This is a genomic window from Isoptericola sp. NPDC056605, assembly GCF_042792795.1.
Classification (GTDB): Bacteria; Actinomycetota; Actinomycetes; order Actinomycetales; family Cellulomonadaceae; genus Isoptericola.
In genome coordinates this window covers 1-112,823 of record NZ_JBHTVT010000011.1, presented here as the reverse complement: position 1 = coordinate 112,823, position 112,823 = coordinate 1, and the positions used below count along the sequence as shown (strand labels likewise).

General features: G+C 74.8%; 100 protein-coding genes (1 of these 100 running past the window's edge). 49 read left to right on the top strand and 51 right to left on the bottom strand.

The features are described 5' to 3' along the window. A protein-coding gene (locus ACFQ8Y_RS13010; protein ID WP_430585704.1) for a hypothetical protein crosses the window boundary here: on the top strand, positions 1–1,405 show its 3' portion. Its footprint begins 917 nt before the window's first position; only the last 1,405 of its 2,322 coding nucleotides appear in the window; its start codon lies beyond the left edge, outside the window; it ends in the stop codon at positions 1,403–1,405. An 18-nt stretch (positions 1,406–1,423) separates the two neighbouring features. Here ACFQ8Y_RS13010 and hrpA read toward each other — a convergent pair whose 3' ends face one another. The 5 genes from hrpA to ACFQ8Y_RS12985 all read right to left on the bottom strand — a co-directional run bounded on the left by hrpA (position 1,424) and on the right by ACFQ8Y_RS12985 (position 9,509). Next, positions 1,424–5,914 (bottom strand): ATP-dependent RNA helicase HrpA, encoded by a 4,491-nt coding sequence (gene hrpA, locus ACFQ8Y_RS13005; protein ID WP_430585703.1) that lies wholly within the window; start codon positions 5,912–5,914, stop codon positions 1,424–1,426. A gap of 43 nt (positions 5,915–5,957) precedes the next feature. After that, on the bottom strand, positions 5,958–6,899 hold the full coding sequence (locus tag ACFQ8Y_RS13000; RefSeq protein ID WP_430550854.1) for a CPBP family intramembrane glutamic endopeptidase: 942 nt from the start codon (positions 6,897–6,899) through the stop codon (positions 5,958–5,960). Beyond that, the gene (locus ACFQ8Y_RS12995; RefSeq protein WP_430550855.1) at positions 6,886–7,656 is read right to left on the bottom strand and encodes a CPBP family intramembrane glutamic endopeptidase; all 771 of its coding nucleotides are present in this window, start codon (positions 7,654–7,656) and stop codon (positions 6,886–6,888) included. Before ACFQ8Y_RS12995 ends, ACFQ8Y_RS13000 begins: the two co-directional genes overlap by 14 nt. A 127-nt stretch (positions 7,657–7,783) precedes the next feature. After that, positions 7,784–8,341, bottom strand: coding sequence for a VanZ family protein (locus ACFQ8Y_RS12990; protein WP_430585702.1), 558 nt, complete (start codon positions 8,339–8,341; stop codon positions 7,784–7,786). Between the two features lie 58 nt (positions 8,342–8,399). Continuing rightward, positions 8,400–9,509, bottom strand: coding sequence for a substrate-binding domain-containing protein (locus ACFQ8Y_RS12985; RefSeq protein WP_430585701.1), 1,110 nt, complete (start codon positions 9,507–9,509; stop codon positions 8,400–8,402). 162 nt (positions 9,510–9,671) lie between these two features. On the opposite strand from ACFQ8Y_RS12985, the gene ACFQ8Y_RS12980 reads away from it, so the two are divergent. Continuing rightward, a complete protein-coding gene (locus tag ACFQ8Y_RS12980) occupies positions 9,672–11,360 on the top strand; it encodes an acyltransferase (RefSeq protein ID WP_430585700.1) in 1,689 nt (562 codons plus the stop codon). A 28-nt stretch (positions 11,361–11,388) separates the two neighbouring features. Here ACFQ8Y_RS12980 and ACFQ8Y_RS12975 read toward each other — a convergent pair whose 3' ends face one another. Both ACFQ8Y_RS12975 and ACFQ8Y_RS12970 read right to left on the bottom strand, forming a co-directional pair. Next, positions 11,389–12,324, bottom strand: a complete 936-nt coding sequence (locus ACFQ8Y_RS12975; protein WP_430585699.1) for an aldo/keto reductase family oxidoreductase — start codon at positions 12,322–12,324, stop codon at positions 11,389–11,391. Between the two features lie 47 nt (positions 12,325–12,371). Then, complete coding sequence (locus tag ACFQ8Y_RS12970) at positions 12,372–13,232, bottom strand: aldo/keto reductase (protein ID WP_430585698.1); 861 nt, start codon at positions 13,230–13,232, stop codon at positions 12,372–12,374. Between the two features lie 97 nt (positions 13,233–13,329). On the opposite strand from ACFQ8Y_RS12970, the gene ACFQ8Y_RS12965 reads away from it, so the two are divergent. Further along, on the top strand, positions 13,330–14,226 hold the full coding sequence (locus ACFQ8Y_RS12965; protein ID WP_430562575.1) for a LysR family transcriptional regulator: 897 nt from the start codon (positions 13,330–13,332) through the stop codon (positions 14,224–14,226). Positions 14,227–14,244: 18 nt separating this feature from the next. Here ACFQ8Y_RS12965 and ACFQ8Y_RS12960 read toward each other — a convergent pair whose 3' ends face one another. Beyond that, positions 14,245–15,045: a class I SAM-dependent methyltransferase gene (locus tag ACFQ8Y_RS12960; protein WP_430585697.1), complete on the bottom strand. Its 801-nt coding sequence runs from the start codon at positions 15,043–15,045 to the stop codon at positions 14,245–14,247. Between the two features lie 94 nt (positions 15,046–15,139). On the opposite strand from ACFQ8Y_RS12960, the gene ACFQ8Y_RS12955 reads away from it, so the two are divergent. Next, on the top strand, positions 15,140–16,081 hold the full coding sequence (locus tag ACFQ8Y_RS12955) for a D-2-hydroxyacid dehydrogenase family protein (protein ID WP_430585696.1): 942 nt from the start codon (positions 15,140–15,142) through the stop codon (positions 16,079–16,081). Between the two features lie 3 nt (positions 16,082–16,084). Here ACFQ8Y_RS12955 and ACFQ8Y_RS12950 read toward each other — a convergent pair whose 3' ends face one another. Together ACFQ8Y_RS12950 and ACFQ8Y_RS12945 are read right to left on the bottom strand one after the other, a co-directional pair. Then, on the bottom strand, positions 16,085–16,558 hold the full coding sequence (locus ACFQ8Y_RS12950; protein WP_430550864.1) for a hypothetical protein: 474 nt from the start codon (positions 16,556–16,558) through the stop codon (positions 16,085–16,087). A 43-nt stretch (positions 16,559–16,601) separates the two neighbouring features. After that, a complete protein-coding gene (locus tag ACFQ8Y_RS12945; protein WP_430585695.1) occupies positions 16,602–17,552 on the bottom strand; it encodes a helix-turn-helix transcriptional regulator in 951 nt (316 codons plus the stop codon). A 146-nt stretch (positions 17,553–17,698) separates the two neighbouring features. Between ACFQ8Y_RS12945 and ACFQ8Y_RS12940 the strand changes: the two genes are divergently transcribed. Then, complete coding sequence (locus ACFQ8Y_RS12940) at positions 17,699–18,823, top strand: epoxide hydrolase family protein (RefSeq protein ID WP_430562572.1); 1,125 nt, start codon at positions 17,699–17,701, stop codon at positions 18,821–18,823. Between the two features lie 104 nt (positions 18,824–18,927). Continuing rightward, positions 18,928–19,776: a siderophore-interacting protein gene (locus ACFQ8Y_RS12935; protein ID WP_430585694.1), complete on the top strand. Its 849-nt coding sequence runs from the start codon at positions 18,928–18,930 to the stop codon at positions 19,774–19,776. A 12-nt stretch (positions 19,777–19,788) separates the two neighbouring features. Here the strand turns inward: ACFQ8Y_RS12935 and ACFQ8Y_RS12930 are convergent, their stop codons facing one another. Continuing rightward, a complete protein-coding gene (locus ACFQ8Y_RS12930; protein WP_430550868.1) occupies positions 19,789–20,265 on the bottom strand; it encodes a hypothetical protein in 477 nt (158 codons plus the stop codon). Positions 20,266–20,383: 118 nt separating this feature from the next. Between ACFQ8Y_RS12930 and ACFQ8Y_RS12925 the strand changes: the two genes are divergently transcribed. Continuing rightward, on the top strand, positions 20,384–21,649 hold the full coding sequence (locus tag ACFQ8Y_RS12925; RefSeq protein WP_430585693.1) for an amidohydrolase: 1,266 nt from the start codon (positions 20,384–20,386) through the stop codon (positions 21,647–21,649). Between the two features lie 24 nt (positions 21,650–21,673). Here ACFQ8Y_RS12925 and ACFQ8Y_RS12920 read toward each other — a convergent pair whose 3' ends face one another. After that, a complete protein-coding gene (locus ACFQ8Y_RS12920; protein WP_430550870.1) occupies positions 21,674–22,432 on the bottom strand; it encodes an IclR family transcriptional regulator in 759 nt (252 codons plus the stop codon). 126 nt (positions 22,433–22,558) lie between these two features. Here ACFQ8Y_RS12920 and hutH point away from each other — a divergent pair, with 126 nt between their 5' ends. From hutH to hutI, 3 genes are read left to right on the top strand one after another with little or no spacing between them, the layout of a single operon-like run. Beyond that, positions 22,559–24,145, top strand: coding sequence for a histidine ammonia-lyase (hutH, locus tag ACFQ8Y_RS12915; protein ID WP_430585692.1), 1,587 nt, complete (start codon positions 22,559–22,561; stop codon positions 24,143–24,145). 32 nt (positions 24,146–24,177) lie between these two features. Beyond that, positions 24,178–25,857 carry a urocanate hydratase gene (hutU, locus tag ACFQ8Y_RS12910; protein WP_430585691.1) on the top strand — a complete coding sequence of 560 codons (1,680 nt, stop codon included), beginning with the start codon at positions 24,178–24,180 and terminating at the stop codon, positions 25,855–25,857. A 2-nt stretch (positions 25,858–25,859) separates the two neighbouring features. Beyond that, entirely contained in the window at positions 25,860–27,137 is a 1,278-nt protein-coding gene (gene hutI / locus ACFQ8Y_RS12905; protein WP_430550873.1) for an imidazolonepropionase, read from the top strand. 145 nt (positions 27,138–27,282) lie between these two features. Here hutI and ACFQ8Y_RS12900 read toward each other — a convergent pair whose 3' ends face one another. Next, entirely contained in the window at positions 27,283–28,218 is a 936-nt protein-coding gene (locus tag ACFQ8Y_RS12900) for an arginase family protein (RefSeq protein ID WP_430585690.1), read from the bottom strand. A gap of 450 nt (positions 28,219–28,668) precedes the next feature. On the opposite strand from ACFQ8Y_RS12900, the gene ACFQ8Y_RS12895 reads away from it, so the two are divergent. Then, complete coding sequence (locus ACFQ8Y_RS12895; protein WP_430585689.1) at positions 28,669–30,132, top strand: dicarboxylate/amino acid:cation symporter; 1,464 nt, start codon at positions 28,669–28,671, stop codon at positions 30,130–30,132. Positions 30,133–30,201: 69 nt separating this feature from the next. Here the strand turns inward: ACFQ8Y_RS12895 and ACFQ8Y_RS12890 are convergent, their stop codons facing one another. From ACFQ8Y_RS12890 to ACFQ8Y_RS12860, 7 genes are all read right to left on the bottom strand, one after another. Further along, on the bottom strand, positions 30,202–30,693 hold the full coding sequence (locus tag ACFQ8Y_RS12890; protein ID WP_430585688.1) for a hypothetical protein: 492 nt from the start codon (positions 30,691–30,693) through the stop codon (positions 30,202–30,204). 73 nt (positions 30,694–30,766) lie between these two features. Beyond that, positions 30,767–31,465 carry a response regulator gene (locus ACFQ8Y_RS12885; RefSeq protein WP_430585687.1) on the bottom strand — a complete coding sequence of 233 codons (699 nt, stop codon included), beginning with the start codon at positions 31,463–31,465 and terminating at the stop codon, positions 30,767–30,769. Beyond that, positions 31,462–34,002: an ATP-binding protein gene (locus ACFQ8Y_RS12880; protein ID WP_430585686.1), complete on the bottom strand. Its 2,541-nt coding sequence runs from the start codon at positions 34,000–34,002 to the stop codon at positions 31,462–31,464. Before ACFQ8Y_RS12880 ends, ACFQ8Y_RS12885 begins: the two co-directional genes overlap by 4 nt. Positions 34,003–34,004: 2 nt before the next feature. Next, the gene (kdpC, locus tag ACFQ8Y_RS12875; protein WP_430585685.1) at positions 34,005–34,631 is read right to left on the bottom strand and encodes a K(+)-transporting ATPase subunit C; all 627 of its coding nucleotides are present in this window, start codon (positions 34,629–34,631) and stop codon (positions 34,005–34,007) included. A 32-nt stretch (positions 34,632–34,663) separates the two neighbouring features. Continuing rightward, positions 34,664–36,862 (bottom strand): potassium-transporting ATPase subunit KdpB, encoded by a 2,199-nt coding sequence (kdpB, locus tag ACFQ8Y_RS12870; RefSeq protein WP_430585684.1) that lies wholly within the window; start codon positions 36,860–36,862, stop codon positions 34,664–34,666. A 2-nt stretch (positions 36,863–36,864) separates the two neighbouring features. Continuing rightward, positions 36,865–38,538, bottom strand: a complete 1,674-nt coding sequence (gene kdpA / locus ACFQ8Y_RS12865) for a potassium-transporting ATPase subunit KdpA (RefSeq protein WP_430550881.1) — start codon at positions 38,536–38,538, stop codon at positions 36,865–36,867. Further along, positions 38,538–38,627 (bottom strand): potassium-transporting ATPase subunit F, encoded by a 90-nt coding sequence (locus tag ACFQ8Y_RS12860; RefSeq protein ID WP_430550882.1) that lies wholly within the window; start codon positions 38,625–38,627, stop codon positions 38,538–38,540. The genes kdpA and ACFQ8Y_RS12860 overlap by 1 nt, the downstream gene beginning before the upstream one ends. 305 nt (positions 38,628–38,932) lie before the next feature. Here ACFQ8Y_RS12860 and ACFQ8Y_RS12855 point away from each other — a divergent pair, with 305 nt between their 5' ends. Next, entirely contained in the window at positions 38,933–39,676 is a 744-nt protein-coding gene (locus ACFQ8Y_RS12855) for a class I SAM-dependent methyltransferase (RefSeq protein ID WP_430585683.1), read from the top strand. Between the two features lie 52 nt (positions 39,677–39,728). Here ACFQ8Y_RS12855 and ACFQ8Y_RS12850 read toward each other — a convergent pair whose 3' ends face one another. Then, positions 39,729–40,265 (bottom strand): DUF4822 domain-containing protein, encoded by a 537-nt coding sequence (locus ACFQ8Y_RS12850; protein WP_430550884.1) that lies wholly within the window; start codon positions 40,263–40,265, stop codon positions 39,729–39,731. 171 nt (positions 40,266–40,436) lie between these two features. Between ACFQ8Y_RS12850 and ACFQ8Y_RS12845 the strand changes: the two genes are divergently transcribed. Further along, positions 40,437–41,171, top strand: coding sequence for a hypothetical protein (locus ACFQ8Y_RS12845; protein WP_430585682.1), 735 nt, complete (start codon positions 40,437–40,439; stop codon positions 41,169–41,171). A 19-nt stretch (positions 41,172–41,190) separates the two neighbouring features. Here the strand turns inward: ACFQ8Y_RS12845 and ACFQ8Y_RS12840 are convergent, their stop codons facing one another. Together ACFQ8Y_RS12840 and ACFQ8Y_RS12835 are read right to left on the bottom strand one after the other, a co-directional pair. Then, on the bottom strand, positions 41,191–42,903 hold the full coding sequence (locus tag ACFQ8Y_RS12840; RefSeq protein ID WP_430585681.1) for a carboxyltransferase domain-containing protein: 1,713 nt from the start codon (positions 42,901–42,903) through the stop codon (positions 41,191–41,193). Further along, positions 42,904–43,680 (bottom strand): LamB/YcsF family protein, encoded by a 777-nt coding sequence (locus ACFQ8Y_RS12835; RefSeq protein WP_430585680.1) that lies wholly within the window; start codon positions 43,678–43,680, stop codon positions 42,904–42,906. A gap of 305 nt (positions 43,681–43,985) precedes the next feature. Here ACFQ8Y_RS12835 and ACFQ8Y_RS12830 point away from each other — a divergent pair, with 305 nt between their 5' ends. From ACFQ8Y_RS12830 to ACFQ8Y_RS12810, 5 genes are all read left to right on the top strand, one after another. After that, positions 43,986–46,082 (top strand): PASTA domain-containing protein, encoded by a 2,097-nt coding sequence (locus ACFQ8Y_RS12830; RefSeq protein WP_430585679.1) that lies wholly within the window; start codon positions 43,986–43,988, stop codon positions 46,080–46,082. Next, complete coding sequence (locus ACFQ8Y_RS12825) at positions 46,079–46,648, top strand: aminoacyl-tRNA deacylase (RefSeq protein ID WP_430550889.1); 570 nt, start codon at positions 46,079–46,081, stop codon at positions 46,646–46,648. The genes ACFQ8Y_RS12830 and ACFQ8Y_RS12825 overlap by 4 nt, the downstream gene beginning before the upstream one ends. Before the next feature lie 121 nt (positions 46,649–46,769). After that, a complete protein-coding gene (locus ACFQ8Y_RS12820; protein WP_430550890.1) occupies positions 46,770–47,138 on the top strand; it encodes an STAS domain-containing protein in 369 nt (122 codons plus the stop codon). A gap of 4 nt (positions 47,139–47,142) precedes the next feature. After that, the gene (locus tag ACFQ8Y_RS12815) at positions 47,143–48,363 is read left to right on the top strand and encodes a DNA glycosylase AlkZ-like family protein (RefSeq protein ID WP_430585678.1); all 1,221 of its coding nucleotides are present in this window, start codon (positions 47,143–47,145) and stop codon (positions 48,361–48,363) included. 48 nt (positions 48,364–48,411) lie between these two features. After that, positions 48,412–49,689, top strand: coding sequence for an FAD-binding protein (locus ACFQ8Y_RS12810; protein ID WP_430562551.1), 1,278 nt, complete (start codon positions 48,412–48,414; stop codon positions 49,687–49,689). Positions 49,690–49,702: 13 nt separating this feature from the next. On the opposite strand, the gene ACFQ8Y_RS12805 is transcribed toward ACFQ8Y_RS12810, so the two are convergent. Further along, positions 49,703–50,128 carry a hypothetical protein gene (locus ACFQ8Y_RS12805; protein WP_430550893.1) on the bottom strand — a complete coding sequence of 142 codons (426 nt, stop codon included), beginning with the start codon at positions 50,126–50,128 and terminating at the stop codon, positions 49,703–49,705. A 100-nt stretch (positions 50,129–50,228) separates the two neighbouring features. On the opposite strand from ACFQ8Y_RS12805, the gene ACFQ8Y_RS12800 reads away from it, so the two are divergent. From ACFQ8Y_RS12800 to ACFQ8Y_RS12775, 6 genes are read left to right on the top strand one after another with little or no spacing between them, the layout of a single operon-like run. After that, on the top strand, positions 50,229–50,531 hold the full coding sequence (locus tag ACFQ8Y_RS12800) for an urease subunit gamma (RefSeq protein ID WP_430550894.1): 303 nt from the start codon (positions 50,229–50,231) through the stop codon (positions 50,529–50,531). Then, positions 50,528–51,070 carry an urease subunit beta gene (gene ureB, locus ACFQ8Y_RS12795; RefSeq protein ID WP_430585677.1) on the top strand — a complete coding sequence of 181 codons (543 nt, stop codon included), beginning with the start codon at positions 50,528–50,530 and terminating at the stop codon, positions 51,068–51,070. The genes ACFQ8Y_RS12800 and ureB overlap by 4 nt, the downstream gene beginning before the upstream one ends. Further along, entirely contained in the window at positions 51,067–52,776 is a 1,710-nt protein-coding gene (locus ACFQ8Y_RS12790) for an urease subunit alpha (RefSeq protein ID WP_430585676.1), read from the top strand. The genes ureB and ACFQ8Y_RS12790 overlap by 4 nt, the downstream gene beginning before the upstream one ends. Next, positions 52,777–53,484 carry an urease accessory protein UreF gene (locus ACFQ8Y_RS12785; protein ID WP_430585675.1) on the top strand — a complete coding sequence of 236 codons (708 nt, stop codon included), beginning with the start codon at positions 52,777–52,779 and terminating at the stop codon, positions 53,482–53,484. Next, the gene (ureG, locus tag ACFQ8Y_RS12780) at positions 53,477–54,202 is read left to right on the top strand and encodes an urease accessory protein UreG (RefSeq protein WP_430550898.1); all 726 of its coding nucleotides are present in this window, start codon (positions 53,477–53,479) and stop codon (positions 54,200–54,202) included. The genes ACFQ8Y_RS12785 and ureG overlap by 8 nt, the downstream gene beginning before the upstream one ends. Next, positions 54,199–54,981: an urease accessory protein UreD gene (locus ACFQ8Y_RS12775; protein ID WP_430585674.1), complete on the top strand. Its 783-nt coding sequence runs from the start codon at positions 54,199–54,201 to the stop codon at positions 54,979–54,981. The genes ureG and ACFQ8Y_RS12775 overlap by 4 nt, the downstream gene beginning before the upstream one ends. A 21-nt stretch (positions 54,982–55,002) precedes the next feature. Here ACFQ8Y_RS12775 and ACFQ8Y_RS12770 read toward each other — a convergent pair whose 3' ends face one another. Further along, on the bottom strand, positions 55,003–55,872 hold the full coding sequence (locus ACFQ8Y_RS12770; protein WP_430585673.1) for an EamA family transporter: 870 nt from the start codon (positions 55,870–55,872) through the stop codon (positions 55,003–55,005). A gap of 29 nt (positions 55,873–55,901) precedes the next feature. Beyond that, complete coding sequence (locus ACFQ8Y_RS12765; protein ID WP_430585672.1) at positions 55,902–56,708, bottom strand: alpha/beta fold hydrolase; 807 nt, start codon at positions 56,706–56,708, stop codon at positions 55,902–55,904. A 37-nt stretch (positions 56,709–56,745) separates the two neighbouring features. Here ACFQ8Y_RS12765 and ACFQ8Y_RS12760 point away from each other — a divergent pair, with 37 nt between their 5' ends. After that, a complete protein-coding gene (locus tag ACFQ8Y_RS12760; RefSeq protein WP_430550902.1) occupies positions 56,746–57,348 on the top strand; it encodes a TetR/AcrR family transcriptional regulator in 603 nt (200 codons plus the stop codon). A 44-nt stretch (positions 57,349–57,392) separates the two neighbouring features. On the opposite strand, the gene ACFQ8Y_RS12755 is transcribed toward ACFQ8Y_RS12760, so the two are convergent. From ACFQ8Y_RS12755 to ACFQ8Y_RS12740, 4 genes are read right to left on the bottom strand one after another with little or no spacing between them, the layout of a single operon-like run. Continuing rightward, positions 57,393–58,061, bottom strand: a complete 669-nt coding sequence (locus tag ACFQ8Y_RS12755; RefSeq protein ID WP_430585671.1) for an ATP-binding cassette domain-containing protein — start codon at positions 58,059–58,061, stop codon at positions 57,393–57,395. Then, the gene (locus tag ACFQ8Y_RS12750; protein WP_430585670.1) at positions 58,045–59,826 is read right to left on the bottom strand and encodes a dipeptide/oligopeptide/nickel ABC transporter permease/ATP-binding protein; all 1,782 of its coding nucleotides are present in this window, start codon (positions 59,824–59,826) and stop codon (positions 58,045–58,047) included. The genes ACFQ8Y_RS12755 and ACFQ8Y_RS12750 overlap by 17 nt, the downstream gene beginning before the upstream one ends. Next, a complete protein-coding gene (locus ACFQ8Y_RS12745) occupies positions 59,819–60,817 on the bottom strand; it encodes an ABC transporter permease (RefSeq protein WP_430585669.1) in 999 nt (332 codons plus the stop codon). The genes ACFQ8Y_RS12750 and ACFQ8Y_RS12745 overlap by 8 nt, the downstream gene beginning before the upstream one ends. Before the next feature lie 16 nt (positions 60,818–60,833). Beyond that, positions 60,834–62,486, bottom strand: coding sequence for an ABC transporter substrate-binding protein (locus ACFQ8Y_RS12740; RefSeq protein WP_430585668.1), 1,653 nt, complete (start codon positions 62,484–62,486; stop codon positions 60,834–60,836). A 260-nt stretch (positions 62,487–62,746) separates the two neighbouring features. On the opposite strand from ACFQ8Y_RS12740, the gene ACFQ8Y_RS12735 reads away from it, so the two are divergent. The 3 genes from ACFQ8Y_RS12735 to ACFQ8Y_RS12725 are packed head-to-tail and all read left to right on the top strand — an operon-like array spanning position 62,747 to position 65,468. Next, positions 62,747–63,676 carry an ABC transporter substrate-binding protein gene (locus ACFQ8Y_RS12735; RefSeq protein WP_430585667.1) on the top strand — a complete coding sequence of 310 codons (930 nt, stop codon included), beginning with the start codon at positions 62,747–62,749 and terminating at the stop codon, positions 63,674–63,676. A gap of 5 nt (positions 63,677–63,681) precedes the next feature. Further along, on the top strand, positions 63,682–64,662 hold the full coding sequence (locus tag ACFQ8Y_RS12730) for an amino acid ABC transporter permease (RefSeq protein ID WP_430550908.1): 981 nt from the start codon (positions 63,682–63,684) through the stop codon (positions 64,660–64,662). Next, positions 64,659–65,468, top strand: a complete 810-nt coding sequence (locus tag ACFQ8Y_RS12725; RefSeq protein ID WP_430585666.1) for an amino acid ABC transporter ATP-binding protein — start codon at positions 64,659–64,661, stop codon at positions 65,466–65,468. Before ACFQ8Y_RS12730 ends, ACFQ8Y_RS12725 begins: the two co-directional genes overlap by 4 nt. 50 nt (positions 65,469–65,518) lie before the next feature. Here the strand turns inward: ACFQ8Y_RS12725 and ACFQ8Y_RS12720 are convergent, their stop codons facing one another. Further along, positions 65,519–65,947 (bottom strand): hypothetical protein, encoded by a 429-nt coding sequence (locus ACFQ8Y_RS12720; RefSeq protein WP_430585665.1) that lies wholly within the window; start codon positions 65,945–65,947, stop codon positions 65,519–65,521. 28 nt (positions 65,948–65,975) lie between these two features. Further along, positions 65,976–66,716 (bottom strand): hypothetical protein, encoded by a 741-nt coding sequence (locus tag ACFQ8Y_RS12715; protein ID WP_430550911.1) that lies wholly within the window; start codon positions 66,714–66,716, stop codon positions 65,976–65,978. Positions 66,717–66,837: 121 nt separating this feature from the next. On the opposite strand from ACFQ8Y_RS12715, the gene ACFQ8Y_RS12710 reads away from it, so the two are divergent. Beyond that, entirely contained in the window at positions 66,838–67,371 is a 534-nt protein-coding gene (locus ACFQ8Y_RS12710) for an RNA polymerase sigma factor (RefSeq protein WP_430562540.1), read from the top strand. Then, positions 67,368–68,147 carry a hypothetical protein gene (locus tag ACFQ8Y_RS12705; protein ID WP_430585664.1) on the top strand — a complete coding sequence of 260 codons (780 nt, stop codon included), beginning with the start codon at positions 67,368–67,370 and terminating at the stop codon, positions 68,145–68,147. The genes ACFQ8Y_RS12710 and ACFQ8Y_RS12705 overlap by 4 nt, the downstream gene beginning before the upstream one ends. A 30-nt stretch (positions 68,148–68,177) precedes the next feature. Here ACFQ8Y_RS12705 and ACFQ8Y_RS12700 read toward each other — a convergent pair whose 3' ends face one another. The 3 genes from ACFQ8Y_RS12700 to ACFQ8Y_RS12690 form a co-directional block, all read right to left on the bottom strand. Beyond that, entirely contained in the window at positions 68,178–69,206 is a 1,029-nt protein-coding gene (locus ACFQ8Y_RS12700; RefSeq protein WP_430585663.1) for an excalibur calcium-binding domain-containing protein, read from the bottom strand. 105 nt (positions 69,207–69,311) lie between these two features. Beyond that, positions 69,312–70,502, bottom strand: coding sequence for an MFS transporter (locus tag ACFQ8Y_RS12695; RefSeq protein ID WP_430562537.1), 1,191 nt, complete (start codon positions 70,500–70,502; stop codon positions 69,312–69,314). Beyond that, the gene (locus tag ACFQ8Y_RS12690; protein WP_430585662.1) at positions 70,499–71,155 is read right to left on the bottom strand and encodes a GntR family transcriptional regulator; all 657 of its coding nucleotides are present in this window, start codon (positions 71,153–71,155) and stop codon (positions 70,499–70,501) included. Before ACFQ8Y_RS12690 ends, ACFQ8Y_RS12695 begins: the two co-directional genes overlap by 4 nt. Before the next feature lie 103 nt (positions 71,156–71,258). Here ACFQ8Y_RS12690 and ACFQ8Y_RS12685 point away from each other — a divergent pair, with 103 nt between their 5' ends. Further along, on the top strand, positions 71,259–74,981 hold the full coding sequence (locus ACFQ8Y_RS12685; RefSeq protein WP_430585661.1) for a TM0106 family RecB-like putative nuclease: 3,723 nt from the start codon (positions 71,259–71,261) through the stop codon (positions 74,979–74,981). Here the strand turns inward: ACFQ8Y_RS12685 and ACFQ8Y_RS12680 are convergent. After that, entirely contained in the window at positions 74,978–75,748 is a 771-nt protein-coding gene (locus ACFQ8Y_RS12680; RefSeq protein ID WP_430585660.1) for a hypothetical protein, read from the bottom strand. The two genes, ACFQ8Y_RS12685 and ACFQ8Y_RS12680, sit on opposite strands and share 4 nt — an antisense overlap. A gap of 119 nt (positions 75,749–75,867) precedes the next feature. Further along, complete coding sequence (locus tag ACFQ8Y_RS12675; protein ID WP_079576569.1) at positions 75,868–76,071, bottom strand: transcription antiterminator/RNA stability regulator CspE; 204 nt, start codon at positions 76,069–76,071, stop codon at positions 75,868–75,870. 280 nt (positions 76,072–76,351) lie between these two features. On the opposite strand from ACFQ8Y_RS12675, the gene ACFQ8Y_RS12670 reads away from it, so the two are divergent. From ACFQ8Y_RS12670 to ACFQ8Y_RS12660, 3 genes are all read left to right on the top strand, one after another. Next, complete coding sequence (locus tag ACFQ8Y_RS12670) at positions 76,352–77,206, top strand: aldo/keto reductase (RefSeq protein ID WP_430585659.1); 855 nt, start codon at positions 76,352–76,354, stop codon at positions 77,204–77,206. A 161-nt stretch (positions 77,207–77,367) separates the two neighbouring features. Continuing rightward, on the top strand, positions 77,368–78,657 hold the full coding sequence (locus tag ACFQ8Y_RS12665) for an ABC transporter substrate-binding protein (protein WP_430550920.1): 1,290 nt from the start codon (positions 77,368–77,370) through the stop codon (positions 78,655–78,657). Between the two features lie 380 nt (positions 78,658–79,037). Further along, complete coding sequence (locus ACFQ8Y_RS12660; protein ID WP_430564422.1) at positions 79,038–79,931, top strand: hypothetical protein; 894 nt, start codon at positions 79,038–79,040, stop codon at positions 79,929–79,931. A gap of 152 nt (positions 79,932–80,083) precedes the next feature. Here the strand turns inward: ACFQ8Y_RS12660 and ACFQ8Y_RS12655 are convergent, their stop codons facing one another. Genes ACFQ8Y_RS12655 through ACFQ8Y_RS12640 form a run of 4 tightly spaced genes read right to left on the bottom strand, consistent with a single transcriptional unit; the run spans position 80,084 to position 84,389 of the window. Further along, positions 80,084–80,869: an ABC transporter ATP-binding protein gene (locus ACFQ8Y_RS12655; protein ID WP_430550922.1), complete on the bottom strand. Its 786-nt coding sequence runs from the start codon at positions 80,867–80,869 to the stop codon at positions 80,084–80,086. Beyond that, positions 80,866–81,846 (bottom strand): ABC transporter ATP-binding protein, encoded by a 981-nt coding sequence (locus tag ACFQ8Y_RS12650; RefSeq protein ID WP_430585658.1) that lies wholly within the window; start codon positions 81,844–81,846, stop codon positions 80,866–80,868. Before ACFQ8Y_RS12650 ends, ACFQ8Y_RS12655 begins: the two co-directional genes overlap by 4 nt. Position 81,847: 1 nt before the next feature. Continuing rightward, complete coding sequence (locus tag ACFQ8Y_RS12645; RefSeq protein WP_430564421.1) at positions 81,848–82,849, bottom strand: branched-chain amino acid ABC transporter permease; 1,002 nt, start codon at positions 82,847–82,849, stop codon at positions 81,848–81,850. 13 nt (positions 82,850–82,862) lie between these two features. Beyond that, entirely contained in the window at positions 82,863–84,389 is a 1,527-nt protein-coding gene (locus ACFQ8Y_RS12640; RefSeq protein ID WP_430550925.1) for a branched-chain amino acid ABC transporter permease, read from the bottom strand. 240 nt (positions 84,390–84,629) lie between these two features. On the opposite strand from ACFQ8Y_RS12640, the gene ACFQ8Y_RS12635 reads away from it, so the two are divergent. The 6 genes from ACFQ8Y_RS12635 (at position 84,630) to ACFQ8Y_RS12610 (ending at position 93,589) form a co-directional block, all read left to right on the top strand. Continuing rightward, on the top strand, positions 84,630–86,855 hold the full coding sequence (locus ACFQ8Y_RS12635) for a S9 family peptidase (RefSeq protein WP_430585733.1): 2,226 nt from the start codon (positions 84,630–84,632) through the stop codon (positions 86,853–86,855). A gap of 184 nt (positions 86,856–87,039) precedes the next feature. Then, a complete protein-coding gene (locus tag ACFQ8Y_RS12630) occupies positions 87,040–88,062 on the top strand; it encodes a 3-oxoacyl-ACP synthase III (protein WP_430550926.1) in 1,023 nt (340 codons plus the stop codon). A gap of 2 nt (positions 88,063–88,064) precedes the next feature. After that, positions 88,065–90,833, top strand: coding sequence for an alpha/beta fold hydrolase (locus ACFQ8Y_RS12625; RefSeq protein WP_430585657.1), 2,769 nt, complete (start codon positions 88,065–88,067; stop codon positions 90,831–90,833). 29 nt (positions 90,834–90,862) lie between these two features. Beyond that, positions 90,863–91,870, top strand: a complete 1,008-nt coding sequence (locus ACFQ8Y_RS12620; RefSeq protein ID WP_430585656.1) for an NAD-dependent epimerase/dehydratase family protein — start codon at positions 90,863–90,865, stop codon at positions 91,868–91,870. 139 nt (positions 91,871–92,009) lie between these two features. Continuing rightward, positions 92,010–93,281 carry an anion permease gene (locus tag ACFQ8Y_RS12615; RefSeq protein WP_430564418.1) on the top strand — a complete coding sequence of 424 codons (1,272 nt, stop codon included), beginning with the start codon at positions 92,010–92,012 and terminating at the stop codon, positions 93,279–93,281. Further along, positions 93,278–93,589: a hypothetical protein gene (locus ACFQ8Y_RS12610; protein ID WP_430585655.1), complete on the top strand. Its 312-nt coding sequence runs from the start codon at positions 93,278–93,280 to the stop codon at positions 93,587–93,589. Before ACFQ8Y_RS12615 ends, ACFQ8Y_RS12610 begins: the two co-directional genes overlap by 4 nt. 81 nt (positions 93,590–93,670) lie before the next feature. Here ACFQ8Y_RS12610 and ACFQ8Y_RS12605 read toward each other — a convergent pair whose 3' ends face one another. The 5 genes from ACFQ8Y_RS12605 to ACFQ8Y_RS12585 all read right to left on the bottom strand — a co-directional run bounded on the left by ACFQ8Y_RS12605 (position 93,671) and on the right by ACFQ8Y_RS12585 (position 98,197). Next, positions 93,671–94,558 carry a CHAD domain-containing protein gene (locus tag ACFQ8Y_RS12605; RefSeq protein WP_430585654.1) on the bottom strand — a complete coding sequence of 296 codons (888 nt, stop codon included), beginning with the start codon at positions 94,556–94,558 and terminating at the stop codon, positions 93,671–93,673. A 41-nt stretch (positions 94,559–94,599) separates the two neighbouring features. Next, entirely contained in the window at positions 94,600–95,415 is an 816-nt protein-coding gene (locus tag ACFQ8Y_RS12600; RefSeq protein WP_430585653.1) for a class I SAM-dependent methyltransferase, read from the bottom strand. A gap of 83 nt (positions 95,416–95,498) precedes the next feature. After that, positions 95,499–96,779, bottom strand: a complete 1,281-nt coding sequence (locus tag ACFQ8Y_RS12595) for a glycoside hydrolase family 3 N-terminal domain-containing protein (RefSeq protein WP_430585652.1) — start codon at positions 96,777–96,779, stop codon at positions 95,499–95,501. Further along, positions 96,776–97,240 (bottom strand): SRPBCC family protein, encoded by a 465-nt coding sequence (locus ACFQ8Y_RS12590; protein ID WP_430550934.1) that lies wholly within the window; start codon positions 97,238–97,240, stop codon positions 96,776–96,778. Before ACFQ8Y_RS12590 ends, ACFQ8Y_RS12595 begins: the two co-directional genes overlap by 4 nt. Before the next feature lie 39 nt (positions 97,241–97,279). Beyond that, entirely contained in the window at positions 97,280–98,197 is a 918-nt protein-coding gene (locus tag ACFQ8Y_RS12585; RefSeq protein WP_430585651.1) for a winged helix-turn-helix transcriptional regulator, read from the bottom strand. A 131-nt stretch (positions 98,198–98,328) separates the two neighbouring features. Here ACFQ8Y_RS12585 and ACFQ8Y_RS12580 point away from each other — a divergent pair, with 131 nt between their 5' ends. Beyond that, positions 98,329–99,579, top strand: a complete 1,251-nt coding sequence (locus ACFQ8Y_RS12580) for an MFS transporter (RefSeq protein WP_430585650.1) — start codon at positions 98,329–98,331, stop codon at positions 99,577–99,579. Here the strand turns inward: ACFQ8Y_RS12580 and ACFQ8Y_RS12575 are convergent, their stop codons facing one another. Continuing rightward, complete coding sequence (locus ACFQ8Y_RS12575) at positions 99,580–100,710, bottom strand: threonine aldolase family protein (protein WP_430585649.1); 1,131 nt, start codon at positions 100,708–100,710, stop codon at positions 99,580–99,582. After that, a complete protein-coding gene (locus ACFQ8Y_RS12570) occupies positions 100,707–101,759 on the bottom strand; it encodes a LacI family DNA-binding transcriptional regulator (RefSeq protein WP_430550938.1) in 1,053 nt (350 codons plus the stop codon). The genes ACFQ8Y_RS12575 and ACFQ8Y_RS12570 overlap by 4 nt, the downstream gene beginning before the upstream one ends. Before the next feature lie 123 nt (positions 101,760–101,882). Here ACFQ8Y_RS12570 and ACFQ8Y_RS12565 point away from each other — a divergent pair, with 123 nt between their 5' ends. Beyond that, positions 101,883–103,040: a Gfo/Idh/MocA family protein gene (locus ACFQ8Y_RS12565; RefSeq protein WP_430550939.1), complete on the top strand. Its 1,158-nt coding sequence runs from the start codon at positions 101,883–101,885 to the stop codon at positions 103,038–103,040. After that, a complete protein-coding gene (locus ACFQ8Y_RS12560) occupies positions 103,037–104,125 on the top strand; it encodes a Gfo/Idh/MocA family protein (protein WP_430585648.1) in 1,089 nt (362 codons plus the stop codon). Before ACFQ8Y_RS12565 ends, ACFQ8Y_RS12560 begins: the two co-directional genes overlap by 4 nt. Positions 104,126–104,192: 67 nt before the next feature. On the opposite strand, the gene ACFQ8Y_RS12555 is transcribed toward ACFQ8Y_RS12560, so the two are convergent. Together ACFQ8Y_RS12555 and ACFQ8Y_RS12550 are read right to left on the bottom strand one after the other, a co-directional pair. Beyond that, the gene (locus tag ACFQ8Y_RS12555; RefSeq protein WP_430550941.1) at positions 104,193–105,347 is read right to left on the bottom strand and encodes a ScyD/ScyE family protein; all 1,155 of its coding nucleotides are present in this window, start codon (positions 105,345–105,347) and stop codon (positions 104,193–104,195) included. Between the two features lie 128 nt (positions 105,348–105,475). Then, on the bottom strand, positions 105,476–106,759 hold the full coding sequence (locus tag ACFQ8Y_RS12550; protein WP_430585647.1) for an endonuclease/exonuclease/phosphatase family protein: 1,284 nt from the start codon (positions 106,757–106,759) through the stop codon (positions 105,476–105,478). A 134-nt stretch (positions 106,760–106,893) separates the two neighbouring features. Between ACFQ8Y_RS12550 and ACFQ8Y_RS12545 the strand changes: the two genes are divergently transcribed. Together ACFQ8Y_RS12545 and ACFQ8Y_RS12540 are read left to right on the top strand one after the other, a co-directional pair. After that, on the top strand, positions 106,894–107,817 hold the full coding sequence (locus ACFQ8Y_RS12545; RefSeq protein ID WP_430564407.1) for a ribokinase: 924 nt from the start codon (positions 106,894–106,896) through the stop codon (positions 107,815–107,817). A gap of 77 nt (positions 107,818–107,894) precedes the next feature. Further along, a complete protein-coding gene (locus ACFQ8Y_RS12540; protein ID WP_430585646.1) occupies positions 107,895–108,770 on the top strand; it encodes a VOC family protein in 876 nt (291 codons plus the stop codon). Between the two features lie 25 nt (positions 108,771–108,795). On the opposite strand, the gene ACFQ8Y_RS12535 is transcribed toward ACFQ8Y_RS12540, so the two are convergent. Further along, positions 108,796–109,596, bottom strand: coding sequence for a class I SAM-dependent methyltransferase (locus ACFQ8Y_RS12535; RefSeq protein ID WP_430585645.1), 801 nt, complete (start codon positions 109,594–109,596; stop codon positions 108,796–108,798). A 150-nt stretch (positions 109,597–109,746) separates the two neighbouring features. On the opposite strand from ACFQ8Y_RS12535, the gene ACFQ8Y_RS12530 reads away from it, so the two are divergent. From ACFQ8Y_RS12530 to ACFQ8Y_RS12515, 4 genes are all read left to right on the top strand, one after another. Continuing rightward, entirely contained in the window at positions 109,747–110,265 is a 519-nt protein-coding gene (locus tag ACFQ8Y_RS12530) for a histidine kinase (protein ID WP_430585644.1), read from the top strand. A gap of 76 nt (positions 110,266–110,341) precedes the next feature. After that, a complete protein-coding gene (locus ACFQ8Y_RS12525) occupies positions 110,342–111,181 on the top strand; it encodes a DUF4097 domain-containing protein (RefSeq protein WP_430550947.1) in 840 nt (279 codons plus the stop codon). Between the two features lie 32 nt (positions 111,182–111,213). Then, positions 111,214–112,008 (top strand): ABC transporter ATP-binding protein, encoded by a 795-nt coding sequence (locus tag ACFQ8Y_RS12520; RefSeq protein WP_430550948.1) that lies wholly within the window; start codon positions 111,214–111,216, stop codon positions 112,006–112,008. Next, positions 112,008–112,772 (top strand): ABC transporter permease, encoded by a 765-nt coding sequence (locus ACFQ8Y_RS12515; protein WP_430550949.1) that lies wholly within the window; start codon positions 112,008–112,010, stop codon positions 112,770–112,772. The genes ACFQ8Y_RS12520 and ACFQ8Y_RS12515 overlap by 1 nt, the downstream gene beginning before the upstream one ends. Positions 112,773–112,823 lie beyond the last annotated feature (51 nt).

The following is a 112,823-nucleotide window of genomic DNA, read 5'->3' as shown; positions in this document are numbered from 1 at the left end:
GATGTCGGAGCCGGTGCTGGTCGACGAGGCGGCCCTCGGGACGGGGTTCCGCGACCTGCAGGTGGAGTACCGGCAGTTCGCCGGGGCCGCGCCCGTCGTCACGACGGCGCGGGTGTGCGCCGGCTCGTGCCCCTTCAGCGGCGGCAAGGTCTCGGTCGGCTCGGACAGCGGCAGGGTCAGCGTGACCACCGACCTGACGGCCCGAGTGTCCGGGTTCTCGCCCGCTCCGTGGTCCTACACCTACCAGTGGCTGCGCGACGGCAAGGCGCTCAAGGGCGCGACGACGAAGGACTACTTCGGTGTCCCGACCGATCAGGGCCACCGGCTCTCGGTGAGGGTGACCGCGCACGGCCCGCGCATGACGCCCCGCTCCGTGACGTCGTCGTCCGTCCTGGTGGGCGACCGCGACGAGATGCACGTCGACTACGGCGTGAAGTTCACGAGGTTCGACTGGGAGCACCGGTTCAGCTACCAGACCACCCACGACGGCGAGACGGCGGGCTGGCCCGGCAGCGGGTACACCGTGGAGATGCTGTCGGCGACGCCGCTGACCCGTGCCTACACCACGAGCACCGGCCCGGTCGACGGCTCCGCGATGTGGTTCGAGATCAGCGGCTACGTCGAGGGCCAGGGGTGGTCGGGGCAGAAGGTCCAGAAGACCGACAAGGTGCCCTACGTCGGGAGCATCGGTGGGAAGCGCCGGCTCGAGGCGATCCGCATCGACACGGCCGGGCCGGTCTCGCCGTACTACGACGTCTTCTACCGCGTCTACGTGCCGGGGCGCGGCTGGCTGGGCTGGGCGACGAACGGCGGCACGTCGGGCACGGTCGGCTACGGCAGCCGCATCGAGGCGGTGCAGATCAAGGTGCTGCGCCACGGGACGACGCCCACGGCGTCCGGGACGGGCAACGCGCCGTACTACTCGCGGACGACGCAGAAGCAGGTGCACGTCGAGGCGTTCATGCACCCGAGCAAGGTGTGGCGCGTGCCCATGGGCGGGGGCTCGACGGCGGGTCGCGCCGACAGCGTCAGCGCGCCCCAGCGGCTCAACGCCGTGCGGGTGGACCTCGACGGCCGGTACTCCGGCAGCGTGCAGGTCTCCGCCAAGGTCAAGGGCGACGGATGGCGGCCGTACGTCGGCAACGACCGCACGGCCGGGTCGACCGGCTACGGCTCGCCGACCTCGGCGTACCGCATGCGGCTCACGGGTGCGATGGCGGACCACTACCGCCTCTACTACCGCACGTACGTCCAGGGCGTCGGCTGGCTGGGCTGGGCGCACGACGGCGCGGCGTCCGGCACGTCGTCGTACACCACGCGGCCAACGGCGGTGCAGGTGCTTCTGGTGCCGAAGGGCGAGGCCGCGCCGCGCAGCGGGTACGGGAGGGCCGCCTACCGCAGCTGACGCGGCGTCGGGGCCGGGTCACCAGCCGTTCGGGCTGAGCACCTTGCGGATGCGCTTCTCGCTGACGGCGCCGTCGGTGCCGAGCTGCTGGGCGAACAGCGAGACGCGCAGCTCCTCGATCAGCCAGCGCACGTCGGCCAGCTCCGCCGCCCGGACCGGGTCGGCGGGGCCGGCGGCGTACGCGGCACGGGCCTTGTCGTAGGCCTCCGTGACGTCGTGCACGCGCCAGGCGAGCTCGGCGTCGCGCGCCGGGTTGGTCTGCGCCTTCTCCAGCCGGTACGACGCCGCGCGCAGGTAGCGCACCAGGTGCGGCACGCGGCGCGGGGGCGTCTGGGCGATGAAGCCGTCGTGCACCAGCCCGGCCACGTGCTCGCGGATGTCCTGCAGCGTGTTGAGCAGGGCGAGCGACGACGACGAGCGCACCTCGCCCTCGACGGTCCGCCAGGCGGTGAGCGCGGCGACGACGTGCCCGACGACCCGGTGCACCTCGTCCTCCAGGTGCCGGCGCACGAACGCGCGCGCCTCGGCGTACGCGTCCGCGTCACGGACCTGCGCCGCCACGGGGCCACCGGTGGGTGTGCCGGGGGCCTTCTCCGCGTCGGGGCTGGTCAGCGCGGTGACGGCGGCGAGCCGGAGGTCGGCGACCAGCGACTCCGTGTTCCGGTACGGCGCCGCGGCCAGCGTCAGCGACTGCGACGACGACCAGCGTGACGTGACGCGCCCCGTCTGCAGGGCGGTCTCCGTCAGCAGCAGGCGCCGGACGCCGCGCGCGTGGGCGGCGTCGCGCCCCGAGGCGTCGGCGAGCACGCGCAGCGCGACGGACGGCTTGCGCCGCGCATCCTCCTCCTCGACCAGGGCGGGGTAGCCGCGCACGACGACGCCGCCCCCGAGGTCCGTCGACACCGCGTCGGGCAGGCGCCCGTCGGGCAGGCCCTCCGGCCACGTCGTCAGGTCCGTCTGCTCGGGGACGACGGAGCTCGCGCCGGGCGCGGAGGACGACGCGCCGGGCTGGGGCGCGGGGCGTCCCGGCGTCGGCGCGGGGGTCGGCGAGGCGGGGCTGCCCGCCGAGCGCCGCGCCTCCTCGAGCGCCAGCCCGACGGCGCCCTTCACGGCCGCGCGGACGGCCGCCTCGGCCTGCGCCGCGAGGCGCTTCTGCAGGGACAGCAGGTCCTTGGACTCGTCGAGCGGAGCCGGGGCGGGACGCCGCCCCTGTCCCCTGCCGCGTCCCTTGCCCTTCGCGGCGCCCCTCGACGGCGCGGGCGCGGCATCCTCGACCCGGAACGTCATGCGCAGGTGGGCGGGCAGCCGCTCGACGCGCTCGGCGTCCCACACCTCGTCGGGGATGACGACGTCCCGCAGCGCGCGGACGGCGCGCGAGAACGCGACGTGGAACGGCTCGGCCATGTCGCCCGCGCGGGTCATGTCCTCCCACGCCGGCGTGTTCTCCCGCAGCCAGCCGGCGACGGCGCGGCCGACGTCCGGCGCGGGCACGAGCTGCACGCGCACGGCCTTGGGCAGCGACTTGATGGTCGCGACGCACAGCTCGTCGAGCAGGCCCGGCACCATCCAGTCGAAGCCCTCGGGGGCCACCCGGTTGAGGATCGACAGCGGGACGTGCACGGTGACGCCGTCGGCCGCCGCGCCGGGCTGGAACTGGTAGGTCAGGGGCAGCGTGACCTCGCCCTGCGTCCAGGTCTCCGGGAACTCGGACGTGTCCACGGCACCCGAGTCGACGAGCTGGTCGAGCGTGAAGGTCAGCAGGTCCGGCGTCTCGCGCTGCGCCGTCCTCCACCAGCGGTCGAAGTGGGCGGCGCTGACGACGTCGTCGGGCACGCGCTCGTCGTAGAAGGCGAACAGGTCGTCCTCCGACGCGACGAGCCCGCGCTGCCGCGAGCGCGCCTCGAGCTCCTCCGCCTCGGCGAGCAGGCGCCGGTTCTCCGCGAAGAACTTGTGGTGCGTGGTCCACTGCCCCTCGACGAGCGCGTGCCGCACGAACATCTCGCGCGCCGCCTCCGGGTCCACCTTGGCGTAGAGCACGGGCCGGTCGGCGACGATCGGCACGCCGTACAGCAGCACCTTCTCCGTGGCCATGGCCGCGCCCTGCTTGGTGGACCAGTGCGGGTCGGAGTACGTGCGCTTGGCGAGCGGGCCCGCGAGCTCCTCGGCCCACTCCGGCTTGATGCGGGCGACGTCGCGCGCCCACAGGCGCGACGTCTCCACGAGCTCGCCGGCCATGATCCACTCCGGCGGCTTCTTGCTCAGCGGCGAGCCGGGGAAGATCGCGAACCGGGCGCCGCGCGCGCCGACGTACTCGTTGCGGGCGCGCTTCGCGGCCTGCCGCAGCGCGCGGGCGCGGGCCTCGCCGCGCAGGTGCGCCACCGACGACGCCTTGATCTCGCCCGTGTCCTGCATGCCGATCTGGCTGAGCAGCCCGGCCAGCAGCGACCGGTGGATGGTGTCGTCGTCCCACGTGAGGCGGTAGTCGGTCTCGGTGGTCCCGACGGGCTCGGCCGGCCCGGACGTCCGCGGCTTGAACGACATGTCGATGCCGAGCGGCTTGGCCATCTCGCGCAGCTGCGCGACGACGTCCTGCCACTCGCGGATGCGCAGGAAGTTGAGGTACTCGGCCTTGCACATCCGGCGGAACGCGGACGAGCCCATCTCGTGCTGCTGGCCGCGCACGTACTCCCACAGGTTCAGGGCCGTGAGGAAGTCGGACGTCTGGTCGGTGAACCGGGCGTGCAGCTGGTCGGCCTGCGCGCGCGACTCCGTGGGCCGCTCGCGCGGGTCCTGGATGGACAGCAGCGCCGCGACGATCGCCACCTCGCGCGCGACGCCGCGCTTCGATCCCTCGATGATCATGCGCGCCAGGCGCGGGTCCATCGGGAGCTGCGCGAGCGTGCGGCCGACGTCGGTGAGGCGCGTCGCGCCGTCCGTCGTCTCCAGCGCGCCCAGCTCGGACAGCAGCTGCACGCCGTCGCGCACGGCCCGCGTGTCCGGGGGCTCGACGAACGGGAACTTCGCCACGTCGTCGGGCGTCGTGACGACGCCGACCGAGATCATCTGCAGCAGCACGGACGCGAGCGACGTGCGCAGGATCTCCGGCTCGGTGAACTCCGGCCGGTTCTCGAAGTCGTCCTGCGAGTAGAGGCGGATCGCGACGCCGTCGGCCACGCGGCCCGAGCGCCCCGACCGCTGGTTCGCCGACGCCTGGCTGATCGGCTCGATCGGCAGCCGCTGCACCTTGGTCGCCTTGGAGTAGCGCGAGATGCGCGCCGTGCCCGGGTCGACGACGTAGTGGATGCCCGGCACCGTCAGCGACGTCTCCGCGACGTTCGTCGACAGCACGATGCGCCGGCCCGGGTGCGACTGGAACACCCGGTGCTGCTCCGCCGCCGACAGCCGCGAGTACAGCGGCAGGATCTCGACGTGGTCCGGGCGCTTGGCGTCGCGCACGCGGTCCTTGAGGTGCCCCTCGAGCGCGTCCGCGGCGTCGTGGATCTCCCGCTCGCCGGACAGGAACACGAGGATGTCGCCGGGGCCCTCGCGCATCAGCTCGTCGCAGGCCTCGACGATGCCCGTGACCAGGTCCTTCTCCTCGCCTTTTTTCTTGGTGGGGGAGTCGGGGTCGGTGTCCGGGGACAGGGGCCGCCAGCGGATCTCGACCGGGTACGTGCGGCCGGTGACCTCGACGACGGGCGCGGCGTCCGGCAGCACGTCGACGACGGCCTCGGGGGCCCCGCCGACCTCGGCGAGGTGCGACGGGGAGAAGTGGGCGGCGAAGCGCTCCGAGTCGATCGTCGCGGACGTGATGACGAGCTTGAGGTCCGGCCGCCGCGGCAGCAGCCGCGAGAGATAGCCGAGCAGGAAGTCGATGTTCAGCGACCGCTCGTGCGCCTCGTCGATGACGATCGTGTCGTAGGCGAGCAGGTCGGGGTCCCGCTGGATCTGGGCCAGCAGGATGCCGTCGGTCATCACCTTGACCAGCGTGTCGTCGCTGGACTCGTCGGTGAACCGCACCTGGTAGCCGACGACGCCGCCCAGCGGGGTGGCCAGCTCCTCCGCGACGCGCTCGGCGACGCTGCGCGCCGCGATCCGGCGCGGCTGCGTGTGCCCGATCTGGCCCTTCCGGCCGCGGCCGAGCTCGAGGAGGATCTTCGGCAGCTGCGTCGTCTTGCCGGACCCCGTCTCGCCCGCGACGACGACGACCTGGTGGTCGCGGATCGCGGCGGCGATGTCCTCCCGCCGCGCCGAGACCGGCAGCTGCTCGGGGTAGACGATCGGCGGCACCTCGACGGCGGCGCGCAGCGCGGCGGCCTTCTCGAGCTGCTCGCGGCTCACCCGGCGCGGGCCGGTGCGCTGCGGGCCGCGCCGGTTCCCGGCGTTCCCGCGGCCCTGCCCCCGCCTCCGACCACGGCCGCGACCCCGACCGTGCTCCCGGTCCTGGGGACGACGCGCACCGCCGTCGTCCGACGACGACTGCGGTGCGGGGCTGGGCTCGGTGCTCACGACGTCCCATTCTCTCAAGCGCCGCAAGGTGATTCGTGCCCCGCTACGCGGCGGCCGCCACCCCGGCCGCCGGGCCCGTGGCCGCGCCGTCGTCGGACCGGGCCAGGTGGCGGCGCAGCGCGACGAACGCGACCGCGACGACGACCACCAGCACCACGGTGAGGTACACGCTCGCCTCCGTGCCGAACTCGCCGCCCGTGAGGGCCGCGCTCGACCCGTCCGCGGGGGCGAGCCGCACGAGGGTGTTGTCCCGGCCCTCACCGCTCACCGCGATGCCGAGCACGTTGCCCTGCACCATGTTCCAGCCCGCGTGGATCCCCATCGCCGTCCACAGGGTGCCCTGCCGCAGCACGAGCAGGCTCACGAAGATGCCGAACAGCGTGATGTTGAGCTTGGCCAGGAGGTTGCCGCCGGGGTGGATGAACGCGAACAGCGCCGCGAGGAACACGACGGCCAGCCAGGCGGGCCACGAGTACAGGTGCCGCTGCAGCAGGAAGCCGCGGAACACGATCTCCTCGCTGCTGCCCTGGATCAGCCAGATCGGCAGGGTGGCCAGCACCAGACCGAGCGCGGCGGTGCCGTCCAGGGTGCCCGGCCCGCCCTCGGTCACGACCAGCTGCCCGGACAGGATCGACGGCAGCGCACCGAGCGTGACGAGCACTCCGCCGAGCACGAGACCCACCAGCATGCGGGCCCACCACCGGCGGTCGCGCAGGCCGAGCGACCCCGCCGGGCGCCGCTCGTAGAGCACCACCCACAGCAGCACGATGACGATGGGCCACAGGTCGGTGACGCCCTCGATCACCTGCGACGCGAAGCTGGACAGGTCGGTGCTGTGGCCGGTCGCGAGCCGGATCCCGGCGCCGATCAGCACCTGCACCACCAGCACGGCGAGCAGGATGCCGACGACGTACGTCAGCCAGATCGGTGTGCGGCGTCGCCCCTCGTCGATCGCGCGGACGAACGGCAGGTCACGGACGCGCACGGTCGGCGCCCTCCGCCTCGACGGCAGCGGGCGCGTCGGCCCCCGTGCGCTCGTCGGCGCCGCGGATCACCCACGCGACGACGGCGAGCCCGAGCAGGCCGATCAGCGGGGTGGCGAGCCCGGCGACCGGGACCGTGTCGTCGTCGACGAAGTTCACCGTGAACACCGACACGTCCCACAGCCCGTGCAGCACCATCGCCCACACCAACGAGCCGGTGACGCGACGCAGGATGTAGAACACCGTGCCGGACCCGGCCGCGATCAGGGCCTGGAGCAGCGCCTTCTCGGGCGCCAGCCCGGAGAGCGAGTTGGCCAGGTGCATCGCGCCGAACAGCAGGGTGCTCAGCAGCCACACCCCGACCTCCCGGTAGCGCGACCGCAGGGCGACCAGCAGGACGCCGCGCGCGGCCAGCTCCTCGCAGAACCCCACCCCGACGCCGAGCAGCAGCAGCGCGATCAGGAACGACGCGTCGAACGCGGACCACTCGGTCTGCGCGAAGCTCACCAGCGCGAGCAGCGCCATGAGGACGGGCACGACGATCGGCCACCGGCGCGCGCTGGGGTGCCGGTCGTGCAGGGCGGGCCGCCACCAGCCGAGGGCGGTCGTCACGGCGACGAGGTAGACCGCGCCGACCACGAACGACGGCACCGTGGAGCGGTAGATCGACTCCGCGCTCGTCCCGACCTCGTCGAACGGCACGCCGGCGATCGCGCCCACCACGACGACGATCACCAGGTACCCCAGGAGCACCGCCACACCGATCCATGCACGAGGCCGTACGCGCACGACACCACCGCCTTCCGCTCGACGTTCCCGGACCGTGCAGGGCGGCGCCGCCGCGCTCTTATCGTCGGGGTGGTCGGCGCCTCGCGCGACCGGGACCTCAGGGCATCCGGCTGACCGCGACGTCGCCCGGCGGCGGCCCGGTGAGGCGTACGGGCGAGGCGACGAAGAGCGCCGCCGCGAGCAGCGCGAGCACGGTCCCGGCGACGCACCACCGGGTCACGACCGTGGACGTCCGGGCCCGGAGCGTGCGGCGCGCGAGGACGACGACGCCGAGCCCGGCGAGGCCGCCCGCGGTGTTGACGACGACGTCGGTGACGTCCGAGCTCCCGACGGCCAGCACGTACTGCGCGACCTCGAGGAGCGCGCTCGCCCCCGCGAGCGTGGCCGCCGCACGCCACCACGGCCACGACGGCGCGAGGAGCCCGAGGTAGACGCCGAACGGCAGGAAGATCACGAGGTTCAGGACGAGCTCGACGGGTTCGCTGGCGCCCGCGTGGGCGGTGGCCGCGAACGGCACGAGCTTGACGACGCGCTGTCCCGCCTCGCCGGTGAACGGCACGTCGAGCTTCCACAGGACGGTCCAGGCGACCAGGGCGAGGTACGCCGCGAACAGCAGGGGCAGCAGGAGCCGCGGGCGCGGCACGGGGGCGGTCATCGCCCCAGCCCACACGTCGCCATGTTGCGAGAGCGTATGCAGAACGCGAGCCCGCCGGTCACCGCCGGGAGCTCACGCTCGACGCGCGGACCGTGAGCGTCGGGTCGAGCAGCAGGCGGTGCGTCGGGCGGCGGTCGCCCTCCGTGAGCCGGGCGACCATGGTCTCCACGGCGAGCCGGCCGACGTCGTACGTCGGGGGGCGGACGGCGGTGAGGGGCGGGTCGCCCAGCTCGGCGACCTCGTCGTCGTAGGCGACGATCGCGAGGTCGTCGGGCACGCGGACCCCGTGGTCCTGGCAGTACTGCGCGAAGGTCAGCGCGAACGGGTCGGAGTGCAGCAGCAGGGCGGTGGTCCCCGTGCGGCGGAGGTCGTCGAGGGTCGACGCGAGGCGCTCCGCGCGGCCCGGACGGTCGAAGCCGTCGCTGTGCCCCACGACCTGCTCCTCCGGGTCGATCCCCAGGGAGCGCAGCGCGTCGCGCCATCCGCGGCCCACGGCGCGCGACGTCGTCGTCCCCGCGATCGACAGCAGCCCGATGCGGCGGTGCCCCTGGGCGTGCAGGTGCCACACCGCGGTCGCGGCGCCGGACGCGTGGTCGGACACCACCCACTCCAGGCGCCGGAACGGGCTGATCTCCGGCGGCCGGCGGTCGGCGAGCAGCACCGGCGTGCGTAGCCGGTCGAGCCAGCCGAGGAGCTCGCCACCCCGCGGCCCGTCCAGCGTGGGGGTCACGACGAGCCCGTCCACCCCCGCCTCCGCGAGCCGCCGGCACTGGTGGCGGTCCTCGTCGGGGTCGTAGGCCGTGGTGCGGATGACGAGCCTGACCCCGGCGGGCGCGGCGGCGGCCCGGGCCCCCGCCACCACCCGGGGGAAGTAGTAGTCGAGCTGCGGGACGACGAGCCCCACGGTCAGTCGTGACCCGCGGGCGGCGGGCTCGGGCGTGGGGGAGGGAGCGACGCCCGCGGACGGCTCGGGCAGCGCGGCGCCGCCGTGCACGCGGACCAGGAGCCCCTTCGCGGCGAGCGCGTTCACGTCGCGCCGCACCGTCATCGCGGACACGCCGAGCTGGGCGGCGAGCGCGCCGACCGCGACGGTCCCGCGGGTGCGCAGCTCGCGCATGATGTGCTCGCGCCGCGCGGTGCCGGACGCGGGCCCCGTGGTGGGTGGCAAGGGTGCCTCCTCGGCGCGGCGGAACTGCCTGTTCGAGTGTGTTCATTTCTAGCCGATGTGCGAGCTCTCCGTCCGTCGCTGTCCGAGACTCGGGCACGTCCGTGCCGACGGAGGCCGACGAACAGGAGTCGAGATGACCGTGCGAACGCACACGCAGGACCGGTGACGGCCGAGCTCGACCGGGGCGCGCTCGACTTCACGCCCTGGCGGTTCTGGGCCGACGCCGACGACGGGCAGCGGGAGCGTCAGCTCGCCCTGCAGGCGGAGCTGGGCCGCGGGCGCGGGTACGTCCTCGGCGAGCGGTGCTTCGTGTCGGAGCAGGCGTCCGTGACGAACGAGGTCCTCGAGCTGGGCGACCGCACCTACGTCGCCGCCGGCGCCTACGTCAGCGGCACGCTGCGGGCCGGCCGCGACTGCAGCCTCAACCCCTACACGGTGGTGCGGGGCGACGTGCGGCTCGGCGACGCCGTCCGCATCGGCTCGCACACGTCCGTGCTCGGCTTCAACCACTCGATGGAGCCGGAGCCGGAGGTGCACCGCCAGCCGCTGACCTCCGCGGGGATCACCGTCGGGGACGACGTGTGGATCGGCTCGCACGTCGTCGTGCTCGACGGCGTCACCGTGGGGGACAAGGCGGTGCTGGCGGCCGGGGCGGTCGTCACCAAGGACGTGCCCGCGGGGGCGGTCGTGGGCGGCAACCCGGCGCGGCTGATCCGCTGGCGGGTGCCGCCGGCACCCGCGGCCCGGCCCGGCGGCGGCCTCGCGCAGGCGGTGCGCGTCCTCGGCGCCACGGCCCGCGAGGAGGCGCGCGCGCTGCTCGACCGGTGCTGGGACCCCGCGGCTTGCCTGTTCGTCGACGCGCCCGGCAGGACGCCGACGGTCCGGGCCCAGTGCGACGCCGTGGAGATCGCCGACCTGCTGCTCGGCGGCCCTCCGCCGCAGCTGCCGGCCGAGGAGCAGGTCGCGCGGCTGCGGTCCTGGCAGGACCCGGCCACCGGGCTCGTGGGCGAGCTGGTGGGCGGGCTGGTGGGCGAGCACGGGGAGGACCTCGCGCCCGCGACCCCGCGGCCGGGCCTGTTCGACCCCGCCGCCGGCTACCACGTCCTGTCCGTCGGGTACGCGCTCGACCTGCTCGGCAGCGCGTTCCCGCACCCGGTCGCCGTCGTGGCGGACGCGACCCCGGGCGAGGTGATCGCCGGCCTGGAGCGGCAGGACTGGCGCACCGGCGCGTGGTCGGCCGGCCACTGGGTCGACATCCTCGGCACCGCGATGCACTGGAACCGCCGCGCCGGCGTCGCCGGCTCCCCGGGGGCGCAGGAGGCCCTCCTCGGGTGGCTGCTCAGCCGGGCGGACCCGCGCACGGGTATGTGGGGCCAGCCGGGCGGGGCCGACGGGCTGCTCCAGGTCGTCAACGGCTACTACCGCGCGTCGCGGGGCACGTTCGCGCAGCTCGGGCTGCCCGTCCCCGCGCCGGAGCGCGTGATCGACACGGTGCTGGAGCACGCCCGCGACCCCCGGTTCTTCCGGCCGGAGCGCCACAACGCGTGCAACGTGCTCGACGTCGCCCACCCGCTGTGGCTCACCCGGGGTACCGGCCATCGCGGCGACGAGGTCGTCGAGCTGGCGAGAGGGCTCCTCGGGCACGCGCTGCGGCGCTGGTCGGCCGGCGAGGGGTTCGCCTTCCAGGCCGCCCACCCGTCCACCGCCGGCGCCCCCGCGACGACGCCCGGCCTCCAGGGCACGGAGATGTGGCTGGCGATCGTGTGGCTGCTCGCCGACCTCGCGGGTCTGTCCGACGAACTCGGCTACCGGCCCCGCGGGGTGCACCGGCCGGAACCCGTCGATCGGTGATCGGTGACGGGTCCCGGCCGGTCGCGGCTCAGGGCACGCGGTACCCGGCGGCCCGGAACAGCTCGTACCACTCGGCCCGCGTGAGCGGGAGGTCCGAGCCCTGCGCCGCGCCCGCGACGCGCTCCGGCGTCGTCGTGCCGAGCACGACCTGCATCCCCGCCGGGTGGCGCGTGATCCACGCGACCGCGATCGCGATGGGCGGCACGTCGTACTTCGCCGCGAGGCGGTCGATCACCGCGTTGAGCTCGGGGTAGTCGTCCGAGCCGAGGAACACGCCGGTGAAGAACCCGGCCTGGAACGGCGACCAGGCCTGCACGGTGATGTCGTGCAGGCGGCAGTAGTCGAGGATGCCGCCGCCGTCGAGGGTGAGCGACTGGTCCTCGCCGGCCATGTTGGCCGCCACGCCCTGCGCCACGATCGGCGCGTGCGTGATCGAGAGCTGGAGCTGGTTGGCGACGATCGGCTGCCGCACCGAGCGCTTGAGCAGCTCGATCTGGCCGGGCGTGTGGTTGGAGACGCCGAAAGAGCGCACCTTGCCGGACGACTCCAGCTCGTCGAACGCGCGGGCCACCTCGTCCGGCTCGACGAGCGCGTCGGGGCGGTGCAGCAGGAGCACGTCGAGGTAGTCGGTGCCGAGCGCCGTGAGGGAGCCCTCGACGGACTCGACGAGGTGCTCGTACGAGAAGTCGAAGTACGGCCCCTCGCGCACGATGCCGGCCTTGGACTGGATGGTGAGCCGCTCGCGCTCGGACGGCGTCAGCTGCATGGCCTCGGCGAAGCGGCGCTCGCAGCCGTGCAGGTCGTCGCCGTAGACGTCGGCGTGGTCGACGAAGTCGATGCCGGCGTCGCGGCCGGTGCGGACCAGCTCGCGGACGGCGTCGTCGTCCAGCTGCTGGATGCGCATGAGGCCGAGCACGACGTTCGGGACCTGGCGGCCGGTGGGGCCCAGGGGGACGGTTCGCATGGATCCTCCTCGATCGGGGGAGAGGTGGGTCGGTGGGTGCGGTGGGGTCAGGAGCCGGAGAGCTCGGCGAGCTCGTCGGCGGTGAGGACCAGGTCGACGGCCCGGGCGGAGTCCTCGATGCTCGCCGGTCGTGACGCCCCCGGGATGGGGACGACGACGGGCGCGAGCGCGAGCTCCCACGCGAGGGTGACCTGCTGCGGGCTGACGCCGTGGGTCTCCGCGACGCGGCCGAACGCGGCGTGCGCGGTGCCGACGTCGCCCGCCCGGCGGATCCCGCCGAGCGGCGACCAGGGCAGGAAGGCGATGCCGAGGGACGCGCAGTGCTCGAGCTCGACCAGGCTGGAGCGGAACGCGGGCGAGAACTGGTTCTGCACGGACGCGAGCCGTCCGCCGAGCACCTCGTTCGCCTCGTCGATCTGCGCGACGTCCGCGTTCGAGATGCCGGCCTGGACGATGACGCCGTCGTCGAGCAGCTCGACCAGCGCGCCGATCGACTCGGCGTAGGGCACGGCGGGGTCGGGGCGGTGGAGCTGGTAGAGCCCGATCGCATCGACGCCGAGGCGTCGCGCGGACTCCCGGGCGGCCTTCTTGAGGTGCTCGGGGCGTCCGTCCTGGCTCCACGACCCGTCGCCGGGGCGCAGGTGGCCGCCCTTGGTGGCGACCAGGACGGCGGACGCGTCGCCGCCCCAGGAGCGCAGCGCGCGGGCGATGAGCTCCTCGTTGTGGCCGACCTCGTCGGCGTGCAGGTGGTAGGCGTCGGCGGTGTCGATCAGGGTGACGCCCGCGTCGAGCGCCGCATGGATCGTGGCGACCGAGCGTGCCTCGTCGGGGCGGCCCTCGATGGACATCGGCATGCCGCCGAGCCCGATCGCGCTGACGGTCTGGGTTCCGATCGTGCGAGCTTCCACGGCTCTCCTTGTGTCGTCGGTGCCTCCGACGATAGGAAGAGGGCGGTTGATGAGTCCAACAACTGGACGTCATGGGTTTCAGCACCGGGAGCGATCAATGGAGCTGCGGCAGATGGAGTACCTCGTCGCGGTGGCGGAGGAGGGCCACTTCACGCACGCCGCGGCGCTCTGCGGCGTCACGCAGTCCGGCCTGTCCGCCGCGATCCGCAACCTCGAGCGCGAGCTCGGGGCCGACCTGTTCGCGCGCACCACGCGGCAGGTCGCGCTCACGGACGCCGGGCGGGCGCTGCTGCCGTTCGCGCGGCGGATGCTCGCCCAGGCCGCCGCGGGCCGCGACGCCGTCGTGCGGGCGAGCCACCAGCTCTCGGGCCGGCTGCGGCTCGGCGCCGAGCAGTGCCTCGGCGTGGTCGACGTCGCGCCGCTGCTCGAGCGGTTCCGCCTGCGCTACCCGCTCGTGGACGTCCAGTTCACCCAGGCCGGATCGCGCGAGCTCACCGCGCAGGTGCGGGCGGGCGACCTCGACGTCGCGTTCGTCGCGGCCACCGAGCACCTCGGCTCCCTGCGCCGGCTCGAGCTCGGCCGCCGCCCGATCGTGCTGCTCACGCACGCGACCGATCCGCTCGCCTCGGCCCCCGAGGTCGCGTGGGAGGACCTCGTCGACCGCGACTTCGTCGACTTCCGCGAGCAGTGGGCCATCCGGCGGCTCGCCGACGACGCGTTCGGCGCCCGGCACCTCGAGCGCCGGGTGCGGATGAGCGTCGACGACGTGCACACGCTGCTCGACTTCGTGCAGCGCGGCCTCGGCATCGCCGTCGTCCCGCAGCACGTCGCGACCAAGCCGCAGGCCGCGGGCCTCGCGGTGCTGGAGCTGCCCGAGCGCGGGACGCCCGAGTGGGTGGTCGCCGCGATCGCGGCGCCGACGGCCGAGCCGACCGCCGCCCGCCTGCTGGAGCTCGTCGGGGAGGCGAACCTGGCGGTGGCGCAGCCGGCCTGAGCCGGCGGTGCGCACAGGTCAGGGCTTGCGGGCGGTGCAGCGGAAGCGGACCTGCGTGACGTCGACCGGGCCGGAGCCGTGCAGCTCCACGAGCCGCTCGACCTGCGTCGCGACGTCGAACCCCGGCACCGTCCACGGGGTGAGGGCGAGATAGGTGACCACCGCCTCGACGTCGGCGAAGCGGAGCCGCCCCCGCCACTCGTCGGCGGCGTCGACGGTCAGCCCCGCCCGCTCCAGGTCCGGGCGCGCACGGTCGAGGCGGACGTGCGGGTAGAGGGGCTGCGCACCGAATGCGTCGCGCAGCTCGAACGCGTCGCGCCCGTCCACCTGCTGGGTGAGGAACGCGCCGCCCGGGGCCAGGACGCGCGCCACCTCGGCGGCGTCGTACGCCTCGTGCCGCGCCATGAGGACGTCGACGGAGCCGTCGGCGAACGGCATCCGCGGGTCCGCCTCGGCGTCGTACGCCAGCACCGGCACGCCGTAGGGCGCGAGCCGCTCCCGGGCGACCGGCTCGTTCGGCGCCCAGCCCTCCGTCGCGACGACCGTTGCCCCGGACCCGGTCGGCAGCCGGTCCAGCAGCACGGACAGGCGCTCGCCGCCGCCCGTCCCCAGGTCCACGACGGTGCCTCGCCCCGCGTGCTGCATCGAGGCGAGGCAGTCGGCCCCGAAGTCCCACGGCGGGTCGTCGGAGGTCGTCGCGCCCGCGAGGGCGGCGAAGTCCCAGCCGACCATGGTCGTGCGGCGGTACAGGTCGACCAGCCTGGTCACCAGGTCGTCGGCACGGTCGTCGGCACGGTCGTCGGCACGGTCGTCGGTCATCCGGCGAGGCTAGCCACGCACGCCCGCGAGCGCGCCGCCATTTCCCGGGTAGCGTCGGCACCGACCGAGAGCCGGGCCGAACGAGGAGGTCACCGTGCGCGTCGCCGTCCTGGACGACTACCAGCGGGTCGCCCACCGCTTCGCCGACTGGGCGAGCCTGGGGGCCGAGGTCGACTTCCTCGACCGCCCGCTGCCCGACGACGACGCGGTGGTCGCCGCGCTCGCGGGGTACGACGTCGTCGTCGCCCAGCGGGAGCGGACGCCGTTCACCGCGGCGCGGCTGGCGCGCCTGCCCGACCTGCGGCTCCTCGTGACCACCGGGCGGCAGAACGCGGCGATCGACCTCGACGCGGCACGCGAGCGCGGCGTGGTCGTGTGCGGCACGGAGTCGCCGGCGAACGCGACGCCCGAGCTCACCTGGGCGCTGGTCCTCGCCGTCCTGCGACACGTGCCGGCCGAGGACCGCGCGATGCGCGAGGGCGGCTGGCAGCACACCGTCGGCGGCGACCTGGAGGGTCGACGGCTGGGCATCGTCGGGCTCGGGCGCATCGGCGCGCGCGTGGCGCGGGTCGGGCGGGCGTTCGGGATGGATGTCGTCGCCTGGAGCCAGCGCCTCGACCCGGCGAAGGCCGCGGAGGCGGGGGTGCGCGCCGTCGCGAAGGACGAGCTGTTCGCGACGTCGGACGTCGTCACCGTGCACTACAAGCTGAGCGACCGCAGCCGCGGCATCGTGGGCGCCGACGACCTGGCCCGGATGAAGCCGACCGCCGTGCTCGTCAACACCTCGCGCGGCCCGCTCGTGGACACGGACGCCCTGCTCGCCGCGCTGCACGACGGCCGCCTCGGCGGTGCGGGCCTCGACGTGTACGACGTCGAGCCGCTGCCCGCCGACCACCCGCTGCGCTCCGCTCCGCGCACCGTGCTCACGCCGCACCTCGGGTACGTCACCGAGGCGACGTACCGCACCTTCTACGGCCAGGCCGTGGAGGACGTCGCCGCCTGGGCGGCGGGCGCGCCGGTACGGGTGCTGACGTAGGCGTCAGACCGACATGCCCGCGCTGTCGAGGGTCGCGGTGCCCGTGGAGAAGACGGTGAGCAGCCCGCCGAACACGAACAGCATCGCGAACACGACGTAGAGCACCGCGAGCGACGTGAAGATGATCGACAGCCACAGGCCCCACTTGCCGAGCGGGTTGTCGACGCCGGCCTTCTTCGACTCCGACAGCGCCATCGCGGACACGACGATGCCCGCGGGGGAGATGACGAAGGCGAGGATGAAGCCGACGATGCCCATCGTGCGGCCCGGCGGCTCCGGGGCGTAGGCCGGGTACGCCGGGTACGGCGCCTGGGGGTACTGGCCCTGGTACTGGCCCTGGGGGTGCTGGCCCGGTGCGGCCGGGTAGCCCTGCTGCCCGTACGCCTGCTGCGGGTAGGGCTGCTCGGCGTAGCCGGGCTGGGGCTGCTGCTGGCTCGGCTCCTGGTACGGCTGGCCGGGCTGGTACGGATCGCTCACCGGCACAGTCTGACGCAGCGCGGGGTGCAGGTCGAGGGCGCCGTCAGCCCGGGACGGCGCGGGCGTAGCGCGCCGCCAGCACGCGCAGGTGCTCGACCAGCTCGGGCGGTCCGGTGACGTGGAAGTCGAGGCCGAGCAGGCCGATCCAGACCGCGACGACCTCGGCGCTGTCGCCGCCGGTGACGAGCACGGACCGCCCGTCGGGCAGGGGCTGCACCGTGCCGACGGCGGGGTTGATCCGCGCCAGCACCTCCTGCGCCGGCGCGTCGACCACGACGCGCGCGTGGAACGCCCACCCCGTGCGCGCGACCTCCTGCACGACGAACGTGGTGAGGTCGCCGGGGAAGGGCGCCGGGGCGAACCGTCGCCCGCCGGGGGTGCGCAGCCGCAGCCAGTCGACGCGGTAGGGCGCCCAGGCACCGGTGGCCGGGTCGCGGGCGACGAGGAACCACCGCTGCTGCCACGCGACCAGGTGGTGGGGCTCGAGCTCCAGCGGCTCGCCCTGGTAGTCGCAGCGCACGCCCTGGTGGTCGCGGATCGCCGCGGCCAGCGCGGTCAGCTCCTCCGGGTCGACCCCGGGCTCGTCGGTGTACGGGCCGGTGTTCGCCGGGCCGGCCGTCGACGCCGTCCGGAGCGCCGAGACCTGCCGCCGCAGCCGGTCCGGCAGCACCTGCTCCAGCTTGGTGAGCGCGGACTGCCCGGACTCCTCGAAGCCCGCGGTGCCGGTCGCGGCGCGCAGCCCGACGGCGACGGCGACCGCCTCGCCGTCGTCGAGCAGGAGCGGGGGCAGCCGCGCGCCCGCGCCCAGCCGGTAGCGCCCGCCCGGGCCGCGTACGGCGTGGACGGGGTAGCCCAGCTCCCGCAGCCGGGCGACGTCGTTGCGCACCGTGCGGCCGGTGACGTCGAGGCGCTCGGCGAGCTCGGCGCCCGACCAGTCGGGACGCGACTGGAGCAGCCCGAGCAGGGCGAGCAGCCGTGCGGACGTGGAGCCCATCGTGACCTCCGGGAGGGTCGCCGGGGACGTGCCGAGAACACGTCGGAACTCGTCCAGAGTAGAGGAAAGAACCCTTCCTGAACCGTTCCTATCGTGGGGTTCAGGAGCAGGGGCACGGGCCCCGCTCACGACCTCGGGAGAACGCCATGAACGCCATCCGCCTCGAGACCAGCCCCTTCACCGTCGCCGTCCCGCAGGCCGACCTGGACGACCTGCAGCAGCGCCTCGAGCGCACCCGCTTCGCGCCGGCCGCCCCCGGCGACTCGTGGGAGTACGGCACCCCCGAGTCGTACCTGCGCGACATGGTCGAGCGCTGGAAGGCCTTCGACTGGCGCGCCGTCGAGCGCCGGCTCAACGCCTTCCCGCAGTTCACCACCGAGATCGACGGCCAGCCGCTGCACTTCCTGCACGTGCGCTCGCCGCACCCGGACGCCACGCCGCTGCTGCTCGCCCACACCTACCCCGGCTCGGTGCTCGACCACCTCGACATGATCGACCCGCTCGTCGACCCGGTCGCCCACGGCGGGCGCGCCGAGGACGCGTTCGACGTCGTCGTGCCGTCCATGCCCGGCTTCGGGTTCTCGACGCCGCTGGTGGGCGAGGGCTGGACGATGGCGCGCGTCGCGCGCACCTACGACGCGCTCATGCGGGGGCTCGGCTACGACGCGTACGGCATCCACGGCAGCGACGGCGGGGCGATGGTCTCGCGCGAGCTGGCGGTCCTCGACCCCGAGGGCTTCCTCGGGGCGCACGTGCTGCAGCTCTTCTCGTTCCCGTCCGGCGCGGAGGGGGAGATGGACGGGTTCGGCGAGAAGGAGTTCGCGGCCCTCGGCCACCTCCAGTGGTTCCAGTCGGTCGGCGGGTACAACGTCATGAACGCGTCGCGCCCCCAGACGATGGCGGCCGGCCTGGCCGACTCGCCGGTCGCGACGCTGGCGTACCACGAGCTCTTCGAGAGCTTCGGCAACGGGACGTCGCTCGTGCGCCCGGAGCAGGTGCTGGCCCAGGCCACGCTGTACTGGCTGACCAACACCTATGCGACGGCCGCGCGGTACCACTACGCGGAGCAGCGCTCCGGCGCCGAGCCGGTCGTGAGCACCGGGCGGATCGGCGTCGCCGTCTTCAAGGACGACTTCCAGACGATCCGGGCCCTCGCCGAGCGCGACAACGCGCGGATCGAGCACTGGTCGGAGTTCCCCCGCGGCGGCCACTACGCCGCCCTGGAGGTGCCCGACGACGTCGTCGCCGACCTGCGGGTGTTCTTCGGCTGAGCCGGCCGGACCGTCACTTCGGCAGGCAATGGATCTGTTCGGCAGGGCGACGTGCCGAACAGATCCACTCCTTGCCGAGCAGATCGTCGTGGTGGAATCGACAGGTGTTCACGCGACCCCGCACCCCGCTCGACCTGGTCCCCCGGCGCGTGCGTGTGCACGCCGTCACCGAGCTCACCGGCACACTGCGCCGCATCACGTTCCGCGACGTCGACGGCGCGGAGCCCGGCGCCCAGACGTCGCTCGCGGCGCTGCGGGCGCCCGGACCGGAGGACCACGTCAAGGTCTTCCTGCCCGACCCCGCCACCGGGGAGCTGCACGCGCCGGTCCTGGCCGCGGACGGCGGGTTGCAGCGCCCGACCGGCGTCGTCTCCATCTCGCGGGACCTCACCGTGCGTGCCGTGCGGACGGTCGACGGCGCGGCCGAGGTCGACGTCGACTGGGTGCTGCACGGCGACGAGGGGCCGGCGTCCGCCTGGGCGGCGCGGGCGGCGGCGGGCGACGAGGTCGTGCTCGTCGGGCCGCGCGGCAGCGTGGGCGTGCCGGACGGGATCGGCCGGCTGACCCTGGCCGGCGACGAGACCGGCCTGCCGGCCCTCGCGCGCTGGGTGGCCGCCGTCGGGGCCGACGTGCCGGTGACCGCGATCGTCGAGATCGGCGACGACGTCGAGGAGGACGTCGTCGAGGGGGAGCTGGGGCGCGCGGACGTCGAGATCCTCTACCGCGCCGACGGCCCCGGCCAGCTCGCGGAGGCCGTGCGCTCGCTCGGCGGGCTGGAGCCCGACGAGCTGTTCGTCGGGCTCGGCGAGGCGGACGACCTCGTGCCCGTGCGCCGCCACCTCCGGCGCGAGCTGGGGCTGCCCGCCGAGCAGGTGCACGTCTCCGGCTACTGGCGGCGCGGCACGGTCAACCTCGACCACCACCTGCCCCTCGACCCGAGCGACCCGGACTGAGCCGGCGAGGAGTCAGGCTGCGGCGCTCTCCGTCTCGCCGCGCAGGGCGTCGATCTGCTCCTGCAGCGTGGACAGCAGGTCGGCGACCTTCTCGGAGCCGCTCTCCCGCGCCTCGTCGGTCACGTGCTTCACCTCGGCGGACGCCGCCTCGAGCGCCACCTGTGCGTCCTCGAGCGCGACCACGGCGCCGTCCTGGGACTGCTCGGCCCGCGCGAGCGCGTCGCGCGCCTCGTCGGTCGCGGCCTGGGCGGAGGCCATCGCGTTCGTGACGTCGGTGCGGAGCTCGTCGGGGATACCGGTCACCTGCTCCTCGATGCGCTGCAGGTCGGAGTCGATGGCCTCCGCCTGGCTCTGCGCGTCGGCGATGAACTGTTCGACGTCGGCGGGCGCGGAACACGCGCCGAGCATCATCGCGAGGGCGAGGAGGCTCGCCGCGGCGAGACGGGTCGTCGTCTTGCCCTTCGTGGTGCTCGTCGTCGCTGACGTCATGGCCACGATTCTGCCCTGCCAACCTGAACATTCCCTTATAGGGCCGTGGAGATCTTGCACACAGGTGGCCCTCCCGGCTGACCAGGACGGCAGCGCCGCGCGGCGGCAGGATGACGCCATGACCGCGCTGACGACGCCCGAGCTGACGGACCTCTACACCGACCTGCACGCCCACCCGGAGCTCGGGTTCGCCGAGCACCGCACGGCCGGGATCGTGGCCGACCGGCTGCGCGGCTGGGGCTACGACGTGCACGAGGGCATCGGCGGGACCGGCGTCGCCGGGGTCCTGGCGAACGGCGCCGGGCCGCGCGTGCTGCTGCGCGCGGACATGGACGGGCTGCCGGTCACCGAGAGGACCGGCCTGCCGTACGCGTCGACCCAGGTCACGACGGCCGCCGACGGCCAGGAGACCGGCGTCATGCACGCCTGCGGCCACGACGTGCACGTCACCTGCCTGCTCGGTGCCGCGGCCGAGCTCGCCGCGCGCCGGGGCGAGTGGTCGGGCACGCTCCTGCTCGTCTTCCAGCCGGCGGAGGAGCTGGGCAACGGCGCGCGGGCCATGCTCGACGACGGCCTGTACGCGACCGTCGGCGGCGCGCCCGACGTCGTGCTCGGCCAGCACGTCATGCCCACGCCCGCCGGCGTGGTGAGCGTGACCCCGGGCGTCGCGATGTCGGCCACGGACTCCCTGCGGATCACGCTGCACGGCCGCGGCGGGCACGGGTCGATGCCGGAGACCACCGTGGACCCGGTGCTCATGGCCGCGGCCACGGTGCAGCGGCTGCAGGGCGTCGTGTCCCGGGAGGTCGCGGCGGGCGACTCGGCAGTCGTGACGGTCGGCGCGATCCGCGCCGGGACCCAGCCGAACATCATCCCGGACCGGGCCGAGCTGCTGGTCAACGTGCGGACCTTCACGGAGCCGGTGCGCGAGCGTGTGCTCGGCGCGATCCGTCGCATCGTGGCGGCCGAGGCCGCCGCCTCGGGCGCCACGGAGGAGCCCGACGTCGAGACGATCACCACCTTCGCGGCCATGGTCAACGACCCCGAGGCGGCCGAGCGCACCCGGCCGGTGCTGGCCGCCGCGCTCGAGGGCCAGCGGGCGCTGATCGAGGCCGTCGGCGGCCGGCCCGTCGTCCTCACCCTGCCGCCGATGGCGGCGTCGGAGGACGTCGGCGAGCTGGCCACCGACGCCGGGGCGCCCCTCGTGTACTGGTTCCTGGGTGGCTTCGACCCGGCCCGGTTCGCGGGCGTCGACCTGGCGGCCGGCCGGCTCCCCGAGGGCGTCGCGTCCAACCACTCGCCGTTCTTCGCCCCCACGCCCGAGCCGACCCTCGACCTCGGCGTCGCGACCCTCGTCGCCGCCGCCCAGGAGTGGCTGGACTGAACCGCTCGACGCTCCTCGGGTGGGTCAGCGCGCGCCCAGGCGGCGGCTGATCTCGGCGGCGGCACGGCCGGCCGCGGCGGCGAGCTCGTCGCGCCGGGCGGCGTCGACGTCGTCGGACCAGAACGTCAGCGCGACCCCCGCCACGGGGTGGCCGGTGTGGTCGAGCGCCGCGTGGGCGACGGACGCGAGGCCGGTCGTGACCTCGCCGTCCTCGGTGGCGTGGCCGCGGCGGCGGGTGTCACGCAGCACCTCGCGCAGGTCGCGCAAGGTGCGCGGCCCGACGCCGGTGCGGTCGGCGAGCGCCGCGGCCGACGGAAACAGCGCCCGCACCTGCGGGGCGGGCAGCAGCGCCAGCACCGCGCGCCCGCTGGCCGTGAGGTGGCTGGGGAGGCGCACGTCGACGTCGGTCACGAGGCTGGGCCGGTGCGGGGCGCGCTGCTCCACGAGGTACAGCACCTCCCGCCCGTGCAGGACGGCGAGGTGCGCGCTCTCGCCCGTCGTCTCGACCAGCCGCGCGACGACGGGGCGCGCCAGCCGGGCCAGGGGCGCCTGCCGCGCGTACGCCGAGCCGAGCGACAGCGACGCCGTCCCGAGGCCGTACCGGTGCTCCTCCGGCAGGTGGGTCACGAAACCCTCGTCCACCAGTACCGACAGCAGGTGGTAGACGGTGGACCGCGGCAGGGCCAGGTGCTGCGCGACCGCCGCCGCGGGGACGGGCCCCGCCTGTGCGGCCAGGTACGTCAGCACCCGGAGCGTGCTGCGCGCCGCGGGGACGTCCGCCATCGTGCGCTCTCCTCGAACTACCTCGGCGAGAACGGAACTACCTCGGTGCGGTAGGTGTCTGGGATCTCAGACTGAACCTCGCCGGAACCCGTGTCCAACGAGGCATCGACGGTGTGTGCTGGCCGCATGACCGTCACCACCACCCGTGCCGTCGTCGAGCTGAGCGGCGACCCCCTGACCGTCGACGCCGTCGTCGCGGTCGCCCGCCACGGCGCGCAGGTCCACCTCACCGACCGCGCGCTGGCGGGGATGGCCGCGAGCCGCGCCGTCGTCGAGGACCTCGCCGACGACGCGCGCCCGCACTACGGCGTCTCCACCGGCTTCGGCGCCCTCGCGCGCCGCCACATCCCCACCGACAAGCGGGCGCAGCTGCAGCTCGGGCTGGTGCGCTCGCACGCCGCGGGCAGCGGGCCCGAGGTGGAGCGCGAGGTGGTGCGTGCGCTGCAGCTGCTGCGGCTGGCCACCCTCGCGACCGGCCGGACGGGAGCCCGCCCGGTGGTCGCGGAGACGTACGCGGCGATGCTCAACGCCGGCATCACGCCCGTCGTGCACGAGTACGGGTCGCTCGGCTGCTCCGGCGACCTCGCGCCGCTGGCGCACGTGGCCCTCGCTGCGCTCGGGGAGGGGCCGGTGCGAGGAGCGGACGGCGAGCGCGTCGACGCCGCCGAGGCGCTCGCGGCGGCGGGGATCGCGCCGGTGGAGCTGCGCGAGAAGGAGGGCCTGGCCCTCATCAACGGCACCGACGGCATGCTCGGCATGCTGTGCCTCGCGCTCGACGACCTGCACCGCCTGCTCACGACGGCGGACGTCGCCGCGGCGTCGAGCGTGGAGGCGCTGCTCGGCTCGGACGCGCCGTTCGCCGAGGACCTGGTGGGCATGCGGCCGCACCCGGGGCAGGCGGCGTCCGCCGCGAACCTGCGGGCGCTGCTCGCCGGGTCGCCCGTCGTCGCGAGCCACCGCACCTTCGACGCCGAGGGCCGGCCCGAGTGCACCCGCGTGCAGGACGCGTACTCGCTGCGCTGCGCGCCGCAGGTGCACGGCGCCGCGCGGGACACGGTCGAGCACGCGGCGTCGGTCGCGGGGCGCGAGCTCGCGTCGGCCATCGACAACCCCGTCGTCACCGTGGACGGCCGGGTCGAGTCCAACGGCAACTTCCACGGCGCGCCCGTCGCCTACGTGCTGGACTTCCTCGCGATCGCCGTGGCCGACGTCGCGAGCATGAGCGAGCGCCGCACCGACCGGTTCCTCGACGTCGCGCGCAACGAGGGACTGCCCGCGTTCCTCGCGGACGACCCGGGCGTCGACTCGGGCCTGATGATCGCCCAGTACACGGCCGCCGGGATCGTCTCGGAGCTCAAGCGGCTGGCCGCGCCGGCGAGCGTCGACTCCATCCCCTCGTCGGCGATGCAGGAGGACCACGTGTCCATGGGCTGGGCCGGGGCGCGCAAGCTGCGCCGCGCCGTCGACGGCCTGGGCCGCGTGCTCGCCGTCGAGCTCATGACCACCGCCCGCGCCCTCGACCTGCGCTGCACCCCCGAGACGGGCCTGGCGCCCGCCGCGGGCACCGGCGCCGTGCACGCGCTGCTGCGCACCGCCGTCCCCGGGCCCGGGCCGGACCGGTTCCTCGCCCCCGAGATCGAGGCCGTGACGCGGCTCGTCGCCGACGGCGAGGTCACCGCCGTCGCGAGCGCCGCCGTCGGCCCGCTCCGCTGACCGCCCCGAACGACCTCCCGAAGGAGACGACGATGTCCCACGCCATGTCCTACGACCGGGGGACCCCCGTCCCCGTCCGTGCGCCGCGCGGCACGACGCTCACCGCCCGCAGCTGGCAGACCGAGGCGCCGCTGCGGATGCTCATGAACAACCTCGACCCGGAGGTGGCGGAGCGTCCCGACGACCTGGTCGTCTACGGCGGCACCGGTCGCGCGGCGCGCGACTGGCCGAGCTTCCACGCCATCGTCCGCACGCTCACGACGCTGGGCGAGGACGAGACGCTGCTGGTGCAGTCCGGCAAGCCGGTGGGCGTGCTGCGCACGCACGAGTGGGCGCCGCGCGTGCTCATCGCGAACAGCAACCTCGTGGGCGACTGGGCCACGTGGCCGGAGTTCCGGAAGCTCGAGGCGCAGGGCCTGACGATGTACGGGCAGATGACGGCCGGGTCGTGGATCTACATCGGCGCGCAGGGCATCCTCCAGGGCACGTACGAGACGCTCGCCGCGGTGGCCGCGAAGCGGTTCGGCGGCACGCTCGCCGGGACCCTCACGCTCACCGGCGGCTGCGGCGGCATGGGCGGCGCGCAGCCGCTGGCCGTCACGCTCAACGGCGGCGTGTGCCTGGTGGTCGACGTCGACCGGTCGCGCCTGGACCGGCGGGTGCGCGAGCGCTACCTCGACGAGGTCGCGGACGACCTGGACGACGCCGTCCGGCGCGTCGAGGCCGCGAAGGCGGAGCGCCGGGCGCTGTCCGTCGGCGTCGAGGGCAACAGCGCCGAGGTCGTGCCGGAGCTGCTGCGCCGGGGCGTCGCGGTGGACGTGGTCACGGACCAGACGTCGGCGCACGACCCGCTGTCGTACCTGCCCGTCGGCGTCCCCGTCGACGAGTGGCACGACTACGCGGCCGCCAAGCCGCAGGAGTTCACCGACCGGGCGCGCGAGTCGATGGCGCGGCACGTGGAGGGCATGGTCGGCTTCCTCGACGCGGGCGCGGAGGTGTTCGACTACGGCAACTCGATCCGCGACGAGGCGCGCCGCGGCGGCTTCGACCGGGCCTTCGACTTCCCGGGCTTCGTGCCGGCGTACATCCGGCCGCTGTTCGCGCAGGGCAAGGGCCCGTTCCGCTGGGCCGCGCTGTCCGGCGACGCGCGTGACATCGCCGCCACCGACAAGGCCGTCCTCGACCTCTTCCCGGACGACGACCACCTGCACCGCTGGATCCGCGCCGCCCAGGAGCGCGTCGCGTTCCAGGGTCTGCCCGCCCGCATCTGCTGGCTCGGGCACGGCGAGCGCGACCGCGCGGGGCTGGCGTTCAACGACCTCGTCGCGTCCGGCCAGGTGAGCGCGCCCGTCGTCATCGGGCGCGACCACCTCGACTCCGGGTCCGTCGCCTCCCCGTACCGGGAGACGGAGGGCATGGCCGACGGCTCCGACGCCATCGCCGACTGGCCGCTGCTCAACGCGCTCGCCGCCGCGTCGTCGGGGGCCACCTGGGTGTCGCTGCACCACGGCGGCGGCGTCGGGATGGGGCGGTCGATCCATGCCGGGCAGGTGTCGGTCGCGGACGGCACCGACCTCGCGGCGCAGAAGCTCGCGCGGGTGCTCTCCAACGACCCGGGGCTGGGCGTGCTGCGGCATGTCGACGCCGGCTACGAGGACGCCGCGGCCGCCGCGTCGCGGGGCGGGCTGCGCGTGCCGATGCGAGAGTCGTAGGCATGCGCGAGGTGGAGCACCCGGGCGGGTCGCACCCGGCCACGCTGATCCTGGGGATCGGCGAGCTGACGACCAACGACCCGTCGCTCGGCGACGCCGGCGACCCGACCGGCCTCCTCCGCGACGCCGCGCTGCTGCTCGACGGCGGCCGCGTGGCCTGGGCGGGCCCGGAGAGCGCGTGCGCCGACGGCGTGGAGCAGGCGCTCGGCCGCGCGCCGGACCGCGTCGTCGGGGTGGACGGGCGCGCGGTGGTCCCCGGCTTCGTGGACTCGCACAGCCACCTGGTGTTCGCCGGCGACCGGTCCGCGGAGTTCGAGGCGCGGATGGCCGGCCGGCCGTACGCCGCGGGCGGGATCCGCACCACGGTCGCGGCGACGCGGGCGGCGTCGGACGACGCGCTGCGGGCCGGGCTCCGCCGGCACGTCGACCAGGCGCTGACGCAGGGCACCACGACCCTCGAGACCAAGAGCGGCTACGGGCTGAGCGTCGCCGACGAGGAGCGTGGCGTGCGCCTCGCGCGCGAGGTCACCGACGAGGTGACGTTCCTCGGAGCGCACGTGGTGCCGCCCGAGTTCGCCGGCGACGCCGGAGGGGCCGACGCCTACGTCGACCTCGTCGTCGGGGACATGCTCGCCGCCTGCGCCCCGCACGCGCGCTGGGTGGACGTGTTCTGCGAGACGGGTGCCTTCACGCCCGAGCAGTCGCGTCGCGTGCTGGAGGCCGGCGCCGCCGCGGGCCTCGGCGTGCGCGTGCACGCGAACCAGCTCGGCCCGGGGGAGGGCGTGCGGCTCGCCGTCGACCTGGGAGCCGCCGCCGTCGACCACTGCACGTACCTGTCCGACGACGACGTCGCGGCGCTCGCGGGCTCGTGGTCGGGGTCCGGTGACGCGCAGGGGACCGTCGCGACGCTGCTGCCGGGCGTCGAGTTCTCCACCCGCCAGCCGTACCCCGACGCGCGCCGCCTCCTCGACGCCGGTGCCGTCGTCGCGCTGGCCAGCGACTGCAACCCCGGCTCGTCGTACACGAGCTCGATGCCGCTCATGGTGGCGCTCGCGGTACGGGAGATGGGCATGACCGTCGCCGAGGCCGTCTGGGCCGCCACGTCCGGCGGTGCCCGCGCCCTGCGGCGCGACGACGTGGGGCACCTCGCGCCCGGCGCCCGCGCCGACGTCGTCGTCCTCGACGCCCCCAGCCGCACGCACCTCGCCTACCGCCCCGGCGTCCCGCTGGTGCACGGGGTGTGGCACGCCGGCCGGGAGGTCGTGCACCCGCCGAGGTAGCTCCCTCCGTGCCGAGGTGGTCCAGATCCTCGCGAGGTAGCTCCCTTCCCGCCGAGGTAGCCCCGTTCGTGGGGGATAAGGGAGGTTTTGTCCCTTGAGTCCGAACTACCTCGGCGCGGATCGAACTACCTCGGCGGGAAGGGGGCTACCTCGGGCGGAGGGCGACGCCGGCGAGGACCTCCAGCACGCAGAGGGCGGCGAGGCGGACGGTGCGGCCGTCGGGGGCGTCGGCGGTGGCGTCCACCTCGGCGAGGTCGACGGAGCGGACGCGCGGGTCGGCGGCCGCGGCGCGGACGAGGGCACGCAGCTCCCAGGCGGCGAGCCCGCCCGGCACGGACGCGGGGCAGCCGGGGGCGACGGAGCGGTCGCAGACGTCCACGTCGACGTCCAGGTGCACCGGCCCGCCCGCGGCGCCGGCGACGTCCAGGGCCTCGCGGACGACGTCGGCCAGCCCGGCGGCGCCGTTGCCGCGGGCGCGCAGGTCGTCGAGCGTCACGACCGTGATCCCCAGGTCGCGCGCCCGGCGCGCGTAGGCGGCGCTGTTGGCGAAGTCCGCGATGCCGACCTGGACGACGCGCGCCGGGTCCAGCCCGGCCTCGACCAGCCGCCGCACCGGCGAGCCGTTGGAGACGCCGTCGCGCAGGTCGTAGTGGGCGTCGAACGTGACCAGCCCGGCCGTCGGGAGGTCGTCGCCCCACGCGCCGAGGGCCACCGGCACGGTGAGCGCGTTGTCCCCGCCCAGCGCGACGACGGCGCGGGCGCCCGCCAGCGCTGCCCCCACCACGGCCCGCGCGCGGGCCTCGCCCTCTGGGCCGTCGGGCTCGTCGACGTCGCCGTGGTCGACGACGTCGAGCTCGCCGAGGTCGACCGGCATGCCGTCCGGCCCGGTGATCAGCGCGGGGCTGTAGCGGCGCAGCGCGTCGCGCACCGCGGCGGGCGTCGCGTGCGCGCCCGTCGTCGACAGCGAGGTGCGCCAGGTGGGGACGCCGACCAGGGCCAGGTCGGTGCGCGAGCCCGTCGGTGCAGGCCAGCCGCCCGCGCGGGGCCAGAGCGGGTCGTGGGGCAGGGGAACGGAGGTCACCTGCCGACCGTACGACCACGATGAGGTGCCTCACATACCCAGGGCATCTTCTGTGATTCGTGGTGGGCCGCTGCTAGGGTGCGATATTCGTAGGTTCGATACCTTCGTTCGATCATGTCGATCATTCGATCGCCTGATCCTCCCCTTCCTCGATCGTGCATGGAGCTCCCGTGACCGTCAGCGTCCCCGAGAGGACCGACCTCACCGCGCGTCTCGACGTCGACTTCCGTCGCGTCGCCAGTGCGCTGTGTCGGTGAACCCTCCGCGTCGCTGACCGCGCGCTGACCGTCGTCGCCGCCGACGACGCCCCGCGACACGCACCCGCCCGAGAGTCACGGGCCCGTGGCGTGTCACCGCACCTCCGTGCATCCCCCGATCACCCGGACGGCAGCGTGCTGCCGCCGTCCACACCCCGGCGCCCTCCGGCGCCCGAGGCGAAAGGTTCCTCCCGTGTCCTCCGCAACCAAGGTCCCCGGCGCGCAGCCGCGCGAACGCAAGGGGCTGCGCTTCCCGTCGTTCTCGGTCCAGATCCTGCTGGGCCTCGCGCTCGGCGTGCTGCTCGGCTGGCTGGCGCTGTCCCTCGGCCCGCAGGCCGACGGCGAGACGCCCAACGGCCTGACCACGACGCTCGACACCATCGGCTCGTCGTTCGTCACCCTGCTCAAGGCGATCGTGCCGCCGCTGATCTTCACGGCGATCGTCGCGTCGATCGCCAACCTGCGCACCGTCACGAACGCGGCCCGCCTGGCCGGTCAGACGCTGCTCTGGTTCGCCATCACCGCCGCGATCTCCGTGGCGATCGGCATCGGCCTGGGTCTCGTGTTCCAGCCCGGCCACAACACCACGCTGTCGGTGGCCGACGGCGCGGAACCGTCCAGCACCGGCACCTGGATGGACTTCCTCAACGGCCTCATCCCGACCAACGTGCTCGGGCTGGGTGCCTCGACGTCGGTCGAGGCCGGCGCCGACGGCGCGCTGAGCGCCGAGACCGGCATCAGCTTCAACGTGCTGCAGATCCTCGTCGTCGCGCTGGTCATCGGCATCGCCGCGCTGAAGTCGGGCGCCAAGGCCGACCCGTTCCTCGCGTTCAACAGGTCCGCGCTCTCCATCGTGCAGAAGGTCCTGTGGTGGATCATCCGCCTGGCGCCGCTGGGCACGATGGGCCTCATCGGCAACGCCGTCGCCACCTACGGCTGGGAGTCGCTGCGCTCGCTCGCCTCGTTCTCCGTGGCGATCTACGTGGGGCTCGCCCTCGTGCTGTTCGTCGTCTACCCGGTGCTGCTCAAGGCCAACGGCCTCGGCGTCGTCGCCTGGTTCAAGGGCGCGTGGCCCGCGATCCAGCTCGCGTTCGTCTCGCGCTCGTCGGTGGGCACGATGCCCGTGACGCAGCGCGTCACCGAGCGCAACCTCGGCGTGCCGAGCGAGTACGCGTCGTTCGCCGTGCCGCTGGGCTCGACGACGAAGATGGACGGTTGCGCCTCGATCTACCCGGCGATCTCCGCGATCTTCGTGGCGCAGATCTTCGGCATCGACCTGTCGGTGACCGACTACCTGCTCATCGCGTTCGTGTCCGTGGTGGGCTCCGCCGCGACCGCCGGCCTCACCGGCGCGATGGTCATGCTGACCCTCACGCTGTCCACCCTGGGCCTGCCGCTGGCCGGCGTGGGCCTGCTGCTGGCCGTCGACCCGATCCTCGACATGGGCCGCACCGCGGTGAACGTCGCGGGGCAGACGCTGGTCCCGACCATCGTCGCCAAGCGCGAGGGCATCCTCGACCTCGAGCAGTACCGCGCCGCGTCGTCGGAGCACCTGTTCGACGAGGACGAGGCCGAGCAGGACGGGGTGCAGGACGGCGTGCAGGACGGCGTGCAGGACGGCGCCCGCGAGCCGGTCGGCGCCGGCGCGAAGGCCTGACGCCCCGCAGCACGTGACGGAGGCCCGGCAGGGGACACCTGCCGGGCCTCCGTCGTGTCCCGGGACGGGCTACCGCAGGAGGTCGGCCGCCTCGACCAGCCCTGCGCACGGGATCGCGAGCACGTCACCGCGCCGCAGGTCGCGGGGCAGGCGGACGATCGGCCCGCCGCGGCCCGGGGCCGGGTGCACGGTGAACGGGCGCAGCGGCTCCGGCGACGACCGGCCGACGAGCCGCGCGTGGTCGAGCAGGACGGCGCACCCGCCGAGGTCGGCGTCGAGCCAGGCCTGCCGCGCGTCGTCCCCGAGCCTGGGGACGGCGTCCACCACGTGCGCCAGCACGACCGTCCGCGGCGCGGCGTCGCCCCAGTAGCGGTCGACCCGCGTGACGTCCGCGCCCACCGGGACGTAGAGGCGCGGGGTGGGGTAGTGCTCGGCGAGCCGGGCCAGGCTGGTGCGGTCGACGAGCACGTCGTCGCCGGTGAGCTCGGTGCCGTCGGGCCACCCCTCGAGCGCTGCGTGCCGGGGGTGGACCAGGGTGGTGAACAGCGTCGTGAGGCTCATGCCTCCGGTCTACTGCGGCTCGGGCCCGCGGGACCCGGACCTCACGGAACGCATACGGGGACGGGGCCGATCCTCACGACCGTCCGCCGTCCGGGTCGAAGCGGTACCCCATGCCCGCCTCGGTGACGAGGTAGCGCGGCGCGGTGGGGTCGGGCTCGAGCTTCTTGCGCAGCTGCGCGACGTACAGGCGGAGGTAGCCGGTGTCGGTCACGTGCTCGGACCCCCAGATCTCGGTGAGGAGGGTCTGGCGGGTGACCAGCTTGCCGGGGTTGCGCACCAGGCGCTCGAGCATCTGCCACTCGGTGGGCGTGAGGCGCACGTGCTCCGACCGCCCCTCGCGGTCGCGCGTGACGCTGTGCGCGGAGAGGTCCACGGTGACGTCGCCGAACCGCACCACGGGGTCGGAGTCCTCGTGCGCCACGCGCCGGGTGAGGGCGCGGATCCGGGCCAGGAGCTCCTCGATCGAGAACGGCTTCGTCACGTAGTCGTCCGCGCCGGCGTCGAGCGCCTCGACCTTGTCGGCCGCGCCCGTGCGCCCGGACACCACGAGGATCGGGGCGTCCGACCAGCCGCGGACGGCGTGGATGACGTCGATGCCCTCCAGCTCCGGCATGCCCAGGTCGATCATGAAGACGTCCGGCCGGTGGTCGATGGCGCGGGCGATGGCCTGCGTCCCGGTGGTCGCCGTGACGATCTCGTACCCCTGCGCGGTGAGCGTGATCCGCAGGGCGCGCAGGATCTGGGGGTCGTCGTCGGCGATGAGGATCTTCACGGGGCGCTCGCCTCCGGCTGGTCGGGCTGGTCGGGCTGGTCGGGGTCCTCGGGGTGGTGCGTCGTCCCCGCGGCGGGGAGCGCGACGACCATGGTGAGGCCGCCGCCGGGGGTGTCCTCCGGGGTGAGCGTGCCGCCCATGCCCTCGACGAACCCCTTGGACAGCGCGAGGCCGAGCCCCAGGCCGGTCGTGTTGTCCGTGTCGCCGAGCCGTTGGAAGGGCACGAACACGTCCTCGCGCCGGTCGGCGGGGATGCCGGGGCCGTGGTCGACCACCCGGATCTCGACGGTGCCGGCGAACGTGCTGGTGGAGACGCGCACGCGCCGCCCGGCGGGCGAGTGCCGCAGCGCGTTGGCCAGCAGGTTCACCAGCACGCGCTGGAGCAGCACGGGGTCCGCGGCGACGCTCGGCGCGGTGAGGTCGAGGTCCAGCTCCACCTCGCCGGGGCCGACGCCGAGCTCGTCGAGCGCGGGCAGCACCACGTCGGCGGTCTCGACGGGCGCCGTCGAGACGGCGAGGACGCCCGCCTCCAGGCGGCTCACGTCGAGCAGGTCGGTGATGAGGGTGGCCAGGGCCGTCAGGCTCTCGTCGGCCGTCTCCAGCAGCTCGTCCCGGTCCGCCTCGCTCAGGGCGCCGCGGGCGGAGCGCAGCCCGCTCACGGCGGCGGCCGCGGAGCTGAGCGGGCGGCGCAGGTCGTGGCTCAGCGCGGACAGCAGGGCGCTGCGCACGCGGTCGGACTCGGCGAGCTGGTCCACCTCGCTCGCCACCTCGGCCAGGTCGCTGCGCTCCAGCGCGGCCTGGAGCTGGACCGCGATGACGTGCAGCAGGCGGCGCTCGGAGGCCGCGAGGTCGCCGCCCGACAGCTCGAGGACGGCGCGGTCGCCGACGTCGATGGTGGTGCGCGGGCCCGCCGGGTCGTCCTCGCCGTCCGCGGCCAGCACCGTGCCGCCGGCGACGAGCCGCGCCCCGGTGAGGCCGAACGCCTCCCGCGCCCGGCTCACCAGCGCCTGGACGGCGTCCTGCCCGCGCAGCACGCTGCCGGCGACCGTCGCCAGCACCTCCGACTCGGCCGCGGCCCGGTGGGCGGCGCGCGTCGTGCGGGCGGCGCGGTCCACGACGACGCTCACCAGTACGGCCGTGACGACGTACAGGACGAGCGCGACCACGTGCAGCGGCTCGCCCACGGTGATGGTGTGGATCGGCTCCACGAAGAAGTAGTCGAGCGTGATGCCGGACAGGATCGCGGCGTACACCGCGGGCCCCGCGCCGCCGACCAGCGCCACCACGACGACGAGCAGCTGGTAGGCGAGGACGTCCGAGACGATGGACTCCGCGCTGCGGAGCGTCACCAGGCCCCACGTCAGCAGCGGCCCGCCGAGGATCGCGAGCAGGAAGCCCGCCAGGCGACGCTTCGCCGACAGCGCGCCGCCCATCCGGGGCAGGCGGGCGCGCCCTCCGGCGGCGGCGTGGTTGACGATGTGGACGTCGATGTTGCCGGCCTCGCGCGTCACGGTCGCGCCGATGCCGGGCCTGCTCAGCGCCGCGGCGACCCGGCCGCGGCGGGAGACGCCGATGACGAGCTGGGTCGCGTTGACGCCGCGCGCGAACTCCACGAGCGCCGTCGGGACGTCGTCGCCCACCACCTGGTGGTACGTGCCACCGAGCTCCTCGACCAGCATCCGCTGCCGCGCGAGCGCGCCGGGGGTCGCGCCGCGCAGCCCGTCCTGGCTCGTGACGTGGACGGCGAGCAGGTCGCCGCCGGCCGACCGCGCCGCGATCCGCGCCCCGCGCCGCAGCAGCGTCTCGCCCTCGGGGCCGCCGGTGAGCGTCACGACGACGCGCTCCCGGGCCTCCCAGGTGGAGTCGATCCCGTGCTCGGTGCGGTAGTGCTGCAGCGCCGCGTCGACCTCGTCGGCCAGCCACAGCAGCGCGAGCTCGCGCAGCGCGGTGAGGTTGCCGAGGCGGAAGTAGTTCGACAGCGCCGCGTCCACCCGCTCGGCCGGGTAGACGACGCCGGACGAGAGCCGGTCGCGCAGCGCCTGCGGGGCGAGGTCCACGACCTCGATCTGGTCGGCGGCGCGCAGCACGGCGTCGGGGATGGTCTCCTGCTGCGCCACCCCGGTGATCTTCTGGACGACGTCGTTGAGCGACTCGATGTGCTGGATGTTGACGGTCGAGAGGACGTCGATGCCGGCGTCGAGCAGGGCGTCGACGTCCTCCCACCGCTTCGCGTGCCGCAGGCCGGGGGCGTTGGTGTGCGCCAGCTCGTCGACCAGCGCGACCTCCGGCCGCCGCGCGAGGACGGCGTCGAGGTCCAGGTCGGTGAGCTCGACGCCGCGGTGCACGACCGTCGCGCGCGGCACGACGTCCAGCCCCCGCGCCATCGCGGCCGTCGCGGCGCGCCCGTGCGTCTCCACGAGCGCGACCACGACGTCCCTGCCGTCGTCGCGCAGCCGCTTGCCCTCCTCGAGCATGGCGTAGGTCTTCCCCACGCCCGGCGCCGCGCCGAGGAGGACGCGCAACCGTCCGCGACCCATGCTCACCTCCCGAGCTCGGCCGTGCGCTCGTCGAGGGCCACGTTGAGCTCCAGCACGTCGACCACGGGCTCCCCGAGGTATCCCAGGGCGCGACCCTCAGTGTGCCTCGCCACGAGGGCCGTGACCTCCTTTTCCGGCAGGTCGCGGGCGGCGGCGACCCGCGCGACCTGGAGGTCGGCGTACTCCGGGCTGATGTGCGGGTCCAGCCCGGACCCGGACGCGGTGACGGCGTCGGCCGGGACGTCGGCCGGGTCCACGCCCTCGAGCGCGGCCACGGCCGACCGCCGTTCCTCGATCGCGGCGACCAGGTCGGGGTTCTCGGGGCCGAGGTTCGACCCGGACGACGCGGCGCCGTCCCAGCCGTCGCCCGCGGCCGAGGGCCGTGGCTGGAAGTACTGCGGCAGGGGCTCGCCGTCGGCGTCGGCGAAGCCCTGGCCGATCAGCGCGGACCCGACGACGGTGCCGTCGCCGTCGCGCACGAGCGAGCCGTCGGCCTGCGCCGGCAGCACGAGCTGCCCGACGCCGGTGATCGCCGCCGTGTAGCCGACGCCGAGCAGCAGCGTGAGGGCGATCATCGCCCGGACCGCGACCCCGAGGGTGCGGCCGGTGCTGCGGGTGGTGGCGTTCATGGGTGCCTCTTCTTCTTCCTGCTCGGTCCTGCTCAGAATCCCGGGACGAGGCGCACGACGAGGTCGATGAGCCAGATGCCGACGAACGGCGCGACGATGCCGCCGAGCCCGAAGACCAGGAGGTTGCGCCCGAGGGTCTTCGACGCGTCCATGGGCCGGTACCGCACGCCCCGCAGCGACAGCGGGATGAGTAGCACGATGACGAGCGCGTTGAACACGATGGCCGACACGACGGCGGACGACGGCGAGCTGAGGCCCATGACGTTGAGCGCCTCGAGCCCGGGGAACACGCCCATGAACATCGCGGGGATGATCGCGAAGTACTTGGCGATGTCGTTCGCGATGGAGAAGGTCGTCAGCGCGCCGCGGGTGATGAGCAGCTGCTTGCCGATCCGGACCACGTCGATGAGCTTGGTGGGGTCGGAGTCGAGGTCGACCATGTTGCCGGCCTCCTTCGCGGCCGACGTGCCCGAGTTCATCGCGACGCCCACGTCGGCCTGCGCGAGCGCGGGGGCGTCGTTGGTGCCGTCCCCGGTCATCGCGACGAGGCTGCCGCCCTCCTGCTCGCGCCGGATGAGCTCCAGCTTGTCCTCGGGCGTCGCCTCGGCGAGGTAGTCGTCCACGCCGGCCTCGGCGGCGATGGCCGCGGCGGTCAGCGGGTTGTCGCCGGTGACCATCACGGTGCGGATGCCCATCGCGCGCAGCTCGGCGAAGCGGTCGGCGATGCCCTCCTTGACGACGTCCTTGAGGTGCACGACGCCGAGCACGCGCCCGGCCCCGTCCGGCGCCCGGACCGCGACGACCAGCGGCGTGCCGCCGGACCGCGCGACCCGCTCCACCGCGTCCTCCACCTCCGCGACGACCGGCGCGGAGGGAGCGCCGCCGTCGGCCAGCCACGCCATGACCGCGCTGCCGGCGCCCTTGCGGATCTGCGTGCCGTCGGGCTCGTCGAGGCCGGACATCCGGGTCTGCGCGGTGAACGGCACGACCTCGCCGGGCACCGCGGTGCTCTCGTGGCCGCTGCCCACGTCCACCCCGGCCTTGACGGCGAGCGCGACGATCGACGCGCCCTCCGGGGTGGGGTCCGCGAGGGACGAGAGGGCGGCGGCGCGCACCAGGTCGCGGGCGTCGACGCCGGCCAGCGGCAGGAACTCGCTCGCCTGCCGGTTGCCGTAGGTGATGGTGCCGGTCTTGTCGAGGAGCAGGGTCGTGACGTCGCCGGCGGCCTCGACGGCGCGGCCGGACATCGCGAGCACGTTGCGCTGCACGAGGCGGTCCATCCCGGCGATGCCGATGGCGGACAGCAGCGCGCCGATCGTCGTCGGGATCAGGCACACCAGCAGCGCCACGAGCACCGCCACGCTCACGGGGCTCGCCGCGTACGACGCGATGGGGTTCAGGGTGAGCGCCACGACGACGAACACGATCGACAGCGACGCGAGCAGGATGCTCAGCGCGACCTCGTTCGGCGTCTTCTGCCGGCTGGCGCCCTCGACGAGCGCGATCATCCGGTCGACGAACGTCTCGCCGGGCTTCGAGGTGATGCGCACGACGATCCGGTCGGACAGCACCCGCGTGCCGCCGGTGACGGCGGACCGGTCGCCGCCGGACTCGCGGATCACGGGCGCGGACTCGCCGGTGATGGCGGACTCGTCCACGGACGCGATGCCGTGCACGATCTCGCCGTCGCCCGGCACCAGGTCGCCCGCGGAGACCACGACGACGTCGCCGAGGTCCAGGTCGGCCGACGACACGTCGTCGAGCGCGGCGCGCAGGGCGTCCGGGTCGGCGGCGGTGTCGTACCCGGCGACGCGGTGCGCGACGGTCGCCGTCCGGGTCTGGCGGAGCGTGTCCGCCTGGGCCTTGCCGCGGCCCTCCGCGACCGACTCGGCGAGGTTCGCGAACACCACGGTGAGCCAGAGGAACAGCGCGATCACCGCGGTGAAGGAGCCGGGGACGACGGTGCCGCCCGAGGTCACGGGCCCGCCGAGGAACGGCTCGACGACGGCGAGCACGGTGGTCAGCGCGGCGCCGACCCACACGACGAACATCACGGGGTTGCGCCACATCCGGCGCGGGTCGAGCTTGCGGAACGCGCCCGGCAGGGCGTCGCGTACCTGGGACCAGGAGAAGACCCCGCCCGGCGTGCGGGAGGTCGTCGAGGACGAGGGATCGGGTGACGACGGGGAGTCGGTCACGGTGGTGAGGGGAGTGGTCAGTGGGGTGGACATGGTCAGACGAGCCCTTCCGCCAGGGGACCCAGCGCGAGAACGGGGAAGTAGGTGAGCGCGGTGAGGACGACGACGACCCCGACGAGCAGCCCGACGAACAGCGGGCGGTGCGTGGGCAGCGTCCCCGCGGTGGCGGGCACCTTGTCCTGCCGGGCCAGCGACCCGGCAAGGGCGAGCACGAGCACGATCGGCACGAAGCGCCCGAGCAGGATCGCGACGCCGAGCGCCGTGTTCAGCCACGGCGTGTTCGCCGTCAGGCCGGCGAAGGCCGAGCCGTTGTTGTTGGCGGCCGAGGTGAACGCGTACAGGACCTCGGACATGCCGTGCACGCCCGGGTTCCAGATCGACGTCGAGGTGACGCTCTCGCGCAGCGGCGGGATCGCGAAGCTCAGCGCGGTGCCCGCCAGCACGAGCGTGGGCGTGACGAGGATGTAGAGGCTCGCGAGCTTGATCTCGCGGGGCCCGATCTTCTTGCCCAGGTACTCGGGCGTGCGGCCCACCAGCAGCCCCGCCACGAAGACCGCGATGACGGCCAGCACGAGCATGCCGTAGAGCCCCGACCCGACGCCGCCGGGCGCGACCTCGCCGAGCATCATGTTGAGCATCGGGACCATGCCGCCCAGCGCGGTGAACGAGTCGTGCATCGCGTTGACGGCGCCGGTCGACGTCGTCGTGCTGGTCGTCGCGAAGAGCGTGGTCCCGACGATGCCGAACCGCGCCTCCTTGCCCTCCATCGCGCCGCCGGCGAGCTGCGGGGCGGTGCCGTTCCCGGCCGACTCGAGCGCCGTCAGCGCGGCGAACGAGGCCACGAAGATCACGCCCATCGCCGCGAGGATCGCGTACCCCTGCCGGAGGTCGCCCACCATCCGCCCGAACGTGCGGGGCAGCGAGAACGGGATCGCCAGCATGAGGAGGACCTCGACGAGGTTCGTCCACGCCGTCGGGTTCTCGAACGGGTGCGCCGAGTTCGCGTTGAAGAACCCGCCGCCGTTGGTGCCGAGCAGCTTGATGGCCTCCTGGGAGGCGACCGGGCCGCCCGGGATGCTCTGGGCCCCGCCGGCGACGGTCGTCACGTCGGTGAAGCCGGCGAAGTTCTGCACGACGCCGCCGACGATCAGCACCACCGCGCCCACCACCGAGATCGGCAGCAGGATGCGCAGGCAGCCTCGGACCAGGTCCACCCAGAAGTTGCCGATCGTGCCCGTGCGGCGGTGGGCGAACCCGCGCACCAGCGCCACGGCCACGGCCATGCCGACCGCCGCGGAGACGAAGTTCTGCACCGCCAGCCCGGCGAGCTGCACGGTGTACCCCAGCGTCTGCTCGGGGGAGTACGACTGCCAGTTCGTGTTCCCCACGAACGACGCGGCCGTGTTGAACGAGAGGTCCGGGGACGGCGCCGGCAGCCCCAGCGAGTACGGCAGCCACTGCTGCGTGCGCTGGAGCGCGTAGACGATCAGCAGCCCGACGACGGAGAACGCCAGCACGCCGCGCGCGTACGCCTGCCAGGTCTGGCCGGACCGCGGGTCGACGCCCAGGACTCTGTAGAGGCCCCGCTCGACGCGCCAGTCGCGGGGGGTGGTGTACACGGTCGCCATGTAGTCCCCGAAGGACCGGTGGACGGCGGCCAGGACGAGGGCGACGGTCCCGAGCGCGAGGACCGCCCCGACCCAGCCCATCAGAACCTCTCCGGCTTCACGAGGGCCACCACGAGGTAGACCAGCGCGGCCACGCCGAGCGCCGCGGCGAGGAGCTCGACGACGATCACAGCTTCTCCACCGCCTTCGCGATCCCGGCCACCAGCGCGAACAGGGCGATCACGCCCAGCACGTAGACGACGTCAAGCACCAGCACGTCCCCACTTCGAGTTCGACGGCCGGCCTCCGGAAGGGGGTCGTGCCGGGCGCCCGTCCCGGGTGCCGACGTCGATGCAACACCCGCCGGAGGCGCCTGAGGCCCGTCCTCACGGGATCCATACGGCGCCCGGGCGCACCCTGACGGAAGCCCTACGGGCGAGGGCGCCGCCGCGGAAAAACGGGGCCGCGCGCCGGTCGGCCGTGGCAGGGTGCGCGCATGGACTCCGTCGACGACGACACCCGGGCCGCGTGGGCCATCGCCTCGCGCAAGTACACCGACGAGTACGACGACCACCTCGAGCTGGCGCGCACGGTCGAGCTGCTGCCCGTGGAGGTCGCCGTGCTGGGGGAGATCGTCCCCGGGGCCGACGTCGTGCACCCGATGAGCGGCAACGGCCTGGACGACGTGGCCCTCGCGCGCCTCGGGGCGCGGTCGGTGCACGGGCTGGACTACAGCCCGGCGCCGGTGGCGAGCGCGCAGCGCCGGGCCGACGAGCTGGGCCTGCCCTGCCGCTACACGCGCGCGACGCTCCCCGACAGCGGGCTCGACGACGGGTGCGCGGACCTCGTCTACACCGGCAAGGGCGCGCTCATCTGGGTCGCGGACCTGCCGGCGTTCCTCGCCGAGGTGCGCCGGCTGCTGCGGCCGGGCGGGTGGTTCTTCGTGTACGAGGCCCACCCGCTGGTGCCGCTGTGGGCATGGGACGAGGACGAGGCCCGGGTGCGCCCGGACCGGGGGTACTTCGAGGCGTCGCACGTCAACGACACGTTCCCCGGCCACGGCGCGGTGGAGCGGCAGCGCACGCTCGCCGAGACCGTCATGGACTGCCTCCGCGCGGGGTTCGAGATCGAGCACCTCGAGGAGCACCCCGAGCCCTTCTGGCGCCCCGACGGCATCGACGCCGCCGCCTGGGACGGCCGGGTCCCGAACGCGTTCAGCCTGCTCGCGCGGAGGCCGTGAGCACGACGCCGCGCCCGCCCCCCTGGTGGGGAGCGGGCGCGGCGGGGGCGGTTCAGGAGGCCGCCGGCTCCTCGTGGTCGGTCGGGGTGTGGACGATGTCGTAGTAGACGTCCGCGTTCCCCTCCTCGGGGAACACCCGGTAGGTGAACTCCTCGTCGGTCAGGGTGACGATGTCGGAGTCGCGCTCGAACTGCACCTCGCCGGCGTCGTCCTTCGCGACGATGTGGCGGGTCGTGCCCTCCTCGTCGACGGTCCAGTCGCCCTGCATCTTCGGGCTGTCGTCCAGGTTGTACATCGTGAACGTGCCGTCGGCGTCGAAGTAGGCCCAGCCCACGAAGGTGCTGACGTTCTCGTCGTCGAGGGCGACGTCCTCGCCGTCGGCGTCGGTCGCGCCGGTGGTCTCCCACGCGGTCGACGCGAGCACGTCCGACGGCGTCTGCGCCTCGTCCGCCGTCGCGGCCTCGTCCGCCGCGACGGTGCCGGAGCCCGCCGCGTCGGCCTCGCCGGTGCTGCAGGCGGTGAGGGCACCCAGCGCGATCAGCGCCGAGAGGGCGATCGTGGCGGGCTTCGTCGACTTCGTGAGCTTCATGGGGGCTGTCCTTCTCTCGTGGCCGGGGCCGTGGTGCGCGTCCCGGGAGGTCGGTGCGTCGGATCCATCGTGGTTCCGGCCGCCGGCCGCCCACATCGCCTGGCGGGCTCGACGGAGATCAGCCGAACGGATGAGGCGGGAGCGCTCCGCCGGTCTGCCAGGATGTCGCCCGTGGTGAGCCATGTGGCGCGGTACCGGGCCGGGGAGCAGGACGACGTGTGGCGCGACCTGCGGGCCCTGGGCCTCCGGGTCTTCGACGAGCCGCACCGCGAGGACGCGCTCGCCGTGGCGCGCGAGATGGCGCTGCGCGCGCGTCGCAACGTCGAGGTGCTGGTGGAGCGGCTGGAGGCGGACGGGTTCGCCGCCGCCTGCAACGACGACGACGCGACGCCCCGCCCTGCGCACGTGCCCCCGGGGCCCGACGCGGAGGCCCTGGCGGCCTGGATGGAGGAGGAGCTCGCGCCGTTCCCGATGACGGTCGCGGCCTGGGTGCGGCACGTCGGCGACGTGTGGCTCGTCGGGGACCACCCGCAGTGGCCGGAGAGCGTGCTGGCCGACCCGCTCGTCGTCGAGCTGGAGCACTCCACCCATGGCGGTGGCGCGCGCGGGTACTACGCGCAGGAGTGGAGCCGGTGGCGCGCCGACCCCGACCCGGTGCAGGCCTTCCAGGTCGACTTCGCCCCCGACGCGCTCCACAAGGCGAACATCAGCGGTGACGGGCCCTACGGGATCCTGCTGCCCGGCGAGGGCGTCGACGGCCGCGTGGGGCCGGCCCTCTGGTTCGTGGACGACCTCAACACCGCCTTCGCCGCCGGCGGCTTCCCGGAGGAGCTGCGCGACGAGGGCTACGTCGACCCGCCCGCCGGGCTCCGCGAGACGCTCACCCGGGACCTCCTGCGGCTCTGAGGCCCGCAGCCGCGGGACCTCACCGGCGCGGGCGCGCAGGCACGAACCGCAGCAGCGCGCCCGGCGGCAGCTGGCCCAGCAGCCACAGGTGGGTCGACGCCACGGCCGCGATCACGGGGTAGCCGCCCGTGAGCGGGTGGTCGACGCCGAACAGCACCGGCAGGCCGTCCGGCGGCACCTGCAGCGCGCCCGTCACGCAGCCCTCGCTGGGCAGCTCGCGGGCCCGCGCGTCGGCCGTCCGGGTCAGGGGCGCGCCGTCCAGCCGGAGGCCCACCCGGTCCGAGCGGTCGGTCACCCGCCACTCCTGGTCGAGCAGCGTGGCGTGGTCCGCGAACCAGTCGTCGTGCGGGCCCCGCACGACGGGGAGCGTCGTGACCTCGCCCGGCGCGGGCAGCGTCGCCGGTTCCGGCGCCCCGACGTCGTCCACCGCCACCGCCGGGATCCCGTGCGCGGGCGTCCGGCCCCGCCCGACACCGACACCCGGGCCGGAGGCGCGCCCACCGCGCAGAGGCGTGCCCGGGGCGAGGGGGGAGGGGCCCAGGTGGGCGAGGGTGTCGGTGGCGCGCGAGCCGAGCACGGGCCACGCGTCGATCCCGCCGCGGACGGCGACGTACGTGCGGTGACCGCGGGCGGGGGCGCCCAGCGCGAGCTCGTCGCCGTCGCGCAGGCGGAACGCCCGCGCCAGGGGCGCGCGGCGGGCGTCGTCCGGGTGGTCGCCGCGGTGCACGACGGCGCCCGCGTCCGCCCCGGCGAGCGCGACGACGACGTCGGCGCGGGCACGCAGCCGCAGCCCGCCGCCCACGGCCTCGACGGCGGGCGCCCCGGCCGGGTTGCCCACCGCGCGGTTCGCGGCGCGCAGGCTGCGCGGGTCGGCCGCGCCCGACGCGGACACGCCGAGGTGCGCCAGCCCCGGGCGGCCGAGGTCCTGCACCAGCGCCAGCAGCCCCGGCGTCACGACCTCCAGCGCCGTGGCCGACGTCGGCGCGGCGGCCCCGGGTCGCGTCGGCGGTCCGGGCCGCCGCGCCGGGCCGGAGCTGCCCCCCTGGACCGGCCCGGCGCCCCGGACCGACTCGCGCACGGCGACGAACCGGACGCGGTCGCCGGGAGCCCACGGGGTGGGCGGGTCGCGGTCGGGGTCCCAGGTGACGACGTCCGTGCGCCCGACGAGCTGCCACCCGCCCGGGCTCGCGCGCGGGTAGACGCCCGAGTACGGGCCGGCGAGCGCCACGGAGCCGGCGGGCACCCGGGTGCGCGGCGACTCGCGCCGCGGCACGACGAGCCCGGCGTCGTCCCCGGTCAGATAGGCGAACCCCGGGGCGAAGCCGACGAACCCCACGACCCACGACGCCCCCGTGTGCCGCCGCACCACCTCTTCCGGGGCGCACCCGAGCAGCCGTGCGACGTCGGCCAGGTCCTCGCCGTCGTACACCGTGGGGATCTCGACGAGCCGCCCGCCGGCCGTCGTCCCGGCCCCGTCCCCGGCCGGGCGACCGGCCGCGGACGCCCGCGCGCGCAGCTCGTCCGCGAGGCGTGCCGCGGGCAGCCGCCACGGGTCGAACGGGACCAGCAGCGTGCGCGCGCCGGGCACGGGTTGCCCGACGCCGGCGACGGGGTCGTCGCGCAGCGACGCGTCCAGCGCGAGCGCGTGCGCGAGGCCGTCCACCTCGACGAGCAGGGCGTCGTCGCGCACGGGCAGGACACGCACGGGCAGGACGCGCGCCGGCCCGCTCACTCAGGCTCCCGTCGTCGCCGGGGCGAACGGGGCGAGGGTGACGCCCGCGTCGTCGAACACCGCGCGGACCCGCCGCGCCATCGCGACCGCGCCCGGGGTGTCGCCGTGCACGCACACGGAGTCCGCGGGCACCCGCACCACGCTGCCGTCGACGGCCTCGACCACGCCCTCGGTGACGAGCCGCAGCATCCGCCGGGCCACGACGTCCGGGTCGTGCAGGACGGCGCCCGGCTCGCCGCGGGGCACCAGCGTGCCGGCGGGCGTGTAGGCGCGGTCGGCGAACGCCTCCGCGGCGGTGGACAGGCCCGCGGCCTCGGCCGCGGCGAGGGAGAGCGTGCCCGGCAGCCCGAGCAGCACGAGGGCCGGGTCGACGGCGGCGACGGCGGCGGCGACGTCGTCCGCCACCCGCCGGTCCACGGCCGCTCGGTGGTACAGCGCGCCGTGCGGCTTCACGTAGGTGACGCGGGTGCCCTCGGCGGCGGCCAGGGCCTGCAGCGCGCCGATCTGGTAGACGACGTCGGCCCGCAGCTCGGCCGACGGGACGTCGATGTCGCGTCGTCCGAAGCCCGCGAGGTCGCGGTACCCGACGTGCGCCCCGACGGCCACGCCGCGGACGGCGGCCAGTGCGACCGTGCGCCGGATCGTGGCCGGGTCGCCGGCGTGGAAGCCGCACGCCACGTTGGCCGACGACACGACGTCGAGCATCGCCTCGTCGTCGCCCAGGGTCCAGCGGCCGAAGCCCTCGCCGAGGTCGCTGTTGAGGTCGACGGTGGTCATGCGTCCAGTCTGCCGCGCGGCATCTCCGCGGGCGGGGCCGTATCACCGCGCCGGACGGTTGCTCCGGTCATGGTGTGCGGATGAGCGGTGCGTGAACTCTTGTCGCAGGGGTGGCAGGAGCGTGGAGCGTGACGCACAGTAAAGGGACGGTCCTGTCGCCCGTGTCACACGACGACCCCGGGGTGTGACAGGATCCGAGCGCTGAGCAGTGCCGATGGGGGAGGTTCGTCGTCGTGAGGTCTCCGAGGGACACCGGACGGGGCGTGCGTGTCGGCAGGTTGCTCGCAACGGCGACGGCGACGTGCGTGCTCGCGACGGGGTTCCTCGCGGCCCCCGTGGCCGGCCTCCCGTGGAACGACGGCCGCCTCCAGACCCTCGCCGCCGACCAGCACACCCCCGACGTCGGGGCCGGCAGCCCGGTGGGCGAGGGCGTCTCCGTGGGTGTGGTCGGGACGCCGACGTCGACCGGCCCGGCCACGCTCCAGGAGGTGCTGGGCGTCCTCGAGCGTGCGGAGCTCGCCAGCCAGGACGCGGGCCGGAGGGTGACGCCCGCCGTGGACCAGGCCGCCGCCGAGCTCGGCATGCTGCTCAGCACGTACCTCGCGCAGCAGGCCGCCAGGTCGTCCGACCGCCCGTTCGCGGCCGCGGACGTCGAGACGCCCTCGCCGGTGCTCCCGGCCCCAGCCACCGAGCCGGACGCGACCGAGCCGGACGCGACCGAGCCGGAGGCGGTGGCCGTCGCACGCCAGGTCGCGATCGACCCCGCCGACGAGCCCTCCCCCCTGGCCACGGGGGAGCAGCCGGACGCCGAGCAGCCGGACGCCGAGCAGCCGGACGGGAAGCCGGCCGACGAGAGCGCGCACGACGGCGACAAGGTGACGTTCGACGACCTCGTCGTCGCCGCCACCCGCCTGGCGACGCTGCTGGACCCGGCGACCACGACGCTCGAGGCGGGCATCCTGCCGGCGGGGGCGGACGGCACGGTCGCCGCGCGCGCCACGCTGACGGCGAGCCTGCTCGAGGTCGTCGACCGCTACGGCCGGAGCACGGCGGGCTACGCCAACGGGCGCATCCCGACGTCGGCGCTGTGCCCGCTCGACTTCGCTCCCGGACACATGCTGCGCTGCGACGCCGCCGAGCAGCTCTCCGCGCTCAGCAAGGAGTACGAGAAGGAGTTCGGGGTGCCCATCCCGATGACCGACTCGTACCGCTCGCTGGAGCTCCAGATCCGCGTCAAGGCCACCAAGGGCTGGCTCGCGGCGACGCCGGGCACGTCGAACCACGGCTGGGGCCTCGCCGCCGACCTGGGCTACCCGATCTCCACCTTCACGTCCGCCGAGCACGCGTGGATGCGCGTGCACGCCCCGGACTACGGCTGGGACAACCCGTCGTGGGCGCGCCTCACGGGCTCGAAGCCCGAGCCGTGGCACTTCGAGTTCTTCGCCGCCGGCCCCGTGCCCGACCGGGCGTGGGAGTCCGACGACGTCGCGACCGGCGGCGGCCCGTCCCCCGCCGAGCGCGCGGACAAGGGCGCCGCGTCCGGCAAGGGCTCGAAGGCAGGGTCCACGGGCGGCTCGAAGGACGCGAAGGACACGTCCAAGGACAGGTCCAAGGACAAGGACAAGGCTGCCGACGAGCCAGGGAAGTCGTCCGGCACCGACCCGAAGGGCTCGGGCAAGGACAAGGGGTCCGACGACGGCGAGGGCTCCGGCAAGGGCGACGGCGGGTCGGGCTCCGGGTCGGAGACACCCGCGAAGGTGAGCGTGCCGAACCTCGCCGGCGAGACGCTCGCCACGGCCGAGAAGAAGCTCAAGGCGCTCGGGCTCAAGGTGACGACGAAGGAGAAGCCGGACCCGAAGGCGCCCGAGGGCACGGTCGTCGAGACGCGGGGCGCGGGCACGAAGGTGTCGAAGGGCTCGACCGTCACTCTCGTGGTCTCGAGCGGCCCGCCGGCACCGGCCACGGTGAAGGTCCCGGACGTCACCGGGTGGACCGTCGCCGACGCGCGGGCGAAGCTCAAGGGCCTCGGGTTCGTGGTGGCCCTGGACCCGGCGGACGGTGTCGAGGACGGCGACCTGGTGGTCGCCACGAAGGGAGCGGGCAGCGCGGTGCCGAAGGGCTCGACCGTCGTCCTGTCCTGGGGCGACGCGGAGTCCGTCCCGGACGTCGCCGGGAAGTCGGTCGCCGACGCGCGGGCGGAGCTCGAGGCGCTCGGGTTCGACGTGAGCACCGACCCCGTGGAAGGTGTCGCGGACGACGACGTGGTCGCGAAGACCGTGGGCGCGGGGACGGTGGCGCTGACGGGCTCGACCGTCACGCTCGTGGTCACCGTCGACGGCTCCTCGAAGGACCCGGACGCCGAGGACACCGAGGAGTCCGCGGACGCGACGGACGCCGGGTGACGGTCGGGGGGCCCGCCGAGCCGCCCACCGAGACCCCCGGAGAGCGGCGGACGCGCGAGGCGCTGGAGGCGTCGGGGATCGCGTTCGACATCGTCCGGCACGGCCCGGTGCGCTCGCTCGCGGAGGCCGCGGCCGCGCGCGGCGTCACGCCGGCGCAGGTGGTGAAGACGATCGTCGTGCGCCGCGGGGACGGCGACTTCCTGTTCGTGCTGGTGCCGGGCGACCGCACCATCGCGTGGCCGCGGCTGCGGTCGCTGCTCGGGGTGTCGCGGCTGTCGATGCCGGACAAGGAGGTGGCGCGCGACGTCACCGGGTACGAGCGCGGCACCATCACGCCGTTCGGCTCGCTCACGGCCTGGCCGGTGGTCGCGGACTCGCGCATCCCGGAGGCGGGGCCGGTGTCGGTCGGGGGCGGTGGGCACGGGGTCTCCGCGACGGTCGACGGCGGTGAGCTGGTGCACGTCCTCGACGCCCGGGTCGCGGACGTCACCGACCTGGACGACCCTGGACCGGCGGGCCCCGCCCGCGCGGCGCCGGCCGGACCGGCGTCGACCCGCCAGGATTGAAAGGATGCTGGACGAATCCGCCTGACGGGGGAACACTCGACGCGGGCCGTTCGCTGTACAGAGAGGACGCAGACGGCGTCCCCAGGCCGCACGGCCCCACGCACGGGAGCATCACGACCACATGGACATCGACAGCAGCAGCGATCCGGGCCCGAGCTCGGGGATCGCGTCCCGTACCACCGACCAGGCGACGGTCCTCACCCTGTGGGGCGAGGTCGACGCGGCGCTGCGCGAGGCGGCGAGCGACGCCATGGCGGCGCTGGCGGCGCGGGGCAGCGCGCACCCCATCGTGCTGGACACCCGGGACGTCACGTTCATCGACTCGTCCGGGGTCGCGTTCATCCTGCAGGTGTACATGCTGGGCCAGGAGACCGGCACGTCCGTGAGCCTGTACCAACCGTCCGAGGCGGTCGCGGAGGTGCTGGACATGGTCGGCATGGGCGGCCGCATCCCCCTCGCGGAGGCGGCGCCCGCCGGCCGGGCCGGCTGAGCGGGTGGCCGCCCAGCTCGACAGCGGCGTCGACGAGAGCACCGTCCGGGCCGCGCGCCTCGCCGCCACCGGTCTGCGCGAGCAGCGCCTGCCCGACGCGCCCGCCGTCGTGGACGCGCTCCTCGCGGTGCAGGGGCAGGAGCTGCAGCCCGCGCTGTGGGGCCTCTCGCGGCGGGTGACGCCGTCCGCGCGCCCCGGCCGCGCCGCCCTCAACGCGGCGCTCGCCGACGGCGAGCTGCTGCGCACCCACCTGCTGCGCCCCACCTGGCACCTGGTGCGGCCGCGCGACGCGCGGTGGCTGCTCGAGCTCAGCGCGCCGCGCGTCGAGAGGCTGATGGCGTCGACCGAGCGGTCGTGGGACCTCGGCGACCTGGGCCCTGGCACGGACGCGGTCGCCGCCGCGGTCGCGGACGGGCCGCGCACGCGCGCGCAGATCAAGGCCGAGCTGGTCGCCCGTGGCGTGCTCGACCCCGACGCGCCCGGCCTCGCGTTCACCCAGATGCTCATGCACGCGGAGCTGCAGCGCCTCGTGATCAGCGGGCCGCCGCCCGTCGGCAAGGAGCTGCAGCACCAGTCGTACGCGACCTTCGACGACCGCGTGCCCGCCGGCTACGGCCCGCTGGGCGAGCGGTTCGACGCCGAGGCGGCCGTCGTCGAGCTGTGGCGCCGCTACCTGCCCGGCCGCGGCTTCGCGACCCTCAACGACCTGCGGCTGTGGGCCGACGTCACCGTCCGCGACCTCGCGCCGGCGCTCGCGGCGCTGACGGACGCGGGGGAGGTGGTCCAGGTGGCGGGCACGGGCGACCTCGACGGCCTGACCCTCGTCGCGACGGCCGCCACCGCCGCCCGGTGGGCCGGCGGGGCGCCCCCGGCCGACCAGGGGGCCGACCCGGGGGCCGACCAGGGGGCCGACCCGGGGGCCGACCCGGGGGCCGACCGGGCGGCCGAGGACGGTCCGGTCGCCGACCTGCTGCAGGCCTACGACGAGCTGCTGATGTCGTACCGCGAGACCCGGCACGTCGTGCTCGACCCGGCCCTGCCGCCGCAGGACCGCGCCGGGGCGTACGTGCACTCGGCGGCGGTGGACGGCGTCGTCGCCGGGCGCTGGCGCTGGCCGGCGGGCGTCGGGCAGCGCGTCGACGTGCAGTGGCTGCGCGACCCGGCCCCGGCCGAGCGGGCCGCGCTGGACGCCGCCGTCGCGGACCTCGACGCGTACCTGGACTGAACCTGGACCGGGCCGCCGCGCGCGCCGTCCGGATGGCAGGGTGGTGCCGTGCATCTCAACTGGGCCGGCAACCTCACGTACTCCGCACGCTCCGTCGTGCGCCCCGCGTCGCTGGAGGAGCTCGCCGACGTGCTCACCGCCGGCGGACCGGTGCGCGCGCTGGGGTCGCGCCACTCGTTCAACGACGTCGCCGACACGGACGGCGTGCACGTCCAGGTGGACGGTCTCGACGACGGCCGCCCCGCGGTGGAGCCGCTGACCGGTGACGACGGGGCCGAGGGCGACGTCGTGTCCGTGAACGCGGGCCTGCGCTACGGCGAGGTGTCCCGCGCCCTGCACGCCACCGGACGCGCGCTGGGGAACCTGGCGTCCCTGCCGCACATCTCGGTGGCGGGTGCGGTCGCCACGGCCACGCACGGCTCCGGCGACACGAACCAGAGCCTCGCGAGCGCGGTCGAGGGCCTGGAGATCATGACGCCGGGCGGCGAGCTGCGGCGCATCACGCGCGCGAGCGACCCCGACGTCTTCCCCGGCACGGTCGTGTCGCTCGGGGCGCTGGGCGTCGTGACGCGCGTCGAGCTGCGGACGGTCCCGGCATACCTGGTGCGGCAGGACGTCGCGGCGGAGGTCCCGTGGGACACGTTCGTCGCGAGCTTCGACGCGATCACGTCCGCCGCGTACTCGGTGAGCGCCTTCACCAGCTGGGACGAGCCGGCCGTCCGCCACGTGTGGTTCAAGTCCGTGGCCCGCGCCGACCGGCCCGAGGTGCGCGGGCTCGCCCCCGACTTCCTGCGCTGGTCGGACGTGCCGGTGCACCCGCTGCCGGGCGTGGACCCGTCGGCGTGCACCGAGCAGCTCGGCGTGGACGGGCCGTGGCACGAGCGGCTGAGCCACTTCCGGCTGGAGTTCACCCCGTCGGCCGGCGACGAGGTGCAGTCGGAGTACCTGCTGCCGCGCCGCAACGCGGCCGCCGCGATCGAGGCGATGCGCCGCCTCGGCCCGACGGTGGCGCCGCTGCTGCAGACCAGCGAGATCCGCACCGTCGCCGCCGACGACCTGTGGCTCAGCCCGTTCGACGAGCCCTCGGTGGGCTTCCACTTCACGTGGCTGCCGCGCGAGGACGAGGTGCGGGCCGTGCTGCCCGCCGTCGAGCAGGCGCTGGTGCCGCTGGGGGCCCGGCCGCACTGGGGCAAGGTCAGCACGCTCGACGCGCCGACGACGACGGCGATGTTCCCCCGGTTCGACGACTTCCGGCGCCTCGCCGCGCGGTTCGACCCCGAGGGCCGCCTGCACGGCGGGCTGGTGGGCCGCCTGCTCGCGTCCTGACCTGCCCGGCAGGTCAGTCGTCGTCGCGGTTCTCGCGGACCTTCTCCACGCCCTCCTTGAGGAGGAAGAGCGGCAGGACGAAGGCCGCGAGCATGCCCGCCAGCCACACGATGACCGGGCCGATGATCCAGCCGGCGACGCCGCCGACGTCGAGCCCGTCGGTGAAGACCACCGCCACGATGAGGGCGACGAACGTCGAGAGCAGGCCGACGCCGCCGACGAGCGCGGGGGCGTTGTTCCGGGCTGCCTTGGTGAGGAACGGGGAGATGATCGCCTGCGCCACGGCGAAGATGACGATGGCGAGGATGAAGCCGAGCGGCTCCGACCAGTTGATGGAGAACGTCTGCAGGTCGAAGGCGGCGAAGATCCCTGCGGCGACGAGCACCCCTACCGTCGCCGCCAGCAGAAACACGGCCGTGCGGAGCAGGAACCTGATCATCTTCGGAGCATATGGAGACGCTGGCCACACGGCACCTCGGGGGTTTGCCGGGGGGTATACCGAACGTGTAAGAGAGGAGAGAACTCCAGAGAGGTGATTGATGCAGCTGTTGCCGTCCGACACGGAAAAGCTCCTGCTGAGCGTCGCGGGCATGGTGGCCCGTGACCGCCGAGAGCGAGGGGTCCTCCTCAACCATCCGGAGGCCGTGTCGTTGTTGTCCTGCTGGGTGATCGAGCGCGCGCGGGAGGGCGCACGGGTCGCCGACCTGATGAACGACGGCCGCACCGTGCTCGGCCGCCACGAGGTGATGGACGGGATCCCGGAGATGATCCCCAACCTCCAGGTCGAGGCCACCTTCCCCGACGGGCGCAAGCTCGTGACGATCACGGAGCCGATCCAGTGATCCCCGGCGAGATCCGCACCCGCCCCGAGCCGCTCGAGCTGAACGCGGGCCGCGAGCGCCAGAGCGTCGTGATCCTCAACGGCGGCGACCGCCCCGTCCAGATCGGCTCCCACCTGCACCTGCCCGACGCGAACCCGGCGCTGCGCTTCGACCGTGAGGCCACCCGCGGGTTCCGCCTCGACGTGCCCGCGGGCACGTCGGTCCGGCTGGAGCCGGGCGTGAGCCGCACGGTGCACCTCGTCGCCCTCGGTGGCCGGCGCTTCGTGCCCGGCCTGCAGATCCGCGACCTGTCGCGCGAGCCGGAGTCCGTCGAGCGCGAGCCGCGACCGGTGGTGCCGTTCGGCACGCCCGGCGTGGACGTCCCGGAGCCGCAGAACGCGTCGGCCACGCCGATGCGCGTGGGCGAGGTCGAGGCGCACGACGGCGACCCGGCCGACGTCGAGCCCACCGATCCTGAGTCCAGCCCCCCCACCCACCCGACGAACGGCCCGACGAACGGCCCGACGAACGGCCCGACGACCACGGAGGAGGACCGGTGACCCAGATCGACCGGCGCGCGTACGCGCAGCTGTACGGCCCGACGACGGGCGACCAGGTGCGCCTCGCGGACACGGACCTGTGGATCGAGGTCGAGCAGGACCTCACCGCGGGCGGCGACGAGGCGACGTTCGGCGGCGGCAAGACCATCCGCGAGTCCATGGGCCAGGGCGTCACGCTGCGCTCCGAGGGCGCGCCGGACCTGGTGATCACCAACGTCCTGATCCTCGACCACTGGGGCATCGTGCGGGCCGACGTCGGCGTGCGCGACGGCCGCATCGTGGCGATCGGCAAGGCCGGCAACCCCGACGTCATGGACGGCGTGCACCCCGACCTGCGGATCGGGCCGAGCACGGACGTGATCGCGGGCGAGGGCAAGATCCTCACCGCCGGCGCCGTCGACACGCACGTGCACTTCCTCAGCGAGATCGAGATGCGCGAGGCGCTCGTCACCGGCACGACGACGGTGGTGGGCGGCGGCACCGGCCCGACGGAGGGGTCCAAGGCCACCACGGTGACGCCGGGCGCCCGGTCGCTCGCGATGATGCACCGCGCCCTGGACGACCTGCCGCTCAACGTGCTGCTGTTCGGCAAGGGCAGCACCGTCTCGCAGGACGCGCTGGCCGAGGAGGCCCTCGCGGGCGCCGGCGGCTACAAGGTGCACGAGGACTGGGGAGCCACCCCGGCGGCGATCGACGCGGCGCTGCGCGCGGCGGACGAGTTCGGCCTCCAGGTGGCGCTGCACGCCGACAGCCTCAACGAGACCGGGTACGTGCAGCACACGCTGGAGGCGATCGGCGGGCGCGGCATCCACGTCTTCCACGCCGAGGGCGCGGGCGGCGGGCACGCGCCCGACATCATCGTCACGGCGGGGGAGCGCAACATCCTGCCGGCGTCGACCAACCCGACGCTCCCGTTCACCGTGAACACGGTGGACGAGCACCTCGACATGCTGCTGGTGGTGCACCACCTCAACCCGCGCGTGCCGGAGGACCTCGCCTTCGCCGAGTCGCGGATCCGCGCGTCGACGATGGCGGCCGAGGACGTCCTGCAGGACATGGGCGCCCTGTCGATCACGTCGACGGACGCGCAGGCCATGGGCCGCATCGGCGAGCTGATCTGCCGCACCTGGCAGGTGGCGCACGTGATGAAGAACCGGTTCGGCACGCTCGGCTCCAGCCTGCCGGCGGACAACGAGCGAGCCCGCCGGTACGTCGCGAAGTACACGATCTGCCCGGCCGTGGCGCACGGCATCGACCACGAGGTCGGCTCCGTCGAGGCGGGCAAGCTGGCCGACCTGGTGCTGTGGGACCCGGCGTTCTTCGGCATCCGCCCGGCCGCCGTCATCAAGGGCGGCGCGGTCGTCGCGGCACCCCTCGGCGACCCGAACGGCGCGGTGCCCGCGCCGCAGCCGGTCTTCATGCGGCCCGCGCTCGCGGCGCAGGCGTCGTCGGCGCCCGGCCTGTCCGTGACCTTCGTGGCGCAGGCCGCGCTCGACGACGGGCTGGAGGAGCGGCTGGGGCTGCGGCGCCGGCTGGAGGCGATCCGCCCGACGCGCGACGTCACCAAGCTCGACATGCCGAACAACACGGCGCTGCCGCGCATCGACGTCGACCCGGAGACGTTCGCCATCAGCATCGACGGGGAGCCCGTGCGGGCCCAGCCCGTGGACGTGGTGCCGCTGGCCCAGCGGTACTCGATGTTCTAGATGGCGAGCAGCTTGACCAGCACCGCTGCTCCCGCCGGGGCGGCCGGCCTCGGCGCGCTGCTGCTCGCCGACGGCCGGCTCCCGGTGGGCGGCCTCGTGTACTCGGCGGGCCTCGAGCCCGGCCTCGCGGACGGCATGACGCAGGCCGACGTGCCCCGGTACCTGCGCGCCCGGCTGCGCACGGTCGGGCTCGTGGACGCCGCCGCGTCGGTGCTCGCGCACCGTGCCGCGACGTCGGACGCCGGGTTCGGGCTCGACGACGTCCAGGAGGCGCTCGCGGCCCGCACGCCGAGCGCGCCCCTGCGCGACGTGCAGGGCGTGCTCGGCCGCGGCCTGGCGCGCCTCGGCGAGCGGCTCCGTCCGGACCACCCGGCCACCGTCGCGCTGCGCGCGCTGGGCCGGGCGCCGCTGCGGCCCGTCGCGCTCGGGTGCGTGGCCGCCGCACTCGGCGTCGACGCGGAGGCGACCGCACGGGCGAGCCTCTACGACGACGCGCAGGCCGTGGCGTCCGCGGCGCTCAAGCTCGAGCCCGGCGACCCGGCGGACGCGGCGGCCTGGGTGCTCGCCGCCGAGCCGGACGTCGCCGCCCTGGTGCGCGCCGCCGTCGCCGTCCCGCACCCCGACGACCTTCCCGCGACCACCGCCCCCCAGGCGGAGGGCTGGTCGCTCACCCATCAGCACAGAACCAGGAGAATCTTCGTTGCCTGAGAACCACACCCCCACCCACGACCACGCCGCACCCGCCCGGGCGCTGCGCCTCGGCGTCGCCGGCCCGGTCGGCGTCGGCAAGTCCACGATCCTCGCCACGCTGTGCCGCGAGCTCGCGGACGAGCTGAGCATGGCCGTCGTCACCAACGACATCTACACGGACGAGGACGCGCGCTACCTGCGGTCCGCCGGCGTGCTGCCGGTCGAGCGGATCCACGCCGTCGAGACCGGCGCGTGCCCGCACACCGCCATCCGCGACGACGTCACGCCCAACCTGCTGGCGGTCGAGGACCTCGAGGAGCGGTTCGCGCCGCTCGACCTCGTCGTCGTGGAGAGCGGCGGCGACAACCTCACCGCGACCTTCAGCCCGGCGCTGGTGGACGCGCAGATCTTCGTGCTCGACGTCGCGGGCGGCGGCGACGTGGCCCGCAAGGGCGGCCCCGGCATCGAGCGCGCGGACCTGCTGGTCGTCAACAAGACCGACCTCGCCCCGTACGTCGGCGTGGACGCGGAGCAGATGGTCGCGGACGCGACGTCGGCCCGCGACGGCCGCCCGGTGCTCGCGCTGAGCCAGCGCGACCCGGAGTCCGTGACGCGCCTGGGCGACTGGGCCCGCGAGGTGCTGCGCAGCTTCCGCGCGGGCCGGCACGTGGCGCAGGACCCGGGCCCGATGGCGCCCCACACCCACGCCGACGGCACCACGCACGCGCACGCGTGACCGCGTCGACCGGCACCGACCGCGGCACGGCGCGTGATGCGGCGGAAGGCACGGCGGGCGCGGCGCGCGTGACCGTCGAGCTCGTGGACGGGCGCGCCCGCCTCGTCGAGCTCGTCGGCAGCGTGCACCTGCGCCCGCGGCCGGTGCTGGTCGACGGCCCGCTCGCGCGCGTCGCGCTGGTCGGCACGTTCGCCCTGCTGCTCGCGGGGGACGACGTGCGGGTCGAGCTGCGCGTGGGGGCGGGCGTCGTGCTCGAGCTCATCGAGCCGTCCGGCGTCGTCGCGTACGACGTGCGCGGCGGCGACGGCGCGTCCTGGGCCGTGCACGCGACGGTCGGCGAGGGCGGCGCGCTCGTGTGGAAGGGCGCGCCGTTCGTCGTGACGGCGGGGGCCGACGTCGAGCGCGGCACCGCCGTCGAGCTCGCCGCCGGCGCCCGGGCGCTCATCAGCGAGACGCTGGTGCTCGGCCGCGCGGACGAGCCCGGCGGAGGCCCGCTGCGGTCCCGGTTCCGGGCGCGGCTGGACGGCCGACCGCTGCTGGTCGAAGACCTCGACCTGCGCGACCCGTGGCTCGCCGCCTCGCCCGGCGTCGTCGGCGCGCACCGCGTCGTCGCCTCCGTCATGCTGCTCGGCACGCGGCCGGACGCCGCCGACGGGGAGGGCGAGACGCTCCTCGCCGGCCCGGGCGCGCTGGGGCGCGTGCTGGCGCCGCACGCGCACGAGGCGGACGCCGTCGTCGACGCGACGTGGGCGCGGTGGCGCCCGCTCGTCGCGGCCTGACACCGGGTACGACGCGACCTCTCAGAGCGCGAGCAGCGCGATGCCGGCCACGACGACGAGCGACCCGACGATCTTCACGGCCGGCCGCGGCTCCTTGAACAGCCACCACGCGAGCAGCGTGCCCACGACGATGCTCGACTCGCGGGCCGGCGCCACCAGGGCGATCGGCGACGTCTGCATCGCGACCAGCACGAGGATGTACCCCAGCGGCGACAGCACCGCGACCAGCGCGATCGCCCGGACGTGCCGCCGGCTCATGCGGACCGCCTCCGCGCGGCGGCCGCGGTCGCGCAGCACCGGCGCCAGCGTGAGCGACTGCCACACGGCGTTGCACGCGAAGTAGGCCACCGGGTCGAGGGCGAGCGTCGTGACGGCGTGCCCGTCCCAGAGCGTGTACGCGGCGATGGCGGCGCCGGTCGCGAGACCCCAGCGGACCCCCGCGAGGCCTCGCGACGCGTCCACGCCCGACGCGCCGGAGCTCGCGACCACCGCCACGCCCGCGATCACGACCAGGCCGCCCACCACGTTGACGGCGTCGACGTGCTCGCCGAGCACCACCAGCGCCACGAGCATCGTGAGCAGCGGGCCCGTGCCGCGCGCCGTCGGGTAGACGATGCCCAGGTCGGCGCGGGCGTAGCCGGTGTTGAGGGCCACGCCGTAGAGGTTGTGCAGCACGCCGGAGACCGCACCGGCGAGCAGGAGGGCGCCGAGGTCGGGCCAGCCGTCGCGGGCCAGGATCACCAGGCCCACCGGCACCCACAGCACCGCCGACGCGGTGGCGTAGAGCCAGACGAAGACGCGCGAGTCGCCGGTGACGCTCTTGGCGGCGACGTTCCAGATCGCGTGCAGCACCGCCGCCGTCAGCACGAGCGCGATGGAGGCCGGGGTCACCGGGTGACCGTACCCGCCGACCCTGCTCGCTACGTCGTCGTGACCGTCGCCGTGCCGGTGATCCACGCGGCGAGCTGCCGCGGCGCGTCGAGGTGTGCCAGGTGACCCTGCCCGGGGAGCACGTGCGTCGTCGCGTGGGGAACGACCCGTCGGACGTCGTCGAACGTCGTCCCGTACGGCGGTCGGCCCCGGTGGGCCCCGCCGACGACGAGGTCGACCCGGCCCGCCCGGCCCGCCAGCCCCTCCGGCAGGGCCGTGGCGTTCAGGGCGGCGGTCTCGGCGTGCACCGGTGCGGCGAGCCGCGTCATCGTCGCCCAGGCGGTCGGGTCGGCCCGCAGGGCCGCGACGTCCCGGGCCTCCAGGCGGGAGACCCGGCCGAGGACGATCTCGACGGTGGCATCGTCGTCCTCGTCCGCCGCGGCCTGCCCGAGCGCGGCGAGCGCGTCGGCCCCGAACGGCCGGGCGACCGGGTCGTAGGCGACGACGTGCGGCACCGGCTCGTTGCCCGCGAGGTGCAGCGCGATCAGGCCCCCGTAGCTCCAGCCGAACAGCGTGCGGACGCGCGTGAACCCGCGGAGCACGGCGGCGAGGTCGTCGAGCTCGGTCCGCAGCGAGTAGCCGGTAGGGAGGGGGCTCGACGGGTGCCGGCCCCGGCGGTTCACGACGGCGACCGTCGCCCAGCCCTCCAGGGCCCGCGCGACCGGGCCCCAGGCGGCGGCGTCGCTCAGGACCCCCGGGACCAGCACGATCGCGTCGTCGTCGGGCTCCCCGTAGACGTCGACGGCGACCCGGCCGCCGTCCCGCACGGTCACCCATTTCTGTAGCGTTCGCTCCATAACTCGGATTCTGCATCGATCGCTCTAGAATCACAAGGTGCCCACCCGAGCCGCCGGACGCCCCCGTACCTTCGACCGCGACCTCGCGCTGCGGGACGCGGCGCGTCTCTTCTGGCGGCACGGCTACTCCGGCACGTCGACGCGCATGCTCACCACGGCCCTCGGGATCTCCAGCTCGAGCCTCTACGCCGCCTTCGGCTCCAAGGAGCGGCTGTTCGACGAGGCCGTGCGCGCCCACACGGGCCGGTACGGGGACGTCTACGCGCGCGCCGTCCAGGAACCGGACCTGGCCGGGGTGATCGAGCGGGTCCTCGTCGGCTCCGTCGACGAGTTCACCCGGCCGGACGACCAGCCCGGGTGCCTCACGACGAGCGCCGCGATGGCGGACACGTCGGCGACGCTGGACGTCCGGGCCTTCGTCGTCGAGGCGCAGGGGGCCGACGAGGCGCTGCTCCGCGCCCGGGTCGAGCGGGCGGTCGTGGACGGCGACGCGCCGGCGGGCACGGACGCGGGGACCCTGACCGGGCTGGTCCAGACGCTCTGGCACGGCCTCGCGGTCCGCGCCGAGCTGGGTGCCGGCCGCGAGGAGCTCCGCGCTGCCGCCCGCCTCGCCGCGGCGCGGCTCGCGCCGCCGACGTAGCGATTCGTCGCCGTCAGCGCGCAGGACGACGACGATTCGCTACGTCACCTGGCTACGTCACCTGGCAGCAGCACCCGCTCGTCGGCGAGCGCGTCGACCAGCGGGTGGTCGTGGGAGACCAGCAGCACGCCGGCGCCGGCGGCGGCGAGCTCCCGCAGCACCTGCGCGGCGGCGGCGGTGGTGGCGGCGTCGAGCATGGCGGTGGGCTCGTCGGCGACGAGGTAGCGCGGCGCGGCCAGCAGCGCGCGGGCGAGGCAGGCGCGCTGGAGCTGGCCGTCGGAGACCTGCGCCGGGAGCCGGCCCAGCAGGTCCGGCGTCAGGCCGACCCGGCGCGCGGCGCCCGCCACCCGCGCCCGCCCGGCCGAGGCACCGCGCTCGCGGCGCGGCAGCGGCTCCGCGACGATCGCGCCGAGCGTCAGCCGCGGGCTCGTCGCCGCCCGCGGCGACTGGTGCAGCAGCCCGACGACGCCGGTCATGCGGCCCCGCCGCGTCGGCACGGGCTCGCCGTCCACGAGGACGGCGCCCTCCTGCGCCGGCTGCAGCCCGCACAGGATGCGCCCGAGCGACGACTTCCCCGCCCCCGAGGGGCCGGTCAGCCCGACGATCCGCCCCGGCTCGACGGCGAGGCTCACGCGGTCCAGCACGAGGGCGCCGGCCGGGCGCGGGGCGCCGGCGGGGTACCAGCAGCTCACGCCGTCAGCGACGAGCGCCATCAGGCACCTCCTCCTCGACGACGTGCGCGGCCTGGCCGGCGGCCCCGAGCCGGTCGGCGAACGACGTCGCCGGGTCGAGGTCCGTCAGCTCGGGCGGGGTGCCGGGGACGGGCACGAGCCCGCGCGACGGCAGCGCACCGAGCAGCGCGGCCGTGTAGTCGTGGCGCGGCGCGCGCAGCACGCCGTCGGCGCCGCCCTCCTCGACCACCCGGCCCGCGTACATGACGGCGAGCCGGTCCGCGACGCCCGACGTCTCCAGCGCCTGCAGGTCGTGGGTGACGAGCAGCACGGCGGCGCCGGCGTCGGCGACCTCGCGCAGCACGCCCAGCACCTGCGCGGCGAGCTCGGGGTCGAGGCCCGCGGTGGGCTCGTCGGCGAGGAGCACGGCCGGGTCGCCGGCCAGCGCCGCGGCGAGGGCGGCGCGCTGCGCCATCCCGCCGGAGAGCTCGTGCGGGTACCGGTCGCCGTCGTCCGGACGGAGCCCGACGCGGGCCAGCAGGTCGGGCACGGTCGACTCCGGGTCCTCGGACGCCGCCCCGAGCGCCGCGAGCGTCTCGGCGAGCTGCGCGCCGACGGTGCGCACGGGGGTGAACGAGGCGGCGGCGGACTGCAGCGACAGCCCCACCACCCGACCCCGCAGGTCCCGCCAGCGGCGCTCGGGCGCGCCGAGCAGCTCGTCGCCCGCCACCCGAACGGACCCCGTGGCGCGGGTGCCGGGCGGCAGCAGCCCGCACAGCGCCGACGCGAGCACGGACTTGCCGCAGCCCGCCTCGCCGACCAGCGCGGTGATCTCGCCGGCGCGCAGCGTCAGCTCGACGTCGGTGGCGGCGTGCACCCATCGCCCGTCCGCGGGCAGCCGCAGCGTGAGGCCGCGCACCCGCACGACGGGCGCGTCGTCCGCCGTCGCCGTGGGGCGATGAGCGGGCGTCCGGCGCCCTCCAGGCCCGGACAGGGGGCCGGACGCCCGCTCGCGGCGCTCGACCGGCTGCCGGGCCGCGCGCGCGACGCCGGACACGGCCAGCGTGGTCAGCACGAGCACGCCGGCGGGGAAGGCGAGCGTCCACCAGGCGCCGGTGAGCACGTCGCCGCGGGCGATCTCGAGCAGGGTGCCGAGGCTCGCGCGGTCGGGAGGCAGGCCCAGGCCGAGGAAGCTCAGCGTGGCCTCGTGCCAGACGGCGTGGGGCACCAGCATGACCAGCGCGACGAGCGCCTGCGGGGACGCGGCGGGGACCAGGTGCTCGCGGGCCACCTGCCTGCGGGTGGCGCCCGCCAGGTACGCGGCGTCGACGTACGCCGACGACCGCACCGCCAGCATCTCGGCCCGCACCACGCGCGCGACCTGGGGCCAGTGCGTCACCGCGATCGACGCCATGATCGCGACGAGCGAGCCCGGGAAGAACGCGACGACCACGATGCCGAGCAGCAGGTGCGGCAGCGCGTTCACGCCGTCCGTCGCCCGCATCACGGCGGCGTCGACCAGGCCGCCGCGCGCCGCGGCGACGGCCCCGACGCTCACGCCCACCGCGACGGCGACGGCGGCGCACCCGAGCGCGACGACCAGCGACACGCGCAGCCCCTGCGCCACGCGCACGAACAGGTCGTGGCCGGAGTGGTCGGTGCCGAACGGGTGCGCGAAGCTCGGCGGTCGCAGCGCGGCGCCGAAGTCGACCGACGTCGGGCCCGCGAGCAGGGGCACCAGGACGGCGTACGCGACCAGGAGCGCGAGGAGGATCGCGGGCGGCAGGAACCGGCGGGCGTCACGCATCGACGACCACCCGCGGGTCGAGCAGCAGCTGCGCGACGTCGGCGAGGTAGGAGCCGATCAGCACGGCCGCCGTCGTCACGACCGTCAGCGCCGCGAGGAGCGCCAGGTCGAGCGCCTGCGCGGACGACACGACGGCGCCGGCGATGCCGGGCCAGCCGAAGACCTCCTCCACCAGCACGGCCCCGACGACGAGCTCCGGCACGCGCGCGCCCACCACCATGACGAGCGGGCCGAGCGAGACCGGCAGCACGTGCCGGGTCAGCACCGTGCGCGGGGGCAGGCCCCGGGCACGCGCGCCGCGCACGGCGTCGGACGCCGCGGCGCGGGCGGCGGCGGTGCGGACGCCGAGCAGCATCCAGGGCAGCATGGTCGCGGCGAGCACCGCGGCCGGGAGGGCGAGGTGCGCCGTCACGCCCGCGACGGTCGGCAGGGCGCCGGGCTCGGCGACGCCTGCCACGGGTGCCGCCTGGAGGGTGACCGCGAAGACCAGCACCGCGCCGAGCGCCACGACGAACGGCGGCACGGACTGCAGCAGCACGGCGAGCCCGCTGAGCGCGGCGTCGAGCCGCCCGCCGGGTCGCGTGCCCGCGACCAGCCCCAGCACGACGCCCAGCACGAGGGCGATCGCCAGCGCCGTCCCGGACAGGAGCAGCGTCCACCCGACCCGCTGCGCGAACACGTCCGCGACCGGCATCGTGAACACGCGCGACCAGCCCAGGTCGCCGTGCAGCAGGTCGCCCGCCCAGGCGAGCCAGCCGTGCCACCACGGGAGGTCGAGGCCGAGCGTGCTGCTCAGCGCCGCCCGGTCGGCCGCCGACGTGTCCTGGTAGCGCGCGCCGAGGTACGCGGCGAGCGGGTCGAGCGGCGAGTGCTCGGCCAGCACGAACACCAGCGCGGAGACGGCGAGCAGCACGGGCACCCCGAACGCGGCGGCGCGCAGCGTGACGCGGCGCAGGTCGCCCGACCGGCGCGCGAGGGCCGCGGCCCTCATCGCGGGCCCCGGCCGCTCACCGCCGCCAGCCCGCGACGTGCCACCACGGGCCCCACGAGACGCCGTGCGCGTGCGGCTCCAGCACAAGCGGTCCGCGGTCCCAGCCGGTCCCGGCGCCGTCGGCGTCGTCGTCCCGCGTCACGTACGTGTGCTCGACGAACGCGAGGAACACGTGCGTCGGGTGCTGCACGTACGCCTCCTGGACGGCCCGGTACGCGGCGGTGCGCTCGTCGGGGTCGAGGCTGGCGCGGGCGCGGTCGAGCTGCGCGTCGACGCCGGGGATCTCGACGTCCCCCGGGTTGTCGTAGGGGGACGTGTCGTCGGCGCGCGTGTGCAGCACGTCGAACAGCTGGGTGTCGAGGTCGTACGGGCGCTCGCCGCCGCCCAGCAGGATCGCGGCGTCCGTGAGGTGCCGGTCCAGCTCGGGCCAGTCGCCGCCGCGCAGCGTGACGTCGACCCCGATCGTCGCCATGTCGGCGGCGAAGGCGGCCGCCATGTCACGGCGCAGGCTGTCGGACGCCAGGTAGTAGAGGTCGAACTCCGCCCGCTCGCCGTCCCGGGCGCGGACGCCGTCGGCGGCGGGCCGCCAGCCCGCGTCGTCGAGCAGCCGCTCCGCGCGGGTCCGGTCGAAGGGGAACGTGGCGCCGGCGGCGAACGCGTCCCCGTAGACGGCGCTGACGGGCGTCGCGGCGGGGCTGCCGTGGCCGGCGAGCACGCCGTCCACGATCGTGGCCCGGTCGACGGCGAGGTTCATCGCCCGGCGCGCGGCGGGGTCGCTCGCGAACGCGTTCTCGACCGGCAGCGAGACGCCGCGCCAGTCCGCCGTCCGCACCGGCTGCACCCGCAGCCCGGACTCGTCCTCGAACGACGCGGCCAGCACGGGCGGCAGCACCGTGCCGTCGACGTCGCCCGCCCGGACCCGCTGGGCGCGCGCGTTGTCGTCCGGCAGGTACAGCGTGACGAGCTCCGTGACCTGGGGCGCTCCGCCCCAGTAGCCGGGGTTGGCGGCGAACACCGCCTGGTCGGCGTCGAGGCGCGTGAGCAGGTACGGGCCGGTGCCCACCGGCTCGGTGTTGAGCGTGGAGTCGCGGGCCGGGCCGCCGTCGAGCCGCTCCGACGGCGCGATCCCCAGCGTCAGCCGCGACGCGAACGCCGAGTACGGGTGCGTGAGCGTGAACCGGACGTGCCGGTCGTCGGTCGCCGCGACCGACCCGATCATCCGGTACGCGCCCGCCACCTCGGACGCCGATTCCGGGTCGAGCACCGCCTCGTACGTCGCGACCACGTCGGCGGCGTCGAGGGTCGTGCCGTCGGAGAAGGTCACGCCCTCGCGCAGCGTCACGTCCCACACCGTGCTGTCGTCGCTCACGGCCGGCGCCTCGGCGGCCAGCGCGGGCTCCAGCTCGGGCAGGCGGTCGTCGCCCGACGACGCGGGGCGCAGCAGCCCGTCGTAGAGCGGGGAGACGCCCGGCTCGCCGTACCCGTTGACCGGGTTGTAGCCGCCCAGCGGCTGCGCGTCGGCGAGCACCACGCGCGTGCCGTCGCCGCCGTCGTCGCCCCCGCCGCCGGCCGACGTCGCGCAGCCCGACAGGCCGACGGCGACGGCGAGGCCGCCGAGGGCGAGCCTCGAGGCGGGCGTGGCGAGGGACGACGGACGGGTGCGCGGCATACATCACTCCTGGGACGAGATCGGGCAGGCGAGACGGGGCCGCGGCGGCGCGGCCGACAAGGGGGGCACCCGCTCGACCGGCGACGTCGCCGGTCCGGACCGCGCAGGAGGCGGGAGCCGGGGTGCGGTCCGAGTGTAAGGGTGGAGGCATGCCCCGGAACGGGCCCCGCGAGTCGGGTTCGTCACCAGGCGGTTTGGAGAATAATTCCTCGGGCTGCATACTCATGCATCGACCCCCCGCACGATCCTCGGAGCCCACCATGCGCACCCGCCACACCCTCGCGGCGACCGTCGTCACCTCGGCCGTCGCCGTCCTCGCCCTCACGGGCTGCACCACGGCCTCGCAGGACCTCGGCCAGACGCCGGGCGCGTCCGAGGACAGCACCTCCGCCGCCGTCGACCTCGACGCGATCCAGAAGGACGACGCCGTCGCCGCGCTGGTCCCGGACGCCGTGGCCGAGGACGGCAAGCTCACGCTCGGCTCGAACCTCCAGTACGCGCCGGTCGAGTTCCTCGACGCGGACGGCACGACGCCGGTGGGCATCGACATCGACATCGCGACGGCGCTCGCCAGGACGATGGGCCTGGAGCTGCAGGTCGAGAACGCGGGCTTCGACTCGATCATCCCCGCCATCGGCAGCAAGTACGAGGCGGGCATGTCGGCGTTCTCGGTCACGCCCGAGCGCCTCGAGACGGTCAACATGGTCAGCTACTTCACCGCGGGCTCGCAGTACGCCGTGGCGAAGGGCAACCCGGAGGGCGTCTCGCCCGACGACCTGTGCGGCGTGAGCGTCGGCGTACAGACCGGCACCATCCAGCAGGACGAGCTGGCCGAGCTCAGCAAGGCCTGCACGGACGGGGGCAAGGAGGCCGTCGACGTGCTGCCCTACGACTCGCAGTCCGACGTCACGACCAACCTCGCCGGCGGCAAGCTCCAGGCCATGTACGCGGACTCGCCGATCATCGCCTACGCCGTCGAGCAGACCGGCGGCTCCGTCGAGGCGCTGGGCGAGATCACGGACGCCGCGCCGTACGGCGTCGTCGTCGCCAAGGACGACGAGGAGCTCGCGAAGGCCGTCCAGGCCGGGCTGCAGAAGCTCATGGACGACGGCGTGCTCGCCCAGGTCGCCGACACCTGGGGCTCCGGCGCGGCCGTGCTCGACACGGCCGAGCTGAACCCGGCAGGCTGAACCGCATGGAAGACCGACCGTCCGGCCAGCTGCCGGAGCCCCTGCACGCCCGGCCGGTGCCCCGGCCGGGCAGGTGGGTGTCGGCCGTGGTCGTCCTCGTCCTCGTGGCGATGGCCGTCAACGCGCTCGTCACCAACCCCAACTTCCGCTGGGACACGGTCTGGCTCTACCTGCGCGACGTCGTCGTCGTGCGGGGCGTGGGCTGGACGCTCGTCCTCACGTTCGGCTCGATGGCGATCGCCATCGTGCTGGCCGTGCTGCTGGCGGTGATGCGGCGCAGCGACAACCCCGTGATGCGGTCGGTGTCGTGGTTCTGGATCTGGTTCTTCCGCGGCACCCCGATCTACACGCAGCTCGTGTTCTGGGGCCTGCTGTCGGTGCTGTACCCGCGGCTGTCCCTCGGCATCCCGTTCGGTCCGGAGTTCTGGACCTTTACCACCCAGGACGTCATCACGGCGTTCTGGGCGGCGCTGATCGGACTGGCGTTCAACGAGTCCGCGTACCTGGCGGAGATCGTCCGCGCCGGCCTGTCGTCGGTGGACCCCGGCCAGACGGAGGCCGCGAAGGCGCTCGGCATGAAGGACGCCAAGATCCTGCGCCGCATCGTGCTGCCGCAGGCGATGCGCGTCATCGTGCCGCCCACGGGCAACGAGACCATCTCCATGCTCAAGACGACGTCGCTGGTGCTGGCGATCCCGTTCACGCTCGAGCTCACGTACGCCACCAACCAGATCGGCAGCCGCATCTTCCAGCCGATCCCGCTGCTCATCGTCGCCGCGCTCTGGTACCTGCTCATCACGTCGGTGCTCATGATCGGCCAGCACTATCTCGAGCGGTACTACGGCCGCGGGTTCGACGGCGGCCGCACCGGTCGTGGTGGGCCCGGCGGGCGTGGCCCCCGGGCCGGCCGCAAGCCGCGCAAGCAGGACCTCATCGGCGCGTCCGGCACCACCAAGGACGACCCCTTCCTGGAGGTGACCCCATGACCGCGACGAGCGAGAGCGCGGGCGCGACCGGCACCGTGATGGTCGAGGTCCGCGACGTGCACAAGGTGTTCGGCCGCGGCCACGACGGCGTGCACGTGCTCAAGGGCGTCTCCCTCGACGTCCCGCGGGGCTCGGTGACCGTGGTGCTGGGGCCGTCCGGCTCCGGCAAGTCCACGCTGCTGCGCTGCGTGAACGAGCTCGAGGAGATCACCGCCGGGTCCATCCACGTGGGCGGCGACCTCATGGGCTACCGCCGCGACGACAAGGGCGTGCTGCACCGCCTGCACCCCAAGGTGATCGCGAAGCAGCGCTCCCGCATCGGGATGGTGTTCCAGCGCTTCCATCTGTTCCCGCACAAGACGGCGCTGGAGAACGTCATGGAGGCGCCCGTCCAGGTGCGCGGGCTGTCCAGGGCGGAGGCCCGCCGCCAGGGTCTGGAGCTCCTCGACCGGGTGGGCCTCGGTGAGCGGGCGCAGTTCTACCCGGCGCAGCTGTCGGGCGGCCAGCAGCAGCGCGTCGCGATCGCGCGGGCGCTCGCCATGGATCCCGAGCTCATGCTCTTCGACGAGCCCACCTCCGCGCTCGATCCCGAGCTCGTGGGCGAGGTGCTCGCCGTCATGCAGGACCTGGCGCGCTCCGGCATGACGATGATCGTCGTGACGCACGAGATCGGGTTCGCCCGCGAGGTCGCCGACCATGTCGTCTTCATGGACGACGGCGTCATCGTCGAGGAGGGTGTGCCCGCCGACGTGCTGGACAACCCTTCCGAGCCGCGCCTGCGGGACTTCCTCGCCCACGTGCTCTGACGGGGGCTCTGGCGGGACTCTGACGGGGCACCGGCGGGACGGTCGCGCCGTCAGACGGCCGGCGTCCACGGGGGCGGGCCCGGCCGGGCCAGGCGCGGGGCGCGCACCACGGCGACGACCCACAGGGCCAGAGCGGCCGCCGCGGCGAGGGCCCACCCGCCGACGATCTGGCGCGCGAGGTCGCGGCACGCCAGGCGGTCGGCGAGCGCGACACCCTCGTCCGTCATGTCGAGGCTGTCGTCGAGGAGTCCCGCAGCCGCCGACCCCGACATGCAGGTGACCCCGTCGATCAGGACGGGGGACAGCACCAGCCACCAGCCGACGCCGAGCACGGCGAACGCCAGCACCGTGACGGCGACGAGCCCGCCGCCGACGTGCCGGCGTCGGCGCACGGCGACGACGATCGTGACGACGGGGACGGCGACCAGCAGCACCGTCCACACGACGAAGACCGCCACGCCCAGCCGGTCGCTCGTCATCGGGCACCTTCCGTCGTCGGTCGGGGCGTCAGAGCACCGAGCAGACGCCGCCCCAGTCGGTGTGGCCGATGGTGACCTTCTTCCAGATGTGCGCGGAGTAGCCGCCGGCCGAGGTGCGCGTCTTGGAGATGGTGCGGGTGTCGCCGTTGCTCCACGTGCTGGTGCCGCCGGTCAGCCAGGTGGTGCCGGTGGGGCAGCCGCTCGCGCCGGACGAGACGCGGTAGATGCGCAGGAACCCGGTCACGGAGCCCGACCCGCGGTACTGCCACGACGCGTAGATGCGGCTGCCGCTCTTCGACAGGCACATGGTGCCCGGGCCGGACGTGGACGCGCACCGGTTGCCGGACGGCAGCGCCAGGGTGCTCGCCCCGGACGCCGCGGACCGCGAGGCCGTGTCGCCGGCGACGGCGGTCGCGGCGTCGCCGCAGTCCTCGAGCAGGTCGACGCGGTGCGTCGCGAGGTCGGCGGGCGCGCCCATCGCGACGTTGTAGTCGCGGTCGACCTCGTCGGAGATCGTGACGTCTTGCAGGGTGCACCCGCGAGCCTCCGAGTCGGCCGCCCAGTCGGTGGCCTCGGCGGCGGCGCGCTCCTGCGCGGCCCACGCCTCCCACTCGTCCGCGGGGCTGCCGGGTGCGGGCACGCCGGGCAGGTTCTCCTCCGTGGGCGCGGCCTGCGACGGGGCGACCGCCGTGAGCGTCACCCCCAGCGCGAGAGCGGCGACGCCCAGACCTGCGGCGATGTTCTTCCTGACGGTCCTGCCTCGGCTCATGTCGCTCCTCGGTTGGGCTCCGGCGCGCTGGTGCGGCGTCGTCGTCGACCCCCGCGGTGACTACGGTGTAGCACTCGGGGGGTTGGCGGCAACTCCACTGGTAGGACGGAAAGGTTTCATCGTGGACGACGCCCGCGCCCGTGAGCTGCTGACGCAGATCTGGGTGGAGCAGCACGAGGTGGTCACACGATTCGTGGCGCGTCGGGTGGAGGCGGGGCTGGTGGACGACGTCGTGTCGGAGACGTTCCTGGTCGCCTGGCGCCGTCTCGGCGACGTGCCCGACGACCCGAAGCCGTGGCTGCTCGGCGTCGCCCGCAACGTGCTCGCGACCCACCTGCGCACGCACGGCCGCTGGCGGGCCCTGGGCGTCCGGCTCGAGCGGGAGCCGGAGGCGGGCAAGGAGGGCACCGACGACCTCGCCGCCGACCGGACCGACCTGCGCCGGGCCTGGGAGATGCTCTCCGACGCGGACCGGGAGGTCATCGCGCTGGTCGCGTGGGACGGGCTCACCGCCGTCGAGGGCGCCAAGGTCCTCGGGATCCGGCCGTCCACGTTCTCGGTCCGGTTGACCCGGGCCCGGAAGCGGCTGCTGGCCTACTCGGGCCTGAAGCCCGACACCGCCGACGTCCTGCGCAACCTCCAGGAGGCGCGATGAAGTCCCCCATGATGGTCGACCTCGCCGACCTCGACCCGGCGCGCGACCTCCGCGCGCCCGGCCGCCCCGACGACGAGGCGCTCCAGGCGATCCTCGGCACGGCGCGGCGAGCCACCCCGATCCGTCGCTCCGCGCGCCCCGCCGTCCTGGCGGGTGCCGCGGCCGCCGCCGTGGTGGCGGTGGCCGGCGTCGCCACGGTGTGGTGGCCGGGGTCGCAGGCCGCGTACGCGTCGTGGACCTCCGTCCCCGCCACCGTGGCTCCGGACGCGATGGACGCCGACGCGCAGGCGTGCGGCACGGTGGCGCACCGGATCACCGAGGGCGACGACGGCCCGCAGGTCGAGAGCGTGCCGATCAGCCCGGTCCTGGCCGAGCAGCGCGGCGACTACACGTACGTGCTGCTCACGGGCGACAGCGCCATCGGCGAGTGCCTGGTCACCACGCAGGCCTCCGGCGCGACCGACGTCGTCGCGGGGGACGCCGTGCTGAGGTCCGTGCCCGGCGAGCCCGGGCCGCGCGACGTCACGACCGTCCAGACCGGCACCGCGTCCTGGTCCGAGGGCGACACCGGCGACGGCGCGCTCACCTCCGCCTACGGGCGCGCCGGGTCCGACGTCGCGTCGTTCGCGCTCACCACCACCTCGGGCGAGCGCGTCGAGGCCACCGTCCAGGACGGCTGGTGGGCGGTCTGGGCGCCCGGGGAGGCGTCGCTGCGCCCCACCGCGGAGCTCACGTTCACCGACGGCGCCCGCGCGGAGGTCGTCGTCGGCCGATGAGCCCTCGCGGGTCCGTCCGGCCCGTCGCGCCTACTCGCCGTCCTCGCAGGCGATGCCGTTGCCGTTGGGGTCGAGCGCGCCACGGTAGGCGGGCTGGCCGTTCTGGATGGGTGCGGCGCCGGCCTGGCGGGCGGCGTTGCAGTCCCAGTAGAACCACGCGGAGTCCTGCTGCTGCTGCTCCTGCTGCTTCTGCTGCTCGGCCTGCTGCTGGTTCTGGGTCTGCTGGTCCTCGAACGCCTTCTTCTGGCTCGCGAGCTCGGTCTCCGCGGCCTCGGCAGCCTGCTCGCGCTCCTTCAGCGACTCCTCGCGCTTCTGGAGGTCGTCCTTCTGGGCGCTGAGGTCCTGGCGCTGCTGGTCCACCTCGGCCTGGGCCTGCTCGGCCGCGGCCTCCATGCGGTCGGCGTCCACGAGCGCCTGCGCGGCGTCCGAGCTGCGCACCATCGAGATGGAGACGCCGAGGATGCAGCCGAGGGCCAGGCACGCGACGGCGACGCCGGCGATCAGCGGGCCACCCCGCTTGCCGCGCCCGCGGGAGCCGGCGCGCGTGCGACCGGCCGAGAGCTCGGCCTCGGCCTCGTCCGCGGCCTGGCGCGCCGCCCGCCGCCCGCTGCTGGTGCGGATCCGGTCACCGACGGTGCGGAGCGCGGCGGAGACGGTCGCGACGGCTCCGCGGTCCTCCTCGGCGCCGGGGTGGCCGTACGGGGGAGCGGCGGCCGGGATCGCCGCGGGCGGCGCGGGCGGCGGGGGCGGCGGGGCCGAGACGGTCGCGACAGGGGCGCCGTACGTCGCCGTGGGCGACGGGGGCTGCGGGGGCTGCGGGGGCATGGCTGCGACGGTGGTCACGGCGGCCGGTGCGTACGTGACGGAGGCGGGCACGGGGGCCATGACGGTGGTCGCCTCGGCCGGGGTCTCGGGGCGGGCCGGACGCGCGGCGTCGTCCACCCAGTACTCCCAGCCCTGGGGTGCGGGCGGCCACGCGGGGTCGGGGACCCACCCCGCGTCGGGCCGGAACCCCGGGGGTACCCGCCATCCCGGGGGCGGGTTGAATCGCACAGCCATGACACTCCTTGGTCGTCGAGCGGCACCCACTATGTCGGAAACCGCCCTCCCCGGTCCATGCGCCCGCGATGCGTCAGGGACCGGGACGGGGTCGACGACGGCCGGTCAGGCCCCCGGGAGGTGCTTGCGGTAGTGCGCGACCACGACGCCCGTGGACACCGCGCCGAGCGCCACGAGGACGACGAAGAGCTGCGTCGTCGTGAACGGCGGGGTGATGGCGGCCATGATCGCGGGCGTGAGGAAGCCGGCGTACGCGACGGCGTAGAACACGCCCGTGAGGCCGGCGAGGTGGCGCGGCCCGGCGATGCGCTGCACCTCCAGGAGCCCTGACGACAGGCCGATCCCCATGCCCGCGCCACCCACGACGGCGGCCCCGACGCCCCACCACGGGGAGCCGGACACGACCACCGCGCCGACGCACGCCACCGCGAGCGTGAGGGCCCCGGCGGCGACGGCCAGCCCGCGCGCGGAGTCGACGGCGTCGAGCCGCTTGGCGGCGGGCTGCACCACGGCGGCCACGCCGAGCGCCACCACGGTGAGCAACGTGGCGTACGCCACGCCGAAACCCTGCGTCTGGTCGCGCAGCAGGACCGGCGCGTACCCGTAGGTGAGCGCCGCGACGACGAAGATCCACGGCGCGACGACCGCGACCACGCGCGTGAACCGGAGGTGGCCCGCCGGGGGCACCCGCAGCCCGCGCCACCACGGCCCGGCGTCGCCGCCGAACGCGTTCGACTCCGGCGTGCGGAGCACGACCAGCAGGAACGGCGCCGTGACGACCAGGTGCACCACGAACGGCAGCACCTCGGGCCACGGGCCCCACTGCGCCAGCGCCCCCGCGACGAGCGCGCCCAGGGCGGACCCGAGCGTGAACGCGAGGGACGCGCGGCGCGCGCCCGAGCCGGCGTCCGCCCCTCGGTCGTAGGGCACCTGCGAGAGCTCCTTGATCCAGCTCGTGCCGACCGATGTCGCCGTCCCGACCGTGATGCCGGCGAGCAGCCGCCCCACGTAGATCGGGACGGGGCCGAGGACGCCGAGCGCGAGCACGGCGCTCGCGACCATGCCGCAGACGGTCCCCACGAGCATCACGGGGCGGCGGCCGAACCGGTCGGAGAGCGTCCCGGCGACGAGCAGCGCGGGCGCGAGGCCGAGCACGTACACGCCGAGGAACGCGTTGACGGTGGCGTCGCCGTACCCCTGCACCTCCTCGTACATGAGCAGCACGGGTGTGAACTGGTTGCCGGCCCACGAGGAGACGAACAGCGCGGCGAACGCGCCGAGCCACGGGCGCCTCACAGGACGCCCCGGTGCCGGCGGACGTGGTCGTGCAGCAGGTCGCAGTACGTGTCGGCGTCGCCCTGCTCGACGGCGGCGAGCATCGCCTCGTGCTCGGCGAGCGCGGCCGCGACCTCGTCCGCCCCGACGTGCAGGTGCTGGAACATGAGCCGCAGCTGCCGGTCGCGCAGCAGCCCCATGAACTGGATCGCCGTCTGGTTGCGCGACGCCCGGACGAGCACGCCGTGGAACGCCGAGTCGGCCACGACGAACGCCTGGACGTCGTCCGCGGCGGCCGCGCGTCGCTGCGTGTCGAGGTGCGTGCGCAGCTCGCCGACGACGGCGGCCGCAGGGCGCCCGTGAGCCAGCGCGCGGCGGGCGGTCGAACGCTCGACGGCCTCGCGCATCTCGAGCACGTCGCGCGCCTCGTCGGGGGCCATCGGCACGACGGCGGCCCCCCGCCGCGGCGCGACGGCGAGCAGCCGCTCGGCGTCGAGCCGCAGGAACGCCTCGTGCACGGGGGTGCGGCTGATGCCGAGCTCCGCCGCGACGTCGCCCTCGGACAGCAGCACGCCGCCGGCCGCCTCCCCCGAGAGGATCTTCGCCTTGGTGTGCTGGTACGCGCGCTCGGCGGCGCTGAGCGGCGGCGCGGGGGTCGCGGAGGGTTCTGTCACCCGAGGCAACCTACGCTTGCATCCAACTTGCATGCAAGCGATCGAGCGGTGCCGGCCACGAGCCGGGCCAAGGACTGTCGGTCGCCGCTGGTAGACCGGGGGCATGTTCCTCCTGGACGCGGACCGCACCACCGAAGGCGGCGGCGAACCCGCCGTCGTGCACTCCGCGAGCGACCTGGTCGTGGCCGCCGAGTGCGAGTTCCGGCTGCTGCGCCGCCTCGACGAGCTGTTCGGCCGGGTGCCGCGGCGCGAGCGCGAGGCTGACGTGATGCTCGAGCGGACCGCGGCCCTGGGCGACGCGCACGAGCGCCGGGTGCTGGACGAGTACGTGGCCCGGTTCGGGCGCTCGGACGGCGGGCCGGGCGGTGTCGTCGAGGTCGGGCCGCCGGCCCGGCTCACGCGGGAGGGGCTGGAGGCGGCGCACGGCGCGACCCTCGCGGCGATCGAGGCGGGTGCGGACGTCGTCGCGCAGGCGACGTTCTTCGACGGCGAGTTCCACGGCCGTGCCGACTTCCTGGTCCGCGACCCGCTGGGCGACCTGGACGTCGGTCCGGGGCGTCCGGGGGAGCATGCCGCCGCCGCGCTGCCGCGCTACGCCGTCCTCGAGACCAAGCTGGCGCGGCGGGCCAAGGTGACCGCGCTGCTGCAGCTCGCGGCGTACGCCGACCAGCTCGCCGCCGCGCACGTCGACCCGACGGACACCGTCCACCTGGTGCTCGGCACCCGCGTCACCAGCTCCCACCGGCTCGCCGAGCTGTTGCCCGTGCTCCAGCAGCGGCGGGCCCGGCTGCGGGAGGTCGTCGCCGCGCACCGTGCCGACGACGGCCCCCTGGCCTGGGGCGACGAGCGGTTCACCGCCTGCGGCCGGTGCCCCGCCTGTGCCGAGGAGGCTGCCGCGCACCGCGACGTCCTGCTCGTCGGGGGTGTCTACGAGCAGCAGCGTGCACGCCTCCTCGCGGGCGGCATCACCACCATCGACGAGCTCGCGAAGGCCGAGGACCCGCCCGCCGGGATGCCGGCCCGCGGCTTCGACCGCGTGCGCGACCAGGCACGGCTGCAGCTCGGCACGGGGGAGTGGGACGGCGAGGTGGCCTACGACGACCACGGCGAGCCCGCCACGATCCGCTGGCAGCTGCCCGACACGTCCGCGGTGCGCCGGCTGCCGCCGCCCAGCCCGGGCGACGTCTTCTTCGACTTCGAGGGCGACCCTCTGTGGTCCGACCCGCAGGGCGAGCAGTGGGGGCAGCAGACCGGGCTCGACTACCTGTTCGGCCTGGTCGAGCGGCCCGACGCCGCGGGGGAGGCCCCGCCGTTCCGCGCGTTCTGGGCCCACGACCTGGCACAGGAACGGCAGGCCCTGGTCGACTTCGTGGACTACCTCGCCGAGCGGCGGCGACGGTACCCGGACCTGCACGTCTACCACTACGCGTCGTACGAGCGGGTGCACCTGCTGTCCATCGCCGCCCGGCACGGCGTCTACGAGGAGGAGGTGGACCAGCTGCTGCGCGACGGCGTGCTGGTGGACCTCTACGCCGTCGTGCGGTCGTCGCTGCGGATCTCCGACCGCTCCAAGTCGATCAAGAAGCTCGAGCCGCTGTACATGGGCGACGAGCTGCGGTCGGGCGACGTCACCACCGCGGCGGCGTCCATCGTCGCCTACGCCGAGTACACGGCCCTGCGCGACGCCGGCCGCGGCGGCGAGGCCGACGCCCTGCTGCGCGACATCGCCGACTACAACCGGTACGACTGCGTCTCCACCCTGCGGCTGTTCGACTGGCTGCGCGGGGCGGCCGACGTGGTCGACGCCCGGGCCGCCGAGGGCACCCCCTCGGCCGAGGCTGCGGTCCCGTCGCCGGTCGAGCCCACCGAGCCGGTCGAGCCCGCCCCGGAGACGCCGCGGCAGGCGGTGGCGCGCGAGTCGCGCGAGCGGCGGCTGGGCCTGGAGGCCGAGGTGCGCGAGCGGGTCGGCGAGGACCGCGGCGCCCGCGACGACGAGGCGCAGGCGCTCGCGATGATCGGCGCGTCGCTGGGCTACTGGCGCCGGGAGAGCAAGCCGTTCTGGCACGAGCACTACTCGCGGCTCGAGCTGCCGCCGGACGAGTGGCAGGGCCGCCGGAACACGTTTCACGTGGAACGCGCGACCGTGGTCCAGGACTGGCTCGTCGAGGACGGGCGGCGCGCGCCGGCGCGGGTGCTGGAGCTGGTCGGCCGGCTGTCGGAGGGCTCCGAGCTGGGTGCCGGCGCGGTGCCGTTCGTCCTCTACGACGACCCCGCGCCCGACGCGGTGACCGTGCCGGCGAACGCCGTGCGCGGGTTCCACGGCGGCGCGACGATCGTCGACGCCGTCCGGCGGCAGACCGAGGCGGGTGAGCGCGACGTCCTGCTGCTGCGCGAGCAGGTCCGTGTCGGCGCGGAGACGTTCGACGCCCTGCCGATGGCGCTCACGCCGTCGAGCGGGCCGCGCGCCGACCCGCAGGAGCAGGCGCTCGAGGACGCGGCGACGCGCGCGCTCGCGGCGTGGGATACCGATCGCGCGCTGCCCGACGGCCCGGCCACGGACCTGCTGCGCCGCCGGCCACCGCGTCTGACCGGGGGAGGGGCGCTGCCCGACGTCGTCGACGGCGACTTCACCACCGCGGTGCTCGCCGCGACGCGCGACCTCGACCGCTCCTACCTCGCGGTACAGGGGCCGCCCGGCAGCGGCAAGACGCACGTCGGCTCGCACGTCGTCGCAGCGCTGGTCGCCGAGGGCTGGCGGGTGGGCGTCGTCGCGCAGTCGCACGCGGCGGTGGAGAACATGCTGCGCGCCGTCGTCGAGAAGGCCGGCGTCCCCGCCGAGCGGGTAGCCAGGAAGCGGCCGTCCGACGGGGCCCCGCACGCCCCGTCGGACGCCGCGGTGTGCGCGGAGCTGCCGGGCGACGACCTGGCCGAGTTCTCCCGCCGCGGCCCGGGCGTCGTCGGCGGCACGGCCTGGGACTTCGCGCACCCCGGCCGCTGGCCGGACGACGACCTCGACCTGCTGGTCGTGGACGAGGCCGGCCAGTTCTCCCTCGCGTCCACGATCGCGGTCTCCCGGTCCGCACGTCGCCTGCTGCTCCTGGGGGACCCGCAGCAGCTGCCGCAGGTCAGCCGCGGGCGTCACCCCGAGCCCGTCGACCGGTCGGCGCTCGGCTGGCTCGCGGACGGCCGCGACGTGCTGCCGCCGGGGCTCGGCTACTTCCTGGCGCGGTCGTGGCGGATGCACCCCGCCCTCTGCGAGGCGGTGTCCCAGCTCGCGTACGAGGGGCGGCTGGGGGCCCACGAGACCGCGGCCCGGCGCCGGCTCGACGGCGTGGCCCCCGGAGTGCACCACGTGCCCGTCCGGCACGTGGGCCGCGGCGTCGCGTCGCCCGAGGAGGCGCAGGAGGTGGTGCGGCAGGCGGCAGGCGTCGTCGGGCGTGCCTGGACCCCGGGTGCCGGGCAGCCCGCACGCCCGCTGGAGCCGCGTGACGTCGTCGTGCTCGCCGCCTACAACGCCCAGGTGTGGGCCGTGCGGCGCGCGCTCGACGGCGCCGGGCTCGACGGCGTGCGGGTGGGCACGGTGGACCGGTTCCAGGGCACCGAGGCGCCCGTCGCGATCGTCACGCTCGCGGCGTCCTCCCCGCACGACGTCCCGCGCGGCACCGGGTTCCTGCTGTCCCGGCACCGCGTCAACGTGGCCGTCTCCCGCGGGCAGTGGTGCGCGATCGTCGTGCGGTCGCCCGAGCTCACGGACTACCTGCCGCACACCCCCGAGGGGCTCGGCCGCCTCGGCGCCTTCCTCGGGCTGTGCGAGCGGGCGGTCTAGAACCCGCCGAAGTCGCCTCCGCCGAAGTCCCCGCCGAAGTCGCCGAAGCCGCCCGCGTCGCCGCCGCCGTCGTACCCGGGGTCGGCGCCCGAGGCCTCCGAGTACCCGGCGTCGCCGCCGGCGTCCGCCCCTGCGTCGCCCCCGGCCTCGCCGCCCTCGGCTCCCGCCTCGGAGCCGGCGTCGCCGGCGAAGTCCTGCGACGGGTCGCCGAAGGCCGGGCCGAAGAGGGCGTTCGCCACGGCCGAGCCGATGACCACGCCCGCGACGGTGCCGAGCAGGCTGGAGCCGACCATCGAGCCGAAGCCCGGACCACGCGCGCCGGAGCCGCCCTGGCCGCGGAACGACCGCTCCAGCGTGCCGGGCCGGCGCATCTCGGCCCGGGTGGCCATGCGGGCGAGGGACTGCGGGTCGTCGGAGGTGGCCCGCTCGTTCGCGGGGAGGCCCGAGCCGACGTCCTCGAGCACGCGGCGCCGCTGCTCCGGCGTCAGGCGGGCGAACGCCTCGGCGTGCGCCTGCTCGACGGCGTCCGGCGGCGCGGTGCGCAGCAGGTAGCGGTAGCGCTCGACGGCCACCTCGTCGGGGTCGCGGTGTGCGGCGGGGCCGCCGGCGCCGGGCCGGCCGGCGGGCTGCTGGCCGGGGTACGGCGCGTAGCCGTGCTTCCCCGGCGCCTCACCCGAGTGCGGCCGGGCGTCGTCGGGCCGGCCTGGCACGCCGTGGTACGTGCGCTCGTCGTGAGTTCTGCCGAGGAGTCGGTCGAGGAATCCCATGACGGTTCAACGATCGCGTCGGGGCGGGCGTTCCCGCCAACGACGACGGCCCGCACCCCGACGAGCGAGGTGCGGGCCGTGCGACTCACGCGGCCGGCGTCAGCCGGCCGGGAGCGAGATCAGAGCGGGCGGACGTTCTCCGCCTGCGGGCCCTTCGGGCCCTGCGTGACGTCGAACTCCACGCGCTGCTCCTCGTCCAGGGACCGGTAGCCCTGGGACTGGATGGCGGAGAAGTGGACGAACACGTCGGCCGAGCCGTCCTCGGGGGCGATGAAGCCGTAGCCCTTCTCGCTGTTGAACCACTTCACGGTTCCGGTGGCCATGCTTACTCCTTCAAGAGGTGTCGACGACCTCGACCGTCGAGATCGCGCATCACGGTGAATCGTCGTCAACTCTTGAGACCAAGGTCCGCCGGGTGACCGCACCAGTCCTTCCGATGCGATCGCCGTGGCGCGGACGGGAACCGTCCGGATCGAGCGAGGCACTGCAACGGGGACAACGGTACGCGAGCGCGAGCACGGGCACCAGTGTTGCCGCACGGGCTGTCCACAGGGTGGTCACCCCGGTGGACGCGAGGTCGGGGGCGGCCGATACAAAGGTGTCATGACCACTTCCCCCGTGCCCTCCCTGCCCCTGTCCGGCGACGTCGAGATCCCCCAGGTCGGTCTCGGTGTCTTCCAGGTGCCCGACGACGGCACCCAGGCCAACGTCGAGCAGGCGCTCGAGCTCGGCTACCGGCACGTCGACACCGCCGCCGGCTACTACAACGAGGCGGGCGTCGGCGCGGCGCTGCGCGCGTCGGGCCTCCCCCGCGAGGACGTCTTCGTCACCACCAAGCTCCGCAACGGGGACCAGGGGCACGAGCAGGCGCTGCGCGCGTTCGAGGACTCCCGCCGCGCGCTCGGCGTCGACCAGGTCGACCTGTACCTGATCCACTGGCCGGTGCCGAGCAAGGACCTGTACGTCGAGACGTGGCGCGCGTTCGAGAAACTGCTCGCCGAGGGCGCCGTGCGCGCGATCGGGGTGTCCAACTTCCTGGTCGAGCACCTCGACCGTCTCGTCGCGGAGACCGACGTCGTGCCCGCGGTGAACCAGGTCGAGGTGCACCCCACCTTCCAGCAGGCCGCGGTGCAGCAGCGCTGCCGCGATCTCGGCGTCGCCGTCGAGGCGTACTCGCCGCTCGGTCGCGGGGCCGACCTGGACGCGCCGGCCGTCGTCGCCGCCGCGACGGAGCTCGGCGTCACGCCCGCGCAGGTCGTGCTGCGGTGGGCGGTGCAGCAGGGGCGGATCGTCATCCCCAAGTCGCTGTCCGCCGAGCGGCAGGCCACGAACCTGGACGTCTTCTCGTTCGAGCTGTCGGCCGCGCAGGTGGCGTCGATCGACGCCCTGGAGTCCGGTGTCGAGGGGCGCACGGGGGCGGACCCGGTCACCGCGTCGTTCACGCAGTTCCGCGCCTGATGCGGGGCCGCGAGAGGCCGAGTGTGACCTAGATAACAGGTTCGTCACGATCTGCAGGGAGTGACCCGCGCGACACGTCGGCGACATACAGTCTCGCTACGTTCAGCGGCACTGAATGCGGTGTTGAGCCGCGAATGTCCTACCTCCAAAAGGGGAACAGCATGATCCGACGCACCACGGCCGCCAAGGGCTTGGCCCTCGCGGCAGTCCTCAGCCTCGGCCTCGCAGCCTGCGCCTCGTCCGACGGCGGGAGCGGCGACAGCAGCGAGGGCGGCGGCGGCTCGGCCGAGCCGTTGAAGATCGGCACGATCCTGCCGGTCACGGGCACCCTCGCCTTCCTCGGGCCGCCGGAGATCGCCGGCGTCGGTCTGGCGATCGACGACATCAACGCCGCCGGCGGCGTCCTCGGCAACGACGTCAGCGTCGAGTGGGGCGACTCCGGCGACAGCACCGACCTCTCGGTGGCGACCAGCACGGCGACCGACCTCATCGGCAAGGGCGTCTCCGTCGCCATCGGCGCGGCGTCCTCCGCGGTGTCGCTCGGCGTGGTCGACCAGTTCGCCGAGGCCAGCGTCATGCAGATCTCGCCCGCGAACACGGCGGCGGACCTGTCGGGGTACGGCGAGTTCTTCGCCCGGACGGCACCGCCCGACACGGTCCAGGGGCCGGCGCACGCCGACCTCATCATGGGTGACGGCCACTGCAAGGTCGGCTTCCTCGTGCAGAACGAGGCCTACGGCAACGGCCTGCGCGACTACATCCAGGAGGCGCTCGAGGCCGGTGGTTGCGAGGCGGTCTACGGCGGCAACGGCGAGGGCCACGAGTTCGCGCCGGGCGAGACGAACTTCGGCGCCCAGGTGACCGACCTGCTCGCGCAGAAGCCCGACGCCATCTCGATCGTCGCGTTCGAGGAGACCACCGCCATCGTCAACGAGCTCGTGGCGCAGGGCTGGGACTTCGACGGCACCACGTACTTCGTCGACGGCAACCTCTCCAACTACGGCGACGACTTCGACCCGGGCACCCTCGAGGGCGTCCAGGGCACGCTGCCCGGCGCGCAGGCCGACGACGCCTTCCGCGAGCAGCTGCAGACGTGGTACTCGGAGAACGAGAGCGGCGAGCTCAACGACTTCTCCTACTCCGCCGAGTCGTACGACGCTGTCGTCCTCGCCGCGCTCGCGGCGGTCAAGGGCGACGGCACCGACGGCGCCACGATCTCGAAGAACATCCGTGCGGTGTCGGGTGCCGACGGCGGCACCGAGGTCACGTCGTTCGAGGAGGGCGTCAAGGCGCTCGAGGCCGGCGACGACATCAACTACGTCGGCAAGTCCGGCATCGGGCCGCTCAACGACTCGAACGACCCGACGTCCGCGTTCATCGGCATCTACAAGTACGGCGCCGACAACACCTACACCTACCAGCGGCAGATCGAGGGCAAGATCGAGGAGTGATCCTCGCTCGCTGACCTCGGCACGACGACGGCCCGGACGCTCGCACAGAGCGGCCGGGCCGTCGTCGTGCCGAGGTAGTCCGGATCGTGCCGAGGGAGCACGTGTCGTGCCGAGGGAGCACGTGTCGTGCCGAGGTAGTCCAGATCGTGCCGAGGTAGCACGTGTCGTGCCGAGGTAGTTCAAACCTCCGCGAGGTAGTCCGAGGACGTTGTCCCAGATCTCTGCGCCTCAGACGCTGCCCACAGGCAGGGCTTGTCCACGAACAGCCGATCCGCGAGGGAGGAAAGCCGCATTCGGCAGGGTCGTCGCGCGACGGTTCATCCATGAGAGAGGCCGAACACCTTCCTGCGATCAGGCGCATCACCGGAATCCTCGACAGCATGAACGCTCCCGGCTCGCCGTTGCCCACGATGCTCTCGGCAGACGCCACGCACCCGCCCCTCGTGCCGGACGCGCTGGAGCTCGTCCCGGCCGACGACGTCGTCGTGCCGCCCTCTCACGAGGAGGCGATCCTCGCCCTGGTGCGCGAGGTGGCAGACGGCACCGCGGCGCCGCTGTGGTTCAGCCACGAGACCGCGGCGATGCTTCACGGGGCGTGGACGTATCGCACGCCGCAGCTCGTGCATCTCACGCGCGAAGGGAACCCCCACGTGGACGGGGAGGGCGAACCGTCGGTGCGTCGTCACCACACGCCGATGCCGCAGCAGGACCGGGCCGACGTCCGCGGCATCCCGGTGACGTCGCTCGCGCGCACGCTGGTCGACTGCATCCGTGCCCTCCCGCGCGACGGCGCGCTGGTCGCGTGCGACTCGCTGTTCCGCCGCGGTGCCGACCCGGCGGAGGTCTCCCGCATCGTGTCCGCGTCCCGGGGCAAGCGGGGCGTCGTCCAGGCACGAGAGATCCTCGACCTGTGCGACCCGCGCTCGGGGTCGCCAGGAGAGACGGTGACGAGGCTCGCTGCCTCGGACGTCGGGCTACCGCGACCCGAGTGCCAGCTCGAGGTGCCGACCGTGCGGGGGACGTTCTACGTCGATCTGGGCTGGGCGGACGTTCGCCTCGCTGTGGAGTTCGACGGACTGGTCAAGTACGACGACGTCGACGTCGAGCGCGTGCTCCGCGGCGAAGAGGCTCGGCAGAGTGCGCTCGAGGCCGCCGGGTGGATGGTCGTCCGGGTCCGGTGGGAGGAGCTGGACGACCTGGCGGCGCTGGAGCAGCGCCTGCGCCGCGCGTACCTCGTCGCTCGGCGTCGTGCCTTGCTCGGGCTGACCGCCTGAACGACGACCGATCCTCCCGCGGCAACGGCGGCGGCTGCTCTGTTGAGCGGCCGCCGCCGTACTCGCGAGGTGCCTCCCTGGCCGGGCCCGAACTACCTCGGCCCGAATCGAACTACCTCGGCGCGATGCGAACTACCTCGGCGGGGGTGGGGCTACTTCGTGTCCTCGGCGAGGGAGCCGAGGTACAGGGAGATGACCTTCGGGTCGGACTGCAGCTCGCGCCCCGTGCCGGTGTACGCGTCCTTGCCCTGGTCGAGCACGTAGCCGCGATCGCAGATCTGCAGGCAGCGGCGGGCGTTCTGCTCCACCATGATGATCGACACGCCGGCCTTGTTGATCATCCGGGTGCGCAGGAACGTCTCGTCCTGACGCACCGGGGACAGGCCTGCCGAGGGCTCGTCGAGCAGCAGCACCGACGGGTTCATCATGAGCGCCCGGGCCATGGCCACCATCTGCCGCTCGCCTCCGGACATGGCGCCCGCCCGCTGGGTGCGGCGCTCGTGCAGCACGGGGAACAGGTCGCGGATGAACGACCAGCGCTCGTCGAAGACCCTTGGGCGCAGGTACACCCCCATCCGCATGTTCTCCTCGACCGACAACGACGGGAAGACGTTGTTGGTCTGCGGCACGAACCCGACGCCGCGCGCCACGAGGGTGTTCGCCTTCATCCCGGTGATGTCCTCACCGCCGAGGGTCACGGTGCCGGAGTGGATCTTGACCAGCCCGAACAACGCCTTGAGCAGTGTGGACTTGCCGGCACCGTTGGGGCCGATGATGCCGACCAGCTCGCCCTTGCCCACCTCGATCGAGCAGCCGTCGAGGATGTGCACCCCGGGCAGGTAGCCCGCGACGAGGTTGTCGGCCCGCAGCAGGAGCTCCTTCCCCTCGGGGACGCCGCCGGGGTGCGCGGGGGTCGTGAGTGTCGAGGTGTCGCTCATCGCTTCTCCTCCTCGGCCTCGAGGCGGGCCAGGATCTCGGGGTCGAGCAGGGAGTCGTCGCCCAGGTCGGTGTCGTGGTGGGCGCCGAGGTACGCGTCGACCACGGCCTGGTCCTGCATGACGGTCGCCGGCGGGCCCTCGGCCACGATCCGGCCCTCCGCCATCACCACCACCCAGTCGGAGATGTGCCGCACGGCATGCATGTCGTGCTCGACGAACAGGACCGTCATGCCCTCGTCCCGCAGCGCCTGCACGTGCCCCAGGAGGGACTGCACGAGGGCGGGGTTCACGCCCGCCATCGGCTCGTCGAGCATGATCATCGTCGGGTCGGTCATGAGGGCGCGCGCCATCTCGAGCAGCTTGCGCTGCCCGCCGGACAGCGACCCGGCGAAGTCGTCGGCCTTCGCGTCGAGCTTGAACCGGGCGAGGATCTCCATCGCCTTCTCGGTGGCGGCCTTCTCGTGCCCCTGCCAGGTGAACGGCAGCCAGGAGAGCCAGAAGCGCTCGCCGGGGTTCTTCGGGGACGCGAGCAGCATGTTCTGCAGCACCGTGAGCCGCGACAGCGCCTTGGTGAGCTGGAACGTGCGCACCATCCCCTGCTGGGCGACGCGAGCCCCGCTCTTGCCGGCGAGCGACTTCCCCTCGAAGCTCCAGCGCCCGCTCTCGGGGGTGTCGAAGCCGGTGAGCAGGTTGAAGAACGTCGTCTTGCCGGCGCCGTTGGGGCCGATGAGCGCCGTGATGGCGCCGCGCTGCACCTCGAGGTGTGCGACGTCGACCGCCGTCATGCCGCCGAAGCGGCGCACGACGTCGTCGGCCACGAGGATGGCGTCCGGCTTGGGCGCCCCGACGACGGGCTCGACCTGCGCGAGGTCGTCGCGCGCCTCGGCGGCGACGGCGGAGGTGGGGGCGACGGCGGCCGCGGCCGCCGCGTCGACGACGGACTCGGGCTGGTCGCCGGCTGTGGTCTCTTCGGACATGTCAGCGGACATTGAAGGCCAGCTCCTTCTTGTTACCGAGGATGCCCTGCGGCCTGAAGATCACGAGGAGCATGAGGGTGATACCCACCAGCATGCCGCCGATCTGCTCCACGTTGGTGGTGCTGATGATCTCTCCCACCCCGGTGTTCTCGGACAGGGCGCGCATCCCGGTGCGCATGAACATGTAGGCGCCGAAGAAGATCATCGCGCCGAGCACCGGGCCGAAGACGGTCGCGGCCCCGCCGAGCAGCAGCACGGTCCACACGAAGAACGTCATGGTGCGCCCCATCGCGTCCGGGGCGATGGTGATCGGCAGCACGTAGAGGACGCCGCCGAGCGCGCCGAGCATGCCGCCCAGCACCAGCGACTGCAGCTTGTACGAGTACACGTTCTTGCCGAGCGCCCGCACGGCGTCCTCGTCCTCGCGGATGCCCTTGAGGACGCGGCCCCACGGGCTGCGGGTGATGAGCCAGACGAACAGCAGGGCCAGGGCGACGACGCCCCACGCGAAGAGGCGCGTCCACCAGGAGTCGGAGCCGGTGTTGATGTACTCGAGCGGCCCGATCACCGTGCGACCGTCGGGCAGGGGTGACAGGTCCTGGAAGGTGCCCTTGTAGTTGCGGCCCTGGAGCCCGGAGGCCCCGCCGGTCCACTCCTGCAACCAGGTGGACCGCCCGATCCACCGGATGATCTCCGCGGCGGAGATGGTGACGATCGCCAGGTAGTCGCCGCGCAGCTGCAGCGTCGGGATGCCGAGGACCAGAGCGAACAACAGCCCCGCGATCAGGGCGACGAGCAGCGCGACGAAGAACGGGGCACCGGCGATCGTCGCGATGCCGAAGCCGTACGCGCCGAGCAGCATGAAGCCCGCCTGGCCCATGTTGAGCAGGCCCGTGTACCCGAAGTGCAGGTTGAGGCCGATCGCCGCGACGGCGTAGGCCGCCGTCGTCGGGGCGATGAGCTCGGCGAGCGACTGGGTGAGGATTCTGAGGAACTCGTCCATGGTCGGTCTCCCTTCAGCCGATCCGCTCGCGGCGGCCCAGGATGCCCTGCGGCCTGATCAGGAGCACGAGGATGAGGATCACGAGCGCCGACGCGTACCGCAGGTCGCTCTGGATCACGAGGTTGGACAGCTCGACGACCAGGCCGATGAGGATCGACCCGACGAGGGCGCCGAAGGCGGTGCCGAGCCCGCCGAGGGTCACGGCCGCGAACATGAGCAGCAGCAGCTGCACGCCGAGCTGCCAGTTGAACGACCCGAACGAGATGCCCCACATGAGCCCGGCCAGCGCGGCGAACGCGGTGGCGAGGATCCACACGACGCGGACCACCTTGTCGGGGTCGATGCCGGTGGCCGAGGCCAGGGCCGGGTTGTCGGACACGGCGCGGGTGGCCCGGCCCAGCCGGGTGCGGGTGAGGAAGAGCGCGAAGCCGATCAGGCAGACCAGCGCGACCGCCATCGAGATCCACGACGTCGTGCTGAGGGTGATCCCGAGCAGCGTCAGGGGCCGCGGGTTGGCCGACAGGATGCGCTCCGACCCGCCGCCGATGAGCAGCTGGATCACGTACTGCAGCGTGATCGACAACCCGATCGAGACGATCATCAGCTGCATCACGGGAGTGCCTCTGCGGCGTAGCGGGCGCCAGATGGCCGCATCCTGCGCGACGCCGGTGAGGGCGCAGACGGCGATGGTCAGCAGGCCACCGACCCAGATCGACATCCCCATCTGGTTGATGGCGATGAAGCCGAGCGCGGCACCGAGGGCGAACTGCTCGCCGTGGGCGAAGTTCGACATCCCGGTGGTGCCGAAGACGAGGTTGAGCCCGATGGACGCGAGCGCGAGCAGCAGGCCGAAGCGGATGCCGGAGCCGAACTGCTGCCACACCTGGCCCCAGGAGAACGCCCGCTCGGAGGCGTCGCCCTCCGGCGCCGTCGCGACGCCGTCACCCTCGGTGGTGGTGTCGGTGCCCGCGTCGGTGCCGTCGTCGCCGCCCGGTGCCGCCGTGGTGGCCTCGGCGCTGGGGCTCTCGGAGGCCACCGCCTCGCCGCCGACCCGGAAGGCGGCCCGTCCGGTGCCGCCGGTCTGGGCGGTGACCTGGAGCTCGGTCGACGCGCCTTCCGGCAGCTGCTCGCCCGCAGGCAGGGACGCGGGGTCGAGGGTGAGGATGTAGCGGCCGACCTCGGGCACCGCCACCGACACGGGAGCGTCGGCCGTGGTGGTGACGGTCTCGTCGAAGCCGCCGGGCCCGGTGATGGTCACCTCGGCGTCGGCGATCCGGTCGCCCGCGTCGTTCATGACGACGACGGCGACGCAGGCCGTCGAGTCGTCGGGTCTGCAGTCGGTCGCGACGGTGGTCGCGACCCTCGTGCCGGTGGTACTTCCTGTGCTGGTGCTGGTGACGGCGCTGCTGGTGTGCGCCACGTCTGCCCCCGGCGTCGCCTGCGCTGGTGGCGAGGCGAGCACAGCGGGTGCGAGGGCGATCGCGAGTGCTGCCACCGTGCGGCGCAGTGCGATCGCCCTGGTCGGTCGGTCCGTCGTCATCGGCCGGGTCCTCCGTGTGTCGATGTCGTTCCCCCGGGGGCGAGCCCGGGGTTCCGCCCGCTCACCCCGTCGATGCAGGGACACTAAAGGCCCCATGTATCCCCGGCGTTTCGCGAGCGTGCCGCGAGTGTAGCCACGAAAATGTGACCCAAATGACAGATCCAGGTCACAGTCCGGCATCACGCGGGCGGAATCCGCGCCTCGCCGCCGCGGACCTAGGCTGGCCGGGTGCCCGACGACCTGACCGCTCCCACTGACCTCGAAGCCTCCGACGACGCCTCCCCTGGAGCCGTCCCCGACCGCGCTCCCGTCGCGGAGCGCCGCCCCACGGTCCGCCGTCACCACGGCGACGAGGTCGTCGACGACTACGAGTGGCTGCGCGACAAGTCCTCGCCCGAGGTGCTGGCGCACCTGGAGGCGGAGAACGCGTGGACGCAGGCGCAGCTGGCGCACCTGGCGCCGCTGCGGCAGGCGGTCTTCGACGAGATCAAGGCGCGCACGCTCGAGTCCGACCTGTCGGTGCCCGTGCGGATGGGCGGGGCCTGGTACTACACGCGCACCGAGGAGGGCCGGCAGTACCCGATCCACGCGCGCGTGCCCGCCGCGGGGGAGTGGGCGCCCCCGCGCATCGAGGCGGGCACGGTGCCGGCGGGCGAGCAGGTGCTGCTCGACCAGAACGCCGCGGCCGCGGGCCACGACTTCTTCTCCCTCGGCTCGTTCGACGTGTCCGAGGACGGCGCGCGGCTGGCCTACGCCGTCGACACCCAGGGCGACGAACGGTTCACGCTGCGCGTGCGCGACCTGACCACGGGCACGGACCTGCCCGACGTCGTGGAGGACACGTTCCCGGGCGCCGTCCTCACGCCCGACGGCCGGTACGTCTTCTACCCCACGGTCGACGACGCGTGGCGGCCGTACCGGATCTGGCGGCACGAGGTCGGCACGCCGTCGTCCGACGACGTGCTGGTGCTGGAGGAGCCCGACGAGCGGTTCTGGATCGGCGTCGGGCTCACGCGCTCGCGCCGCTACCTGGTGATCGAGGCCGGGTCCAAGACGACCAGCGAGGCGCGCGTCCTGGAGGCCGACGACCCGACGGGCGAGTTCCGCGTCGTGTGGGAGCGGCGGGACGACGTCGAGTACACGGTGGAGCACGCCGTGATGGGGGACGGCGAGGGGCGCGACGCGCTCCTCGTGCTGCACAACGACGGCGCGGAGAACTTCGAGCTGGTCGTGACGGACGTCCCCGCGACGGGCGACGGCGCGACGGCGACCCCGCTGGACCCGGCGCAGGCGCGCGTCGTCGTGCCCCACGACCCGGACGTGCGGCTCGAGGGCGTGGACGCCTTCGCCCACCACGTGGTGCTGAGCCTGCGGCGCGAGGCGCTGCCGCGCGTCGCCGTCGTGGACCTTGCCGACACCGCGCGCACCACCGCGGACCAGCCGTGGACGGCGCGGGAGATCGACGTCGACGAGCCGCTGTTCTCCGTGGCCCTCGACGCGAACCCCGCGTGGGAGCAGCCGCTGCTGCGGGTGCAGCACACGTCGTTCGTCACGCCCGCCACCGTGGTGGACGTCGACCTCGCCACCGGTGAGCGGCACGTGCGCAAGCGGCAGCCCGTGCTCGGCGGCTACGACCCGGCCGACTACGCCCAGCACCGCGAGTGGGCGACGGCCGAGGACGGCACGCGCGTGCCGATCAGCCTGGTGTGGCGGCGCGACGCGGTGACGCTCGACGGGTCCGGGACGCGCGCCGAGCCCGCGCCGCTGCTGCTGTACTCGTACGGCGCGTACGAGACGAGCATCGACCCGTACTTCTCCGTCCCGCGCCTCAGCCTGCTCGACCGTGGCGTCGTCTTCGCCGTCGCGCACGTGCGCGGCGGCGGCGAGCTGGGCCGGCACTGGTACGACGACGGCAAGCTCGCGGCCAAGGAGCACACCTTCAGCGACCTCGTCGCGTGCGGGCGGCACCTCGTGGAGACGGGGTGGACGTCGCCGGAGCGGATGGTGGCCGACGGCGCCAGCGCGGGCGGGCTCACCGTGGGCGCGGCGCTCAACCTGGCGCCCGACCTGTTCGCGGGCGTGCTCGCCGGCGTGCCGTTCGTCGACGCGCTCACCTCGATGCTCGACCCGACGCTGCCGCTCACCGTCGTCGAGTGGGACGAGTGGGGCGACCCCCTGCACGATCCCGAGGTGTACGGCCGCATGAAGGGGTATGCGCCGTACGAGAACGTGCCCGACGACGCGTCGGCCTACCCGCGGGTCCTGGCCACGACGTCCCTGCACGACACGCGCGTGCTGTACGTCGAGCCCGCCAAGTGGGTCGCGCGGCTGCGGGCCGCCGGCGCCCCGGCGCTGCTGAAGATCGAGATGTCCGCCGGGCACGGCGGCGTCTCCGGGCGCTACGCGCGCTGGGAGGAGATCGCGTTCGAGCACGCGTGGACGCTCGACGTCCTCGGCGCGGCGTGAGGGACGTCCGGGCGTCCGGTGCGCGTCCCGGGTGAACCCTGCGTGGCCGATCCCACATCGCGGGGTTGGAACGGCGGGCGGGCCTCGGACGTCGTAACGTCGCGGGGCCGGGGTCGTGCGGCCCCGCCAACTCGTCGCTGAGCCGGCTCCGTGCGGCACGCACGACCGGTCGTCTGGAGCTCGTGTGTCAGGAAACGCCACCACCAGGTTCGCAGGTGTCTCCCTGCTGGCCGTGACCAGCAGGATCCCGGCCGGGGTGCGGACCTCGGCCGCCGTGCAGCAGCGGCTCGCCCCCGCGCTGCGGCGCCTGCGGCTCCCCACCTCGCTGCTCGAGCGCGTCGCCGGCGTGCGGGAACGGCGCGCCTGGGCCGCCGACGAGGACGTGGACGACGCGACCGTCGCCGCCGGGCGCGAGGCGCTCGCCGTCGCTGGTGTCGAGGCCGCCGACGTCGGCCTGCTGATCAACACCTCCGTGACGCGCCGGCACCTCGAGCCGTCCGTCGCGGTGCGGCTGCACCACGGGCTCGGCCTGCCGTCGTCGGCCGTGAACTTCGACGTCGCCAACGCCTGCCTCGGCTTCATCAACGGCATGAGCCTCGCCGCCGGGATGATCGAGTCGGGGCAGGTCCGGTACGCCGTCGTCGTCGACGGCGAGGACGCCGACATCATCCACGACCGCACCATCGAGCGGCTGCTGCGCGAGGACCGCAGCCGCGACGACTTCATGCAGGAGTTCGCGTCCCTCACCCTCGGCTCGGGCTCCGCCGCGGCCGTCCTGGGCCGCACGGACGAGCACCCCGAGGGCCACCGCGTCCTCGGCGGCGTCACGCGCGCCGCCACGAGGTTCCACGACCTGTGCGTGGGCAGCACCGAGGGCATGTTCACGGACGCGAAGGCGCTGCTCGACGGCGGCCTCGAGCTCGTCGTCGACGCCTGGAAGGACGCCGTCGCGGACTGGGACTGGGCGACGATGGACCGCTACGTCACCCACCAGGTCTCGCGCGTGCACACCGACGCCATCGTCGAGGCCGTCGGTCTCGACCGCGCCAAGGTGCCCACCACGTACGAGCGCCTCGGGAACGTCGGCCCGGCGTCGGTGCCCATCACGCTGGTGGAGCAGCAGGACTCGCTGAGCGCCGGGGACCGCGTGCTGCTCATGGGCGTCGGCTCCGGTATCAACACGGCGATGCTGGAGCTCGCGTGGTGACGGTGGCGACCCGCACCGTGCCCTCCACGACCCCCCGCCCCGCCGACACCGTGCCGCCGGGCCTGCCCGGCCTCGACGCGCGCCACAGCCACGTGCTCACCGACGCGCGCGGCGCGTCGTGGCACTACCTCGACAACGGGCCCGAGCTCGCGGCGCGCGGTCACGAGCCCGTCGGCACCGTGCTCGCCTTGCACGGCAACCCCACCTGGTCGTACCTGTGGCGGCGGCTGGTCGCCGACGCGCTGGACGCCGCCGGCGCCGGCGCGCCCGCGTGGCGCGTCGTCGCCGTCGACCAGCTCGAGATGGGCCTGTCGCAGCGCACCGGGGAGCACCGGCCGCTCGCGCGCCGGGTCGCCGACCTCGGCGCGTTCACCGACGCGCTCGGCCTGACGGGGCCGGTCGTGACGCTCGGCCACGACTGGGGCGGCGTCGTCTCGCTCGGCTGGGCGGTCGACCACCCCGACCTGCTCGCCGGCGTCGCGCTGCTCAACACGGCCGTGCACCAGCCGGACGACGCGCCCGTCCCGGCGCCCCTGCGCCTCGCCCTCGCCGGGCCCGTGCACCGCCTCGGCACGCGCACCACCCGTGCCTTCCTGGAGACGACGCTGTCGCTGGCCCGCCCCCGGCTGGCCGCCGACGTCGCCGCCGCGTACCGCCTGCCCTACCTCTCCGCCGACGAGCGTGACGGCATCGAGGGCTTCGTCGCCGACATCCCTGTGGACGGCGCCCACCCCAGCGCGCCCGAGCTGGACCGCATCGCCGCCGGCGTCGCCCGGCTCACCGTGCCCGCCGTCCTGCTGTGGGGGCCGCACGACCCGATCTTCTCCGACCGGTACCTCGACGACCTCGTCCGGCGGCTGCCGCACGCGCACGTGCACCGGTTCGCCGACGCCGGGCACCTGATCGCCGAGGACGCGGACTGGACTCCTGCTCTCTTCCGGTTCCTGCCTGAGGTGCTGTCGGCGGAGGGGTCGGCAACCCCGGGCACGGATGCGTTCACGGGCCCCAGGGGGCCCTCCACTTCGGGAATTCGTACATCCGTGCCCGAGGTTCCCGACCCCTCCGCCTCGAGCATCACCTCGCCGTCCGCTTCGCCGGACGACTCCGCGACACCGTTCGTGCCGCTGTGGACGGCGCTGGACGCGCGGGCCGACGACGACGCGCCGGCGGTGCTGGACATGACGACCTCCACGACGGCGGACGGGCGGCCGTTCACCGCGAGCTGGCGGGCGCTGGACCGGCAGGTGCGGCGCATCGCGGCCGGGCTGCACGGCATCGGGGTGCGGCACGGCGACCGAGTGTCGCTGCTGGTGGAGCCGGGGCCGACGCTGACGGCGCTGGTGTACGCGTGCCTGCGGATCGGCGCGGTCGTCGTGGTGGCCGACGCCGGGCTGGGCGTGCGGGGCCTGACGCGCGCGCAGCGGGGCGCGTGGCCGCGGTTCGTCGTCGCGCAGCGCAAGGCCCTGGCCGCGGCACGGGCGCTGGGCTGGCCCGGGGTGCGGATCTCGGCCGAGCCGCTGGCGCCCTCCGTGCGCCGCGCGCTCGGGGTGACGCACGAGCTGGTCGACGTCGCCCGGGCCGGCGAGGGACGCCCGCTGCCGCCGGAGCCCGGACCCCAGGACGAGGCCGCCGTGCTGTTCACGTCGGGCTCGACCGGGCCGGCGAAGGGCGTCGTCTACCGGCACGCCGAGCTGTCCGCGCTGCGGGACGCGCTCGCCGCGCACTTCGACGTCCGCCCGGAGACGGGCCTGGTCACCGGCTTCGCCCCGTTCGCGCTGCTGGGGCCGGCCCTCGGCACGCGGTCCGTCACGCCCGTGATGGAGGTGTCGTCGCCGGCCACGCTCACCGCGCGGGCCGTCGCCGACGCGGTGCGGGCCTCGGACGCGCGCATCGTCTTCCTGTCCCCGGCGGCGATCCTCAACGTCGTCGCGACCGCCGACGTCCTGGACGCCGGGGACCGGGAGGCCCTCGCGCGGGTGCAGACGTTCCTCTCGACGGGCGCCCCGATCTCGGCCGAGCTGCTGGGCTCGGCGGCCGAGCTCATGCCGTCCGCGACCCCGCACACGCCGTACGGGATGACGGAGTGCCTCCTCGTCACCGACATCACGCTCGGCGGGATCCGGGAGGCCGCCGAGGCGCCCGACGCCGGCGTCTGCGTGGGCCGGCCCGTCGGCGGCGGCGAGGTGCTGGTCAGCGCGCTCGACGACGACGGCGCGGCGACGGGCGCGCCGTCCGGGGCCCCGGGCGTGCTGGGCGAGGTCCTGGTGCGTGCCGGGCACCTCAAGGAGCGCTACGACCGCCTGTGGCTCACCGACGTCGAGGCCGAGCGCGACACCCCGCCGGGCCGGTGGCACCGCACGGGCGACGTCGGGCACCTGGACGACCGGGGCCGCCTGTGGATCGAGGGGCGCCTCGCGCACGTGCTGCGCACGGCCGACGGGCCCCTGGCGCCGGTGGGCACCGAGCAGCACGTGGAGCGGGTGCCCGAGGTCCGGCGCGCCGCCGTCGTCGGCGTCGGGCCCGCGGGGGTGCACCAGGCGGTGGCCGTCGTCGAGACGGTCGACGACGGTACAGGGCGCGCGCGCCGCCCCGGCCTCGCGCCCGACGAGCTCGCGGCCGCCGTCCGCGCCGCGTCGCCGGTACCCCTCGCGGCCGTGCTGGTCGTGCCGCGCATGCCCACCGACGTGCGGCACAACTCCAAGATCGACCGCACCCGGCTCGCGTCCTGGGCCGACCGGGTGCTCACCGGCGGGCGGGTGGGTCACCCGTGACCGCCCCCGCGCCCCGTGGGACCGTCCTGGTGACCGGCGCGTCCGGGCTGCTGGGCGGCGCGGTGGCCCGCGCCCTGGTGGCCAGGGGCGACGCCGTGCGCACGCTCCAGCGGCGCCCGTCCGGCGTCGACGGCGCGGCCGACGTGCTCGGCTCCGTCACCGACGCGGACGTCGTCGCGCGGGCCGTCGACGGGGCCGACGCGGTCGTGCACCTGGCGGCCAAGGTGTCGCTGGCGGGCTCGCCGGCGGAGTTCCACGAGGTGAACGTCGGCGGCACGCGGACCCTGCTGGACGCCGCCGAGCGCGCGGGCGTGCGCCGGTTCGTGCAGGTGTCCTCGCCGTCGGTCGCGCACCTGGGGACCTCCCTGGTCGGGGCGCCGGCCACCCCGGCCGACCCGGAGGGGGCGCGCGGCGAGTACGCGCGCACCAAGGCCGGCGCGGAGGTGCTCGCCCTGGGTCGGGACGCCGCCGGCGCAGGACCCGGTCGCGGAGGGATGCGCGTGGTCGCCGTCCGGCCGCACATCGTCTGGGGTCCGGGGGACACCCAGCTCGTGGAGCGCGTCGTCGACCGCGCGGCCCGCGGCCGCCTGCCGCTGCTGGGGCGCGGCGCGGCGCTCATCGACACGCTCTACGTGGACAACGCCGCCGACGGGATGCTCGCGGCCCTCGACCGCCTCGCCGACACGCCCGACGTCGTCGGCGGCCGGGCGTACGTGCTGACGAACGGCGAGCCACGCACCGTGGCCGACCTGCTGTCCGGCATCTGCCGTGCCGCGGGCGTGCGGCCCCCCGCGTGGCGCGTGCCCGCGGGCCTGGCGCGGTCGGCCGGCGGCCTCGTCGAGGCCGTCTGGAGGGTGCGCCCCGGTGCCGACGAGCCGCCCATGACGCGCTTCCTGGCCGAGCAGCTGTCCACCGCGCACTGGTTCGACCAGCGCGCCACGCACCGCGACCTGCGCTGGGTTCCCGGGGTGAGCGTCGACGAGGGGCTGCGCCGTCTGGCGGCGCACTACGGAGGCTCCGCGCCACCCCCGCGGTAGCTCTCGCGGACGCCGTCCGCCACGCGCGAGCACGACACGCCGCTGCCAGATGAACAACAGGTGAACAGTCCCGGAACAGTTCACCGAACGGCCCACCGGCGGTCGAAAACGCTCGGGTTCACCCCCCACGATGGGTGCCGTGACCGAGACGCTTCTGCTCGCGCTCGTCGTCGTGACCGCACTCGCCTTCGACTTCACGAACGGGTTCCACGACACGGGCAACGCGATGGCCACCTCCATCGCCACCCGAGCCCTCAAGCCCCGGACCGCCGTCGCGCTGTCCGCCGTCCTCAACCTCGTCGGCGCCTTCCTCTCCCTCGCCGTGGCCGCCACGATCGCCAAGGGCATCGTCGACGCCGGGGTGATCACCCTGCCCGTCGTGCTCGCCGGCCTGGTCGGCGGCATCGTGTGGAACCTCATCACCTGGCTGTTCGGCATCCCCTCCAGCTCCTCGCACGCCCTCGTGGGCGGCATGGTGGGCGCCGTGCTCGCCGCCGTCGGCACGTCGGGCGTGCTGTGGGAGGGCGTGATCGCCAAGGTGCTCGTGCCCGCCCTCATCGCCCCCGTGGTCGCCATCGCGGTGGCCGGCGTGGGCACCTGGCTCGTGGCCCGCCTGACGCGCGGCGTGCCGCAGGACGTGACGAACCGCGGCTTCCGCTGGGGCCAGATCGGCTCCGCGTCGCTCGTCTCCCTGGCGCACGGCACCAACGACGCGCAGAAGTCGATGGGCATCATCCTGCTCGCGCTCATCGCGGGCGGCGCCGTGCCGGCCGACTCCGGCGTGCCGTTCTGGGTCATCGTGTCCTGCGCCGTCGCGATGGCGGTCGGCACCTACCTGGGCGGCTGGCGCGTCATCCGCACGCTCGGCAAGGGGCTTGTCGAGATCGACACCCGCCAGGGCATGGCCGCCGAGACGTCGTCCGCCGCCGTCATCCTGCTGTCCAGCCACTTCGGCTTCTCGCTCTCGACGACGCACGTCGCCACCGGTTCCGTGCTCGGGTCCGGCGTCGGCATGCCGGGCGCGAAGGTCCGGTGGAGCGTCGCGGGCCGCATGTTCGTGGCCTGGATGGTCACCCTCCCCGCCGCCGGCCTGGTCGGCGCGCTGTGCCACTGGCTCGAGTCGTCCATCGGCGGCGCCGCCGGCACGATCGCCGTCTTCCTGCTGCTGGTCGTCACCTCGGCGGCCATCTGGGTCGCGTCGCGCCGCAAGCCCGTCGACCACACCAACGTCAACGAGGCGTGGGACGAGGAGAAGGGCGCGTCCGTCGAGCCCGTCGCCGCCACCACCGGCGAGGCCGGCGGCGAGCGCGTCGGGCCCGTGCCCGCCGTGGCCACCGCCTCGTCCGTCGCGCCGGCCGTCGGCGCCGTGGGCACCGTCAGCGCCCCGTCCAACCCGAAGGTGGGAGCATGAACTTCATCGAGTGGGGCGCCCTCGGCCAGGTCCTCGTGGCCGGGCTGATCGTCGGCGCCGGTATCCCCGCGCTCTTCGCGCTCGGGCTGCGGCTGCTGGCCGGCACGACGTCGGCCGACCCGGCGGCGGCGCAGGCCGCGCCGTCGTCCGCTCCGCGCGGTGGCGACGCGAACGACGCTCCGACGTCGCGCGTGGTCGCCATCCCGCGCCCGTCGGCGGCCCGCCTCGCCGGCGCCATCGCCTGCATGGGCGTCGTGGTCGGCGCCATCGCCTTCGGTCTGGTCTTCCTGGTCTCCGGCGGCCACTGACCGTCACCTCGAGCACGCGATCCGTACCGCCAACCCTCCGTCCGGCGGTACGGATCGCGTGCTCGAAGGTCTCTCGGCCCCTCAGCGGACGGCCGCGGCCGCGGCGGCGAGAGCCTGCGCCGCGCGCTCGTCGCCCAGCCGCACGCACGCGGCGACGGCCGCGGCGGTCCGCGGCCCGGACAGGTCGAGGAGGGTCGCGCGCAGCACGTCCGCGTCGTGCACGCTGCCCAGCAGGTCCTGCAGCTCGCGATGGTGCGCGACGACGTCGTCCGCCCACCGGTCCGTGGCGAGGTCCCCGGAGCCGGCGAGCACCTCGGCGGCATAGCGCGCCCGCCGGGCCGCCTTGCGGAGCCGGTGCACGACGCCGGGCGCCGGCCGGTCGCCCGATCCGGGGTCACGCCACGCGGCCACCGGACCCGCGCGGCGCCCGACCCGGGCCAGCTCGCGCTCGACGCCGGGTCGCAGGGCCGTCGCGGCCGGCGTCCCGGGCCGGTCGGCCAGCGGGGGCGCGGCGGCGAGCACGTCGAGCCGCGCCGTGAGGTCCCGGCACCGGGCCGAGGCGAGCGCCGTCGCGACCTCCGCCCGGGCGGCGGCGTCGGCCGCGACCAGCGTGCCGTCGAGCGTCGCCAGCCCCGCGAGCACGTCCGGCGACGGGCGCTCGAGGTCTGCGGCGAGCGCCGCCAGGCCGGCGCGCCGCACCTCGGCGTCGCGCGCCGCGCCGAGGGTGCGCACCCACCAGGTGAGGGCCTCGACCGTGCCCGGCTCGGGCGCCGTGCAGCCCCGGAAGACGCGCAGCGTGGCACGCAGGCGCCGTACCGCCACCCGGGCGTCGTGCACCGCGTCGGGCGCGGCCTCCGGCGCACCCGACGCCCGCACCGCGGCCGCCCGGACGTCGTCGTGCCCGCGCAGGACCGCCTCCGCGTGGGTGCGGATCGCGGCGGCGAGGACGTCGCCGGCGGTGCGGGCCATGCTCGATCCTCGCCCGCCGCCCGGGCTCCCGCCGCGCGAGGTCAGACGCGCACGGCGCCGACCGAGAGCGTGAACCCCTGCTGCACGAAGCGGCCGCCGGCGGCGTCGATCGCGGCGCCGAGCCCCGCGAGCAGGGGCTCGAGCCGCGCGGCCGGGAGCCGGGTGGCGACGCCGGTCGTGGGCACCAGGGCCAGCCACTCGTCGCGCGTGTAGGTCCGCTCCCAGGTGTCGCGCCGCTCGCTCGGCGCGGAGAACCGGCCGGTGCGGCGCAGACCGTCGGCCGCGGCCTCCACCATCTGCCGGTAGGCGGTCTCCGCCGACGCCGTCCCGGTGGCCGCCAGCGGGGTGCCCGGGAGCACCTCCCGGTACACCTCGGCGAACGCGACGGCCAGGTCGTGCGGCGGGTCGCCCGCGTTCCAGAACACCGTGAGCGCGCCGCCGGGGCGCAGGACGTCCGCGGCTCGGGCCGCCCCGGCGACGGGGTCCACCCAGTGCCAGGTCTGGCCGGCGGTCACGGCGTCGAACGACCGGCCCGCCGGCTCCCACTCCTCGAACCGTGCCACCTCGACCTCGAAACCGTCGCGCCGCGCGACCTCCGCCATGCGCTCGTCGACGTCCACCCCGAGCACGTCGCAGCCGGCCGCGCGCAGCTGCCGCGCCACGATCCCGGTGCCCACGCCGACGTCGAGCACGCGCGGCACCGGGCCCGCGGCGGCGTCGCGCGCGGCGTCCGCGACCGCCGCGATCAGCGCGTCGGGGTAGCGCGGGCGGGCCCGGTCGTAGGCGGCGGCGTCGACGCCGAACGACGACGCGACCTGGCGGAGCTCTTCCGGGTCCAGCGAGGGAGTGGCGCTCATGCGGTCAGCCAAGACCCGCGCCGCTGCCCGGGTCAACGAGGTTCGCCGAGGGCGGACCACGGGCCTCGATGCGGGGGTGGGCGTCAGCCGGCCGACGCGTCCTTGGCGGCCAGCACCCGGCGCGCGGAGGCGTCGACCTTCTTCGCGAACGCCGGGTCGGTGCGGGCCTTCGCGACCAGGGCGTCCGCCATCGCGGGCGCGACGGACGGGTCCGCGGACGCGAGCACCAGGTCCACCCCGGCGTCGACGGCGTCCACGGCACGCTCGCCGGGGGACCGGTCCTGCACCTGGGCGGCGGCCGACACGTCGTCCGTCATGACGACGCCGTCGAACCCCAGGTCGCCGCGCAGGACGTCCCCCACGACGACGGGGGAGAACACGGCGGGAGCGTCGGGGTCGATGCGGTCGTACACCGCGCTCGACATCATCACGTAGCGCGCGCCCGCCTCGATCCCGCGGGCGAAGACGCGCACGGACGCGTCGTCGCGGGTGGTGACGTCGTCGGTCACCCGGGCGTCGGTGTCGGTGTTCTGCGTGACGCGGCCGAGCCCCGGGAAGTGCTTGATCACGGGCTCGACGCCGGCGGCCCGCTGCCCGGCGCCGAACGCGTTCGCGGAGCGCACCACGGACCGCGGCGTGTAGCCGTAGTTCCGGCCGAAGTAGCCGATGGGCGGGTTGTCCGCGGCGGCGTCCTCGTCGACGAGGTCCATCACGGGCGCCAGGTTGAGGTTCACGCCGGCGGCGGCGAGCTCGTCGCCCCAGCCCCGTGCGCGCTTCTCCAGCGTGGCCGGCTTCCACGTGGCCTGCTCGGTGGCCTTCGGGATCTCGGAGAACCCCTGGCCCCGCAGCACCTGGACCAGGCCGCCCTCCTGGTCGGTCGCGACGAGCAGCGGCGTGCCGTGCGTCGAGCGGCGGGACACGAGAGAGGTGTACTCGTCGACCAGCTCGCGGGTCGCGTCCACGCCCGCCGTGCTGCGGCCGTGCAGGAACACGTTGCCCACGTGCTTGTCGCGGACCGACTCGGCGCTGACGGCGGCCGGGTCGCTCACGGACACCCCGACCATGAGCAGCTGGCCGACCTTCTGCTCCAGGCTCCAGCCCGCCAGCACGTCATCGGGGTGCTGGCTGCCGGTGGGCTCCGGGGTGGGGGTCGGGGTCGAGCTCGGTGAGGCGCTCGGTGAGGCGCTCGGCGACACGGTCGAGGGGCTCGGCGACACGGTCGAGGGGCTCGGCGACGGCGAGCCCTGGGCGGCGGACGACGCCGGTCCGGGCGACGGCTCGGTGCCCGCGCCGGAGCACGCGGCGAGCAGGACGGCGGTGAGGAGCGCGAGGGCGCCGGCCGGCGCCGGCCGGCGGGAGGTCACGCGTGCCGGGCAGGCGCACCGTCGCGGTGGGCGAGGGTCGCGAGCGCGTCCTGCCAGTGCGCCTGCGAGTTCGTCGCGTGCTGGGCCGTGTCGATGTTCTCCTGCCTCACGGACACGACCGTACCCGTCTCGTCCGGTTCGAGAGTAATGCGAATCTCGTGGTAGTTGTCCTCGACGTCCGCGAGCTCCGCCAGCGGCGAGAAGTGGGTGAAGTGCAGCAGGCGGGGGCGGTCGACGGCGATCACCACGCCCTTGTCGGCGAACTGGCGGCCGAAGAAGTGGCCCTCGAACGTGATCGGGCTGCCCGGCCGGAAGTCGGTCTCGATGTTCGCGCCCAGCATCCAGCGAGCGCCGGGATGCATGAGCTCGGCCCACACCCGCTCCGGCGGCTGGGTCACGTGCACCGACGCCTCGGCGACGTGCGGGTAGCGGTGGTCGGACGGGATGTAGGGGCTGGTCATGGTGGGGGTTCCTTCCGCCGGCTCCGGTTCGTTCCGACCCTAACGCCGGGTCCTCGCCGCCGCCGTCCCCGTCCCCGCCGACGGGGTGGCCGCCAGCTCGCGCACGAGGTCGAGCACGTCGTCGACCGACTGGGCGGGGTCGGTGACCGGCGCCTGCACGTGCCGCACGACGCCGGACGGGTCCACCAGGAGCGTGACGCGCTTGAGCCGGTCGGACCCGCCGGCGCGGAACACGGGCAGGCGCAGCGCGGACGCCGCGAGCCCGTCCTGGTCCGACGCGAGCAGGTAGGGGAGCTCGGCGTGGGTGGCGAACGCGGCCTGCTGCTCGGGGTGCTGCGTGCTCACGCCGAGCACCCGCGCCCCCGCCGCCTCGAGGTCGGCGTGCCGACGCCCGTAGGTGACGCACTCGAGCGTGCAGCCGGCCGTGCCGGGCACGTCGCCCCAGCGCGGCGGGTAGCCGTGGGTGCCGGGAGCGTACGCGCCGGGGAAGAAGAACAGGGCGGTCCACCGGTCGGGGTCCACGAGCCGCACGGTGGAGCCGTCGTGCGCCGTGAGGGCGACGTCGGGCACCCGCGTGCCCTCGAGCGCGCGGGCCCGCGCGAGGTCGCCGTCGCCCAGCGCTCCGCTGACCTCGCCGTCGCCCAGGACGAACCGTGTGCCCCACTCCTGCAGGGCGAGCAGCACGGGCAGCAGGCCCTCGCCGCGGGCGGTGAGCCGGTAGTCGTGGCGCGGCGGGCGCTCGGAGTACGGCACCTTCTCCAGGACGCCGTGCTCGACGAGGCCGCCGAGCCGCTCGGTGAGGGCTCGGCGCGACAGCCCCAGCTCGCGGTCGAAGCCCTCGAACCGGGTGACGCCGGCGGCGGCCTCGCGCACGATCAGCAGGCTCTGCCAGTCGCCGACGACGCCGAGGGACTGGGCGATGCCGCACGAGCTGTCGGCAAGGTCCTCGCGGCGCATGGGGGTCATCCTCTCGCCGGGCCGGGGTGCGCGTCCATCCCGCGCCGTAGGGTAAGTTCCAATCTGGAACTTACAACGCGGTCACGCCCCACCTGTTCCCGGGGCGGCCGTCCACAGCGAGGAGGTGGCCGATGGCCACGAGTGCACGGCCGTTCTGGACCTACTGGGCCGCGAGCACCACCAGCGGCGTCGGCACCGCCGTCACGACCGTCGCGCTGCCGCTCGCCGCGGTGACCGTGCTCGACGCCGGCCCGGTCGAGACGGGCCTGCTGGCCGCGTCGTCGTACCTCGCCTGGGTGGTGCTCGGCCTGCCCGCCGGCGCGATCGTGCACCGGCTGCCGCTGCGCGCCACGCAGGTGGTGGCCGACCTGGTGCGTGCCGCCGCGATCCTCGCCGTCCCGCTCGTGTGGTGGCTCGGGGAGCTGTCGCTGGCCCACCTGGTGCTGGCGGCGCTCGCGGTGAACGTGGCCGAGGTGTTCTTCTTCACCGCCAACACGACCTTCCTGCCGACGGTGGTGCCGAAGCACGAGCTGACCAGCCGCAACAGCCTCGTCTCGGGCACGCAGGCCGCCACGCAGCTCGGCGGGCCGTCGGTCGCGGGCCTGCTGGTGCAGGCGGTCGGCGCCGTGCCCGCGCTGCTGGTGGACGCCGTGACGTACGTCGTGTCGGCCCTGCTGCTGCGGCGGCTGCCCGAGCGGCGCGAGCCCGCCCTCGGCGAGGGGGAGACGCGGCCCGGGATGCGGCAGATGATCGCGGAGGGCTGGCGGTTCGTGGTGCGGCACCCGGTGATCGCGCCGGCGACGTGGTGGGCCTGCGTCGTGAACCTCGTGTGCGGCGTGCAGGCGGGGCTGTTCGCGCTCTACCTGGTGCGCGACCTCGACGCCCCGCCCGCGATGGTCGGCGTGCTGCTCGCCGCCGACGGCGTGGGCTCCCTGCTCGCGGCGGCCGCCACGCCCTGGCTCGTGCGGCGTTTCGGGTCCGCGCGGGTGCTGCTGTTCGACGGGCTGTTCGGGTTCGTCGGTGCGCTGCTGATCCCGCTCGGCGCCGGTGCCGCCGGGTGGCTCTGCTTCGCCGTCGGCACGATGGTGTTCGGGGCGTCCGTGGTGCCGGGGAGCGTCGTGACGCGCACCTACCGGCAGGTGGCCAGCCCGCCCGAGCTCCTGTCACGGGTGATGGCGACCGTGCGGTTCGTCTCCTGGAGCATGATCCCCCTCGGGTCGCTCGCAGCCGGCGTGCTCGCCGCGCACGTGGGGAACCGGGCCGTGCTGCTCGGGTCCGCGTTCGTGCTGCTGCTCGGGCCCGTCATCGTGGGCCTCAGCCCCGTGCGGCGGCTGCGGAACCTCGAGGACCACGACGCCGCGACCCTCGAGCTGTCGCGGTGATCAGGCGAGGGCGTCGGCGGCCGCCGCGACGAACGCGTCGACCGTCCCCGGCGCCGTGTCCCAGGCACACATGAGCCGCACCTCGACGCGGCCGGGCGTCTCGCCGTCGGCCCAGTCGTAGAAGCGCGCGACGGCGCGCAGCCGGTCGGCGGCGGCGCGGGGGAGCGTGGCGAAGACGGCGTTCGCCTCCGTGGGGCGGGTGACGCGCACGCCGTCCTCGTCCGAGCCGGGGAGGGCCTCGAGCCCGGCGCGCAGCCGGGCCGCCATCGCGTTCGACTGCGCGGCGTTGCGGTGCCACAGCGGCTCGTCGTCGGCCGGGTCGCCGGGCTCGCCGAGCAGGGCGAGGAGCTGCGCGGAGACGAACCGCGTCTTGGACGCCAGCTGCATCGTCGCCTTGCGCAGGAACGGCACGGCGGCCGACGCCGCCTGCCGCGCGCGGGCGGACGCGGCGTCCGGGGCGTCGTCGGGCCCGAGCACGAGCACGGCCTCGCCGAGCATGCCGCCGTTCTTCGCGGCCCCCAGCGACACGACGTCGACGCCGGCGTCGGTGGTGAGCGCCCGCAGCGAGCAGCCGAGCGACGCGGCGGCGTTCGCGAGCCGGGAGCCGTCCACGTGCACGGCCATCCCCAGGTCGTGCGCGACGCGGGTGAGCGCGCGCAGGTCGTCGAGCGGGTACACCGTGCCGAGCTCGGTGGACTGCGTCAGCGACAGGACGGCGGGGTGCGCGCGGTGCACGTCGTCGCGCTGCCCGGCCCAGCGCGCGACGTCGTCGGGCGTGATCCGGCCGTCCGTCGACGGGCAGGCGAGCAGCTTGAGGCCGCCGACCCGCTCGGGTGCGCCGTTCTCGTCCGTGTTCACGTGCGCGACGTCGGACACGACGACGCCGCCCCAGCGCGGCGACAGGGCGGTGAGCGACACGACGTTGGCGCCCGTGCCGTTGAGCACCGGGAACGCGAGCGCCCCGGTGCCGAAGACCTCACGGATGCGGACGTCGAACCGGGCCGTCCACGGGTCGTCCCCGTACGCGACGGCGTACCCGTCGTTCGCCGCGGCGACCGCGGCCAGGACGTCCGGGTGCGCGGGCGCGTAGTTGTCGGAGGCGAACGGCGGGAGGGTGCGGGGCTCGGTCACGCGCCCAGGGTAGGCGGGTCGGCCGGGCCGGCGACGCCGCCGGTGGACTCGCGCCACACGATGCGGTGGATCGGCGCGCCGGGCCCCGGGCGGGGTTCGCCCCGCACGGTCGCGACCAGCCGGCGCATCGCGGTGCGGCCGGCCTCGGGGAAGTCGACGGCGACGGTGGTGAGGGACGGCATCATCAGCGACCCCATCTCGACGTCGTCCCAGCCGGTGACGACGAGGTCCCCGGGTACCGACCAGCCGCGCTCGGCGGCGCCGCGGACCACGCCGGCGGCGAGATGGTCGTTCGCGGCGATCACGGCCAGGGGCGGTGCGTCGGCGGGGAGCCCGGCGACCGCGCGGCGCGCGTCGTCGCCCGACCAGGAGCCGCCGAGGACGCCGAGGGACACGACGTCGCTCGTGGCGGGGTCGGCGGCCGCGCGCGCGACCGAGGCGAGGTAGACGTCGCGCCGTGCCCGGGCGGAGGCGTAGTGGTCGGGGCCGCCGACGTGCACGAAGCGCCGGAACCCCGCGGCGACGAGGGCTGCGACGAAGACCTCGACCGTGCCGGCGTCGGCGAGCTCGCCCAGGCTGCGCATCTGCTCGTCGAACGCCGCCTCGGCGACGACGGGGGTGGCGTCGTCCGCCGGCGCGGACGGGTCGGAGAGCACCTCCGGCAGCACGGGCACCAGGGCCAGGACGCCCTCGTACTGGCGGCTCGCGGCGAGCTCGTGCACGCGCGTGGTGCGCTGCTCCACCGTGCCGTCGATCGTGTGCGTCTCCATGACGTAGCCCTCGGCCTCGGCCACCTCGCCGGCGCCGGTGAGCACCCGGAGCTGGTGGTCCAGGGTCGCTCCGGTCACCACGGCGAGCCGGCCGGACCGCCGCGTGCGCATGGACCGCGCGGCGAGGTTGGGCCGGTAGCCGACGGACTCGGCCACCTGGAGCACCCGCTCGCGGGTGGCCGCCGAGATGGTGCCGCGCCCGGTGAGCGCGTAGGACACGGTCGCCTGCGACACCCCGGCGAGGCGCGCGACGTCGCGGCTGGTGGGCGGGTGGGACATCGCCACAGTATGACCTCCCTCACCTCTCGCCTTGACAGGTCGACGGCCCTCCGGCCACCCTGATCACCGTCGCATGATACGTATCATGCCGGACCGCCAGCTCGCTGTTCCATCGGAGGAACCATGCTCACCATCGGGATCGTCGGCACGGGCGGGATCGCCCGGGCGCACATCGACGGCTACCAGCGCTTCGGGGAGGAGTGCGAGATCGTCGCGCTGTGCGACCCCGCCCCGGGGCGCGCCGAGGCCCTGCGCGCGGAGCTCGGGCTCGACGGCGCCCGCGTCTACACCGACGCCGCCGAGATGCTCGCCGCCGAGCAGCGCCTCGACCTCGTCAGCGTCGCGACGCCGCCGTCCACCCACGCCGCCCTGTCGATCCAGGCCCTGGAGGCCGGTGTCGACGTGCTCGTCGAGAAGCCGATGGCGCCGTCGCTCGAGGAGTGCGACGCGATGATCGCGGCCGCGAAGGACAACGGGCGCCTGCTGTCCGTCGTCGCGCAGAACCGCTTCCGCGACGACATCGCGACGCTCAAGGAGGTGCTCGACTCCGGCCTCGCCGGCCCGGTCACGCACGCGCAGGTCAGCTCCGCCTGGTGGCGCGGCACCGAGTACTACGACCTGTGGTGGCGCGGCACCTGGGAGCGCGAGGGCGGCGGCTGCACGCTCAACCACGCCATCCACCACCTCGACATGACCCTGTGGATGCTCGGTTCCCCGAAGGCCGTGACGTCGGTGCTCACCAACGCGGCGCACGAGAACGCCGAGGTCGAGGACCTGTCCGTGAGCGTGCTGCAGTACGACCGCGCGCTCGCCGAGGTCACCGCCTCCGTGGTGAGCCACGGCGAGGAGCAGGCCATCGTCGTGCAGGGCCGCGACGCCCGCGTCTCGCAGCCGTGGAAGGTCGAGGCGAACCTGGCCAACCCGAACGGCTTCCCCGCCGACGAGGACGACGTGGAGCGCGTCGCGCAGATCGAGGCCGTCGCGGCGGCGCACCGGCCGCTGGAGCACACCGGCCATGCCGGGCAGATCGCCGACATGCTCGACGCCGTGCGCGAGCGCCGTCGTCCCGCCGTCGACGGCGAGGACGGCCGCCGCGCCATCGAGCTGGTCACGGCGATCTACGAGGCGGGCATCGAGCGCCGCACCGTGGACCTGCCGCTGTCGCCGGACGACCCGTTCTACCGCACCGGCACCCTCGTGGAGCGGGCGCCGCGGTTCTTCGAGAAGACGGCCTCGGTGGGCGAGCTGCCGGGCGCGATCACCGTGGGGGCGAAGGCATGAGCGCGAACCCGACGGGCACCGCCAGCGGCGCCGCCTACGCGCCGAACCCCGTGCCCGCGCCCGTCGTCGAGCCGGGCGAGTTCGTCTTCGCGGCGACCAGCCTCGACCACGGCCACGTCTTCGGCATGTGCGAGGGGCTCGCGGGCGCCGGCGGCACGCTGAAGTGGGTGTACGACCCCGACCCGGCCAAGGTCGAGGTGATGCGCAGCAAGTTCCCCGACGTGCGGGTCGCGCGCAGCGAGGCCGAGATCCTCGACGACGCCGAGGTGCGCCTCGTCGCGGGCGCCGCGGTGACCTCCGAGCGCGCGCCGCTCGGGCTGCGGGTCATCGAGGCGGGCAAGGACTACTTCACGGACAAGGCGCCGCTGACGACGCTCGACCAGCTCGCCGCCGCCCGCGAGGCCACGGCCAGCACCGGCCAGAAGTACGCCGTCTACTACTCCGAGCGCATCCACGTCGAGGCCGCCGTGCTGGCCGAGCAGCTCGTCGACCGCGGGGCGATCGGCCGCGTGCTCCAGGTGATGGGCCTGGGCCCGCACCGCCTCGGCACCGGCCGCCCGGACTGGTTCTTCGAGAAGGAGAAGTACGGCGGCATCCTGTGCGACATCGGGAGCCACAACTTCGACCAGATGCTGCACTACGCGGGCGCGAAGGACGCGGAGATCAGCCACGCCGCCGTCGCGAACTACCACCACCCGGACCACCCGGAGCTGGACGACTTCGGCGAGGCCGGCATCGTCATGGACAACGGCGCCACCGGGTACGTGCGCGTCGACTGGTTCACTCCGGACGGCCTGAGCACGTGGGGCGACGGCCGCACGATCATCCTCGGCACCGAGGGGTACATCGAGCTGCGCAAGTACGTCAACGTCGGCACCGGCGAGGGCGGCGGGCACGTGTTCCTCGTCGACGGCGAGGGCGAGCACCACCTGGTCGCGGACGGTCAGGTCGGTTTCCCCTACTTCGGGCAGCTCATCCTCGACTGCCTGGAGCGCACCGAGAACGCGATGACGCAGGAGCACGCCTTCAAGGCCGCCGAGCTGAGCGTCCTCGCCCAGCAGCAGGCCCGGGTGCTCACGCCCTGACCCGACCGCGCTGATCGGGCCGGTCGGGACCTCGGTCCCGACCGGCCCGACCCGTGTCGCCACGGCGTCAGCGATGCCCGTGGTGGTGGTGCTTCGCGTGCAGGTCGATGCTGACGAGACGGCCCTGCGGCGGGTCGGTCGGCCCCGCCGTCGGGTCGAACGCGTTCGCCGTCGCGAGGAGGCCCTTGCCGGACCACTCGACGGCGCCGGGCACGTCGATCGCGACGACGGACCGCGGCCCGCCGTGCTTCACCGTGCTGATCCGGTTGCCGAACATCTCGGCGACGTACACGTCGCCCTTCGGCGAGACGGCGAGGTTCGTGGCGCTGAGGAAGCCGCCCGCGACCTTCCGCACCGACCCGGTCCACGGGTTCACCCGGTAGACCGACCCCCGCGCGCCGAGGCTCTCGTCCTCGGGCCCGCCGGGCAGCGTCGAGACGTAGAGCCGGCCCCACGGGCCGATCTCGACGTCCGTGGGGACCGGCTCGAACCAGTACGTCTCGCCGACGACGCAGTCCGGCAGGCCGAACATCGCCGCGGCCTCCGCGGTGACGACGGCCGGCTGGGCGGGCAGCACCGCGACGGTCCGCACGCGGCCGCGGTCGCTGACGGACAGGATCGCGTTCATGCCCGCGTCGGCGACGAAGGTCGTACCGCGGGCCTGCGTCGTCGCGTACGGGTGCGAGTCCTGGATGCCCTGGTACAAGACGGGGATGCCGTCCGGCGGCGCCTGGTCCAGGCAGGACTGGTCGACGTCCCGGAAGCCGTAGGTGACGTCGCCGTCCGGGTTGTTCGCGTTCTCGTACGCGCGGATGTCGGCGAGGGTGCGTGCCTGTCCGACCGGGTTGCCGTGCCGGTCGAGGCGCAGGGTCTTGATGCTCGAGGCCACCGGGCCCTGCTGGTCGTCGATGAGCGTCTCGGTGAAGGCGAGGCGCCGGTCGCGGTACGAGACACCGCCGACCTCCTCGCCGTTCGCGGACGCGTGGAGGACCGAGGTGCGGCCCCGCCGGTCGACCTCGGTGAGCAGGCCGGCGAAGTTCTGCGTGACGTAGTTCGTGCCCTTGGCGCCGGCAGCGGCGCTGAGGGGACTGACGAGGCCGGTGGCCACGTCGGTGACGGTCGGGGGCTTCGGTGCGGGCTTGCCGCCGTGGGCGGCGGCGGGGCCGGCGGCGAGCAGCAGCGCCGTCGCTGCTGCGGCGGCCGCGGTGAGGGCGCGTCTCATGGGATCTCCCGGGCTCGACGGTGAGGGACACAGCACCTTCGAGCGTGCGACCGCCCCGGGGCGCTCGCCAGCGACCCCGGGGCGCTGCCCGGGTGATTCCCCGGGCATCTTCCGGGCGGGGCCACGGCTCAGCCGGCGCGCAGGTCCACCCACACCAGCCGGTGGTCGCTGGACGGGAACGGGTAGGTGCCGGTGAGCCGCGACAGCGGGTCGGCCCGGGTCGGCCAGAACACGCCCGCGTCGCGCACCTTCAGGCCCTTCGACGGCAGCACGTAGTCGGCCCGCAGGTTGCCCGGGGCGGTGTCGGCGAAGTCGGCCGTGTCCAGGGCGGGGTCGCCCCGGTGGGTCGCGTTGGCGCCGCCCTGGAGGGCGGCCGCCTCGACGGCGCCGTCCGACGTCGGCCGCGGGTCGGTGATCCGCGGGTGGTCCAGGAGCTGGTCGACGGCCGCGTCCACGGAGTCGCCGTCGAACGGGTCGGCGTTCTGGTCGCCCAGGATCACGAACCGCGCGCCGGGCTGCAGCCCGCCGCGCCGGCCGTCGTCGTCGTAGACGTAGCGCGACGCCCTGCCGGGCGTCACGTAGTCGGCCCAGAAGCGGATCTCGTCGTGGTTGCGCCGGCCGTTGCGGTCCTCCGGCCCGTCGAACGTGGGCGGCGTCGGGTGCGAGGCCAGCACGTGCACGGTCTGGCGGCCCACGCGGACCGGCACGTCCCAGTGCGACTTGCTGGACAGCCGCACGACGTCGAGCTCCTCGGGGGAGTACCAGTCCGCGGGCTCGGGCGTGGCCGGGTCGTCGGGCAGCAACGCGCCCGGCATGTCCTTCCACAGGAAGTGCTGGAACGTCCGCACGCCCGACGTGTCGATCGGGTACTTGGACAGCACGACCATCCCGTACTGGCCCTCGAACTCCCCGAAGCCGAAGGCGTCGTTGCCGCCGCCCACCGTGCCGCTGTTGTCCAGGTCGAGGCCGCTGGGGACCCCCGTGTTCGACGGCGCGGTGTACGCGTAGCGGTAGCGCACCGGGTCGGCGCCGCCCTGCGACACCTCGAGGTAGTGCTCGCGGAACCCGTCCACGCTCGCGTGGTCGGCGTCGAAGTCGAACTCGTTGAGCAGGACGACGTCCGGGTCCGCGCGCTGGATCACCTCCGCGACCGTGCGCGCCTGCGGGTCGTCGCCCGTGGCCAGGTCGGCCCGCAGCTCGCCCTCCGTCGCGCGGTTCAGCGACAGGTTGTACGTCGCCACGCGCAGCGAGCGGTCGGGACCGTGCCCGCTGCCGTGCCCGCCGTCGTGCCCGCCGCCGCCCCCGTGGGCGCTCGCGGTGAGGGGGAGGAGGGCGGTGGGGAGGGCCACGGCCAGTGCCGTGGCGGCGGTGAGGGTGCGTCGTCGCAGGGTGGGCCTGGTGGGCGTGATCACGCGGTCGACGCTAGCGCCGGCCGGTGACGCGCGCCTCAACGGTGCGTGAACGTCGGTCGCGGAGCGAGCGCGGGCGCCCCGTGTGTCATCGTGTCCGGGGCGTGAGGGTCACGCACGACGGCGAGGTGACGAGAATGCGTTCGGTGACGCCATCGACCGCTCGCGTGGTGGTCGTCGGGTCCACCAACGCGGACCTGCTGGTCGGCGTCGCGGCGCACCCGGCACCCGGCGAGACGGTCCTCGGGCACGGCATGCGGGTCATGTCCGGCGGGAAGGGGGCCAACCAGGCCGTCGCGGCCGCCCGGCTCGGCGCGGACGTCGCGTTCGTGGGCGCGGTGGGCGACGACGAGTTCGCCGACGCGGCGCTCGCGGGGCTCCGGTCCGCCGGGGTGGACCTCGCGGCGCTGGCGGTCGTGCCCGGGCACCGGACCGGCATCGCGATCGTCACCGTGAGCGACGACGGCGAGAACTCCATCGTCGTCGTCCCCGGCGCCAACGCGGCCGTCGACGAGGCCGTGGTGGGTGCGCACGCCGGGCTGGTCGCGGCCGCCGGGACCCTCGTGCTGCAGGGCGAGATCCCGCGGGCCGCCATCGAGGCGGCGGCCCGCACCGCGCGCGGACGGCTCGTCGTCAACCTCGCCCCGGTGCTCGACGTCGACCCGGACGTGCTGCTGCGCGCCGACCCGCTGGTCCTCAACGAGCACGAGGCACGGCTGGTCGCCGCCGCGCTGGACGTCCCGCCGGGTGACGGCGAGGAGGAGCTGGTGCGGGGGCTGCTCGCGCGCGGGGTGCGGTCGGTCGTGCTGACGCTCGGGCCCCGCGGCGCGCTGGTCGGGCAGGGCGGCGACGTGACGGCGGTCCCGGCGCCGCGGGTGCGCGCCGTCGACACCACGGGGGCGGGCGACGCGTTCGTCGGCGCGCTCGCCCACGGGCTGGCGCGGGGCGACGGGCTCGTCGACGCCGCCCGGACGGCGGCCCGCGTCGGCGCGTACGCCGTGCGGTCGCCCGGCGCGCAGGCCTCCTACCCGTCGGCGGACGACGAGCTGCCCGCGGTGTGACGTCGTGGCGACGTGGTGGCGACGAGACCGTCGCCGTCGCCGGGCGAGATGTCGGAGGGCCTGTGCAGGGTGGGTCCATGGTGCACACCTACCCGCACGGGGTCCCGAGCTGGATCGACCTGGAGGTCGCCGACGTCGACGCGGCGCTCGCGTTCTACGGCGCGCTGTTCGGCTGGCGGTTCACCGAGAAGCTGCCGCAGGGGGCGCCCGGGCGCTACGCCGTGGCGTCGTGGGACGGCACCGACGAGACGGCGATCGCCGCCGTCGCCACGCCCGACCCGGGGTACGACGGGGAGCCGGCGTGGCACACGTACCTCGCCGTCGACGACATCGAGGCCGCGACGGCCCGCGTCGCCGAGCTGGGCGGGGTGGTGAGCTCGCCCCCGCAGCAGGTGGGCCCGCCCGGGCAGGCCGCGGGATGGATGGCGCGCATCGTCGACCCGGAGGGCGCGCCCAGCCGGCTCTGGCGGGCCGGCGCCCGCGCCGGGGCCCAGCGCGTCAACGAGCCCGGCACCTGGAACTTCAGCAACCTGCTCACCCCCGACGTCGACGCCGCGCTGCGGTTCTACGGGCCGCTGCTCGGCTGGGAGCGCAGCGACGACCTGGGCGCCGGGATGGCGCGCGTGCGGGGATACGGCGACCACCTGGCCCGCACCGTGGACCCCGGGATCCACGAGCGGCAGGAGTTCGTCCCGCCAGGGTTCTCGGACGTCGTCGCGGGGGTGCTGCCCGCGGACGGTCCGGCCCGCTGGTCGGTCGTCTTCGCGGTGGCCGACCGTGACGCCGCCGCCGAGGCCGCCGAGCGGGCGGGCGCCGTCGTGCACGCGACCCAGGACACCGAGTGGACCCGGGAGGCGACGATCCGCGACCCGTTCGGCGCCGACCTCGTGCTCTCCCAGTTCGCCCCGCCGCCGGAGTTCGTCGCCGCCGAGGCCGACGCCGGGAGGTCCTGAGCCGGCGGGGGACCGCCGGGGCGCGTCAGGGCCGGCGCGCCTGCACCCACATCACGGTCGTGTGCATGAACGTCGCGCGGCCGACCTCGCGCGCGTCCGCGAGCCCGGCGTCCGTCAGCAGGCGCTGGATGCCGCCGTCGGCGTTGTCCTCCCGGTGCTGGTTCGCACCGATCCCGCGGTGGTGCCGGTGGCCGCCGTGCTCGTGCTCGCCGTCCGCTGGTTCGCCGTGCCCGTGCCCGCCGTGCCCGTGCCCGCTGCCGTGCCCGTGACCGCCGCCGTGCCCGGGGGCGTCGAGGTCCGCGACGGTGACGGTGCCGCCGGGGCGCAGCACGCGAGCGAGCTCGGCGGCGAACCGGCGCTTCTCGTCCATCGGCACGTGGTGCAGGGCGAGGGAGGAGAGCACGTGGTCGACGGTGCCGTCGGCCGCGGGCAGCCGGTCGGCGAAGCCCCGCACGAGCGTGAGCGAGCCGCGACGTCCCACCCGCCGGCGGCGGGCCTTGCGCGCCGCGCGGCGCAGGGCGGCGCCGTCCGGGTCGAGGCCGGTCACCGCGGCGTCCGGTACCGCGCGCAGCACGGCGAGGGAGAGGTTGCCGGTGCCGCAGCCGACGTCGAGGACCCGCTGCCCGGCGGCGATCCCGGCGAGCTCGACGGTGCGGCGGTGCAGCCGCCCGGCGCGCCGCCACCAGCTCTGCACGTCGTACCAGGGCATCTTCCAGGCGCTGCTCATGCCGGGCAGGTAGGCGCGGTCCGTCTCGTCCGGGCGGACGTCGTCGAAGAGGCGCACGCCGCGCACCGTGGTGTCGGGGCCCTCCGGGGATCTGGTCACGACGCCACGCTAGTCCCGCGACCGGTGACGTGCTCCTGACCTGCGACGACGCGGGCACCCCGCCACTCTGACACCAGTCGACATCAGCGTGACATCAGAAATGACGTCAAAGGTCTTGCGATGACACCACGGTGGTGTCATAGTGGAGCCATGGACCTCACGAGATATGTCGACGAGCTGCAGCAGCAGCTCGGCACCGCAGCCGCCGCCGGCGGGGACGAGGCGCGGGAGCTGGCCTCCCGCCTGACCGCCCCGCTCGACGCGGCCGCCCGGCTCGTGCTGCTCGAGGCGCTGTCGGACGCGGCGGGGGAGATCTCCGCCGAGCTGGCCCCCGGCTCGGTCGACATCCGGCTCCGCGGCGGCTCGCCCGAGTTCGTCGTCGCGGTACCCGCCCGGCCCTCCGCCGTCGCCGCCGCCCCCGAGGCGGACCACGCCCCGGCGGCGCCGGCCGCGGAGGCCGAGGGCGGCGCCACCACCCGCACCACCCTGCGCCTGCCGGACCACCTGAAGACGCAGGCCGAGACCGCCGCCGCCCGCGACGGCGTCTCCGTCAACACGTGGCTCGTGCGCGCGGTCGCCGCCGCGCTCGAGCAGTCCACCGGACGTCCGGCCGCGCAGGCCCGTCCGCAGCAGCGCGGCTCCGGCCGCGTCACCGGCTGGGTGCGCTGATCCCCTCGCACGGCCCCGCACCGCACCGCCCCCGTCCCCCCTGACACCACACCGACACCACTGTTGGAGCCCCGTCATGCCCACTTTCCCCGCCACCCAGCCCGTCCCCGTCCTCGTGGACGTGCCGTTCGCCAACGTGCACGTCGTCGCCGGGGAGCGCGACGACGTCGTCGTCACCGTGCTGCCCACCAACGCCAAGTCCGGCAGCGCCCGCGCCGCCGAGTCGGTCCGCGTGGACCGGGACGGCGACGCCGTCTCGATCACCTACCCCGGCTCGTGGAAGCAGTACGTGCTGCCCTTCGCGTCCGGCACCGCCGACATCACCGTCGAGCTCCCCGAGGGCTCGTCGCTGAGCGGCAAGGTCGGCTCGCTCTACGCCGAGGGCACGCTCGCCGCCGTCGACATGACGCTGTCCGCCGGCAACGCCCGCGTGGACGACGTCGAGCGGCTGGACCTCAAGCTCTCCGCCGGCTCCGCGACCGCGGGCCGCGTCACCGGCTCCCTCGACGTCAAGGTGAGCGCCGGGTCCGTCTTCGTGGACGAGGTCCTCGGGGACGGCACGATCCGCGCCAGCAACGGCACCACGACCGTCGGCTCCGTCACCGGCACCCTCGAGGTGCTCGGGGCGCACGGCGACATCGCCGTGAGCCGCGTGCGCGGCACCCTCACCGCGAAGTCTGCGCACGCCAGCATCCGGGTCAACAACCTGGAGTCCGGCGACGTCACCCTCACGTCCTCGTTCGGGTCGATCGAGGTCGGGGTGCCCGAGGGCACCGCCGCCTACCTCGACGTCTCGTCCGAGAACGGCTCCGTCCGCAACCTCCTGACCCCCACGGACGGGCCGGTCGAGGACGAGGCCACCGCAGAGATCCACGCCAGCACCGGCTTCGGCGACGTCGTCGTCCGCCGGCCGTGAACCACTCACCTCGCAGAATCGGAGAACCGGACATGACCACCGCCCAGTCCGACGGCGCGGCCCGCGCCGCGATCCACGTCCAAGGCATCGAGAAGTCGTTCGGCGAGCTGCACGTGCTGCGCGGGGTCGACTTCGACGTCGCCGCCGGGAGCATCTTCGCCCTGCTCGGGTCCAACGGCGCCGGCAAGACCACGCTGGTGCGCATCCTGTCGACGCTGCTCAAGGCCGACGCGGGCACCGCCACCGTGCACGGGCACGACGTCGCGGCGAAGCCCGGCGACGTGCGCGAGTCGATCAGCCTCACCGGCCAGTTCGCCGCCGTCGACGAGGTCCTCACCGGACGCGAGAACCTGGTGCTCGTGGCCCGGCTGCGGCACCTGCCCCACCCCGGGGAGATCGCCGACGACCTGCTCGCCCGGTTCTCGCTCACCGAGGCCGGCGGCCGCCGCGCGGGGACCTACTCCGGCGGCATGCGGCGTCGTCTCGACATCGCGATGAGCCTCATCGGCAACCCGCCGATCGTGTTCCTCGACGAGCCCACCACGGGCCTCGACCCGCAGGCGCGGATCGACGTCTGGCAGACCGTCAAGCAGCTCGCCAGCAACGGCACCACCGTGCTGCTCACCACGCAGTACCTCGACGAGGCCGAACAGCTCGCCGACCGGATCGCGATCCTGCACCAGGGAACGATCATCCAGAACGGCACCCTCGCCGAGCTCAAGCAGCTCCTCCCGCCCGCCAAGGTCGAGTACGTCGAGAAGCAGCCGTCCCTCGAGGACGTCTTCCTCTCGCTCGTCGGTGCGACCGGTACCGAGAAGGAATCCTGATGACCACCCACGCCCTCGCCGACACCCGCACCCTCACCGGGCGCTCCCTGCGGCACATCCTGCGCAGCCCCGACACGATCATCACCACCGCGGTGACCCCGATCGCGATCATGCTGCTCTTCGTCTACGTCTTCGGCGGCGCGATCAACACCGGGTCCGACGAGTCGTACATCAACTACATGCTGCCCGGCATCCTGCTGATCACCATCGCGTCGGGCATCGCGTACACGTCGTACCGGCTGTTCCTCGACCTGCAGGGCGGCATCGTCGACCGCTTCCAGTCCATGCCGATCGGCCGGTCGAGCGTCCTGTGGGCGCACGTGCTCACGTCGGTCGTGGCGAACATGGTCTCGGTCGCCATCGTCATCGCGGTCGCGTTCCTCATGGGCTTCCGCACGGGGGCCTCCGTGGGCGCCTGGTTCGCGGTGGCGGGCATCCTCGCCCTGTTCACCCTCGCCCTGACCTGGCTGGCCGTGATCGCCGGGCTCTCGGCGAAGACGGTGGACGGCGCGAGCGCCTTCAGCTACCCGCTGATCTTCCTGCCGTTCATCAGCTCGGCGTTCGTGCCCACCGACACGATGCCCGGCCCGGTGGCCTGGTTCGCGGAGAACCAGCCCGTGACGTCCGTCGTCGACACCGTCCGGGCCCTGTTCGCGGAGCAGCCCGTCGGCAGCGACATCTGGGTCGCCCTCGCCTGGCTCGTCGGCATCCTCGCCGTCTCGTACGGCCTCGCGGTCGCGATCTACCGCCGCCGGATCGGCTGACCCGACAAGGAGCGCCGGCCGGGCCCCCCCCGGGCCCGCCCGCCGCGCCCC

What these genes read in the sequence shown, in the direction of transcription:
- ACFQ8Y_RS12755 (WP_430585671.1), bottom strand. Translation starts at nt 58,061, where the DNA reads ATGGCGCTCGTCGCTGACGGCGTGAGCTGCTGGTACCCCGCCGGCGCC.
- ACFQ8Y_RS12560 (WP_430585648.1), top strand. Translation starts at nt 103,037, where the DNA reads ATGAGCGCGAACCCGACGGGCACCGCCAGCGGCGCCGCCTACGCGCCG.
- ACFQ8Y_RS12880 (WP_430585686.1), bottom strand. Translation starts at nt 34,002, where the DNA reads ATGGGTCGCGGACGGTTGCGCGTCCTCCTCGGCGCGGCGCCGGGCGTG.
- ACFQ8Y_RS12585 (WP_430585651.1), bottom strand. Translation starts at nt 98,197, where the DNA reads ATGCGCCGCGAGGACCTTGCCGACAGCTCGTGCGGCATCGCCCAGTCC.
- ACFQ8Y_RS12570 (WP_430550938.1), bottom strand. Translation starts at nt 101,759, where the DNA reads ATGTCCCACCCGCCCACCAGCCGCGACGTCGCGCGCCTCGCCGGGGTG.
- ACFQ8Y_RS12660 (WP_430564422.1), top strand. Translation starts at nt 79,038, where the DNA reads ATGAACGCTCCCGGCTCGCCGTTGCCCACGATGCTCTCGGCAGACGCC.
- ACFQ8Y_RS12645 (WP_430564421.1), bottom strand. Translation starts at nt 82,849, where the DNA reads ATGGACGAGTTCCTCAGAATCCTCACCCAGTCGCTCGCCGAGCTCATC.
- ACFQ8Y_RS12675 (WP_079576569.1), bottom strand. Translation starts at nt 76,071, where the DNA reads ATGGCCACCGGAACCGTGAAGTGGTTCAACAGCGAGAAGGGCTACGGC.
- ACFQ8Y_RS12590 (WP_430550934.1), bottom strand. Translation starts at nt 97,240, where the DNA reads ATGACCAGCCCCTACATCCCGTCCGACCACCGCTACCCGCACGTCGCC.
- ACFQ8Y_RS12785 (WP_430585675.1), top strand. Translation starts at nt 52,777, where the DNA reads ATGGCGAGCAGCTTGACCAGCACCGCTGCTCCCGCCGGGGCGGCCGGC.
- ACFQ8Y_RS12835 (WP_430585680.1), bottom strand. Translation starts at nt 43,680, where the DNA reads ATGACCACCGTCGACCTCAACAGCGACCTCGGCGAGGGCTTCGGCCGC.
- hutI (WP_430550873.1), top strand. Translation starts at nt 25,860, where the DNA reads ATGCGCGAGGTGGAGCACCCGGGCGGGTCGCACCCGGCCACGCTGATC.
- ACFQ8Y_RS12555 (WP_430550941.1), bottom strand. Translation starts at nt 105,347, where the DNA reads ATGAGACGCGCCCTCACCGCGGCCGCCGCAGCAGCGACGGCGCTGCTG.
- ACFQ8Y_RS12850 (WP_430550884.1), bottom strand. Translation starts at nt 40,265, where the DNA reads ATGAAGCTCACGAAGTCGACGAAGCCCGCCACGATCGCCCTCTCGGCG.
- ACFQ8Y_RS12520 (WP_430550948.1), top strand. Translation starts at nt 111,214, where the DNA reads ATGACCACCGCCCAGTCCGACGGCGCGGCCCGCGCCGCGATCCACGTC.
- ACFQ8Y_RS12800 (WP_430550894.1), top strand. Translation starts at nt 50,229, where the DNA reads ATGCAGCTGTTGCCGTCCGACACGGAAAAGCTCCTGCTGAGCGTCGCG.
- ACFQ8Y_RS12855 (WP_430585683.1), top strand. Translation starts at nt 38,933, where the DNA reads ATGGACTCCGTCGACGACGACACCCGGGCCGCGTGGGCCATCGCCTCG.
- ACFQ8Y_RS12750 (WP_430585670.1), bottom strand. Translation starts at nt 59,826, where the DNA reads ATGCGTGACGCCCGCCGGTTCCTGCCGCCCGCGATCCTCCTCGCGCTC.
- ACFQ8Y_RS12765 (WP_430585672.1), bottom strand. Translation starts at nt 56,708, where the DNA reads ATGGAGCGAACGCTACAGAAATGGGTGACCGTGCGGGACGGCGGCCGG.
- kdpC (WP_430585685.1), bottom strand. Translation starts at nt 34,631, where the DNA reads ATGAACGCCACCACCCGCAGCACCGGCCGCACCCTCGGGGTCGCGGTC.
- ACFQ8Y_RS12565 (WP_430550939.1), top strand. Translation starts at nt 101,883, where the DNA reads ATGCTCACCATCGGGATCGTCGGCACGGGCGGGATCGCCCGGGCGCAC.
- hutU (WP_430585691.1), top strand. Translation starts at nt 24,178, where the DNA reads ATGTCCCACGCCATGTCCTACGACCGGGGGACCCCCGTCCCCGTCCGT.
- ACFQ8Y_RS12700 (WP_430585663.1), bottom strand. Translation starts at nt 69,206, where the DNA reads ATGGCTGTGCGATTCAACCCGCCCCCGGGATGGCGGGTACCCCCGGGG.
- ACFQ8Y_RS12930 (WP_430550868.1), bottom strand. Translation starts at nt 20,265, where the DNA reads ATGACGTCAGCGACGACGAGCACCACGAAGGGCAAGACGACGACCCGT.
- ACFQ8Y_RS12670 (WP_430585659.1), top strand. Translation starts at nt 76,352, where the DNA reads ATGACCACTTCCCCCGTGCCCTCCCTGCCCCTGTCCGGCGACGTCGAG.
- ACFQ8Y_RS12715 (WP_430550911.1), bottom strand. Translation starts at nt 66,716, where the DNA reads ATGAGCCGAGGCAGGACCGTCAGGAAGAACATCGCCGCAGGTCTGGGC.
- kdpB (WP_430585684.1), bottom strand. Translation starts at nt 36,862, where the DNA reads ATGTCCACCCCACTGACCACTCCCCTCACCACCGTGACCGACTCCCCG.
- ACFQ8Y_RS12650 (WP_430585658.1), bottom strand. Translation starts at nt 81,846, where the DNA reads ATGTCCGAAGAGACCACAGCCGGCGACCAGCCCGAGTCCGTCGTCGAC.
- ACFQ8Y_RS12605 (WP_430585654.1), bottom strand. Translation starts at nt 94,558, where the DNA reads ATGGCCCGCACCGCCGGCGACGTCCTCGCCGCCGCGATCCGCACCCAC.
- ACFQ8Y_RS12580 (WP_430585650.1), top strand. Translation starts at nt 98,329, where the DNA reads ATGGCCACGAGTGCACGGCCGTTCTGGACCTACTGGGCCGCGAGCACC.
- ACFQ8Y_RS12820 (WP_430550890.1), top strand. Translation starts at nt 46,770, where the DNA reads ATGGACATCGACAGCAGCAGCGATCCGGGCCCGAGCTCGGGGATCGCG.
- ACFQ8Y_RS12685 (WP_430585661.1), top strand. Translation starts at nt 71,259, where the DNA reads ATGTTCCTCCTGGACGCGGACCGCACCACCGAAGGCGGCGGCGAACCC.
- hutH (WP_430585692.1), top strand. Translation starts at nt 22,559, where the DNA reads ATGACCGTCACCACCACCCGTGCCGTCGTCGAGCTGAGCGGCGACCCC.
- ACFQ8Y_RS12515 (WP_430550949.1), top strand. Translation starts at nt 112,008, where the DNA reads ATGACCACCCACGCCCTCGCCGACACCCGCACCCTCACCGGGCGCTCC.
- ACFQ8Y_RS12940 (WP_430562572.1), top strand. Translation starts at nt 17,699, where the DNA reads ATGAACGCCATCCGCCTCGAGACCAGCCCCTTCACCGTCGCCGTCCCG.
- ACFQ8Y_RS12925 (WP_430585693.1), top strand. Translation starts at nt 20,384, where the DNA reads ATGACCGCGCTGACGACGCCCGAGCTGACGGACCTCTACACCGACCTG.
- ACFQ8Y_RS12655 (WP_430550922.1), bottom strand. Translation starts at nt 80,869, where the DNA reads ATGAGCGACACCTCGACACTCACGACCCCCGCGCACCCCGGCGGCGTC.
- ACFQ8Y_RS12680 (WP_430585660.1), bottom strand. Translation starts at nt 75,748, where the DNA reads ATGGGATTCCTCGACCGACTCCTCGGCAGAACTCACGACGAGCGCACG.
- ACFQ8Y_RS12990 (WP_430585702.1), bottom strand. Translation starts at nt 8,341, where the DNA reads ATGACCGCCCCCGTGCCGCGCCCGCGGCTCCTGCTGCCCCTGCTGTTC.
- ACFQ8Y_RS12890 (WP_430585688.1), bottom strand. Translation starts at nt 30,693, where the DNA reads ATGAGCCTCACGACGCTGTTCACCACCCTGGTCCACCCCCGGCACGCA.
- ACFQ8Y_RS12960 (WP_430585697.1), bottom strand. Translation starts at nt 15,045, where the DNA reads ATGACCGACGACCGTGCCGACGACCGTGCCGACGACCGTGCCGACGAC.
- ACFQ8Y_RS12600 (WP_430585653.1), bottom strand. Translation starts at nt 95,415, where the DNA reads ATGAGCGCCACTCCCTCGCTGGACCCGGAAGAGCTCCGCCAGGTCGCG.
- ACFQ8Y_RS12525 (WP_430550947.1), top strand. Translation starts at nt 110,342, where the DNA reads ATGCCCACTTTCCCCGCCACCCAGCCCGTCCCCGTCCTCGTGGACGTG.
- ACFQ8Y_RS12640 (WP_430550925.1), bottom strand. Translation starts at nt 84,389, where the DNA reads ATGACGACGGACCGACCGACCAGGGCGATCGCACTGCGCCGCACGGTG.
- ACFQ8Y_RS12975 (WP_430585699.1), bottom strand. Translation starts at nt 12,324, where the DNA reads ATGCGAACCGTCCCCCTGGGCCCCACCGGCCGCCAGGTCCCGAACGTC.
- ACFQ8Y_RS12610 (WP_430585655.1), top strand. Translation starts at nt 93,278, where the DNA reads ATGAACTTCATCGAGTGGGGCGCCCTCGGCCAGGTCCTCGTGGCCGGG.
- ACFQ8Y_RS12740 (WP_430585668.1), bottom strand. Translation starts at nt 62,486, where the DNA reads ATGCCGCGCACCCGTCCGTCGTCCCTCGCCACGCCCGCCTCGAGGCTC.
- ACFQ8Y_RS12665 (WP_430550920.1), top strand. Translation starts at nt 77,368, where the DNA reads ATGATCCGACGCACCACGGCCGCCAAGGGCTTGGCCCTCGCGGCAGTC.
- ACFQ8Y_RS12725 (WP_430585666.1), top strand. Translation starts at nt 64,659, where the DNA reads ATGACCGCGACGAGCGAGAGCGCGGGCGCGACCGGCACCGTGATGGTC.
- ACFQ8Y_RS12735 (WP_430585667.1), top strand. Translation starts at nt 62,747, where the DNA reads ATGCGCACCCGCCACACCCTCGCGGCGACCGTCGTCACCTCGGCCGTC.
- ACFQ8Y_RS12720 (WP_430585665.1), bottom strand. Translation starts at nt 65,947, where the DNA reads ATGACGAGCGACCGGCTGGGCGTGGCGGTCTTCGTCGTGTGGACGGTG.
- ACFQ8Y_RS12705 (WP_430585664.1), top strand. Translation starts at nt 67,368, where the DNA reads ATGAAGTCCCCCATGATGGTCGACCTCGCCGACCTCGACCCGGCGCGC.
- ACFQ8Y_RS12745 (WP_430585669.1), bottom strand. Translation starts at nt 60,817, where the DNA reads ATGAGGGCCGCGGCCCTCGCGCGCCGGTCGGGCGACCTGCGCCGCGTC.
- ACFQ8Y_RS12530 (WP_430585644.1), top strand. Translation starts at nt 109,747, where the DNA reads ATGGACCTCACGAGATATGTCGACGAGCTGCAGCAGCAGCTCGGCACC.
- kdpA (WP_430550881.1), bottom strand. Translation starts at nt 38,538, where the DNA reads ATGGGCTGGGTCGGGGCGGTCCTCGCGCTCGGGACCGTCGCCCTCGTC.
- ACFQ8Y_RS12540 (WP_430585646.1), top strand. Translation starts at nt 107,895, where the DNA reads ATGGTGCACACCTACCCGCACGGGGTCCCGAGCTGGATCGACCTGGAG.
- ACFQ8Y_RS12945 (WP_430585695.1), bottom strand. Translation starts at nt 17,552, where the DNA reads ATGGGCTCCACGTCCGCACGGCTGCTCGCCCTGCTCGGGCTGCTCCAG.
- ACFQ8Y_RS12805 (WP_430550893.1), bottom strand. Translation starts at nt 50,128, where the DNA reads ATGATCAGGTTCCTGCTCCGCACGGCCGTGTTTCTGCTGGCGGCGACG.
- ACFQ8Y_RS12545 (WP_430564407.1), top strand. Translation starts at nt 106,894, where the DNA reads ATGCGTTCGGTGACGCCATCGACCGCTCGCGTGGTGGTCGTCGGGTCC.
- ACFQ8Y_RS12730 (WP_430550908.1), top strand. Translation starts at nt 63,682, where the DNA reads ATGGAAGACCGACCGTCCGGCCAGCTGCCGGAGCCCCTGCACGCCCGG.
- ACFQ8Y_RS12920 (WP_430550870.1), bottom strand. Translation starts at nt 22,432, where the DNA reads ATGGCGGACGTCCCCGCGGCGCGCAGCACGCTCCGGGTGCTGACGTAC.
- ACFQ8Y_RS12965 (WP_430562575.1), top strand. Translation starts at nt 13,330, where the DNA reads ATGGAGCTGCGGCAGATGGAGTACCTCGTCGCGGTGGCGGAGGAGGGC.